This window comes from Steroidobacter cummioxidans (assembly GCF_003104955.1).
Map to the genome: position 1 here is coordinate 1 of NZ_LSRW01000002.1, position 115,343 is coordinate 115,343.

A 115,343-nucleotide genomic window follows, 5' to 3' on the forward strand; every position below is an offset into this window, starting at 1 on the left:
GGCTCGGAGATGTGTATAAGAGNCAGGGCGCAGGCTTCGGCATGCGCACCGGGAACGCGATGTGGTCGGAATACTTCCGCACCAGGGAACGAATGCGATATTGATCGGCGAACTCGTGATCGCCTTCTTTCAAATGCAGCACGATGCGCGTGCCGCGCTCGGGCAGCTCCACATCCGAGACAGTGAATTCACCGTCCGCGGCCGACGTCCAATGCACGCCAGCACCCGCTTCGAGACCGGCACGGCGCGAGAACACTTCGACTTTGTCGGCGACGATGAACGAGGAGTAGAAGCCCACGCCGAACTGACCGATCAGCTGTGCATCCTTCTTCTGATCGCCGGTGAGCTTGGCGAGGAAGTCGGAGGTGCCGGACTTGGCAATGGTACCCAGGTGCTCGATGGCTTCCTGACGGCTCATGCCGATGCCGTTGTCGACGATGGTGACGGTATGCGCCTTGTCATCCGCGTCGATGGTGATGGTGAGCTCAGCGCCCCCTTCCAGCAGCTCGGGCCTGGCAAGCGCCTCGAAACGCAGCTTGTCGAGCGCGTCGGACGCGTTGGAGATCAACTCGCGGAGAAAGATTTCCTTGTGGCTGTACAGCGAATGGATCATCAGCTTCAGCAGCTGCTTCACCTCGGCCTGAAACCCCAGCGTCTGGGTCTGGGTCTCGTGCATGCCCGTGTCGTTCATTTAATGCTCTCCATAAGTTCGCGTCGCGCAGTCGGCCCGCCAGATGGCACAGTTAGCCGGAATGCGGTGAGACCGGTCCGGGAGTCCGAAACCAGCCATGATATTTGACGCGTGGGCTAATGGGGACCCGCGAGGAGCTTTCAAGAGCCGGGGTCCGAGCATTCTCCCCGATATATTTTTCGGGGAGTCGCTTAGCGGGAATCAGTCGTCGTTGGCCAGCGCCGCGCGGCGGCGGCGCCAATAGTCATACAGCGAAGCGGACAGCATCAGGCCAATCGCGGCGAGCGTGGCCTGGGGCGCCAGCACCAGCGCGAATCCAGTGAGCGCGAACAAGGCGAAAGCCAGCAGGAAACCGAGAATGTTCGCGGCCTTGTGGCGGGCGGCACACAGGGCATCGTCAAGGTTGTCCCACCACAGCAGCAGGAATTCCATAGGGGTCCTCAAAGTTGATGGCGACGACTCTAGCGGCGACCAATTGGGGTCGGTGTGAGCCGACTCACAGCAACGGCAGGCATGGCCGGTGATGATCGTCACAACTCTGAGCTTGCGGCGTCGCGAAACGCTGCGTAGGCTGATTCACGACAGAAACTGACTCTATTTGGCAGGCAACTGTCAGGGCAGCGTCGGCGAGCATGCAAAAGATCGTCGTATTGAATCCCAAAGGCGGCTCCGGCAAGACCACGATAGCGACCAATCTGGCCAGCTATTTCGCGGTCGAGAAACTGCGCCCGACGCTCATGGACATGGACGCCCAGGGCTCGAGCACGCATTGGCTCAGCAAGCGCAGTCAGGAGCAACCGCTGATCCACGGCATTGCCGCGTACGAACGTAATACAGGAATGACCCGCAGTTTCGCCACCCGTCTGCCGCTGGATACACAGCGCCTGGTGGTGGATACGCCCGCCGCGGTCGAGCCTCAGAAACTTCCCGACATCACCCGCAATGCCACTGCGGTGCTGGTGCCGGTGCTGCCGTCGGACATCGACATTCACGCCGCGGCTAAATGCATATCCAATCTGCTGCTGATTGCCAAGCTTCGTCGCGACGAACAGCGCATCGCCGTGATCGCCAACCGCGTGAAGAAGCAGACGCTGGTCTACAAGTCGCTGATGAAGTTTCTGGAGAACCTGCAGATTCCAGTCATCGCGACGTTGCGTGACTCGCAGGCTTACATCCGCTCGGCGGAAACCGGCTACGGTGTGTTCGAAATGAAGCCGAATGGAGTGCGCGAAGATCTGGAGCAATGGTTGCCGCTGGTTGGCTGGCTCGCGCAACGCAAGCCACTGCCCATCGAGCCGGGCACCCCGGCCATTACTTCGGCGCTGACTTCGGCACCGAAGACCGCGACTACCTCGCTCGAATCGATCGTGCCGCCGACGCCACCTGCAAAGCCCGTGTTGGCTCAGGCGCTCGCCGCTATACCCGCTGCCCCGAAGCCCGTCGCTGAATCTTCGACGCCGCCGCAGTTGAGCCCGGCTGCGGTCACGAATGCCCTTGCCAGTCCGGCCAGCGCGCTGACTCCTCGGGGCTCCAGCGGCGCGACAAAAATCGAGCGCTCCGAATCGTTGCTGCCGTCACTGCTTCGCCGCGTGTTCGGCTGAAGCAGTCTTTCAAGAGCGCCGTTACTTGCCGCTCTTCGTATCCTTGTCCCAGCTGCTCTTCACCTTGTCGGTCCAGCTCTTGTAGTTGGACCAGGTGTGCAGCGAGCGCGTGATGGCAGCGTGACGCGAGTTGCTCGCCGGCGGCGAGCGATCGAGCCAGTTGGCTCGCTGCGGCTCACGCGGCGCGCTCGTGCCAGCGCGAACGATGGCACCTGAGTTCTCGCCCACCCAAGCGCGATGCCGGCCGGTGGCGGTCATCTCATCGATCTTCGGTTCGGTCGTGGTCATGTGTGATCTCCTGTTGCGAGCCAACTTACGGAGCGCACACCACACGCAAGAGGAACTACATCACAGCCATCGAGTGACGTCTCCAGACTGCGACAGCCATCGCAAGGGAGGCGCTACTGACACTAGTGTCACGTCACAAAGCGCGGCTGATTTAACCGGCCGTTATTCATTATTGGAGTGATCGCGCCACGTCGCGCGCAAAACACATCGATGCACACGCGCGTTCATCTGCGCGAGTGGCAAATGCGTCGACACCTAAAGAATGTTTTATTTCGCGGCGAGCAATGCAGCAAAGGCTGGCTTGATCTCATCGAGGATGTCGTGGATCGCTGCCGGCACGAGGCTGCTGAAGACGTCGAGCAGCACCACTGCGTTCACGATCGCATCCTGCCGGCTCGCAGCGCGCAAACGCGTCGCCATGCCGCGATTCACCGAATGCACACCTCGATACACGCGCTCGAGATCGTCGAGCGCCAGATCCGCCGAGCCACCTTCGCGCGCCGAGTAGTGCTGAGCAAGCAAGTACATCGACGCGACTCGATACGCCGTCTCCGATTCGCTCGAGAACGGCAGATGAAACCGCGCCATCGGGCGAAACACCGCAGTGCGCGGGCATCCGCTCGACGCCATGATCAAGCCTATCAGCGAAGCGAGTGCCTGCTGTGCGGCCAGCGTTGCGACCACCTGGCGCTCTTCGCTCTCCACCGTCACTTTCACCTTGTCGTAGGACACGATGTCGGTGAAGCCATCGATCACGCCGGACAGCTGCAAGGCGGCCGGACAATGCGGCGTCTCGGCGGCGTTGAACGGACAACCGGTGCATTGATTGAAGCTGAGCGCGGTCCATGCCGGCGGCTCGGCGACGGCCGGTGGCGACAGCTCCGCTGTGTCGCGATCCAGCTCCAGCTCGAACACTCGTTCCTGGGAATCCGGCAAAGTGAATCGATAGGTGAGCGCAACCTTGCTCATGCGACCAGCCGATAGCAGGGCTTGTATTCGCCCGCCAGCTTCATGCGTCTCTGCCGCACGAAGGCCGACAACAGCTCGTCGAGCAACGTCATCACTTCCTTGTCACCGTGCAGCTCGAAGGGACCGCGCGCCTCGATGGCGTGAATGCCGTTTTCCTTCACGTTGCCCGCGACAATGCCAGAGAAGGCGCGGCGAAGATTGGCGGCCATCACATGCGCAGGCAGATCCCGACGCAGCTCGAGGCGCGCCATGGCCTCGTGCGTCGGCTCGAAGGGCCGCTGGAACTCGTCGGGGATCTTCAGCAGCCAGTTGTAGTTGTACGCATCGCTCTTGGCGCGCCGATATTCGCGCACGGCTTCGATGCCCTTGAGCGCTTCACGCGCCGCCTGCGGCGGATCGCCGATGATGATCTTGTAGCGGCTGCGCGCGGCCTCGCCGAGCGTCGCGCCGATGAAGCGATCGATCTGACCGAAATATTCAGCAGACGACGGCGGTCCGGTGAAGATCACTGGCAGCGGCTGCTCGGCATTGGCCGGATCGAGCAGGATGCCGAGCAGATACAGAATCTCCTCGGCCGTGCCGGCACCGCCTGGGAACACGATGATGGCGTGCGCGCAGCGAACGAACGCTTCGAGACGCTTCTCGATGTCCGGCATGATGACCAGCTGATTGACGATTGGGTTCGGCGGCTCCGCGGCGATGATGCCCGGCTCGGTCATGCCGATATATCGGCCCTCGCGAATGCGCTGCTTGGAATGGCCGATGGTGGCGCCCTTCATCGGGCCCTTCATTGCGCCCGGACCGCAGCCCGTGCAAACGCTCAGCGCGCGCAGACCGAGCTCGTAGCCGACCCGCTTGGTGTAGTCGTACTCCACCGAGCTGATGGAATGACCGCCCCAGCACACCACCAGGTCGGGCCGGCCCTTGTAGTCGAGAATCCGCGCGTTGCGCAGGATGTGATAGACCGCGTTGGTGACGCTGGCCGAGTCGTTCAGATCGAAGCGCTGGCTGCCGAGAATGGCATCGTGGATGTAGACGATGTCGCGCAGCACCGCGAACAGATGCTCCTTGATGCCGCGGATCATCGAGCCGTCGACGAACGCGCTCGCCGGCGCATTCTTCACTTCGAGCTTGATGCCCCAGGCCTGGCGGCCGAGCTTGATCTCGAAGTCCTTGTAGCGATCGAAGATGGCGCGCACGTCGTCGGACTCGAGGCCCGAGGTGAGCACCGCCAGCGCGCAGCGGCGGAACAGATCGTAAACGCCGCCCTGCCCCGAGCTGAGCAGCTGTTGCACTTCACGCTGCGAAAGGTTTTCCAGGCTGCCCAGCGGCGAGACTCTGGCATCGACCACTCCTTCGGGTTCGGCCTGGGTTATCGAGGCCGAGGCGCGTCCGTCATTGGACGGCGCCTTCATCTTGAGCTCTCTTTCACGGCAGGATCTCTATGGGCGTGTCGGGTGGCGTCATCAACCAGATTTCCACCATGTCCGAATTGGACACAGCGATGCAGCCCTCGGTCCAGTCGACATTCGAGTAGTAGTCGCGGGACTTTTTCGGAGTGTTCGGCTGACCATGGATCATGATCGCGCCGCCTGGACGCAGGCCCTGGGCGCGGGCGCGCTTCACGTCCTTGTCGTTCGGATAGTCGACCAGGATGGACAGAAAATATTCGCTGTTTGGGTTCCGACGCGTCAGGCGATAAACGCCTTCGGGCGTGCGGAAGTCGCCCTCGAACTGCTTATGACCTTCCGGCCGCAGCCCCAGCGCGATCTTGAACGTGCGTAACGCAGCGCCGTTACTCATGAGGTACAACTTGCGCTCTGCTTTGTGTACCAGAATCTTGTCCGCCAGCGGCAGTGCCGCTTCGACGCTGGAGGAAACCAGGGCCGAGGACTGCAATGGCGTTTCCGCCCGCAGCGGGGCGGCGGAGAAAAGAACCAACGAAGCGGTGACTAGGGCAGCAATGTTTCGCGGCATAGGTGTATGCGATGGTCAACGCTGACGGAGTATAGCGTGGCTGGGACTTATGTCGGCTCGCGAACCGGACGATTGAGCCTGTAGGGCATCTTCCATGTGCATCTTGGCGACACGGCGGGGAAAAACCGTGATTTGGATCACCAAGTGCGCCGCTTCAGTTTTGGGATTCCAGCGTCACGCCGGTGCATTCGCGCAGCGCCGGGCCGGTCTGCGCCCGCAGCCGGTATTTGCGGCCGCCAAATACCTCCACTTCCAATGCATGGCGGGAAACGGCCTTGGTCTCGGCAATCCGGCAGTCGACCAGCAAATTGTGCGTGCCTTCCAGCACCTCGACGGTGGTCTGAGTCATACCGATGTCGCGACCATCGACTTGCCGCAAGATCACGGTGACCGGCGAGCCGGCGGTCACCACCGGATCGCCAGTGATGCGCGCCACTTCGTCCCGATCGCGTTTCGGTCCGTCATACAGCTGCGCGCTCATGCAACCGCTGACCAGGATCGCGGTGCTGGCAAGCAGCGTTGCTTGGAATGATTTCAAACCGACGGCTCCGACACACCTGTAGCTTCGACCAGCGGAATCACCAAACGTGCCCCAGGCTGCAGCGCGCCCAGGTCGAGATCCGGGTTGTACTGGCGCAGCAGCCAGATCGGAATGTTGTAGCGCTGCTGAGCCAGCACCCACACCGACTCGCCGCGCTTGATCACGTGCTCGCTGGTGCCCTGGATGCGGAATTGCGTGAAGAACGCTTCCTGCAGAGCACGATGGTATTCCGTGCGGCGCGCTTCGAACTGGTCGGGCGTGACCTTGGAGAAGTCCAGCTTCACCTTGCGGCCGATCACCACCGGCGTCGCCGTTGAGAGGCGGTTCAGCTGTCGCAGCTGGCTGGAGCGCACGTCCAGCCACTCGGCGTAGTGACCGAGCGTTTCGGCGGCCTGCACGATGATGGTGTTGCTGCCCTTGACGCTGTAGTCGGCGGGATCGGCCGATGCAGCCGTCTGCGTGCCGGGCACCAGCGCCGGTCCGATTTCCTCGGCTTCACGCTCCGACTCCGGCTCGACCGCTTCAGCTTCGGCAGGCGGTGCGGCGACCGCAGCGATCGTCTCCACCGGCACTTCCGCTTCGACCGGCGGCTTGGCGCGCGCCGACGCCGCCAATGCCAGCACCTGACCTTCGTAGATGAACTGGCGATTGCGGATGTTGTTCATCTCCATCAGCTGGTCTTCAGTCAGACCATGATTCTTGGCGATTTTGCCGAGCGTGTCGCCACGACGGACCACATAGCGCTCGCTGCCAACCACACCGGTCGGCGGCGTCGGCCTGGCGGCCGGCAATACCGGCGGCGGCGTTTCTTTCTGCGTCTGCGCGACCCTGGCCGCCGGACGAGTGCCCTTCGAGGGCAGTTCGAGCACCTGACCGACGCGCAGGCGGAAGGGATGATTCAGATCGTTCAGGTCCGCCAGCTGCTGCTGGCTCACGCCATAACGGCCGGCGATGACCGACAGAGTTTCGCCGCTTTCCACACGGTGCTGCGAGTCGGCGAGCAGCACTTCAACCGACTCGGCGGGGCCGGAGTTCAGTTTGGCCATCACGCTCGACAGATCGATATGCGAGGGCACGCGGAACTCATAACCCTTGGGCACACTCCGCCCACCCTTCCACACGGTGTTCAGCAACGCCGGATTCAGGCGCCGCAGCTCTTCTCGATCCACATCGAGGGTGGTCGCGATACGACTGGCCGGAACCGGCTGCGGCAGCTTCAACACCAGGCTGTTGTCCGCAGCATTGCGCCGCACGCCAGGAAAGAACTTCTCCGGATTCTGGTCGATTTCCAACGCGGCCAGGAACGCGAGATAGAAGTTGCGCGAAGCAAAGCCGAATGAACGGCTGTTGTACTTGCGCACGATGGTAGTGATGTCGCTGGTGCCGAGTTGCTCCTGAGCGCGCTTCATGCCGCCAGGACCATGGTTATAGGCGGTCAGCGCCAGCGGCCAGCTGCCGAGCACGATGTAGTTCTGCTCGAGGAAGCGCGCCGCCGCCTCGGTGGAACGGTACGGATCGAGACGCTCGTCGACCACGGCGTCGATGCGCAGAAAACGACGGCCCGTGGCGCGCATGAACTGCCACATGCCGGCGGCACCGACCTTGGAATATGCGTATGTGTTGAACGAAGACTCGACGTGTGGCAGCGACGCCAGCTCGCGCGGCAAGCCCATCTTCCCGAACGTATCGGCGATGTGATCGTGCCACGCGCCGGAACGCACCAGGCCTTCGCGGAAGCGGTCGGCCTGACCCAGCTGGAAACGCACCGCTTCGGAGGCCTGCTCGAAACGTGAACGACGCGTGTTTTTCGGCCACAGCGCCTGAACGCGCTGTTCTTCTGCGCTCAAATCCTCGGCACCGCTCGCGAGGCGCTCCAGGATGCGCGAATACTTCTTCTTGGCGTCCTCGATGCGATTGGAGCGTGTCTTGGGAGCAATATCCGAGGGGAACCGCAGCACTTCATAAACGACCCGCAGGTCTTCGGGATCGTGCAGCAGACCGCCTTCGGTCGTGACCTCAGTGTAGATGCGGCGCCAGAACGCGATGTCGGGCTCCAACTCCGCCGGTCGCACAAAGTGCTCGCTCTGGTTGGCGCTGGCACGCGCGGGCAGAGCCACCGCCATCGCGAGCGATGCGAGCAACAACAGCAGGGTGAGGCGATACGGGGTCGTCTTCATGAAGGAGCGCGTGAACGGGAGAGTCGAGGCGAGCAAGACTATGTAAAACCTTGGCGCTTGCACAGCGGTGCAGTTCGCAAATTGCGACAGGTACTGAGTTAAGACATTCCCTGATATTTCGCCGAGCATCGCAGCCCGGTTTTAAGGGTGGCGCAAATAAAAAGACGGCAGGAGAGTTGCGTCTCCTGCCGTCAAGGTCGCCGGCGAGTGCACCACCGGGGGTAAACGACAGCTCCCCCGCCGGCGTCTGTGGATCAGAATCGGCCGCGTAAGCCCACGATCACCGTGCGGCCGGCTTCATACTGAGTGAACGTTGCGTTCGGGAACTGGAAGTACTGGCGCTGCTTCTCGTCGAACAAATTGATCACGTCGACCGTGAGCTGCGGAATGAACTCCGACCAGCCGAACATCGTCGAGAAGTCGAAGCTCGACGAGAAGTCCCACTGCTCGTAGTCATCGTTGAAGAGCGCGGCGGCACCGATGCCGTTCTGGTTCAGGCCCGATGCCTGCGAGCCTTGCGCGAAGGTCGTCGACAAACGTGCGCTGATGCCATTCTTCTCGTAGTAGACCGTCGCGTTGTAGGTTTCCGGCGCGACGCCGACTGCTATGGCCGGCACCTGGCCTTCGCCCTTCTGATCGACGATGGTGTAATTGGCCGTGAAGCCGAGACCCTCGACGCCAAGCGGCGCCAGCAGGAAGTCGAGTGGCTGCACCCAGTTGAACTCGAGACCGTTCACCGTGAGGCGACCGTTCGCGTTCACTTGCTGGTTCAACACCACCGTGGCCGCATCCGGTCCGCCGCGAGAATTGATGGCCTCCTGCTGAGTCGCAGTGAGACTATCGAAAGTCACGCCGTAAATCGCCAGCTCGCGGAACGGCACGGTGCGAGAGCCAAGCACCGTGAAGCCGTTGATACCTTTCCGGAAGGCGGTCGCGCCGACGTAACCTTCCCGGCCAGTGTAGATTTCGATGCCGAGATCGATGTTGTCGGAAAGGAACGGCTTCAGATCGGGATTGCCGACCGAACCGACGTCCGCGGACGGGGTGCTGAATCCCAAGCCCGGCAGCATGTCATTCGGATTCGCGCGCGTCATGGATCGCGAGGCCGCTGCGCGCAGCACGATGTTGTCGGTTGCGTTGAAAGCGACGTTTGCCGACGGCAACCAGTTCTCGTACTTACGCTCGGTCTCGACGAAGTTCACGATGTTCGGATAGCGCGAGCCGTCCGGAATCAATGTGCCGTCAGGCAGAGAGTTGCGAGGATCGCTGATCGACACGCGGCCACCGACCGTTTGTTCGGTGCTGACCCAGCGCACGCCCACGTTGTAGCGCAGCCGCTGCTCGCCGATGTCCATGGCGCCGTTGACCTCGGTGTAGAAGCCGGTGGACTGTTCGCGAATCAAGCCGCCGTTCGCGCCCGTGTTGGACGAACTGGCTTCCGGCGCGGCCGCGCGAAACGCCGCGTACTGCGAGTCACGCGCAAACCGATTCCAGTCGGCTGTGATGAAGCCGGGGCCCGGCCGCAGATAGCTAGCCAGCGACGCTTGCGGAATCAAGGAGCCTTGATACATCAATGGCGGCAAGCCCGCCGACCCGCCCGTGCCGAAGCCCGGGTAGTTCGGATAGCCCGCGGGCGACGCGCCCGGCGCAACCGCACCCAGACAGGCCGGCTGAGTGTTCGGCGTCTCCAAATAAACATTCGGGTTGTTGCCGCACACCGCGTTCTGCCAGGCCTGGCTGTTGTCGCGCGCACGAATCCGACGCTCCACGTCGTCGTATGCGCCACCGACGCTGACACTGAGGTCGCTGTCACCAAACGTCAGGCTGGCACGCGTACCTTTGGTCTCGGTCTCGCGATACTCGTCCTGCATGTTGACGCGCCCGCCCGCCCAACCGAAGTTCGCGGGATTGTTCAGATCGAGGCTGCTCTGGATGGTGGGGATACCACCGTTGTTGGTGTAGTTCACCGTCATGCCGGAATTGGCCGGCGTGCTGACCAGGAAGGTCGGCGACTCGCGGTGGAATTCGCTATGCGTGTAATTGGCCTGCCAGTCCAGGCTCAGCTTGTCGGTGAGCTGCCAGCTGAAGCCCGGATTCGCGCCGTAGAACTCCGTATCTTCGATGAACGGCCGGTACTCGAGGAACGCCTGCGCATTCGCAAAAGTGGCGCTGGTCACCACGCAGCCCTGCGCGCAGTTGTCCCGATCCACCTGCATGTTGATCGGAATCATGGCGCCGTTGCGCCCGACCAGGTTCATGTCGATGCGCTCCAGGTCGTTCTCTTTCTTGCCGTACATCGTGTCGAGGTAGGCATGGAAGTTGTCCGTCGGCCGGAATTCGAAAGCGGCAATGGCGTTGTAACGATCGCGATTGCCTTCGATGATGGCCGGGCGGCCCAGGCGCGGAATGATGGCATTGTCGATCTGTTGCAGCGTCAAGCCCGGGTTGAGCGCCAGCAGCAGATCCTGGTTGATGACCGCACCGGGCGTCAGCCCATTGCCCGCATTGCTGGGAACCACGCCCGGAATCGTGAAGTTGCCGCCGCCCGTGCTGTTACACGACGTGCCGGCACGACACTGGGCCGTCGCCTGGGTGACACCGGTAGTGGTATTGGGAACGGTGAGATTCGGATTGGTCCAGCCGATCGTTTCGAAACCGGTGGTCTTCACCTTGTTATGAACGCCGGACACGCCGACCAGCGCGCCGAAGCTGCCCCAGGTATTGCTGGCGACGATGGAGCCGCGGCCACCCATCGAATCGGCATTGCTGTTATCCATGCCCTGAATCGAATAGGCGATGTGCCCGCCTTCGTTATCGAAAGGGCGTGCGCTGCGCATGTTCACCGTACCGGCTGCACCGCCTTCCAGCATGGCTGCGTTGGGCGTCTTGCTCACAGTCAGTTGTGAGAACAATTCAGTTGGAAACAAATCCAGATCGACTTCGCGGTTGGTGCTCTGGGCATCGGTGCGGCCGGTGGATGCCACCGCGACCGGCGCGCCATTCAACAGCACACGGGTGAAGTTGGTGCCAAGACCGCGGATCGCGATGTTCAGGCCTTCGCCGGAAGTTTCGCGGTTGATGGTGATGCCGGGAATGCGGTTGAACGATTCGGCGATGTTGGAATCGGGAAACTTGCCGATATCCTCGGCAAAGATCGCATCGACGAAGCCGACCGCGTCGCGCTTGGCGCCGGTGGAACTCTCCAGGCTCTGGCGAAAGCCGGTGACGACCACTTCCTCCAGTGCATTTTCGTTGGCCGCCGCCACCTGCTGAGCCTGCGCAAGCTGCGCGTGGCCCAGTACGGCAGCGATGCAAATGGTCAGAGCTTTACTGCGGGCGGCGCGCCCCGCGTCCAGTTTGTGAGTACTCACTATCCCCTCCGGTCACGAACGTTATGACTCGCGTTGACATCGGCATCGGCAATGCGCCGGACGGCGCAGACATGGCATAGGGAGGGATTCCGCTGCTTGGGCGGCTGTGAACAACAAAGAGCCGAAGCATGAGCATCGTTCTCTCTCCCCTGACAATTCGATCTTTATCTTGGCCAGCTGCGATCACAGCGCTTGCAGCGCCGCGCTCTCAGCGTTGGCGATTTGATGATAGCGCTCACAATTCGAGAATTGCAACCATCCGCGCCGAGCGCTTGGTCACAAATCGATCAGGCCCGCTGCCGAGCCGGTTGTCGCGCCGGCGCCATCGAAAAAAATCCCCTAAAAATCTGCTCGCCGGCGAATGATGTCAGCACGCCACAGGGAGGCGGCGGGCCGGGACGGAAGGAATTCGCAGCTGTGATTGACCCCGACGGGCGGCCTGAGTTAATGATACCGGTATCACTCGACCAACACGGCGGGCGCTTTGGACGTCCGTCTGCCAACCCTGGGGGGATCCATGGTGAGAGCTCGCAGCCTGGCCACGGCCGGCCGGCGGACGCGTAGTCCGGGCGCAAAACTAGGCGTCTTGATCGCCTCGATGTTGCTCGCCGCAGGAGCGTCGGCGCAGTCTCGCAACGATCGTCCCCTCTATAAAGACCCGGCGGCTCCAGTCGAACAGCGCGTGCAGGATCTGCTCTCGCGCATGACTCTGGAAGAAAAGATTGCGCAGATCACCGCGGTCTGGACCAAAAAAAACGAGTTGCTGGACGCTAAAGGGAATTTCGTTCCCAACGCCGCGCAGCGGTTATATCCGGCGGGCATCGGTCATTTCACACGCCCGAGCGATCGTCAGGAGGCCGGCAGTCCGCTGCAGACGCCATTTCGAAACGAACGCGAAACCGTCGAACTGATCAACGCCATCCAGCGGCATGCGACCCGCAGTACGCGCTTGGGCATTCCGGTTTTGTTTCATGAAGAGGGGTTGCACGGTCATCAGGCGCTCGGCGCCACCCACTTCCCGCAAGCGATCGCTCTCGCCAGCAGCTGGGATCCGCAATTGCTGGAGCGAATCTTTACCGTCGTCGCCCGTGAAATTCGTGCTCGCGGCGCGCATCTGGTACTCGCCCCCGTCGTCGACGTCGCGCGCGATCCCCGCTGGGGACGCTTCGAAGAAACCTATGGTGAAGATCCCTTTCTCGTGAGCACCATGGGCGTAGCAGCGGTGCGCGGATTCCAAGGCACGACCCTGCCGCTGCCCAAGGATCGAGTGTTCGCGACCCTCAAGCACATGACGGGTCACGGCCAGCCGGAGAGCGGCACCAATGTCGGCCCAGCCAATATTTCCGAGCGCATCCTGCGTGAAGTGTTTTTCCCGCCGTTCCAGGCCGCGGTCGCCGCCAACGCCCAGGCGGTGATGCCTTCATACAATGAGATCGACGGCGTGCCCTCGCACAACAATCGCTGGCTGCTGCAAGACATTCTGCGCGGCGAAATGGGCTTCAAAGGCGCGATCGTCAGCGACTACTTCGCCATCAAGGAGCTCATCGACGTTCATCACCTCACCACCGAGCCACTCGACGCTGCGGTCTACGCGTTGAAAACTGGCGTCTCTTCCGATCTGCCGAACGGCGATAGCTATGCGCTGCTGCCACGAGCCCTGGCCGCTGGACGCATTCAACAGGCGGACATCGACAGAGCGGTTGGCGACATGCTGCGCCTCAAATTTCTCGCCGGCCTGTTCGAGCAGCCATATGCGGACGCCAAGTACGCCGAGAAGATTACTGGCAACGCCGAAGCACGTGCACTGGCGCTTGAAGCTGCCCGCAAGTCCGTCGTGTTGCTGAAGAACGATGGTGCGTTGCCGCTGCGTGCGGATGGATTGAAAACGTTGGCAGTCATCGGACCGAACGCCGCTCGCGTCGAGCTCGGTGGTTATTCGAACGTTCCCAAACAGGTCGTCACATTGCTCGACGGCATCAAGACCAAGGTCGGACAACGCGTCAACGTCGTCTCCGCCGAGGGCGTGCGTCTCACCGAGTCGGGCGATTGGTACACGGACGAGGTCGTCCGCCCCAAGCGCGAAGACAATCTCGAGCGCATCAAGGAAGCCGTGAGCGTTGCGCAAAGCGCCGATGCCATCGTGCTCGCGATCGGCGGCAGCAGTGCTTTGCATCGCGAGGCTTGGGCCAAGAACCATCTCGGCGACAGTCTCACGATCGGCCTGACGGGCGAGCAGAACGAGCTTGCCCAGGCGATGTTTGCTCTGGGCAAACCGGTCGTCGTCGTGTTGCTCAACGGTCAGCCGCTGTCGATTCCACAGGTCATCGAGCAAGCCAACGGCGTGCTCGAAGGCTGGTATCCCGGCCAGGAAGGCGGCACCGCCCTCGCCGACGTGTTGTTCGGCGATGCGAACCCGGGCGGCAAGCTGCCAGTCACGGTGGCTCGCGACATTGGACAGTTGCCCTTTTTCTACAACCAGAAGCCGAGTGCGCATCGCGGCTATCACTTCGATTCCAAGGAGCCGCTGTTCCCGTTCGGCTTCGGCCTGTCCTACACGAAGTTCGAGCTCGGCGAGCCAAAGCTGTCGAGTGCCCGTATCAGTGCCAATGACAACGTGAAGGTGTCGGTGGACGTTCGTAACGTCGGATCGATGCAAGGCGATGAAGTCGTGCAGCTGTACGTGCGCGACGTTGCCAGCTCGATCACGCGTCCAGTGAAAGAGCTCAAAGCGTTCCGCCGCGTCTCGCTGCAGCCGGGCGCATCGACCACCGTGGAATTTACCTTGGCCAAGGAGGCTTTCGCGTTCTGGAACCAGGAGATGAAGTACATGATCGAGCCCGGCGAATTCAGCATCATGACCGGTCCCAATTCGGTCGATCTCAAATCCGCGACTCTGACCATCGGCGACTGATCGACAATGGACATGCAGAGCGCGGAAGCTGTCAGCACCAGCAATACCTCCACTTCGACCACCGGCCGCTATCGATGGCGCATCTGCGGCCTGCTGCTCGCCGCCACCACGATCAACTACATCGATCGTCAGGTGCTGGGCGTGCTCGCGCCCGAGCTGCAAAAGACCTTTGCGTGGAGTGAGGTCGAGTACGGCTACATCATCACGTGTTTCCAGGCTGCGTATGCCATTGGCCTGGTCAGTGCGGGTGCGGTGATCGATCGGCTAGGCACGAGATTGGGCTATGCACTCGCGATTGCGGTGTGGAGTCTGGCCGCAATGAGTCACGCACTGGTCGGCAGCGTCGCAGGCTTCGCGATGGCTCGTTTCGCATTGGGACTGGGCGAAGCGGGCAATTTTCCGGCGGCGCTGAAAACGGTGGCCGAATGGTTTCCCCGGCGTGAGCGCGCGTTCGCGACAGGTATTTTCAATTCCGGATCGAACATCGGTGCGATCGTCGCACCGCTGACGGTGCCGATCATCGCAGTCACCTTCGGCTGGCAAGCTGCGTTCCTCATGACGGGCATTCTGAGTGTGACCTGGCTGACCATCTGGCTCAGAACCTATCGTCCCCCTGAGCAGCATCCGAAACTGAGCGCCAGCGAGCTGGCGTTGATTCGCAGCGATCCGCCCGATCCCGTCGAGCGTGTGCCGTGGTCTCGCCTGCTGAGATATCGGCAGACCTGGGCATTCCTGCTCGGCAAGTTCATGACCGATCCGATCTGGTGGTTCTTCCTGTTCTGGCTGCCGAAGTATCTGCACAGCGAATATGGCTTGAGCCTGCTCGGGCTGGGCGCGCCGCTGGTCGCGATTTATGTCCTTGCCGACATCGGCAGCATTGGCGGCGGCTGGATCGCGGGCCGCTTCATCAAGATGGGCTGGTCAGTGAATCGCGCCCGCAAGACGGCGATGCTGATCTGCGCGCTGTGCGTCGTTCCGATCGTGTTCGTATCGCACGTTCAGAACGTCTGGGTCGCGGTGTTGCTGATCGGACTGGCGACCGCGGGACATCAAGGGTGGTCGGCCAATATCTTCACGCTGCCCTCGGACATGTTCCCCAAGCAAACCGTCGGCTCGGTCGTCGGCATCGGCGGCTTTGGCGGCGCGGTCGGCGGCATGATGATCGCCACCTTCACCGGCTTCCTGCTGCAGACCACGGGCAGCTATGTGCCGGTGTTCATCATGGCGGCGACCGCTTATCTGCTGGCGCTGGGAATCATCCAGCTGCTGGCGCCGCGGCTCGAGCCGGCTCGGATGTAAATCAGCTGGCGTCCGCCTGCTACGGCGGACGCCCTCTTTCCGATCAGCGCTTCACTTCAAACGTCTGTCGAGCGCGAATGTCCGCGCTCGACGCGCCAACCTGCACTTCGTACTTGCCGGCATCGACCGCGTAGCGCTTGGCGTTCACGTCATAGTGACGCAGATCGTTGGACGCCTTGACCGTGAAACTGACGCTGCCCGTCTCACCTGGCTTCAATGCAACGCGCTTCACACCACGCAGATCCTTATTGGCCCGCTGCTGCTTGGAGTCTTTCGGTGCAACGTAGAGCTGCACGACTTCCTCGCCGGAGCGCGAACCCACGTTCTTCACCGTGAGCGACGCCTGGATCGTGCCATCCGGAGCGACCTTTGCTCGATCCAGCTTCAAGTTTGAATATTCGAAGCGCGTATACGACAGACCGTGACCGAACGGATACAGCGGCTGACCCGTGAAGTATCGATACGTGCGGCCCTGCATGGCGTAGTCATCGAAGGGCGGCAGCTGCTCGTTCTCTTTGTAGAACGTGACCGGCAGACGACCCGACGGATTCACATCACCAAACAACACATCCGCAACCGCGTTACCGCCGCGCTGACCCGGATACCAGGCCATCACGATCGCGGGCAGACGCTGCTGCGCCCAGTCCACCGCGAGCGCCGAGCCGCCCGTGAGCACCAACGCAATGGGCTTGCCTGTCGACTGCAACGCTTCGAGCAGCTTGCGTTGGCTGCCAGGCAAACGCAGATCGGTACGGTCGCCGCCGGCGAAGCCCGGGTAGTTGACCTTCATTTCCTCGCCTTCGACATCGCCCGTCAAGCCGCCCACGAAGACGACCGCATCAGCGGAGCGAGCGACATCCAACGCTTCTTCGAAAGGCTCCTTCGCTCCCGGACGCCGCCAGCCCAAGCGCACTTCGGCGTCGCGAATGTCCTCGAAATATTCGAGCTTGATGCGATAGGCCCGACCGCCTTCGAGATCCGCGGTGACGCTGTGACTCTTCACGCGCTCGTTGAGCTCCCAGCCGTCCACGATCAGGCGGTCGTCGATATACAAACGCACGCCATCGTTCGCACCGACGACCAACTCATATTTTCCCGAGGTCGGCGGCAACAGCTGGCCGGTCCAGCGAACGCTGAAGTCATCGCCTGCCAACGCCTGCTCATTCGACAGCTCGCCTCGCGCTGCCAGGTCATCCGTCGGCGCGCCGCGGTCCCAACGGAAGGCAATTCGCGAATCGATGCGCGTCATCACCGGAGCGCCGGCAAGGTCGCGGCCGCGGAAGTATTCACCTTTCAAGCCCTGCTCTTTCGAGTTCGCGTCGGGCCGCAGGAAACTCGCCTCGATCAGCGGCACCGCACGCGGCTCTTCACGACCTTCGACCAAGTCCGCGCCGCGCGCGTAGATCACATTAGTCTGCTTGCCCGCTGCCTCACGGATGCCCTGCAGGATCGTCACGGGTGCCGAAGGCGTGCCGTAGTAATTGCCGAGCAGCGACATGACTTCATCTGCCGTCGGACCGATGACGGCGAGCGTCTTGATATCACGCGAAAGCGGCAGCATGCCGTCGTTCTTCAGCATGACGATAGATGACTGCGCTGCGCGCCGCGCCAGCTGATCGTGCTTGGGCGATTGATTGACCGAGTACGGAATCTGCGCCCAGCGAACCTGCTCCGGCGGATCGAACATGCCCAACTGGAAGCGCGTGAGCATGAGCTTGCGCACGGCGGCGTCGATCTCTGGTTCGCTCACGAGATTCTGCTTCACTGCCGGAACGAGCGCGTCGTAGGTCTTGCCGCAGTCCAGCTCGCAGCCGTAACGCACGCCCAGCGCAGCGGCCTCGGGCGCCGTCGCAACGATCTTGTGATGTTTGTAGATGTCCTCGATGGAATCGCAGTCCGAGACCACGTACCCATTGAACCCCCAGTCTTTGCGAAGAATCTGCTGCAGCAGTCGCGGGCTGGCAGACGCCGATTCGCCGTAGACGCGGTTGTATGCGCCCATCACCGACGCGACCTTGCCTTCCTGCACGAGCGCCTGGAACGCCGGCAGATAGGTCTCATACAGATCGCGCTCGCTCGGGTGCACATCGAAGTAATGGCGGTCTGCCTCGGGTCCACTGTGGACGGCGAAGTGCTTCGCGGTGGCATCGACCTTGCGATACTTCGGATCGTCGCCCTGCAAACCCTTCACGAACGCGACGCCCATGCGCGCGGTCAGCCAGGGATCTTCGCCGTAAGTTTCCTGGCCGCGCCCCCAGCGGGGATCGCGAAAGATATTGATATTCGGCGACCAGAACGTCAGGCCTTGATAACGCTTGCGCAAGCCGCGATTGGCGAACTCATGGTGTTTGGCGCGCGCCTCGTCGCTGATGGCCGTGGCGATCTCGAACATCATCTTGTCGTCGAACGTGGCCGCGAGACCGATGGCTTGAGGAAACACCGTCGCCGCACCCGCTCGAGCAACGCCATGCAGTGCTTCGTTCCACCACTCGTATTCGGGCACATCGAGCCGCGCAATGGCCGGTGCGTTGTTGCCCAGCTGCGCGACCTTCTCTTCCAAGGTCATGCGTGACACCAGGTCGGCGGCGCGTTCCTCGAACGACTTGTTCAAATCCTTGTATATCGGCTGCTCTGCCGACGCCGATAGCGAAACCGCCAGCAGTGCGGCCACGGTTACGGCAAGCTTGTTCGATGACTTGGTGTAGCGCATGGTTACCAATCCCACATTGAGCCGTCTTCCAGACGAGCGACAGGTAATTGTTTGGGCGAGTATGGATACTTGGCGGCGAGCTGTTCGTCGATGGTGACGCCGTGCCCCGGCGACTCACCACAGTGCAACCGGCCATCACGGAAGTGATAGTCGTGCGGAAACACCTCATCAGTCTCCTGGGCGTGATGCATCCACTCCTGAATGCCGAAGTTCGGCACCCAGGTGTCGAAATGCAGGGCCGCGCCCATGCACACCGGCGAGAGGTCGGTCGCGCCGTGGAAGCCCGTGCGGACCTGATATAGCGACGCAAAGTCCGCGAGACGGCGAACATGCGTGATGCCGCCGGCGTGCACGATGGTCGTGCGGATGTAGTCGATGAGCTGATTCTCGATCAGCTGTTTGCAATCCCAGATCGAATTGAACACCTCGCCCACGGCGAGCGGCGTCACGGAATGGTGCCGGATCAGCTCGAATGCCTGCTGATTTTCCGCGGGCGTCGCGTCTTCCAACCAGAACAGCCGATACGGCTCGAGACTGCGCGCCAGACGCGCCGCTTCGATTGGCGTCATTCGGTGATGGCCATCGTGCAGCAGCTCGACATCGTTGCCATGATCGACACGCAACTGCTCGAACAGCTGCGGCACGACCTCCAGATACTTCGGCGTCGACCACAATGTTTCCAGCGGCAGCTGTGTCTCGGCAGGCTCGTAGGCATTGCCGCCACTGGCAATTCCGTACGTCTTCGCCAAGCCTGGCACGGCGCACTGAGCGCGGACCGCGCGGAATCCCATCTCGATGTAGCGACCGACTTCGTCGCTGGTCTCGGCAATGTCACGACCGTTCGCGTGCGCGTAAACCAGCGCACCCTCGCGCGAACGACCACCGAGCATTTGATAGAGCGGCAGGCCAGCGAGCTTCGCAACGATGTCCCACAACGCCACGTCGACTGCAGCGATCGCAGTCATGGTCACGGGACCGCGACGCCAATACGCACCGCGATAGAAGAACTGCCAGGTGTCTTCGATACGCCCTGCATCCCTGCCGATCAGATTGGGGACGATGTGCTCCTGCAGATACGCCGCGACCGCCAGCTCCCGACCATTGAGCGTGGCATCGCCGAGCCCGGTGATTCCCGAGCGGGTCACGATTTTCAACGTAACGAAGTTTCGCCCTGGACACGTGACGATGACCTTGGCGTCGACGATCTCGCGATCGCGATTCGAGCCGGCCACCACGGGCGGCTCTTGCTCAACGCTCATCAATTTACCTCGATCTGGAACGGGCCAGCCGGCAACGGCACTTCGTCGTATAGCGTGCACACCGGGCTGTCGGCCCAGCAATAACGGACGCGCGTCGCGGTGCCAGCGTTCGCGCTCTTCAGCAGCACGCGCTGTCCTTGCAGCGTTGCCTCGGCGTACTCGCAAGTGCCCGCAGCGGCACCGCACGTTTCGAAGCCAATCGGACGCGCAGCACTGTAAGTCACGAGCTTTCCGGTGATGTCGGTGAACTGGACAGAAACGGCGTCACCCTCGCGACGCGCACTCACCGGAATCGGACCGGACGGAGGAGCGGCGTCCTTGTACAGAACATGCCGAGCAGCACGAGCCAGACGGCGCGCGACCTCTTGTTTGTTTGCCGGATGAATGTCGGTGCGCTCACCCAGATCGACGGCAATTGCGAGCCCCGCGTTCTGATCTTCCTTCACTGCCAGACGCTGCCCTTCTCGCGTCTTCGCCCAACCGCTCTCAGTCGGTTGCGTCGAGGCCGGACCGTAATCCGCCAACTGCACCACGAAGAACGGCAGATGCGCGCCGAATTGCGTCCGCCAGTCGGCGAAGAAGCGGGTCAGCAGCGGTTGGTACTGATCGCCATCATCGGTGTTGGATTCGCCTTGATACCAAAGGACACCGCGCAGGCTGAGATTCGACAGTGGCGCGATCATGCCGTTGTAAATTACGCCCAATCCGGCGACGGCTTCCCAAGGTGCGCGCAACGGGAACGCGGCGTTGGAAGGCGGCAATTGGTAGCGCCACTCTTTGTTGAGAACGACGCTCGATCCATCAGCAAATCGAAGCGCGCGACTCTCCATCGGACCCGGCAAACCACCGCTCGCGTAGGTATCGAGCACGCTGACGACAACGGTGTTCTCACCCGCCCGCAGCACCTTCGGCGGCAATGGATACGATTTCTCGCCGCCAGGACCCGCGGCGCCAACCAGCCGACCATTGATCCAGACCTGATCGGACTCATCGACACGTCCTAACGCAAAGGTAGCCTGCTGCGCGGCTTGTGACTTCGTCAAAGTCACATTCGTTCGATACCACAGCATGCCGTCGTACTTCGCCAGTTCCGGGACGCCCCAGTTTTCCCAGTAGCCGCGCTCGATCGGCGCAGGCTTCCACTCTCCCTTGGGCTTCGCGCTCCACGGCTCCTGACCAGGCTTGTCTTTCGTGCGCTCACGCCACCAGCCTTCCCAAATGCTGGCCCACTGCGCAGCCGCCGCTACGGGATCCTTGCTCGATTGCGCCAGCGCATCCAGCGCGCGGTCGTAACCTCCCATGGAACGCAGCGCAGATGCAGTCATCCACGACTGGATCTTCGAGCCACCCCACGCCGAATTGATCAAGCCCATCGGCACGTTGTCTTTCTTCTGCATTTCGCGCGCGAAATACAGGCAGAGGGCCGAGAACTCCGGCACGGTGGCCGGCGACGCTTTCAACCATTGCACCGGGCTGACGAATCCGTACTGGGGATCCGGATGGTTCGCCAGCGGCACGGTGAGCATGCGAATGGAATCGTTCGTCGAGTTGGCGATCTCGGAGCGGGAATCGAGCGCGCGATGGACTTGCAGGACCATGTTGGACTGGCCCGAGCACAACCACACATCGCCGATCATCACATCGTTGACGACCTGCTTCGCTCCCGAGGCTGCGGTGACCGACAGCTCATAGGGACCGCCCGCACTCATGTTTGGCAGGCTCGATCGCCATAGCCCGGTCGAATCCGCTGTCGCCTGTGCGCTCGAGTTCGCCAACATCACCGTCAGCGACTCGCCCGGCGCGGCGCGGCCCCAGACATTGATGGCCTGCCCTCGTTGCAGGACCACGTGATCCTGAAACAGATCGTGCAGCAACGCCGCGTTGGCACTCGACGCAGCGAGCACCGCCCCAAACGACAACATCGCGCCCGGGAGCCACTTCGACATACGGCGTGCCCTCATGGTCAGTGATGTCCCGGTGCGTACGGGAATTCGAGCGACTTGTAGTATTCGAGCGAGTGCTCGGGCGGCGTAAAGCCGGCGGGCAGCGGTCGCTTCGAGAATGTCTGGAAGTAAGCGATGCTGGAATCGCGCCACCACTTCGCTTCCTTCTCCTGAATCTTCAGGAAGGCCGCGACCTGCTGGTGCCGCTCGGCGTCGACGAACGGCGCCAGCCCTTGCCACGTTCCTTGCATCTCGCGAACCGCATCGACGCCGCGCGTGTATCGATACACCAGTTCGTCCCACAGGATGCGGCCGGACTTGGTGCGATAGTCCCAAGGCACATGATGGAACCAGAGCAGGAACTGCTCGGGGATCCGCTTGAGATCGCCAAACTGCGCAGCCACTGGCGGCGCGTATTGTGCGACGGCATTGCTACCAGTCTTGGTGCGATCGAAACCGACGCCCTTTGCATCGGCGCGATGGTAGTAAACAGACGTCCAGTCCGCGCGCGGACCGCCTTCGACCCAAGGCCCCGGGCCGTAGTGATGACCGCGCCCCATCAGATGATGCAAGCCGAGCGGCGTCATGTAATCGACCACCGCCTCGTGCGATTTCATCATCATCGCGACCACAGGCTGCACGAACTTCGGATCATTCGAGAACGTCATCCGCGCCCACTCTTCGGCGAGGTCCCTGGAGGAGAGCATCGGATTCCAGGCGAGACGTCCGAAGGCATACCAGTTCGCTTGCTCGAACTGCGCGCCACTCCAGTTGCGATCCGTACCGATGTTGGCCACGCCCGCAATCGCCGTGTGCGCGTATTTATCCACGGAGCCGTCGAGGACCTTCGCCACCGTCGAGCCCTGGCGCGGGCGATAGGTATCCGCGCGTAGCACCTCTTCGTAGAACGCGCCGAGATAGACCAGGTGGGTCGCGAAGCCCAGATATTCCTTGGTGATCTGGAATTCCATGGCCAGCGGCGTCTTCGGCATGGCGCCGAACAACGGATGGAACGGCTCGCGCGGCTGGAAATCAATGGCGCCGTTCTTCACCTGCACCAGCACGTTGTCGCGGAACTTGCCGTCGAGCGGCACGAACTCGTCATAGGCCTGCTTGGCGCGATCGTCCGGTTGCTCGTGTGAATAGACAAACGCGCGCCAGATCACCATGCCGCCATAGGGTTTCACTGCATCGGCCAGCATGTTCGCGCCGTCGGCATGCGTGCGGCCGTAATCCTGCGGGCCCGGTTGTCCTTCGGAGTTCGCTTTGACCAGAAAGCCACCGAAGTCGGGAATGACTTTGTAGACTTCCGCAGCCTTCGCTTGCCACCACTGCTGCACGCCCGGGTCGGTCGGATCTGCGGTCTTCAGGCCGCCGATCTCCACCGGCGCGCTGAATCGCGCCGTAAGAAACACTCGGATCCCGTACGGACGAAACACGTTCGCCAGCGCAGCGGCCTTCTCGAGATAGGACGCGGTCAGCATCGTCGCGTTTGCATTGACGTTGGTGAGCACCGTCGCATTGATACCGATCGATGCGTTGGCGCGCGCGTAATCGGTGTACCGCGGGTCGAGGTAATCGGGCAGCTTGTGCCAATCCCAGAGCGAAAAGCCGGAATAGCCGCGCTCGACGGTGCGATCCAGATTGTCCCAGTGATTCAGCATGCGCAGCTGAATGCGTGAGGACTCGGTGATATTCAGATTCCCCAGCGGCTGCTGGGTCTGCAACAGGCGCAGAAAATGAAACACGCCATAGAGCACGCCCACGTCGTCATTGGCGCCAATGACGATGGTCTGCTGGTTGTCGATGCGCCGCTGACGAATGACATAGCCTTGCGGCGCCAGCTCCTTCAATCCCAGATCGAGCTGCGCAATCTGCGCATTGGAGCCTGGCGTGCCTACTAACAAACCCGGCGCGGACACGCGGTCCGAAGCAGCGGGCTGCTGTGACAGCAAGCCGTTCAATCCGCGCAATAACTCGTCTTTGGCGGCCACCAGGGTCGACGACGGCGTCGGCATCACCAACTGAGCCGTGGCAGATACGTATAAGACGCGCTGATCGGCAGGGAGCGAGTGATAGCGCAGCCACAGCTCATAGCCATCTTCGGCAGCGGCGGGCTGCATGAAAAGCGCCGCGCACAGCGCCCAAACAGACAAAATCGCTCGAAACAAAGGCGCGCACCCGCCACCCAGCGAACGATGACCTGGTGCCATCTCTTCCCCCTACCATCGGCCTACCTACGTTTTGGTAACGGTAACACGGTCGCTCGGCGCGCTTCCACCCTTTGCCGCTCCAAGGCGATAATGTGCTGAATTCATTCGAGCCCGCCCCTGCCGCTCAGCACTTTCATGCAAAACGCACCTCGCAAGGCCCGAAACTCGGCCACCTCGACCCGCCGTAAAAGCGCCGCCGTCACCATTCACGAGGTGGCTCAGCGCGCCGGCGTATCGCCAATGACCGTGTCCCGAGTGGTCAACGGCAACGCCAATGTGAGAGCCGCGACGCGCGAAGCGGTGATGCGCACGGTGCGCGAGCTCAACTACACACCAAATGCCGCCGCCCGTTCGCTGGCCGCCGCCTCGGGTACGCGAATCGCATTGATCTATACAAACCCGAGCTCCGCCTATTTGAGTGAGCTGCTGGTCGGTGCGCTCGACGGCGCCAGCAAGGCGGCCACTCAACTCGTGCTCGATACTTGGGATCACATGACCCGCGCCACCGAGCGGGCCGCGGCTCGAAAGATCGCGCAGAGCGTGGCAGGTGTGATTCTTCCGCCGCCGCTGTGTGAATCGAAGGCTGTTTGTTCCGAACTGGTGGCCGCTGGAATTCCCGTCGTCGCGATCGCTTCGGGACGATTTCAGCCTGATATTTCCGGCGTGCGCATCGATGACTTTCGCGCAGCGCAAGAAATGACCGAGCATTTGCTGTCATTCGGCCATTCGCGCATCGCCTTCATCAAAGGTCATCCCAATCAGACGGCCAGCGCCCTGCGCTACGAAGGTTTCCAGGCAGCCATGGCCACCGCCGGTGTGCCAGTCGATCCGACCCTGGTTCAGCAAGGCTTTTTCACCTATCGCTCCGGCCTGGAAGCGGCCGAAAAACTGCTGGCGCGCAAGAAGCCACCAACTGCCATTTTTGCAAGCAACGACGATATGGCCGCCGCCGCGGTGTCGGTGGCTCACCGCCGGGGAATGGATGTACCGCGCGACATATCTGTGGTCGGCTTCGACGATACGCCGACCGCCACCACGGTCTGGCCCGAGCTGACCACGATCCGCCAGCCCATTGCCGCGATGGCGGCATCTTCCATCGATCTGCTGCTGCGGAGCATTCGTCGCCGTAAAGACGGCGAAGCCCGCGTCGTGGTCGATCATGTCGTAGCGCACGTTCTGGTCAAACGCGACTCAGTCGCAGCGCCGATGCCGACCTGATTCCGCGCTACGGAGCGCGCGTCTCATCCATAGCCCTGTCTTTCGTTAGGGCTAGTCCGTGCTTGAATTTTGATAGCGCTATCACTACGCTGGTCGTCAGCATGAGGCCGTTGAGAGCCTCGCATCGACAATCCACTCATAGGCGTCATCTCAGGGGGCGCAATTTATGTCACAGGGGATTCCCAACGCCGAGCTGAATCCCACGCTGGTGCGTGGACTTGCGTTCGTCGCTGCACTCGGCGGACTGCTGTTCGGCTACGACACGGCGGTCATTTCCGGTGCGGTCGGCGCCATCGACCATAACTTCATCGACCCGCGCGGCCTGTCGGAAACCAGCGCAGCCAGCCTGTCCGGCTGGGCCATTTCCTGCGCCCTGCTCGGCTGTGTGATCGGCGCGGCGCTGGCCGGCCCGATGTCACAAAAGCTCGGCCGACGCGGCGGTCTGCTGGTGTCGGCAATTCTGTTCATGTTGTCCGCGGCCGGCTCGGCTTATCCGGAATTCGGCTTCCTGTGGATTGGCGGCGATGGCCCGGAAGCGCTGACCGCCTTCATCCTGTATCGCATCCTCGGCGGCGTCGGCATCGGCGTGGCCTCGATGCTTTCCCCGCTCTATATTGCCGAGATCGCTCCCCCCAAGCAGCGCGGCCAGCTCGTCACCTATCAGCAGGTCGCGATCGTTGTCGGCATGACGCTGGTGTACTTCGTAAATTGGTTCATCGCCTCGCAGGGTGACGACCAGTGGGTGCTCTCGACCGGCTGGCGTTACATGCTGCTGTCGGCCGCCCTGCCTGCCGTTTTGTTCTTTGCGCTGCTGATGCTCGTGCCGGAAACGCCGCGCTGGCTGGTGATGAAAGGCCGCATGGACGAGGCACGGAACGTTTTGTCGCGCCTGACGAACGAAACCGAAGCGCGCGTCGTGCTAAAGGAGATCGACGAATCGCTGCGCGAGCGCACCGGCAAGTTGTTTGCTTTCGGCGCGCTGGTGGTGTTCGTCGGCATCATGCTGTCGATATTCCAGCAGTTCATCGGCATCAACGCGGTGCTGTACTACGCGCCGCTGATGTTTCAGAACATGGGCGCTTCGACGGACAGCGCGCTGCTGCAGACGATCATCGTCGGCGTCGCGAACATCGTGTTCACCCTGGTCGCGCTGGTCACCGTGGATCGCTGGGGCCGCAAGCCGCTGCTGATCCTGGGCGGTGCGGTGATGGCAGTCTCGATGCTGACGCTGGGCTTCCTGTTCAACAGCCACAACGTCGGCACGGCCGCGCTGATCGCGGTGGTCGCCTATATCGCCGGCTTCGCGCTGTCGTGGGGCCCGGTGGTCTGGGTGTTGCTCGCCGAGATCTTCCCGAACGCCATCAAGGGCAAGGCCATGGCGCTCGCGGTCGCCATGCAATGGATCGCGAACCTGTTCGTTTCCTGGTCGTTCAAGGTACTGGACGGCAACTCGACCCTGAACGCTATGTTCAACCATGGCTTCGCCTACTGGATCTACGGCGTGATGAGCATTCTCGCCGCCTTGTTCGTGTGGCGTTTCGTGCCCGAGACCAAAGGTCACAGCCTGGAAGCAATTCAACATCTGTGGACGCAGAAGCCGGAAGACCTGGCCGGCTCCGCCGCCTCCAAGACCAGCACTGCCAACGCACTGTAGATCGATTCGCTTATGAGATTACTTGCTCATCTTCCGGCGGACTGGCGTGAGGCCACCCTCGTTGGCCGCCTCGCCACGGCCGCCGGCCCGACACCGGTCGTCATCACTCGCGGTCGCGTTAGAGACGTATCGCGAGTCGCGCCGACTGTTTCGGATCTGCTCAACAATTGGAGCGGCGCGATCCCAGCCGGCGACGATCTCGGCCCGCTCGAGCAGCTGCCGCTGGCGGCTGCTTTCAACGGCGGCGCGTCTGCAGCGACACGTTTGCTCGCGCCCGTCGACCTGCAATGTGTGAAAGCGTGCGGCGTCACGTTCGCCGTGTCCGCGGTGGAACGTGTGATCGAAGAACGCGCCCGCGGCGACTACGCCAAAGCTCAGGCCATTCGTGATGCATTGGGTGAGCGCGTCGGCGCCGACATTCGCTCCGTCAAACCCGGCTCAGCCACCGCGGTCCGCTTGAAGGAAGCGCTGATCGCAGATGGGCTGTGGTCGCAGTATCTGGAAGTCGCCATCGGCCCGGATGCCGAAGTATTCACCAAGTCTCCCGTACTCTCGTCGGTGGGCTGGGGTGACTGGATCGGCGTGCGCAAGGAGTCGCAATGGAACAATCCCGAGCCCGAGATCGTGCTCGCCTGCGATGCCCAGGGCCGCACGCTCGGCGCTGCGCTCGGCAACGATGTGAATCTGCGCGACATCGAGGGCCGTAGCGCGCTGTTGCTCGGCAAGGCGAAGGACAACAACGCGTCCTGCGCCATCGGCCCGTTCATTCGTATGTTCGATCCGACGTTCAGCATCGACGCCGTTCGTAGAACCGTCGTTTCACTGACCGTCGAGGGCGAGGACGGCTACAAGCTCGAAGGCAGCAGCTCCATGTCCTTGATCAGCCGCGATCCGCTGGAGCTGGTCGCGCAGACCCTGAGCCAGCATCAGTACCCGGACGGCTTCGCGCTGTTCCTCGGCACCATGTTTGCTCCCACGGACGATCGCGATGTGCCCGGCCGCGGCTTTACGCACAAAGTCGGCGACCTCGTGCGCGTGTCCTCGCCTCATCTGGGCACGCTGGAAAACAAACTGACGACTTCGGACCAGGCGCCGCCGTGGTCGCACGGCATCGGTCATCTGATGCGCAATCTTGCCAGCCGGGGCCTGTTGGCCCAGCGCTCCACCTAAGGCTCAAGCTCAGCTCACTTATGTCTCACACTGTCTATCCATCGCTTCGTAACAAGCGCGTCGTCGTCACCGGCGGCGGCTCGGGTATCGGCGCAGCCATCGTCGAATCGTTCGTCCGTCAGGGCGCGCGCGTCGCGTTTCTCGACATCGCCGACGACGACTCCAAACAACTGGAGCGTGAGCTGGAATCCAGCGCCGCGCCGCCTCGCTACTATCGCTGCGATCTGAAGAGCATCGACACGATCCGCGAAACGTTTCCTCGGATTCGCGCCGACCTGGGCGGTGGCATCGACATCCTGGTGAACAACGCGGCCAATGACGATCGTCACGCGCTGCAGGAAATCACCGAGAAGTACTGGGACGAGCGCATCGCCGTGAACCTGCGCCACCTGTTGTTCTGCTCGCAATTGGTGGTCGATGACATGAAGGCGGCCGGCGGCGGCGCCATCGTCAACCTCGGCTCCATCTCCTGGCACCTGGCGCTGCCAGATCTGACGATCTACCAGACCGCGAAGGCCGGCATCGAAGGCCTGACCCGCTCGCTGGCTCGCGACTTGGGATCATTTGGCATTCGAGTGAACTGCGTGGTCCCGGGCGGTGTGCGCACACCGCGCCAGATGAAGCTGTGGCACACGCCGGACGAAGAGGCGCGCATGCTCGGCCTTCAGTGCATCAAGGCGCGCGTCGAGCCGCACGACGTGGCCAACATGGTCGTGTTCCTGTCGTCGGATGACGCCCGCATGTGCACGGCCCATGAGTATTTCGTCGACGCCGGCTGGAGATAAGCCGGCAGAACTCTCACTGCACGGACTGGACGATGAACAAGGTCGATTGCGTCTGCGCCGTCGGCGCCCAATTGGGTGAAGGTCCGCTGTGGTCCGCGCCGGAGCAGGCCGTCTGGTTCGTCGATATCAAGGGCCGCCAGATTCATCGCTTCGACACTCGGGGCAGCGTATTGAATTCGTGGGCGGCGCCGGAGGAAGTCGGCTTCGTCGTCAAAGCGCCCCACGGCCGCTTCATCGCCGGCATGAAAAGCGGACTTTATTCCTTCGATCCGGTCAGCGGCGGCTTCAACTCGATCGCCCGCGTGGACTCCGACAAGCCACGCAATCGACTCAACGATGGTTACGTCGACAGCGCCGGTCGCTTGTGGTTCGGCTCCATGGACAACGCCGAGTCGCAGCCGACCGGCTCGTTGTATCGTTTCGACAAGCGCGGCCTGCGACGCTGCGACGAGCAGTACGTCATCACTAACGGCCCGACGGCCAGCCCCGACGGTCGCACGCTGTATCACGTCGACACCCTGGAACGAGTCATCTACGCGTTCGATCTGCACGACGGCGAGCTCAGCAACCGTCGCATTTTCACTCGCATCGAAAAGCCCGACGCCTATCCGGATGGCCCGGCCGTCGACGCCGAGGGCTGTGTGTGGATCGGGCTGTTCGGCGGCTGGGCCGTACAGCGCTTTGCTCCGACCGGCGAGCTGTTGCAAACCATCGAAATGCCCGTCGCCAATTGCACCAAGGTTGCCTTTGGCGGTAACGACTTACGCACTCTGTACATCACCACTGCATGGAAGGGCTTGTCGAAAGAACAGCTCGCCACGCAACCGCTCGCTGGAGGCTTGTTCGCGACCCGCGTCGGCACGCCCGGCGTGGCTCCGAATGAGGTTCGCTATGACGGCTAAGCGCCGCTTCCGTTCCCAGGATTGGTTCGACGCTCGCGATCACATCGACATGATGGCGCTGTATCTGGAGCGCTTCATGAACTACGGGCTGACGCCGAAGGAGCTGACCAGCGGCAAGCCCATCATCGGTATCGCGCAGAGTGGTAGCGATCTCACGCCGTGCAATCGCATCCACGTCGATCTGGCCACGCGAGTGAAAGAAGGCATCCGCGATGCTGGCGGCATTCCGATGGAATTCCCCACGCATCCGATCTTCGAGAACTGCCGCCGCCCGACCGCGGCACTGGATCGCAATCTCGCCTATCTCGGACTCGTTGAAATCCTGCACGGTTATCCGCTCGACGCGGTCGTGCTGACGACTGGCTGCGACAAGACCACGCCGGCCGCGGTAATGGCGGCGTCGACCGTCGACATTCCTGCGATCGTGCTGTCCGGCGGCCCGATGCTCGATGGCTGGTTCGAAGATGAATTGGTCGGCTCCGGCACCGTCATCTGGAAGAGCCGTCGTCGCCTCGCAGCCGGTCAGATTACCGAACAGGAATTCCTCGATGCCGCCGCTGCGTCGGCGCCCTCGCCCGGCCACTGCAACAGCATGGGCACGGCATCGACGATGAACGCCGTTGCGGAAACCCTCGGCCTCTCATTGCCGGGCTGCTCCGCGATTCCCGCGCCGTATCGTGAGCGTGGACAGATGGCGTATGAAACCGGCCGTCGCGCTGTAGAAATGGCATTCGACGATTTGCGCCCGTCGAAGATTCTCACGCGCGAATCGTTCCTTAATGCCATCACTGCAATCGCGGCACTCGGTGGCTCAACCAATGCGCAACCGCATCTAACTGCAATGGCACGTCACGCGGGCGTGGAACTGCATCCGCAGGATTGGACCCGGTACGGTCATGAGATTCCGCTGCTGCTCAACATGCAGCCCGCAGGAAAATACTTGGGCGAGCGCTTTCATCGCGCCGGCGGCGTGCCAGCCGTTCTCCATGAGCTCATCGAGGCCGGCAAGCTGCACGCCGACACGATGACAGTGACCGGTCGCACGTTGCGAGAGAACGTCAAAGGCCGTGCGAGCCGTGACCGCGAAATGATCACAACCTACGACAAGCCGTTGCGCGAGCGCGCTGGCTTCGTCGTGTTGAGCGGCAATCTGTTCGACTTCGCGATCCTCAAAGCGAGCGTGATCACCGATGATTTCCGGCGCCGCTATCTGGGTGAGTCGGGACACGACAATGTGTTCGAAGGTCGCGCAGTGGTATTCGACGGCTCCGATGATTATCGAGCTCGCATCAACGATCCGGCGCTGAATATCGACGAGCGCAGCGTGCTGGTGATTCGCGGGGCCGGCCCGCTCGGCTGGCCCGGCTCCGCTGAAGTCGTGAACATGCAGCCGCCCGATGCGCTGCTGAAGCGTGGCATCACCAGCTTGCCGACCATCGGCGACGGCCGGCAGTCCGGCACTTCCGACAGCCCGTCGATTCTCAACGCCTCTCCCGAAAGCGCGGCCGGCGGCGGGCTCGCGTGGCTGCGAACCGGCGACATCATTCGCATCGATCTGAACCAATCGCGCTGTGACATGCTGGTCTCGGACGAGGAGATCGAGCGGCGCAAAAAGGATGGCATTCCTGCAGTGCCTGAGAGCGCGACGCCATGGCAGGAACTGTATCGCGCCACCGTCAGCCAGCTCGATACCGGCGGCGTGATGGAAATGGCGCTGAAATATCGGCAAGTGGGCAAGAAGACGCCGCGACACAATCATTGAGCGGCGCGCTCACTCGACCCTGTTAAATTACGTTCACCTGACGCAGCCGGCCGCCCGCCGTAAAATGGGCGGCCTGGCCGGTCGTTGCACGTCGGCCAGGCAAATCGAAAACGTCACAGTTGCCTGCCTATCCATGAATTCACCGTCCCGCTCGGCAATCGCGCGTTGCCTGTCCGCCAGCGTATTCGTCGGATCGCTCCTCGCAGCTCCGCTGCACGCAGCCGAAGCACCGCATCCCAAGCTCGTCGTCACCATCGCGGTCGACCAGTTCTCCGCCGATGTGTTCACCGAATACCGTCCGCTGTATCAAGCTGGGTTGAAGCGGCTGGCCACCGGCGCGGTGTTCCCCAAGGGACACCAGAGCCACGCATCCACTGAAACCTGTCCCGGTCACTCCACCATCCTGACCGGCATGCGCCCGGCACGGACCGGCATCATCGCGAACGACTGGCAGGACCCGCTGCTGCCGCGGACCATCAACGGCAAAGAAACGTTTGCGGTCTATTGCGTCGATAAACCCGGCCCGGCGGGGGGCTCGGCGGACAAGCAAGTCATTTCCCCCGATTCCTTGCTGGTGCCGACGCTCGGCGATCGCATGAAGGCACGCGACCCGGCCACGCAGGTGGTCTCGATCGCCGGCAAGGATCGATCCGCGGTGATGCTCGGCGGTCACCACGCCGATCTGACACTGTGGTGGACCCCAGCGGGCTTCGTCACATATCCCGACAGGGCATCCAATATTCCCAAAGAGATCGCCACTACCGTCAACGCCAACGTCGTCAGGTCCTACGGCCAACCTTCGGTGCTGAAGCTGCCGCCCGCATGCGCCCCGAAGTCGCGCGAAACCAAGGTGACTGACGAAATTTCCATCGGCACGCTGAAGAATCTGCCGGCGCACTCCAAACGCTGGCGCGCGACGCCGGCGATGGATGCGTTCACCGTCGACGCCGCGCTCGCCGCAGTGAAGAGTTTCAATCTCGGCGGCAAGCACTCCACCGATCTGCTTGCCGTGAGCTTTTCAGGCACCGACTACGCCGGCCATTACTACGGCACTGAAGGTGCCGAGATGTGCACACAGCAACTCGCGCTCGATCAATCGATCGGACGCCTGCTGGCCGGCCTGGACAAGACCGGCATCCCGTACGTCGTGGCAATGACCGCCGACCATGGCGGCATCGACACCACGGAAAGAAACAAGCAGCGCGGTGTCACCGAGGCAGCGCGACTCGATACGAATCTGCTCGCTGCCAATGTCAGCAATGCGATCCAGAAGCATTTTCCCAGCCTGCCCAAGCCCGTGCTGCTCGGCGGCCTGGAGTTCGCCAACGATGTTTACTTGAATGCGGCGATCCCAGCAGACCGCCGTGCCGAGGTCCTGCATGCCACCGCTCAGCACTATCGCAATCACCCACAAGTGGCGGTGGTGTTCACGAAGAATGAGCTGATTGCAGCCGAGCCGCCGTCGGGCCCGGTCGATGAATGGACCCTCCTCCAGCGCGCCAAGGCCAGCTTCAATGCGCAGCGCTCGGGCGATCTGGTGGTGCTGCTGAAGCCCTACATCTCCCTCTATTCGCTGCCCAGGAACGTGGATACGGATTACACCGCGTCGCACGGCTCACCGTGGGGTTACGACCGTCGCGTGCCGCTCGTGTTCTGGTGGAAAGGCATCGTCGGCTTCGAGCAGCCGGTAGCCGTAGAAACTGTGGATCTCGCGCCGACGCTGGCGAAGCTCATCGGGCTGGACGTGCCCGCTGGCGAATTCGACGGGCGCGCATTGCCCGTCGTGCAGCCCTGATCAGCTGCGGTCCTTGGACATCAAGGCGAGCTGCTTTTCCAACTGCTCGCCGAAATACGCCTGCGGCAAGGACGCCTTGACGCCCTCCTCCTCCTCGCGTTCGGCAATCGACACCTTGGCCTTGTCGAACGCATCTCTCAACGAGGTGGCGTCCGGCAAAGCATCCCGATAGAACGCTTCGCCGAAATAGGTGAGATCGCGATCGTCGGCGCAGCCGAACGAGGACCTGTCAGGCGCAGCGGCGGTAATAAGGATCGTGTTCTCGCTTTTCAGCGGCTCGATGAACGCTCCGGCGTGACACGCGGAGATCACGATCACGCGCCACTTGATGCCGGACTCGCGCAGCGCTTCGGCCAACATCTCACCCGTCAAATCGCGCAATGGCAGAGAGCCGTTCATCACCGACAGCAGCGGGTCTTCCGAGCCGTGCGAAGACAAGGCCAGGAACAAGACATCGCGGTCCAGATGCATCTTCGATGCAACGCCCTTCAGCGCATACGTCAGTGCGGTGCCACTGGCGAGCGGATACTTCTCCAGCGAGCGACGATCGTTGATCAACAGCAGGGTGCGCAGGGTCGTGTCATAGCGCTTCGCGAAACGCTCAGCCGCAAACTGGATTTCCTCGGCGAAAACTTTCTGCTGACCGTAACCGGCAAAGCCGACGAAAAATCCGACCGGCGCGTCACCCGCTGGGCGCACGAGCTTCGCGACGGACGCATCTATGCGTGCGGATTGCTGGAATAGGATGGGCTCAGCAGCATCCCAATTGCCCTGATCCGCGTACTCCCCCTCGGGATCGTCACCAGACGTCCACAGCATCGGGTTTACATACAGAGCATCGCCCAGCCACACGGCGAGGACGGCCACGCCGGCTCCAGCCATCGTGGCAAAGAACTGTCTGCTTCCCGCGATAGAACGCAATCCGATCAAGCAGTAGACGGCGGCATAAAGCGCCACCCCCAGGAGCGCCAGCAGGACCCATCGCTCTGGCACAAAGCGCTCGATAACGAATTCTGCAATCACGATTACTGGCGCAAGCAGCGCCAGCAGCGAGCACGCGCGCGCTACGGATACCGCTGGACGTGAGATCAGCGCCAACGCGACCGCCACCAGCAAGGCTGCCAGCACGTACCAAGTAACGGACGGTAAGTCGTAGGGAAAGAATCGTGCGTTCGGCAGGTTGTTCAGCCAATCGAATCCGGCCCATAACGCGAACGCAACGAGCGCCGGAAAGGCAATCGAAGCGGCGCTGCCTGTAAGAACTGTGCCGTCCGCAGGCCGCAATGTCAGCAGACGAAGGGACTCGCGCAACCACGACGGCTGGCGCGCAGTTGCGGCCGAGCCAGGTGAGGTGTCGGACAGCGGCGGAGATTCTGTTTCGGGAAGCATTCCTGCTCAGCTTATCAGCCCCCGCCCGGGGCAGATTGCCGCTTCAGTCACATTTAATGTAGCGTGGCGAGGAATGACCTTTACCGTTCGCCAACTGATGTCGTTGCTTGCCACGGCGCTGCTGGCAGGCATGCTCTCGGGCTGCGCTGCCAACGAAGCCTGCTACGAGCCGGCCACGCCGGGCGATTCTTTGCACACGGTGTATGTGGTCAAGCGCGCCTGGCATACCGGCGTCGCGGTCGCCGCTGCAGATTGGCCGAATCGCGACTGGTCCGTGCTCGCCGACTTTCCCCATACCCGCTATCTCGAGTTCGGTTGGGGCGATGCTCGCTTCTATCAGTCGCAGGCGGAGGAACAAACAGGATGGTCGGCACTGCGCGCAGCACTCTTCTCGACGGCCAGCGTGGTCCACGTCATCGGCTTCGACCAGCCCACGCCAGACGCGCTACTCGCCGATGAGATCATCGAGGTGCGACTTTCGGCGCAAGGGTTGCGGAATCTCACCGCATCGATCGAAGCAGAGTTCAAGGACGCCGCGCCCAGATCGATTGGCGTACCGCTGCGTGGCACGCCGGAGCCGAACAAGTTCTACTATGCCAAGCGACGTTTCTTCTTTCCGCGCATGTGCAATTGGTGGACCGCTCAGCGCCTGCACGACGGCGGCTGTCCGATTGCAGCATGGACGGTCGTTTCACCCAACAGAGTCGTCAGGGAAGCCAAGGGCTTTGCGGGCGCCCCTTGAGCGTCACTCCGGCGGTAAGCGCCGCTCGTGCTCTTTGGTCAGTGCAATATTGTTCTCGACATCGCGAACACCAGGCACGGCACTCGCCGCATCGCCAGCACGAACCTTCTCCTCCACACTCGTCACAAAGCCGCTGAGCTGAACGACGCCTGCGCTGACTTCGACATTCACATCGCTTTCGCCATCGAGCCGAGCATTGCTCAGGCTGCTGCGGACTCGAGCTGCGATCACCGTGTCGGGCGCCGGCTGCTGGGGCGCCAGCCGAGCGTCATTGCGAACGGTCAGGTCATTGCGAACCTCAGCAACGCCCGCGACCGAGCGAGCACGCATCAGCGCCGCGGATCTCGCATCTTCGGACCCAACGAAACCGCTCAGTTGGACGACGCCATTGCGCGTCTCGACTTGGATATTGCGCATCTCCGCGCCACGAGCGGTAGTCAGTGCTGACTTCACCTTCGCAGTCAGGGCACTGTCACTTACAGCTTGAGATTCGGCACCGGCTGCGGCAGCGAATGGGAAGATGGATAACACGAATACGATAAAAACGAACTCTCGCAGGTGACGCATAGGCCGATCTCCGCTCGCAGACGGGCTGCGATGTAGTGGGAATGAGTCAGCCAAATCGAAGTTCCCCCGGCAGGGGAAAGTGCGCATCGTGCTTGTAAGAAATCGACCGCAGCCCTACTAAGCTTCGCGGGCGGCGGGTGCGACCACGCCGCTGTCAGCGCCCTCCGTCGTGCCCAATCGTCGCTGGATGTCTTCGAGTCTGACGCCACTGGTCTCGGGGAAGAACACCAGCACGACCAGGAACTGCAGGATCACCATGACCAGGAACATGAAGAAAGGGCCGGACTGCGATTGGGTCGCGACCACTGGAAAAGCGGCGGACACGATCGCGTTCATGATCCAGTGCGTCGAGCTGCCCAGACTCTGGCCCTGCGCACGCACTCGATCGGGAAAGATTTCGCTCAAGTACACCCAGATGACGGCGCCTTGCGAAAACGCGAAGAACGCAACGTAGCCAACCAGGAACACCAGCAACGTTTGCTGATACTGCTTGATCTGGAAGATCGTCGCGATGGCGGCCAGGCAGATGGCCAGTCCCACCGAACCCACCAGCAACAACGTGCGCCGACCGAACCGATCGATCAGACTGAGCGCAATGATCGTCGCGATCAGCATCGTCGCACCGACCGCCACTGCCTGCGCGTTCTGCGAGGTGCGATCGAAGCCGGCCATCTGAAAAATATCGTTCAGATAATAGAGGACCGCGTTGATCCCGATCAGCTGGTTGAACATGGCCAGCACCAGCGCCAGCATGATCGGACGGCGGTAACGCCACTGAAACAACCGATCGGCGCTCGGGCTCGCATCCGCCTTGAGCGACATACGGATGTTCTCCAGCTCGGCAAGCGGCTGCTCCGAACCGAGCTTGTGCAGCACCTGCTCGGCTTCCGAAAAGCGATCTTGCGCGACCAGCCACCGCGGACTCTGCGGAATACCGACCAGCATCAAGAGAAACAACGCTGCGGGCGCAGCGGCAACTCCCAACTGCCAGCGCCACTCCAGATCGCCGAACACGAACATTCCGATCACGTAGTTCGACAAGTACGCGAGCAGGATGCCGCCGATGATATTGATCTGAAACGCGCCCACCAATCGCCCACGCCACGCAGCAGGCGCGATCTCAGCGATGTAGACCGGCGCGATCACGGATGAGCCGCCCATGCCGAGGCCGCCAATGAAGCGAAAGATCAACAGCCAGGTCCAGGACGGTGAGAGCGCGCAGCCCAGCGCGGAGATGAGATAACACGAGGCGAGAATCAACAGACTCGTACGACCGCCGAGCACTCGGCCCAGCCAGCCTGCCGCCATGGCGCCCAGCACCGTTCCCCAGAGCGCGGCCGAGACCGTGAGGCCCAATGCAGTCGGCGACAAACCGAATACCTTGGTCAGTCCTTGCGTTGATCCGGCGATCACGGCCGTGTCGAAGCCGAGCAACGAGCCGCCGAGCGCGGCTACGCAGACCGTGCGGATCAAGGTACCGTTGAGCGTGTTTGTCATTGTATTGCGAGCCCCGGTAAGGTTCCCGAACGCAGGAAATCGAGGTGACAATGGACTGCCACCGCCGCTCCCGACTCCGCGCGCAGCACGATGCTGTTATCTCTCCAATGGCCTTCGATATCGGCGACGCAATCAAAGTCCGCCGGAATGCGCGCAACGCCCTGGAGGTAGAAGATCGACAGTCGGCCGTGCGCGTCCGGCCGCAAGCAGGTGGGGATGCCTCGCGCATTCAAAGGATTGTCGCGACTCGAAGCAGCAAGCCCCGCATGGAAATAGGCCGTAATGTCTTCGATGCCCATGACATTGACGTGCCGCCCATTCCACGGCGGGAAATGCCGCCCGCCATTGGAGAACCACAACAAGGTCGAGGCGAGTTGTTTGGGATCACGCAACGCGAACCAAACATAGCGCTGCTCCGGAAACGTCACGGCCGACCAAGCGAACTCCTGCGCCGGATCCGCGCATAGAATCGCCAGATCCTCAAAGCCGCGTCGCGCGGGATAGCGGCACAAATCTGTGGTCGACCCATCGATACAGGGCGCGGCGTGCAGATCGACGATCTCCTCGTCGGTCTTCAGCCACGAATAGCCGCGCTCTTCAGGTCGAGCGGTGGGCTCGACATACGTTCGTGCATGAATCAACGAGCTAAACGAAAGTCGCGCCGCGCCGTTGCCCGCCGGAAATGCCAGGGTCGCGTGATGACCTGGATTGATCGGCCCGGTCAGTCCCGAGAGATCATGCCGTTGGTAGACGATCGACTGATTTGTGAGCAGTGCGGTGGTTGCCTGGCATTGGTCTCCTTGCAGCGGCATGTCGACGCCCAGCCGCAGCCAACAACCCTCATTTGTTTCCTGGCAATCGATTTCACGCCAATCGCGATTCGCAGTCTCGCCATGCGGCGGCAACCGCTGACCTCGATACGGCTCGCCATTCTCACCAAACGCCGAGCAGAACCAATCGCCACGCAGTGCTCGAAGCATAGGCGGCACGTCCGAGGGCAATGATTCTTCTGCCCACGGCGCAACCGCATAGGGCCGGATCGGCTCTTCGTCCCTCGGAAAGAAAATCACCGGCCCCAGCATGCCACCGGTGCGCGTCACCGCCAGCTCAACCTCCCGCGTCCCCAGCAGGAATGAGTCCTGACCTTGAATCTTGACGGAGGACTCGAATGTCATGCGGCACCGAGTCAGTATTCAGTACACAGCTTGTGCGTTACCGGCACGTCTTCATCGATGGTGGGAAAGCGTCCGATCTGCGCGTAGAAGGAGTTGTCCGTCTCATCGTCATTGACGGACGAGACCTCGCCGACGATAGACGTGCCGGTGCCTTCCTCAGCCCAGAACTCGTGATACAGGTACGGCGTCAGCGTGATGGAATCGCCGGGCTGCAACCGAAACGTATGGCCGGCTTTGACACGATGGCGCACGCCATCGAGCGAAACCTCGACGTCCGAATCTGCAAGCTTGCCTTCAGCGCCGCGGTTGAACAGACGAATCAGCAGATTGCCGCCTGACTTGCAGATGATGTCCTCGGACTTGAGGACGTGGTGATGCATCGGCGTATGCTGATTCTCCCGGATCACCAGGATCTTCTCGGCATAGGGCTTCTTGTTGTAGGGAACGACTTTGTGATGCCCGTTGCGCACGGTGAAAACGACCAGACCGACTCTGTCGAAATCCCCTGAGCCGAAATCGGTGATATCCCAGCCGAGCTTGCACTGGCGGATCTCGTCGCATTCCTCACCCTTCGCCGCCCACTCGCTGGGGCTCCAGTAGGCGAACGGCGGCAGGCGGATCTGATGCTCGTGCAGCAGCGCGATCGCGCTGTCGATCAGCGCGTTGATCTCGGACCGTTTCATCCTTCCCCCTCGGCACCATCGTGCCGACCTTCGCCTTCAGATGACTCGCTCGTTGCCGCCATCTACGGGAATCTGCGCGCCCGTGGTTCGGGAGAACCTCGGCCCGCACAGCTCCGCGGCAAGCTCCGCCACATCCCTGCTAGTTACCTCGACCTTGAGGACATTATTTGTTTTATATTCGTCAACGCTTAATTTGTAAGATGCCGCCCGGGCCGCCAGCACTTCGGGCGTCCAGATCGCTGTATCGAACACTGCATTCGGATGCACGCAATTCACGCGAATGCCATCGCTGCCCCATTCCAGCGCCGCGACTCGTGCCAGCTGTTGCATGGCTGATTTGGAAGCCGAGTATGCAGCCGCTCCGGGGCCAGGTGCAGCGACGTTCTTGGATCCGATGATGACCACCCGCCCGCCGCGCGGCGCAAGCTTCAACAATGGATGACACTCCCGCATCAGCACCAGATTTGCATCCAGATTGATACTCATGGTCCTGCGCCACACATCGGTGGCCATCGCGGCGATGGGGGAGCTCTTAGGAAAGATCCCGGCGTTCAACACCAGCATGTCGACCGAACCGAAAGTGCGCACGGCCTGATCGAGCGCTGCGCCGATCTGCTCCTCATTGGTGAGGTTACATTCGATGCCCAGATAGTTCTTGCGTTCGTACAGCTGCGTGACTGCCGGCGCCACATCCAGGCCAACGACTGCTGCACCGCGCGCAAGCAGCGCATCGACGCAGGCCTTGCCGATTCCCGATGCCGCGCCGGTCACCAGCGCAACCTCTCCCAGGAAAATCGACTCGGGATCGGGCTTTGCCAGCTTGGCGCGCTCCAGATCCCAGAACTCGACATCGAAGAAATCCCTGGCCGGCAGCGCCTTCCAACCGCCGAGGTGCTCGGCGCCCATGATGATATCGATGGTGTGCCGATAGATATCCTCAGCGATGCTGGCATCCTCAGCACTCCGGCCCAGTACCGCCATGCCAAGCTCTGGATCGAGAATCACGCGGGGCGCGGGGTCGACGACCGCCAATTGGCGTCCTCCCGAGTACGCACGCATATAGTCCTGATAGGACGCCGCGTACGCCGCCACATCGCGACCCACCATCGGGACACGCTTGGTACGAATGACGTGATCTGGCGTCACCCCGCCACGCTGCGATAACTCAGTCACATCGGGACGGCGGGCGAACCCCAGAGCCTGTGCGTCCGTACGCACAGCCATCACCATCGGCATGCCGGCGGCGCGACTGACTTCGCGACGCAGCGCTGCTACCTCGACACGGGGCACAGATTTCACCGTTTGAGCTGGCCACTCCACCCGACCGGCGCCGTGCGTCTCCAGGTAACGCTCCGCCCGAGAGACCAGATCGATCATTCGCTCGTAAGAAACTTTCGCGGTATCGCCGAATGTGAACAGTCCGTGGTGCATCAGCACGACGCCGATGGTTTCACGCGTCGCCTCTTTGGAAAGAATCTCACGGCACAACCGCACCAGCCTGAAGCCCGGCATGGCGTACGGAATGATCACGACCTGGGTGCCGTAGATCTCCTGCAATCGCTCGAAGCCATTGCGTGAGTTCATGACGGCAATGAGCGCGTCGGCATGCGTGTGATCGACGAACTTCTGTGGCAGCAGAGCGTGCAGCAATGTTTCCACTGATGGCGCCGGCGCGGAGGCGCGCGTCAACGACAGCTTCAGCTCGCTCTCCAGGTGTTCGTCTGACAACTCGGGGAGACTCACCAGTCGCAACAGCCGCCGCAGGCGACACGGCGAGAAGCCCGCTGCATCGATCGTGGCCAGATTCGCGCCGCGTCCTTTGACGTAGAGTACGTCGTCGGACTCGCCGAAGACGTTTGGCTCGAGTAGCTTCACCGATGTGTTGCCGCCGCCATGGAGCACCAGCGACGGATCGCTACCCAGCAGGCGCGAGCTGTACACCCGTTGCCCCAACAGTCCCTGGAAGCGGGCCGCGTCCTGATCGTCCCACAAACTGTTCATCGCAACGCGCCCTGCATGGCCTTAGCATTCTCCAACGGCGTTTTGCCATCGAAGACCGCGCTGCCGGTCACGATGATATCGGCGCCGAGCCGGGCAATATTCCCAATGTTGTCGCGAGTGACGCCGCCGTCCACACAGATCAAAGCCGTATCTCCCAGACTTTCCCGCAGCCGCTTGACCCGTTCGCAGGTCGACGCGATGAACTTCTGACCGCTCCACCCCGGATTCACCGCCAGCACCAGCACCATGTCGAACTCGCCCGCCAGCGGCTCGAGCACTTCCAGCGGCGTGCCCGGATTCAAAGCGATGCCACGCACGATGCCGCGATGGGGGTCGTTCGCATTCGTCATCCTGCCCAAAGCCTGCAGCACGCGATGGCTGTGACGAGTGGACTCAGCATGGACTGTGATGATGTCGGCACCGGCAGCGACGAACGCGTCCAGCTTGCTCAGTGGGTCTTCGATCATCAGGTGCACGTCTTTGAGCAGACGTGTCTTGAGGCCAGCAACGACCGGCGGGCCCATGGTCAACATGGGGCAGAACACGCCGTCCATCACATCGAAATGCAGCAGGTCGACCCCTGCACCTTCGATGAGTCGCAGCTGCGAGCCCAGCGTCATCCAGTCCGCCGTGAGCACACCAACGCTGATCTGAGGCGCCGACGCGCGCAATCGATCAACGAGAGGTGCTCGAGCCATCTCAATGCACCTTGGACTCTTCGCTTCGCAGCGTGAGGAACAGTTCGTGCGCGTCTTTGGGCTTGAGGCCGTTGTGCACGACCTTGTGGATGGCCTGCATCATGGCGCGCGGCGCATCGCTCTGGAAAATATTGCGGCCCATGTCGACGCCGGCGGCGCCGCGTTGAATCGCGTTGTACGCCATGGTCAGCGCCTCGAACTCCGGCAGTTTCTTGCCACCCGCCATGACGATAGGCACCGGGCACGAAGCCGTCACCGTTTCGAAGCCCTCGGCGCAGTAGTACGTCTTGACGATCTGCGCACCCAACTCGGCACAGATGCGACAAGCCAGGCGAAGATACTGAGCATCTCGCGTCAACTCCTTGCCCACCGCGGTGACCGCCATCGTCGGAATGCTATAGCGCAAACCCATGTCGACCAGCCGGGTCATGTTGTGCACAGAGTGCGTCTCGAACTGACCGCCGATGAACACCTGCGTGGTCAGCGCCGAAACGTTCATTCGAATGGCGTCTTCGATGTCGACCGCCAGTTCTTCGTTCGACAGCTCCTTCAGAATGCTCGGGCCACCGCTACAACGCATGACGATCGGCTTGTTGATCGCCGGCGGCACGGTGGTTCGCAGAATGCCGCGCGTGAGCATCAACGCATCGGCCATGGGCATGAGCGGGACAATGTTCAGATCCACGCGCTCCAGGCCGGTGGTCGGTCCTTGGAAATAGCCATGATCGATGGCCAGCATGACCGTGCGTGCCGTTTCGGGATTGAAGATGCGCGCCAGGCGATTCTTCATACCCCAATCGAGCGAGCCGGCACCGCGCAGAAAGAACCCAGGCGTGCGCATCGGCACGTCCTCGTGGAAATTCTTCGCTTCTCTGAGTGCTTCTGTATCAGCCATGGCTCTCCTCCAATATCTGGCGCACGCCCGTCGAGATGCGCGCCACGTCGGGGCGATACGCGTTCTCGAGCACAGGGGTGAAGGGAACAGGAACATCCGGCGAGGCCACGCGAGTCACGCGCACTGACGGCCAACGCTCGGCGATGCCCGCGGCGATTTCGGCGCCAACACCGCCAGTGACCGGCCCCTCCTCCACGATCACTGCGTGACCGGTCTTGCGCACCGATGCGCCGATCGTTTCCCAATCGATGGGGGACAGACTGCGCACGTCGATGACTTCCGCATCGAACTCATCGGCCGCCTGCATCGCGTAGTGGACCATCAAGAGCCAGGCGAGCACGGTGACTCGTTTGCCTTCGCGACGAATCGCAGCCTTACCAATGGGCACGACGTAGTCTTCCGCTGGAACGTCACTCGACGCGTCGACCGCGCCACCTTCGGCGCGCGCGCCCTTTGATCCGTATAACAACTTGTGCTCGAACATGAGCACGGGATTGCCGTCGCGGATCGCGGCCTTGAGCAGCCCTTTGGCGTCATAGGCATTCGAGGGCGCAACCACTTTCAACCCGGGCACGCCCGTAAAGTAGCGCTCCATGTTTTGCGCATGCTGCGAGCCTCGGCCCGTCGCGCCGACCGGCGCGCGCATGACCAGTGGAATGCTGATCGTTCCGCCGGACATGTAACGGAGCTTGGCCGCGTTGTTGATGATCTGATCGCTGGCCAGGAACAGGAAATCGCCATATTGCACGTCGGCGATCGGCCGCAGGCCCATCATGGCCGCCCCGGTGGCCAGGCCGAAGAAGCCGAGCTCCGCGATCGGTGTGTTGATCATCCGCTCGGGGAATTGCTTCTCCAGACCCAGCGTCACCGTAAACGCACCACCCCATCCTCCCGGCACCCCAATATCCTCACCGATGCAGAACACGCGCGGATCGGCAGCCATTTCTTCGGTGATGCCTTCGCGCAGCGCTTCGGCGATGCCGAGACGTCGCGTTGACCCACCTGCGCTCACGACGGGGTTTACTTGTTCACTGAGCGCAAATGACCGCGGCGACGCCTCGGCAAAAACGTATTCGGTCAGGCCGCTCGCACTCGGATGAGGCGCGACCTTCGCACGCTCGACCGCTTCGGCGAGCGACTTCTGAATGCGGGTGGCAATCAGCTCATGCTCTTCCGACGTGAGCTGAATCCGTGCAGCGAACCGCTCGATGGGATCGCGCTGAGCCCATGCCTCGCGCTCATCCTTCGGTTGGTAGTGACAGGGATCGCGACGCGAGTGACCGGTGCGACGATAGGTCAGCAGCTCGAGCAGCACCGGACCTTTGCCGGCCCGACAGTCGGCGACAGCTTTCTGCGCGGCTTCATACACAGCCAGCACATCGTTGCCATCCACGGTTTCGCCGCGGAATCCATAGGACTTCGCGCGATCCGAGATGCGCGAGTTCTTCATCACCAGATCGACATGCGTCGAAGCGCCGTAAAGATTGTTCTCGCAGACCAGAATGATCGGCAGGTTCCAGATGGCGGCCATGTTGACGCCTTCATGGAACGCACCCTCGGCGATGGCGCCGTCACCAAAGAAGGACGCCACCACCTGCGGCTTGTTTTCCAACTTGAATGACAGCGCCATGCCAGCGGCCAGCGGAATGCCACCTGCCACGATGGCGATCCCGGGGACCATCCCCTTGTTCATGTTGCCGACGTGCATCGAGCCGCCGCGGCCTTTGCAGCAGCCGGTCTCGGCACCGAACAGTTCATCCATCAGCTCTTGTGGCGCCAGCCCCTTCGCCAGCGCGTGACCATGACCGCGAAACGTCGAAGTGATCCAGTCGTCGGGCGCCAGCGCCGCGCATACACCGACAGCAGTCGCCTCCTGGCCCTGACACTGATGAATCGTCCCGGGCATGGTGCCTTCGAGGAACAGGAATTTGACCGTATCCTCGAACTCGCGGATCAGCACCATCCGCTCATACATATCCAGCAGGAATTTGCGGTCGTAGCCTGACATCAGCTCACCTTGATGGTCGCGATGACAGTGCCGACGGCCACCTTCTGTCCCGACTGCACATGAATGGTGGTGAGCGTGCCGTTGGCGATGCACTCCACTTCCTGGACCGCTTTGTCGGTCTCGATCTCGAGCAGTGCCTGGCCGCGCTTAACGGCGTCGCCTACGTTGGCGAGCCAACGGGTGATGCCCAGCTCCACGCCTTCGTTGGTGGCGAGATCCGGCATCTTCATGTTCACGTCCATCGTCAGCGACCCTCGGTAACAGTCAGCGGGTGTTCGAATACAAATGCTTCTGCTTCAGCGGCAGTGAAAACGGAGTCAGTCGTGCCCGCCGCCCTGGTGGCCGACGCGCCGACGGCGCTCGCATAACGAAGGGTTTGCGGCAGATCCCAGCCTTGCAGCAGGCTGCGGATGACGCCCGATGTGAAGGCATCACCCGAGCCGGACGGGTCGATCACATCCATGCTGTAGGCGCCGCAGGTCCACAACTTTCCATCGCGTGCCGCCACGGATCCGCCACCACCTCGAGTGACAATCACGGTGTTTGCACCCGCATCGGTCAGCGCGCGCAATTGATCGAACGGATCCGCGAGCCCGGTAAAAGCGCGGGCCTCGTCATCGTTCGGCAGAAACACATCGATGAGCGGCAGCAACGGCTTCAACTGCGCCAGCCCCGCCTGACCGTGCGGGACGACCACATCGACGACGGTTTTGATTTGGGCTTCGCGGCAGAACGCCAACAGCGCCGCGAGTTTCGAGAAATCGATGCCCGGCAGAGCGAACAAGCCGCCGAGATAAAACACCTTCAGCGACGTCAACCATTGATAGGAGATCTGATCGATGGTGAACGCACTGTTGGCGCCAATCACATGCAGATAACGACGATCCTGCCCTTCGATCAACAGAATGAGGGTGCGGCTGGTTGGCTGCTGCTCGGCACGTACCACTCGCGAGCAACCGATGTCGTGCCTGGCGAAGGTTTTCAGCAAGGCGTCGCCGGATCCGTCGCGCCCCACGCAGCCCGCGAGATCGACGGCGATGCCCTGCTTGGCAAGATCGATGGCCACATTGGCCGCACATCCGCCCGCCCGCACCGGCATGTCATCCAGTGCCAGCAACGCGCCTTCCGGCGGCAACGCCGCGAGCGGACCACAGAATGTGTCTTCGACCAGCAGCCCTGCACAGCCCACATCCGGCATAGCTCAAGCCCTACCGCAGCACCCGAGAAGCTCGATTCGCTCGAGCACCGCGTCCTTCACGACATGACGTCCGATGACCATCAGATCGGTATGGCTGCCATCGCCGAGCAGTGCATGCGGATTCGGCTCGGCGGTGGCCAACGCCTCGCGGATCACTCGAAGATACTTCTGCTTCATATAGGTGCCGTAGTTGATCTTTCTGACACCCAGATGGATGGCGGCCTTGATCGAGTCGTCCTCGATGCCGGTGCCGCCGTGTAGCACCAGAGGCACATCGAGCCGCCGGCCCACCGCTTCGAGACGGCTCAGGTCCAACGGCGAGCGCCCTTCCAGTTTGATTTCTTCGTTGCCCACACTGATGGCAAGCAGATCGACGCCGGTGTCTGCCACGAACTTCGCGGCACCTTCGGCGTACGCAACGCTGTCGAGCTCATCGGCTTCGAAATCCGCTTCCACCGCGACCTGACGGCTGTGGGCCAGCGCGGTAAGCCGCTTCACCCGACGGGTGTAGTCCTCCAGCGGCGCATGCGGATCGGCGGGCATGACCAGGTTGAAGCCTGCCCCGATCGCCTGCTCCACCCAGGCATCGTTCGGACATTCATTGAAGATGAAGCCGACCGGCACATTGGCCTCGGTGGCTGCCGCCCGGCCCAGCGCGGCATATAAACGCAGTTCCTGAGCCGAGGCGTTCTGCCGTTCCGCCAGCCATTCGCCATTGAAACCGATGATGACGGGCGAACGGGTTGCCTCGGCCGCATCGATCACCCCCTGCACGGACTCCAGACTCCAGCTTTCGAAATAGCCGAGCGCATAGTCGTGGTGACGTGCGTGTTGCATCAGGCGAGGAATCGATTCGAGCGACATGGGAAAACCCGCGTTGACGAAGGCTCTGGAACTGGTGAACTAGCCCTGAGCTACGACTGAACTATGTTCACAAATAATGTCGTAGGACTGAATTTGATTCAAAACTACGCGGCCGCTGGTGCCCTGTCAAGGCTGCCCATAGAATGGTCGTGTGCGACGCAAGAACTCATTATCAAAGGCAGCGACTGACACGCTTGGCGACGGCCGGCGGCCATTGCTGACCTATATCAAAGGCAGCCTCGCGTCCCTCAATCCGACAGACCGGTTGATTGCAGACTGTGTGCTCGCCGATCCGGAACGGGTCATCACCTCGTCGATCGCACAGTTGAAAGACGACTGTGGCGCCAGTGTCGGCGCCATCGTGGCGTTCTGTCGTCGCGTCGGTGTAACGGGCTTTACCGAATTCAAGATCGCACTGGCCCGGGACCTGGCGCAGTCGGGCTTGCCGGCCGGACAGGCGCCGGAAAGCGGCTCGACCCTGGAGAAAGTGTTTCAGGTGCATGCCCAGAGCCTGACCGAGACGCTGCAGATCAATCCGACCGCGCAGTTCGAAAAGATCGCGCAAGTGATCGACAGGAGCCGGCGCGTGGAGCTGTTCTCCATCGGCCTGTCCTATCCGGTGGCTCACACCGCGTACTGCAAATTCCTGCTGCTCGGACTGCAGGCGTCGGCCCACTTCGACTCGCACATTCAGCTCATCGCCGCCACCCAGCTGCAGAAAGGCGATGTTGCCATCGGCATTTCGTTGTCGGGCACGACTCGCGAAACCGTGGAATGCCTGGAGGTCGCCAAAGCCAAGGGTGCCACCACCATCGGCCTGACCAATGCCATGAAGTCGCCGATCACGACTCATAGCGATTACTGTCTGTATGCGACGCCCAGCGAGATCAAATATTTCCAGGCGCCGCTCGCCTCGCGCGTGACCCAGCTGGCGTTGATCGATGCGTTATTCGTTTTCCTGGCGCTGAAACACAAGAGCCGGACCGCAGCCAGGCTGCAGTCCTCGGGTGAGGAACTGATCAAGCGCCGGGTCGAGTGACGCGCTCACTTCTGCGGCGGCTGCTGAAACGCCTTCGGCAACTGCCAGCCACGCTTGATCGCCAGCACGCGCACTACAAAACAAAACGCGGCTCCGCCCAGGGCGGTCGGTAACGGCGGCACCCCGAGCTGATCGCCCAACACCACGACCGTCGCACCGCCGAGCGCCGCCACCGCGTATAGCTCGGCACGCAAAACCAACGGAATCTGCGCCAGCAGAAGATCGCGAACGACGCCACCACCGATGCCGGTCAGCATGCCGAACAACGCCGCCATCACTGGATTGAGCTCGAACGCCAGCGCTTTCTGAGCGCCTGTCACCGCGAACAGAGCCAGACCCGCAGCGTCGAACATGCGAACTGGATTCGCCATGCGCTCGATGGCCGCGTGCCATCGGAATGCGATGATGCCGGCCACCACCGACGTAGCAAGATACCGCCAATCAGTGATTGCCGCCGGCGGTGTGGCACCCATCAAAACATCACGCGCGATGCCACCAGAGCACGCCGCCGCGAACGCCAGCACGAGGATGCCGAAGATATCCAACTGCCGCCGCGCCCCCGCCGTCGCGCCAGCGAGCGCAAACACGAAGGTGCCGGCGAGATCGAGCACCAGAATCAGGGTCTTCATGGTTGTGCTTGCAAGCAATCACCGGGTGAAATGAGGCGATTGGCCGGTCGAATCGCCTCAACTATTGAGGTGATTGTCGTCTCACGGCCCACGCCGAGCGACCTGCGCCAATATTCCTTTATGGTCGCTGATCCCCTCGAGTACCTGTACTTCGGTCACCGCATACTCGGGCGTTGAGAAGATGGTATCGACCGCCAGCTCCAGTGCGCCGGCATAGTGGAACTTGGGATCGATGGTCGTGGTGACGTCAGCCGGCAGGTGGTCGACGAGACCCAGCTCGTCAGTGAACTTTGAAAAGAGCTCCCCGCCGCGGGGCGCGTTAAAGTCCCCACACAGCAAATAGTCCGAGTACGACCGCAATGCCTGCTTGAGCCTCGCGAAGTCCGCGAGTTGCTCGTCCGTAGTTGCACCGGCCATCGACCAGGTGAAATGGGTGGTACCGAATCGATAGAGCCGCCCGTCATGCTGCAACTCCGTCATGACCAGCATGCGTCGCGGGTCATTCGGCTCATTGAAGATGCGGATACGCGGGTCGTCGGCGTAGTAGATGACGGTTTGGTTGAGCACCGGGACCCTGGTCAGGACGGCCACTCCCCAGCTGCGTGGGCTGGTATTGCCCGCCTCTCCCTCGGGCATGAGCGTGCTGATGGCGTACTTCACCTGATAGCTGCCGACTGCCGCGAGTTTCGCGCAGTCCTTTTCGAATACTTCCTGTAAACAGACTACGTCAGGCAGGTGCGTGCCAATCGTCTGCGCCACTCGATCGAGGTGCCGATCGTGCTCGATATTCAGGGTCAGTAACTTCAGCGGCATGGGCGTGAAGGTACGCGAGCTCGGGCGAAAAAGAAAACGCCGGCAGTCATGGCGCCGGCGTCAGCGACGGCATCTCGGTTCGCAGCCTATAGCCGAGGATCGACGGGCTCGCTTTCCATCGCGAGCACGCCGAAGACGCACTCATGTACGCGGCGTAGCGGCTCGCACTGGACGAAGCGCTCGAGCCCCTCCACGCCAAGCGCGAACTCGCGCAGTGCCATGCTCCGCTTCGTGGACAAGCCGCGGTCACGCAGGCGCTCCAGTAATTCGGGGCGCGAGTACTCGGGCCCGTAAATGATGCGCAGGTATTCGGGGCCGCGTGATTTGATCGCCGGCTGCAGAAGACCACGCTTGCCGGGGGCAACGAAATCCAACGGCTTGACCACAATGCCCTCGCCGCCGGAGCCGGTAAGCGTTTCCCACCATGCAAATAAGTTCTGGACCGCCTCCGCATCGGCGAGATCGACCACGCGCACCGGCGTGGCAACGAGCCCCTGCGGATCATGACCGGCAAGTTCGGCCAAGGTCTCCATGTGCCAGGCATGAGTCTGGTCGAAATAGGTCTTCCCCTCGCTGGCGAGCAGATGAAAAGGCGCCACTCGGATGTCGGCGACGGTCTTCACTGGCCAGCAGTACTGGCGATACGCGTTGACGTACCGCTGCACGAGCTCGCCGCGCTCCATGAAGGAATTTGCGAGGCCGTCGACGTCGAGTTTGCGCTCGGCCGCTTGCTTCAACAGCTCGTTGGCGGCGCCCACGGCCGCACGTGCGGCCGTCCCGGTTGGCGCGTATTGGACGCGCAAGAGATCCTCGGCTTTCACCGACCAAGGCATCACCTCGCAATCGAGGCAAAACCACGACGTCTCAAAGCGATCCCAGAACTGTGCCGCATCGAGTGCGCGACCGACGCGATCCAGGAGCTCGGATTCCATGTTGCCGGTCGTGAAGAATCGACGCCCCGTGCGCGTGTAAATGATTCCGCGGCCCTCGCCGGTCACACCGAAGCGAGACCGCGCAGCCGCCTCGTCCCGGCAGATCACCATGACGGCTCGCGAACCCATGTGCTTTTCTTCGCAGACGACAGATCGGACGCCGTTCTTGGCGTAGTACTCAAGCGCCTGCTCGGGGTGCTCGAGAAGACCCGCTCGCGTGGTGGTCTCGCTCGGTGACATTGTCGGCGGCAGATAGATCAGCCATTTCGGATTCGCCGCAAAGCGACTCATGACCTCGAGCGCTGCCGCCGCGTTTTCCTCGCGGACAGTGATGTTGCGGTAGAGCCTCGTATCAATGATGCGCTTGCCAAAGACGTCCTCGAGATCGAGCAGATCGTCCTGCGCTTGCTGAGCAGTGAGCGTTGCGGGCACCACGGGCTGCAGCGGTCGAATTGGCTCGTAATACATCTTCTTGGCCGGGACCGAGACGAGCTCTCGCTCCGGATACCGCAAGGCTGTGAGTTTGCCGCCGAAGACACAGCCGGTGTCGAGGCAGATGGTGTTGTTGAGCCATGCCGCCTCGGGTACCGGTGTGTGGCCGTACACAACCATCGCGCGACCGCGGTAGTCCGCCGCCCAGTTGTAGCGCACGGGCAAGCCATACTCGTCCGTCTCACCGGTGGTTTCGCCGTACATCGCGAACTGGCGAACGGCACCGGAGCCGCGCCCGTGCATCTCTTCACGCAGACCGGCGTGAGCCACAACCAGCTTGCCGCCGTCGAAGACGTAATGACTCACGAGCCCATCGAGGAACTCCGCCGCAAACCTGCGGAACTCTTCTGGCTCACTCTTGAGTTGCTCCAGGGACTCCGCAAGGCCATGACTGATCTTCACGTCACGCCCCCGCAGAGCCCGAGCAAGCTTCACGTCGTGATTGCCCGCGACACAGAACGCCGCGCCGGACTTGACCGCGTCGCTCGCGAGTCGCACTACACCGGGTGAATCTGGTCCGCGGTCCACGAGATCGCCGACAAACACAACCTTTCGACCTTGCGGGTGTGAGATCGAGTACCGACCGTCTTGCGTGGTCACCTGATAGCCGAGCACGCCAAGCAATTCGAGCGTCTCGCTCAAGCAGCCGTGAATGTCCCCGATGATGTCGAAGGGACCTGTCTCAGTCTTCTTGTTGTTCCATAGCGGCTCTCGCCGGATCGTCAAGCCATCGAGCTCCTCGGGCGAACGGAACACGTGGACGTGCCGGAAGCCTTCACGTTCGAGGCCGCGAATCGATTTGCGCAGCTGGCTCGCCTGATTGCGGATAACGTGTTCGCCGAACGCACGATCAGCACGGCCGGCATTGCGGTCGCGACACAGCCGCTCCGGCATGTCGAGCACGAGCACCACGGGTAGGCAGTGATACTGGCGAGCCAGAGCAATGAGTGGTTTGCGCGCCTCAGGCTGGACGTTGGTCGCGTCCACGACTGTGAGCTTGCCTGCACTCAGCCGCTTACTCGCGATGAACTGCAGAACCTCAAACGCGTCTTTGGTCGCGGCCTGATCATTTTCATCGTCCGACACGAGGCCGCGGCAGTAGTCCGACGAAAGGATTTCCGTCGGCTTGAAATGCTTGCGGGCAAAACTGGACTTGCCGGCGCCGGACACGCCGACCAACACGACCAGCGCGAGTTCTGGGATCTTTATTTCCACTGTCAGCGCACCCGGAAAATCGCCATCTGCGTCGGGGGGCCCAGCTCAGGATCGACGGGACCTACGGGCGCGAAGCGGACCTCGTAGCCGTTGCGAGTCGCGACCTCGCCAGCCCATGTTTCGAATTCCGCGCGAGTCCACTCGAAGCGATGATCGGGATGACGGAATTGCCCTGCAGGAAGACTCGGAAACCTGGCGTTGTACTCAACATTCGGTGTCGTGAGGATCACTGTTGCCGGCTTGGCGCTGCCGAACACAACGCGTTCGAATGCCAGCAGCCTGGGCGCATCCAGGTGCTCCACGACCTCGATGATGGTTGCCGCATCGAAGCCCTGCAGGCGACGGTCCCGGTACATGAGCGAGCCGTGCAAAAGTTTGATCTTGTCCCGAATCGCGGGCCCAAGGCGGGCGAGTTCGAGACGCTCCTCAGCAAACTCGAGTGCTCGCAGCGAAACGTCGACGCCGACGATCCGGTCGAGCTGGCGCTGGCGCAACAGCTCGCGCAGCAACTTGCCCTCGCCGCAGCCAAGGTCCACCACGGACTTCGCGCCGGCCTCGACTACTGCAGCTACGACAGTGTTGATGCGTTGCTGGTTGAGACTCAGCGACGCTTCCAACACATCTTCACGGCCCGTTGGCTTCCCGGCGACCGGCACATCGTCCGTATCGGCTTCGAGCGGGGTCAGCCGCTCCATCGCCGCACGCGCAAGGCTCTTGCGGTACTTGAGGTAGCGCCGGGCGATTTGCTCTTTCGCTGGGTGGTTGGGCAGCCAGTCGGCTCCGCGGCGGAGCAGCTTCTCGACTTCATCGTCGCCGACCCAGTAGTGCTTCTCGTCGTCGAGCACGGGGATGAGGACGTAAAGGTGATTGAGCAGCTCCTGCAAGCGTAGCGTGCCACTCAGGGTTACTGAGAAATAGCGGCTCTCGCCCCAGTTCGGAAACCTCTCATCAAGCGACCAACGCTCCGTGGCGACGATGTAGCCGAGCGGCTCGAAGAGCTCGCGGATCAACGCCTCACCACCGCGACTGGGGAGGACCGGGAGCTTCACTTCGAGCGGGATGACGCTGGCCGCGAGCTCGGGACGATCCTTCGATCGGCCAGTCATTGCTGTGCCGAATACATCCGCAAGAGCAACGCTGATGAACGATGAGGCGACGTACGGGCGATCGCTCACGTACTGGCCCAGTTGTCCGGCGTCACCGGCGGGTCCAGAACGTCTCCGCACCAATCCCACGGGATCGACATCGACAAGGAGGCAGACGGTGCACCGCTCAGCCGTCGCCTCGGGATAGAAAACTATCGCGTGGCCGAAGCTCTGCTCGAAGCGGTGGACGCGAGCTGGGTTCTTGTGGAGGAGATAACCCAGGTCGGTCGCCGGATGGGCGGTTGTCGAAATAGTCAGCAGCATGGGCCGTCGGTCCGATCGACTCTGCAGATGTCCCAATAAAAACACCCCGCTGTTACGCGGGGTGCGAATATCGGCCGGGTTAGTCCCCTTCGCGCCGTACGAATCAGCTCAAGCGGCGAGCGCTCATCCGCACTTCGAATCGCCGCAGTTCAAGCAAGTCATGCAGCCGTCCATCAATACCACCGCGGTGGTGCTGCACTTGGAACACAGCTGCGCGCCCTCCGGGAAATGGCTCTTCGCAAACGCGTCAACCTGCTTGTTGCGCGCCTCGTACTCGGCCTTCTTTTCCTCGATGAGCTTCTTGCGCTCCTCTTCCATCTCCGGCTTCTTCAGCAGGCCGATGGTCTGCAAATGCTTTTCGACCACATAGCCGAGCTCGGCGATGATGGATGGCATGAACTTGCCACCGCTCTGCCAGTAGCCGCCGCGCGGATCGAACACGGCTTTCATCTCTTCGACCAGGAACGTCACGTCGCCGCCCTTGCGGAACACGGCCGAGAGAATGCGCGTCAACGCCACGATCCACTGGAAATGATCCAGGTTCTTGGAGTTGATGAAGATCTCGAACGGCCGGCGCTGCTCGTGGCGGGTGCCTTCGTTCAGGATGATGTCGTTGATGGTCACGTACATGGCGTGATCCGACACCGGCGTCTTGATCTTGTAGGTCGAGCCGATCAGCACATCGGGACGCTCGACTTTCTCGTGCATCCAGACGACGTTCGATTCTTCCTTGCGTTCCTTGACCTGCGCGGCTTCGGCAGCGGCCTTTTCGGCTGCCGCCCGGTCCTCGGGCTTCTCGACCCGGTACTTGATGATTTTCTTGTCGATCTTGGAGCTCATGGTTTTAACCTGCTGCAAGTGGGACGGCGGCCCGATACTTCAACCCTGGCACCGTCCGCGACTTGTTAAAACTTGCCGTAGTAGCCTTCCTTGAGAGCGTCGAAGAGATTCGCGGCGGTGTGTTTCTCGCCGTCGTACTCGATCTCTTCATCGCCGCGCACCTTCACTTCGCTGCCGTCTTCCAGCGTGAACACGTAAGTGGTGTTCTTCAGGTCCTCTTCCTTGACCAGCACGCCCTGGAACGCTTCCGGATTGAACCGGAACGTGGTGCAGCCCTTCAGGCCCTGCTCGTAGGCATACAGATAAATGTTCTTGAAATCCTCGTACGGATAATCCGTCGGCACGTTGGCCGTCTTGGAGATCGAGGAGTCGATCCACAGCTGCGAGGCCGCCTGGATGTCGACATGTTCCTTCGGCGTGATGTTGTCCGCCGTCGTGAAGTAGTCGGGCAGCTTCTCGGCCGCGTTGTTCGAGTTCGGCATCGCACGCGGATTGATCAGCTCGCGATACGCCAGCAGCTCGAAGGAGAACACGTCGATCTTCTCCTTGCTCTTCTTGCCTTCGCGGATCACGTTGCGGAAGTAGTGATGCGCGAACGACGGCTCGATGCCGTTGGACGCATTGTTGGCCAGCGACAGCGAAATCGTGCCGGTCGGCGCGATCGAGCTGTGGTGCGTGAAGCGCGCACCGACTTCGGCCAGCTCATCGACCAGCTCCGGCGCGGCCTCGGCCACGCGCTGCATGTAACGGCTGTACTTGGCGTGCAACGTACGGCCATGCACCTTCTGGCCCACGCGCCAGCCGTCCTTCGCCATCTCCGGACGCTTGCGAAGCATCTCGGGCGTCACTTCGAACTCTTCGAGCATGATCGGGGCCGGACCCTTCTCACGCGCCAGCTCCAGGCCTGCTTCCCAGCCCGCGAGCGCCATTTCGCGCGACACGTTCTGTGTGAAAGCGACCGACTTCTTCGAGCCGTACTTCATGCATTGCATGGTGATCGCCGAGCCCAGGCCCAGGAAGCCCATGCCATGGCGGCGCTTGCGCATGATCTCGTCGCGCTGCTGACCGAGCGGCAGGCCGTTGATCTCGACGACGTTGTCCAGCATGCGCGTGAACACCTTCACGCACTTGCGGAACTCTTCCCAATCGAAGCGCGCGTCTTCGGTGAACGGATCGAGCACGAAGCGCGTGAGATTGATCGAGCCGAGCAGGCACGAGCCATACGGCGGCAGCGGCTGCTCGCCGCAAGGATTGGTCGCGCGAATGTTTTCGCACCACCAGTTGTTGTTCATCTCATTGACTTTGTCGATCAGCACGAAGCCCGGCTCGGCGAAGTCGTAGGTGGACGACATGATGACGTCCCACATGCGCTTGGCCGGCAGCGTCTTATAGATCTTGCAGCAGACCAGGCCGGTCTCGTTGACCACATAGCCCTCTTTGGTCGGCCACTCGCGCCACAGGTACTGGGTGGGATCCTGCAGATCCTCGCCGCCTTCCAGCTCGCGCTGGCTCACCGGGAAGGCCAGCTGCCAATCCTGATCTTTCTTCACCGCCTCGACGAAATCGTCGGTGATCAGCAGCGACAGGTTGAACTGACGCAGCCGCCCGGCTTCGCGCTTGGCGCGGATGAAATCCATTGCGTCCGGATGGCCGATATCGAATGTGCCCATCTGCGCGCCGCGACGGCCGCCGGCCGAAGAGACGGTGAAGCACATCTTGTCGTAGATATCCATGAACGACAGCGGGCCCGACGTGTACGCGCCGGCGCCGGAGACATACGCACCCTTGGGGCGCATGGTCGAGAATTCGTAGCCGATGCCGCAGCCGGCCTTCAGCGTCAGCCCTGCTTCGTGGACTTTCGCGAGAATGTCATCCATCGAATCCAGAATGGTGCCCGACACGGTGCAGTTGATGGTGGAAGTGGCCGGCTTGTGCTCCAACGCGCCGGCGTTCGAGGTGACGCGGCCCGCCGGAATCGCGCCCTTGCGCAGGGCCCACAGAAACTGCTCGTACCAGGTGTCGCGCACGTCTTCTTTTTCGACATCGGCGAGCGCACGGGCGACCCGTTTATAGGTGTCGTCCATGGAGCGATCGACGGGCGTGCCGTCTTTCGCGGAGAGGCGGTATTTTTTGTCCCAGATATCCAGCGAGGCTTCCTGGAACGGAATGCTGTTGACATCCATGGGCTCAAGTTTGATTGCGGTCTTCATGCCGGCAAAGAACTCCGGATTGCGAGTGGGAGCCAATCGTCCCCAACTGACGTCCCAAAACTCCCTCCAAGGAAGGCTCCCTTCAAAGCCTTGCCTGGCGGTCCATCTGACCTGCGCAGCGATCTCGCCGGTCGTGTTTTTCTTTCCGTAAGCGAGACACTACATATTGTGTCAGGGGCACAAGCCTAGACCTGCTGTATGGAGCCGTCAAGAAACCCTCCTTCGAAAAATAGGCTCGGAAAGCCCCTATAGTTCAAGGACTTGTGGGCTTTTGCGGGAGGATTTCGGCGCTGCCGAAAAGAGGGCGCCAGTATCTCCGTAAATGCGGCAAACCACAACATCTTGTGTCCACCTGGAATCAACTGTAAGCCCACAAGTTATCCACAGGCTCCCCACCGGGCTGTACACAGGCAGCCAATGCTGCAACGCTGCATCGATCTGCGGCGTTCATCCACCGACAGACCGGGGACGAAATGCCAATCGGTGCGGATTGCTCATAGAATCCGCTCTGACATCGAACCCATAACCATCAACATTGTCTTGGCAAGTCGCGGCCGCGGGCCGCTTCCATGCTCCAATTTAGGATCGCTTCATGAGACAGGTTTACGCGCTGGCCGCGACGGCTCTGCTCTTCAACGTGGCTGTCGCCGCCCAGCTGCCGGAGAAAGTCGGCGATACGCCGATGCCGTCGCTGGCGCCCATCGTCAAGAAGGCTTCTCCCGCGGTGGTGAACATCGCCACGCGCGGCACCGTGCGGGAACAGCGGCCGCGCAATCCGTTGCTGGAAGATCCGTTCTTCCGCCGCTTCTTCGATGCTCCAGATGTGGGGCCGCGCGAGCGGCAATTCCAGAGTGCCGGCTCGGGCGTCATCGTCGATGCCAAGAATGGCTACATCATCACCAACGCGCACGTGATCGAGAACGCCAATGAGATCACCGTGACGCTGCTGGATGACCGGCAGGTCAAGGCCGAGATCGTCGGTCGCGACAAAGCGTCGGATGTCGCGGTGTTGAAAGTACCGACCAAGAATCTGACGGAAATGCCGCTCGCGGACTCCTCCAAGGCGGAAGTCGGCGACTTCGTGCTCGCGATCGGCAATCCGTTCGCGCTCAGCCACACCGTCACCTCCGGCATCATCAGCGCGCTGGGCCGCTCGGATAACAATCCCGAGTCGTATCAGGATTTCATCCAGACCGACGCGCCCATCAATCCCGGCAATTCCGGCGGCGCGCTGGTGGACCTCAAAGGTCAGCTGGTCGGCGTCAACACCGCCATCTTCTCCGGCAGCGGCGGCAACATCGGCATCGGCTTCGCCATTCCTTCCAACATGGTGAAGGCGGTGATGGCGCAGCTCATTCAATACGGCGAAGTGAAGCGCGGCATGCTCGGCGTGCAGCTCTCCAACAACTTCACTCCCGGCATCGCTGAAAACCTTGGCCTCGAGAATGCACGCGGCGCGCTGGTGTCGCAGGTCATCGAAGGCTCACCGGCCGATAAGGCGGGCATCAAGGCGGGCGATGTGATCACGTCGATCAATGGCCGCAACGTCGCCAACGCCGGCGAGCTGCGTAACACCATCGGCCTGCTGCGCATCGGCGAGAAGGTCGAGCTTGGTTTGGTTCGCGAAGGCAAGCCGCGCCGTGTGAGCGCCGTGATCGGTGAGCGCGATGGTGCCGACGCCGAGGGCAGCGCGCAGATTCATCCGGCGCTCCAAGGCGCCGCGCTGACCAACGCAGCCAACAATGCCGGCGTGCTCGTGGAAAACGTCGTCGACGGCAGCCCGGCTCAGCAGGCGGGTCTGCGTGCGAACGATGTGATCCTTGCGATCGGCCGCGTGCGCATCAGCTCCGTCGAACAGCTGCGCCAGGCGGTGAATGGGGCGACGGCGTTCGCGTTGACCATTCGTCGCGGCAACTCGACGCTGGTCTTCACGATCCAATAAAAATCGATCGGATGTTTTGAATGAGCCCCGCTGCCGATGGCAGCGGGGCTTTTTTATTGCGCGCCACTGAAGCTGGTGCCCTCGCGGCCGGCTTGACCTTGCCACCGTGGCAAGGTTCATCATGCAGGCCGGTGGAATGCGAGTACGGTCATGCCTGCAGTCAAAGCGCGAGCGGAATTGTCGGAAGCCAAAGATCGGGGTTACTACAGCATCGGCAAGGCCGCCGAGCTGTCGGGGATCACTCCGAAAATGATCCGTCATTACGAATCATTGGAACTGATTCCCAAGGCCGCCCGTACGGCCGGCGACTACCGCGTGTACTCGACAGCGGACATCCACACGTTGCGCTTCATCCGCCGCGCACGCGGCCTTGGATTCTCGATTGAAGAGATCGGGATGCTGCTCGGCTTGTGGCGCAATCAGCGTCGCGCGAGCGAGCAAGTAAAGCGGCTTGCGATCAAACACATTACAGACCTCGATCACAAAATTGCCGAGCTGCAATCCATGCGCGCGGCGTTGGCCGAACTGGCCGAGCATTGTCACGGCGATGCGAGACCGGAATGCCCCATCCTTGCAGACCTCGCGGGTCTGCCGCCGGCGGAGTGAATCATGTCGAAGCATCAGCATCACCATTCAGAGCAGCAGAGTAAGGACTCAACCGGGAAGTCGTGCTGCTCGACCGCCAGCAAGCATGTTCACGAGCCTGCTTCAGCAAACAAAAGCGAGACGCCGCGTGCCGCAGCTGGCTCGTGCTGCTCGCATGAAAGGCACGAGCACCATCAATCGCGCCCGGCGAACGATTCGCCAATGCCTGCAGGCACGATCTACACCTGCCCCATGCATCCTGAAAATCGGCAGGTCGGCCCGGGCAGTTGCCCTAAGTGCGGCATGGCCCTCGAGCCTGAACTGCCAAGCGAAGACGTCGACGACAGTGAGCTGCGCAGTGTCCGGCGCAAGTTCTGGATCGCGCTCGCGCTGAGCGTTCCGGTCGTCATCCTCGCGATGGCACCGCACATGCTCGACCTGGCGCTCTCACATTCGACCGCTCGCCTGCTGCGCACGATCGAGATGCTCCTCAGCGTGCCCGTCGTTCTCTGGGCCGCGGCCGACTATTACAAGCGCGGTTGGATGGGCGTCGTACATCGCGCGCCAAACATGTACACGCTGATCGGTCTTGGCGTTTGTATCGCTTTTGGTTACAGCCTGGTCGCGACCTTCCTGCCTCACATCTTCCCTGCCGAGCTCCGCGACGGACACGGCATGGTCGGCGTGTACTACGAAGTCGCCAGCTCGATCGTAACGCTCGTGCTGCTCGGCGAATGGCTCGAACTGCGCGCACGCGGACGCACGAGTGCGGCGATTCGCCAGCTCCTAGGCCTCGCACCGAAGACCGCACGCCGCATCGAGGCGGATGGCACGGAGCACGACGTGCCGCTGGGCCATGTTCACGCCGGCGACAAACTCCGCGTCCGCCCCGGTGAGAAAATTCCCGTCGACGGTGTGGTCGTCGAAGGCAACTCCAGCGTCGACGAATCCATGTTGACCGGCGAGCCCATGCCGGTAGACAAATCCGCCGGCGACTCCGTGACCGGCGCGACCATCAACCAAACGGGCAGCTTGATCGTCGAAGCTCAGCGCGTCGGCGCTGAAAGCCTGCTCTCTCAGATCGTGACCATGGTCGCCCAAGCGCAGCGCTCGCGCGCGCCGCTGCAACGACTGGCGGATCAAGTCGCAGCCTGGTTCGTGCCGGCCGTGATCGTGATCGCGATTGCCACATTCGTCGTGTGGTGGTTCGTCGGCCCCGAGCCGAAGCTCGCATACGCCCTGGTGAACGCAGTTGCGGTCTTGATCATCGCCTGCCCCTGCGCGCTCGGACTCGCAACGCCGATCTCCATCATGGTCGCCAGCGGTCGCGGCGCGCAGCAAGGCGTGTTGTTTCGAGACGCGCAGGCCATCGAGAACCTGCGCAACGTCGACACGCTTGTGCTGGACAAGACCGGCACGATCACCGTCGGTCGCCCGACTCTCGATCGAGTCATCGCATTGAACGGCTATTCCGAATCGCAAGTCCTTGGCTGGGCCGCGGGGCTCGATCGCCCGAGCGAACATCCACTGGCTCGTGCCATTGTCGTGGGCGCAGAACACCGCAACGTCCAACTTGCAGCTGTCACTGGCTTCCAGTCAGTCACGGGCCAAGGCGTTCGCGGCGAGGCCGACGGCCACGCGCTTGCGTTGGGGAATAAGGCGCTCATGGGCACCGTGGGCGCATCGATAGACGCTCTCGCCGAGCAGATTGCGGAATTGCGCAGCGAAGGAAAGACGGTCGTGTTCCTCAGCGTCGACGGCCAACTCGCCGGCGCCATCGCCGTCGGCGACGCCATCAAAGAAACAACGCCGGCCGCGCTGCAGGCACTGAAGCAAGATGGCCTGCGCCTGGTCATGCTCACGGGCGACAACGAAACCACCGCCCGCGCGGTCGCCAAGCATCTCGCCATCGACGAAGTGATCGCCGAAGTGCAGCCTCAGGACAAAGCGAATGTGATCGCGAAGCTGCAATCCGAAGGCAGACGCGTCGCCATGGCCGGCGACGGCATCAACGATGCTCCCGCCCTGGCCAAGGCCGACGTCGGCATCGCCATGGGCACGGGCACCGACATCGCAATGGAAAGCGCCCAAGTCACATTGGTGAAAGGCGACCTGACTGGCATCGTGCGCGCCCGCCATCTGAGCCGCGCGACCGTAAGCAACATCCGCCAGAACCTGTTCTTCGCGTTCGGCTACAACGCGCTCGGCATTCCCATCGCCGCCGGGGTGCTCTATCCGTTCATCGGCTGGCTGATGAACCCCATGCTCGCCGCTCTCGCGATGAGCCTCTCGTCAGTCTCCGTCATCAGCAATGCGTTGCGGCTCCGATGAGCCGCAACGTCTGATTCAGGCGCGACTCTCGAGGGCCGGAGCGTCGACGACCGGCAGCTCGGGTTTCGCTTCGACGGCTACAGGCGCCATGGCCAAACCAGCGGCGGCGGCCACGGGCGCAGCCGCCGGCGAAACGGCTTGCGACTGAGGCGCCTGAGCACTCGACCGCAGCAGCGCGCGAGCGAAGATTGGTCGCAGATAGGTACCGACCGCGCGGTGATGCTTCTCGAACGAGTGATACACCAGCAGCGCCACGAGGTGTGCCAGCACGACGCCAAACGCGATGGCATACGGCTTGGGCCAGCTTTGAGTGTTTTCGAACACGATGACCAGTACGGTGTTATGCACCAGATACAAGCTGTAACTATAGGAAGCGCCGAACTTCGCCAGTGCCGTGGGAATCTTCCAGGCGGTCGTTGCCTGATTGAGCCGCAGGAAGATACCGAAGAAGATGATCGTCATCAGGAAATTCGTCTGCAGATCGTAGGGATCGAATCCCAGCTTGAAGATGCGCGCACCGAGCGACGCGACACCACAGGCAACGATGATCCACGCGAGCAGCTTGGAGCGAGCGGCGGCGCTGTCGGCCCCCATGAACACGACCAGAAAGCCGGCCATGCCGCCCACCAGCCAGGTGAGGGTCAACGCCTTACCCGCACCATCCGCTGCATTCCAGAGAATGACCGGCACACTGATCAGCGCCAGCAGCACCATCCAACCCGTGCGAATCCGCTCACGTTTGATGGCGCAGAAGAACAGCAAGCTCATCGCGATATAGATCCAGAACTCGATCGCGACGGTCCAGAACGGCTCCGCGGTGTTGTAGGGCCGGATGCGCCACCACACGTCGATGTGCGCAATGTCCAGCAACTGGAACAACGGGTAGTCGAACAGCAGAAACAAATTACCCAGCAGCGCGAAGAACCCCGTGCTCAAGCCATCGAGACTCCAGTTGGTGTGAATGACGGTCGCGTTCAGCAACGCAATCATCAGCAGCACCGGAACGAACGGAGTCATGATGCGCGCGACGCGATCCGCCAGGAACGCCGGCATGTGCTCGCCAGGCTTCTTCGCTCGATACATCAATGAGCGCGTAATCAGGAACCCCGACAGCACGAACAGGATGATGACGGCCACGCCGCGGCCTTTGTAGGTCATCTGGTTATCGAAGAAGACCACGAGGATATGCGACAGCATCACCAGGTTGGCCGCAGTGAAGCGCAGCAGGTCCAGAAACGCCGTCGCGGACGCACTCGTGCCTCGCGAATCGCGTTTCTTCGCGGCGTCGGCCTGAACCGCTGGAGAACCATCCATTAGCGACCACCTTCCGTTGCTGCGATTTTCTGCTTGAGCACGCGGCCCAGCACTTCGTAGCCCCCAGGTCCGATATGCAAACGATCCGCCGCCAGCAGATTCAGCTGCGGCTGCCCGTCCGGAGTTGCAAACAACGGAAACAGATCCAGCAACTCCACGTTGTCATATTTCTTTGCCAGTTCACGAATGCTGGCGTTCAGATTGGTCAGCTCCGAGGGCTTGATCGGCGCCTTGTCGCTGTTTCTCGGCGGCAAAGTGCACAGAATGACCGGCAAATCCGCCTTCTGCGCGCGTATGGCCTGCAACATGCGCTCGATGTTGCGCGCGGTCTGATCGGTCTTCTGTAACGCGCTCAGATCGTTGCCGCCAATGAGCACGACGATGCCGCTGGGATTCAGCTCCAGCACATCTTCCTGAAAACGAAACAACAGCCCGCGGCTCACGTCGCCGCCGATGGCCCGATTCGCGGTCGCTGTTGGTGCAAGATCGCGCTCGGACGTCTTCCAGTTGCCCAGCAACGAGTCACCCGCCAACACCCAGGCGCCCTGCTTACGCTCGCGCTGTTTCCAGAAGCTCTCGCGGTTCTGCTTCATCCACCCGAAGACGCGAATCACGCCTTCGCCCGGCCAATCCTTCGCAGTCTCCGGATACGGGGACGGCGCGGACTTTGCAATATTTGCCTGCGCAACCGCGCCGCTCACCAAGCCGGTGCAAATCAGGGCCACCATTGCCCGCACCCATAACCGCATGCCTCGTCCCCTCGCCGTAAACGGCGCGAAGATACGCGACTTTCGCCGTTTTAAATATAGATGCAGATTTCGGACCAGCCCTTCGACATTTGCGGACGTCGCGAATAACTAGCAGTCGGCGAGGCGTAAACAGAATCGACAGTCAGCACCGCTGCGACCGGAAAAAAGCAATCATTCAACGCTCTCCGAGCACACCGCAGCTGCCCGCGCTTCTTTGGTTTCTTTCGCCAATTCCCGCGCTTTTTCGTAGAACGCCGGCAGATCGCCGTTCACCGACTGCAGCAGTCGACGCAATCCTGGAACGCAACCGTAGTAGGTCGCAGCAGACACCAGATGAGCGTTGTTCAGCGTGCGGCTGAACCAGGCGTCGTAGCCGCGATAGCCCTGCCACTGATCCGCTTTGAGCTGTGAGTATTGGAGCTTCAGCACACCAAATTCATATTGTTTGCGCTCGCGTTTCTCATCGTCGGGCAGATCCGAGTGATACAGCACATCGAGACGGTCGCGAGTCTGTAACAGCAGCTTGACGAACTGCGCGTTGCGCTCACGTTGCTCATTCCACGCATCCAGATCTTGCAATCGTCCGCGTGCTGCGAGCCAACGTTGCAGGCCCGCCTCCTCGACCACCGTGGCAAACGCTTCGTTGAACTCCGAATCGCCGGGCACGTACACGACTTGATGCGCCAATTCATGGAACAGCGTGGACGCGAGCTGCACGTCGCTCCAGCCGAGCATCGTGTTCAGCACCGGATCCTTGAAGTGACCGAGCGTCGAATATGCGGCGACACCGCCCACCGCCGTGTCGCTGCCGCTCAAGCGCAGGCGACGTGCATAGGTCTTCGCGCTGTCCTCGTTGAAATAACCGCGATACACAACGCACCCGGCGATCGGAAAACACCAGCGCTTCGGCTGCACCGAGAACTCGTCGGTCGCGAACACATTCCACACGACATAAGGGCGTCCGACATCCGCATAGCTGCGATAGCTTTCGTTGTCCGGCAGCCCCAGCTCCTGTGAGGCGAAGGTCCGAGCGGCAGCCACATATTCGAGGCGGGCGCGCAACTCCTCAGGCGTGCGCTCGTCGGTCAGCAACTTGGCGATGGGCTGGCGCTTGGAGGTGAGCTCCATCTGACCGCCAGCCGCCTGCAGCAAATAGCAACCGCCAGCCGACAGCGACGCCGTCAGCAGGATCGCGATCCTGCCGAGGCGCCAGATGCAGCTCGAAGTGTGGTCCGTTCCGGGCATCGCTAGAGGAAATCAGCTCACGATCGGACCATTTTGTCCCACCCGGTCAAGTGAGACAAAATGTCGGCATCGAAGGGTCCCTGGACAGTATGAAGATTTATCTAGTCGGCGGCGCGGTACGGGATGAGCTGCTGGGCCTGGACGTGCGCGAGCGCGACTGGGTCGTGGTGGGCGCGCGCCCGGAAGAATTGCTGGCGCAGGGCTTCAAGCCGGTGGGCAAGGACTTCCCGGTATTCCTGCATCCGCAGAGTGGCGAGGAGTACGCGCTGGCGCGCACCGAACGCAAGACGGGGCCGGGCTATCGCGGCTTCGACACCATGTTCTCGCCCGACGTGACGCTGGAGCAGGATCTCGAACGCCGAGACCTGACGATCAACGCCATCGCGCGCGAGGCGACCGGCGAGCTCGTCGATCCGTTCCACGGTCAACGCGATCTGCAAGAGCGTTGGCTTCGGCATGTGTCCCCAGCGTTCATCGAAGACCCGGTACGTGTGCTGCGTCTCGCACGATTCGCGGCGCGGTTCGCCCCGCTGGGCTTCCGAGTGGCGCCTGAAACGCTGGATCTGGTGAGAGAGATCGCTGCTCGCGGCGAACTCGACGCGCTGGTGCCAGAGCGTGTCTGGCAGGAAACGCAGCGCGCGCTCGAAATGCCCGCGCCCGGTCAGTTCTTCGAAGTACTACGCGAAGGCAACGCGTTGCGAGTGATCTTCCCGGAGATCGAGGCGCTCTTTGGTATTCCACAGCCCGAACAATGGCACCCGGAGATCGACACCGGCGTCCACACCATGATGGTGCTCGATCAAGCAACCCAGCTGAGCGCCGACCCCGTGGTTCGCTTCGCCGCGCTGACCCACGATCTGGGCAAAGCGACGACGCCAGCACACGAGTTGCCGAGACACATCGCGCATGAGGAGCGAGGCGTCGGCATCGTTCAGGAGCTGTGCGATCGCCTGCGCATTCCCAATGCCTATCGCGAGTTGGGTGTGCTGGTGTCTCGCTATCACCTGCACATGCACAAGATCATGGAACTGCGCCCGAAGACCATTCTGGAGCTGCTGGAAGGTCTCGACTCGTTCCGTCGACCGGCGCGATTCGAACAGTTTCTGCTCGCATGCGAAGCGGATGCTCGCGGCCGCAAGGGACTCGAGCAGCGCGATTACCCGCAGCCCGAATATCTACGCCGCGCGCGTGAGGTGGCCGTCGGCGTGACGTTGAGCGAAGAAGAGCGAACCGGCCTGCAGGGCTTCGAGATTGCCAAACGGCTGCATGACAAGCGCGTGCGCGCACTGAAAGACTTCAAGCGTCAGTACGCGGCCGATGGCGAAGAAATCAAAGAGACGCCGCCAGATCCCGAACGCTGAAGCCGCGCAGCGGCAGCTCCACCCCTTTGGTGAGCCCGATGACTTTGAACCGCTCGCCCATCTCACCGGGCAGCGTCAATAACATCGCCTGCCGCGCCATCTGCAGTCGCGACGCCAGCTCGTCATCGTCCTTCGGCGCGAGGAACTGCTCGATGCCGGCGCCGATGAGAAAGTGCGCCTGAGTCGTATATCCCGCGACACTCATGCCCGCACTCACTGCGGCTTCAGCCACCGCAGTGAAATCAACCCACGCGCCGATATCCTGCACACCGACATTGATCAGCGGATCGTCATGGAAGCGATGTCTGAAATGACAAAGCATCGTGCCGGCGCTGCGACTCGCGGCGTAGTACTGCCGACGCGGCAATCCGTAGTCGATGAAAAACGCCGCGCCTTCTTTCATTGCAGCGGCGATGCCCGCAATCCACGGCTGCAACCGCAGATTGATCTCCGATGTGTAGCCGTCGGCGAAGGGCTCGCCCAGGTTGAATTCGATCTCGCGCACCGTCGCCTCGAGCGCCGCGTCTGCATGCACCTCGGACCAGTCGAGGCGGCCGAACTGCCAGGTGACGCCTAACTGATTTACTTGCAAACCGCGGATCCGGAAACGCTGAATCGGCAGCGCGTCGAGCACTTCGTTCGCGATCAGTACGCCGCGAAAATCCTCCGGCAATCGATCCAGCCATTCGATGCGATCCATCAGATGCGGCAGCCGACGCTGCAACAACGCGCGCTGTCGTTCGCGCAGATCGGCACTGACCTCGAGAATGAGATATCGCTCCGGCGTTTTCTGCTGTCGGTCGAGCTCGCTCAACACGTCGGCAGCCATCACGCCGGAACCCGCACCCAGTTCCAGAATGTGACCGCCAGCGATCGTGTCGAGCACCTGAACGCATTGATTGGCGAGACAGCGGCTGAACAATGGAGAGATTTCCGGCGCGGTGACGAAGTCACCTTCGCTGCCCAGCTTGGTCGAGCCCGCGCTGTAGTAACCGAGACCCGGTTCGTAGAGCGCCATTTCCATGAAGCGCTCGAAGCTGATCCAGCCGCCGGCGGCCTCGATCGCGGCGCAAATGCGCTGGACCAGTTGCTCGCTGTGCGCAGATTCCTCCGGCGACAGCGCCGGCAATGGGAGCGAGACGTTCAAGCGATCCGCCCCGACGAGTCAGCCGGACTTGCAGCAATCATCCGTTCGTTCACCATAGCTACATGGACACTTCTAATGCACTCGCCCGACGCTCGGTGCTGATCACCGGCGCGGCCCGCCGCATCGGTGCGGCACTGGCCCGCGGCTTCCACGCCGAGGGCGCCAACGTCTGCATTCATTTTCACCATTCGGCCGGCGAAGCGGAACAGCTGCGTGACGAGCTCAATGCCGCCCGCGCCGACTCGGCCATCTGCGCCGCCGCCGATCTGCTCGATACCGAAGCGCTGCCTACCCTCGTGGAGCGCACGACTCGTGCGTTCGGCCGGCTCGATGTGCTGATCAACAACGCCTCGACCTTTTATCCCACCCCGCTCGGCACTGTCACGGCCAGGCAATGGGATGACCTGATGGGCACCAACCTGCGTGCGCCGCTGTTCCTGTCGCAAGCGGCCGCGCCCGCGCTCAAGGACGCTCGCGGCCTCATCATTAATATGATCGACATTCATGCTCAGCGCCCGCTGCCGCAGCATCCGGTTTACTCCAGCGCCAAAGCGGGACTGGTGATGCTGACCCGATCCCTGGCACGCGAGCTGGGGCCGGAAGTGCGGGTCAATGGCATCGCACCAGGGCCGATTCTGTGGCCCGAGGGCGGCATGGACGACGAGGTGAAGCAGGAAATCGTCGACAAGACTTTGCTCAAGCGCAGCGGCTCGCCGCCCGACATCGTGCGCGCGGCGTTGTTCTTCGCGAAGGATGCGCCGTTCGTCACCGGCCAGATTCTGGCGATCGATGGCGGTCGGAGTGTGGGCTGGTAGGCGCGCCACCTAGTGGCACTTCGACCATCGCATGCTCGCCGCCCGGAAAACTCTCCCATAGCTCGCGCATGGTTTTATCGAGCGTCGGGTGCCGCACGTCGGGCGCGATGTCGGCCATCGGCTTGAGCATGTAAGGCCGCTTCACCAGATCGGGCCGCGGAATTACCAAGCCTGGCTGCTGACACACCAGGTCGCCGAATAACAGAATGTCGAGATCCATGGTGCGCGGCGCCCACTTCGGTGCGTCGGGCGGGCGATCGCAGGCGGCTTCGATTTTCTGCAGCTGCTGGCGAACTGCGGCAACGGAATCTTCAGTGCTGAAGCCGACGACGAGATTGATGAAGTCCGCGCCTTCGAACCCCACCGCTTTGTTTCGATACGCCGGCGACAATGTCAGCGGACCATACGCCGTCGCCAACGCGCGCAACGCCACCGTCAGATAGCGCTCGGGCTCGACGTTGCTTCCAGCCGCGACGTAGACATGCGTCATGACTGAGTCTGCTGCGCCACGCCTGCGTAATCCTCTGCACGCCGCTCGATCTCGATGCCCACATCGCGCGCGCCCCGAATCGCGCCACGCTTGTTCAGCCGCACCTTCACCCACGACACTCCGAACTCGGTAACGATCACCCTTGCGATCGCCTCGGTCAGCGTCTCGACCAGCTGGTACTGAGACTCGCCCACGAACGCGAGCAAACGCTTGGCAACGCGCTTGTAGTCGATGGTGTCGTCGATGTGATCGGTCGCCGCCGCCTTGCGAATGTCGGCCGCCAGTTCGACGTCGATGATGACGGTCTGCTTGACGCGCCGTTCCCAGTCCCAAATGCCGACGATGCATTCGACACTGAGCTGGGAGAGAAAGATCTTGTCCATGGACTTCGGATGCAATTATCTATGGGGATGGCTCAAACGGCAGCGGGCGCTTGCAGCGTATTCAGCGGCCAGCGCGCGGTCGCGCGAATTTTCAAATCATCTTGCTCACCGGCCACCAGGCGACGGTAGCCAGCGTACGCGATCATTGCCGCGTTGTCGGTACAGAACTCCGGTCGCGGATACAGCACTCGCAAACCGCGCTTCTCGCCCAACGCCTGCAACTCGGCACGCAAGCACCGGTTCGCGCCCACGCCACCGGCGACGACCAACGTTCTCAACCCTGTTTGTTTCGCAGCGCGCGCGCATTTCGCGACGAGCGTCTCGACCACAGCCTGCTGAAACTCATAAGCAACGTCGGCGCGCATCTGGTCATCGAGCTGACGACCTCGGATCGCGACCACCACCGCCGTCTTCAGACCGCTGAAGCTGAAATCCAGCCCGGGACGGTCGAGCATGGGGCGCGGAAAATCGAAGCCGCCCGGTTTGCCACTGTCCGCCAGTTTCGCCAGCGCCGGGCCGCCGGGATACGGCAAGCCGAGCATCTTGGCCGTCTTGTCGAAGGCCTCGCCGGCGGCATCGTCCAGGGACGAGCCGATGATCTGGTACTCGCCCAGTCCGCGCACTTCCGCGAGCAGGGTATGGCCGCCGGACACCAGCAGCGCCAGGAATGGAAACTCGGGCGCCGCGGTTTCGAGCATCGGCGCGAGCAAGTGCCCTTCCAAATGATGCACCCCGACGGCCGGCTTGCCCCAGGCGAACGCCAGGCTGCGGGCCACTGAGGCACCGACCAGCAACGCGCCGACCAGGCCCGGCCCGGCGGTGTAAGCGACGCCATCCAACTGATCCGCTTGGATTTTTGCCTCCGCCAGCGCCTGCTGGACCAGCGGCAGCAGCTTCTTCACATGGTCGCGCGAGGCCAGCTCGGGGACCACGCCGCCGTAAACAGCGTGCAGCTGCACCTGGCTATACAAAGCATGGGACAGCAGGCCGCCCTCACCGTCATAGATGGCGGCGGCGGTCTCGTCGCAGGAGGTTTCGATACCGAGAACTTTCACGGGTTGCGTAGGAAAAGGGCCAAAAGCCAATTTTTGGGGCGCGAAGCTTAACCCCCAATCGGCAAAAGCGGGCCGGATCGTGTAGTCGGACGCCGTTTCCCCCGCGAATTTTTGCTTTTCCTCGCGCACGTCATTAGACTGCCGCGCTCTCAACCGTCCCCGTCCTGTTTCGTCCTCGACCCCGACGCCAGCTTTCGGCGCTCGTCGTCGGCTCGAATCGCACGAACCGGGGCCGGCCGTTGCAACATTCCGAGGTTAGTAATGCCGAGCGTTCGCGTCCGAGAAAACGAGTACTTCGATGCCGCCTTGCGGCGCTTCAAGCGCGCCTGCGAAAAAAAGGCCGGGGTCCTGACGGAACTGCGCCGCCGGGAATTCTACGAGAAGCCCACTCAGGAACGTAAACGCAAGAAGGCCGCCGCCGTGAAGCGCCACATGAAGCGCGTCACCCGCGACGGCAGCAGCCGCGGCCCCGCCCGCGCCCGCGCTTACTGATAGAGCTGTTTCTGGGACGGGGCCTCCAAGCCCCGTCCCCGTCGACCCCCTCCCCGCTCGAGTTCCCTCATCGCCATGTCCGCACTCAAAGACCGCATCACCGAAGACATGAAGACGGCGATGAAGGCCAAGGACAGCGAGCGCCTCGGCACCATTCGCATGATTACCGCTGCCATCAAGCAGCGCGAAGTGGACGAGCGCATTCAGCTCGACGACACCCAGGTGCTGGCGGTGGTCGAGAAGATGATCAAGATGCGCAAGGAATCGATCGCCCAGTTCCAGAGCGGCGGTCGCGACGACCTGGCTGCCAAGGAACAGAAGGAAATCGACGTGCTGCAGGTCTATATGCCGCAGCAGCTCGGCGAGGCCGAAGTCGACGCCCTGATCGCCGACGCGATTGCCGAATCCGGCGCCACTTCCATCAAGGAAATGGGCAAGGCCATGGCGTTGCTCAAGCAGAAAGCGCAGGGCCGCACCGATATGGCCAGCGCCAGCGCCAAACTGAAGGCCAAGCTCGGCGGCTGATCCGGTCGGGCTCTATGCCGGCCCCGCTGCCGCGCATACTCTTGCATCCGTGTCCGGCCTCATCCCCAAACATTTCATCGAAGAGCTGATCTCCCGGGTCGACCTGGTCGAGCTGATCGGCAGCCGCGTGCCGCTGAAAAAGCACGGCAAGGAGTACAAGGGCTGTTGCCCGTTCCACGGCGAGAAGACGCCGTCGTTCACGGTGGTGCCGGACAAGAACTTCTATCACTGCTTCGGTTGCGGCGAGCACGGCAACGCGCTCGGCTTCCTGATGAAGCACGACAATCTCGGCTTCGTCGACGCGGTCGAGGAACTGGCGGATCGGGTCGGGGTCGAGGTGCCGCGCGAGCAAACTCCGGGCCAACGGCCACCACCGTCGGATGTGTTGTTCGCAACACTGGAAAAAGCCGCGAATTTTTATCGCAGCGAGTTGATGAACGGCGCGCGCGGCAAGGACTACTTCAAGGCGCGCGGCCTCACGGGTGAAACGGCGAATATTTTTGGCCTGGGATACGCCCCGGATGCCTGGGATTCGGTACTCAGGCTATTGGGCAGCAGCGAGGCCGAGCGCTCGCGATTGTTACAGGTCGGGCTGATCATCGAGCGGGATAACCGGTCTGGTCATTACGACCGTTTTCGGGATCGAGTGATGTTCCCGATCCGTGATGCGCGCGGGCGCACCATAGGTTTCGGCGGGCGCGTGCTCGATAAGGGCGAGCCCAAGTACATGAACTCGCCAGAAACGGAACTGTTTCACAAAGGCCGGGAGCTTTATGGCTTATATGAGGCTCGTCAGGCCAGCCGGACCCTGACCCGGCTGCTGATCGTTGAAGGTTATATGGATGTGGTGCGGCTCCATCAGGCCGGCATCACTTATGCAGTGGCGACTCTGGGGACGGCAACGACGCCGGAGCATTTGGCACGCGTGTTCCGCATCTGCAACGAAGTGACGTTCTGTTTCGACGGCGACCGCGCCGGCCGGGCGGCCGCGTGGAAGGCGCTGGAGAACTCGCTGAGCCAGGTGCGCGAAGGGCGCCAGATCCGGTTCTTGTTTCTGCCCGAAGGCCACGATCCGGACACGCTGGTCGGCGAGGAAGGTCGCGCGGCGTTCGAGTCACGTATCCAACAGGCGATGCCTTTGTCTGAATATTTCATCAACCAGCTGAGCGCGCAGGTCGATATTCGCAGTATCGACGGCCGTGCGCAGTTGGGCGCAATGGCACGGCCATTGCTTGAGCGCATCCCCGCCGGAATTTTCCGTGATTTGCTGGCCGACGAAGTAGCCAAAACCGTCGGCCTAAAACGCGACCGATTGTCGTCTATGTTAGGAGAGGCAACGGAGCAGCCCGCCGCGCCGGAGCCGACGCGCAGGCTGGTAAAGCCGCAGGTTCAGACCGGTCGGCGCAATCTGGTGCGGCAGGCGATTCATTTGTTGGTGCACTACCCGGAAATTGCCGACAAGGTGATCCTGAATCCGGCGCTGGCGACGCTCGAACGGCCGGGAATTGCGCTCCTGATCGAGCTGATCGAGGAACTCGCCCGCCGCCCGTGCGCTAACACTGGTGCGCTGCTTGAACGCTGGCGGGACCGCCCCGATGTTGAGCACCTGGCGAAATTGGCCGCTCAGGAATGCTTGGTCAATGCCGACGGCGCGGCCATGGAGCTGGCCGGTGCGGTCCAGCAGCTTGGCGATGAGGCAGCCCGGCTCCGAACCGACCTATTGTTAAACAAGGTCGGCCTGACGGAGACGGAAAAGGCTGAATTACAGGGGCTGCTGGGCCGAAAAGTCCCGGTCGATCCTGGTGCGTGAACGCGAACCTAGCGCCCGGAAAACGATCAAAGTACACTGCGCGGTCTTTTTAAGCCCGCCCACCCCCGACAGCACGTGAGGGCCACCACTTGAGCAAAACCTTGGCAGCAAAGAAGGAACCGGCGCAGATCGCCGATGAGCGTCAATCGCAACTGAAGCTGCTGATTGCCCGTGGCAAGGAGCAGGGTTACCTGACCTATGTCGAGGTCAATGACCACCTGCCCAGCGAAATCGTCGATCCGGAACAGATCGAAGATATCGTCAACATGATTAACGACATGGGCATCACGGTGTACGAGAAGGCACCGGAGTCCGAAGCCCTGTTGTTGGCCGAGCCCGTGGTCGCCGATGAGGAGGCCGCTGAAGAGGCCGCCGCCGCGCTCGCCACGGTCGACGCCGAATTCGGCCGCACGACCGACCCGGTTCGCATGTACATGCGCGAGATGGGCACCGTCGAGCTGCTGACCCGCGAAGGCGAAATCCGTATCGCCAAGCGCATCGAGGAAGGCCTGGACACGGTGCGTGCCGCGCTGTCCAGCTATCCCCTCACCTACAACTACATGCTCAACCAGTACGAGCAGGTGAAGGCAGGTCAGGGCCGCCTGGTCGACATCATCACCGGCTTCATCGACCCGAACGCGCCGGACGAGATCGCTGCGCCGGTCAATCCGAAGCTCGCCGCCGCCGCCGCGCCTCAGGAAGAAGAGAACGAGGACGAGGAAGGCGACAGCGGCAACGGTGAGGACGAAGAGACGCTCGAAACCGGCCCGGATCCGGAAGAGGCCGCGCGCCGCTTCCTGTCCATCAGCAAGCAGCATCAGCAAGTCCTCAAGGCCATGGCCGAGGACAAGACCGGCAAGGACCCGAAGTCGGTCAAGCTGCGCAAGAAAGTCGCCGGCGAGTTCATGGAGCTGAAGCTCTCGCCGAAGATGTTCGACTCGCTGATCGTGCAGCTGCGCGACAACGTCGCCGAGATCCGCAACCTCGAGAAGCAGATCATGATCCTGTGCGTGCGCGATGCTGGCATGCCGCGCAAGGACTTCATCTCGACCTTCCCGAAGAACGAGACCAACACCAAGTGGCTCGACAAGCACATCCGCGCCAAGCGCAAGCACTCGGCCGCGCTCGCGCGCCTGCGTGAAGAGATCGAGAAGCAGCAGAAGAAACTGATGTCGCTCGAGGAGCGCGTGCACCTGACGATCGCGGAGGTCAAGGAGATCAACCGCGAAGTGGCCGTGGGCGAAGCCAAGGCCCGCCGCGCCAAGAAGGAGATGGTGGAAGCCAACCTCCGTCTGGTGATCTCGATCGCGAAGAAGTACACCAATCGTGGCTTGCAGTTCCTCGACCTGATTCAGGAAGGCAACATCGGCCTGATGAAGGCGGTCGACAAGTTCGAATACCGCCGTGGTTACAAGTTCTCGACCTATGCAACGTGGTGGATTCGCCAGGCGATCACCCGTTCGATCGCCGACCAGGCACGCACCATCCGTATCCCGGTGCACATGATCGAGACCATCAACAAGCTGAACCGCATTTCGCGGCAGATGCTGCAGGAGATGGGTCGCGAGCCGACGCCGGAAGAGCTGGCCGTGCGCATGGAGATGCCGGAGGACAAAGTCCGCCGTGTGCTCAAGATCGCCAAAGAGCCGATCTCCATGGAAACGCCGATCGGTGACGACGAGGATTCGCACTTGGGCGATTTCATCGAGGACACCTCGGTGGATTCTCCGATCGATTCCGCGACGATGGAGTCCCTGCGCGAAACTACGCACTCCGTGCTGGCTGGACTCACTCCTCGCGAAGCGAAGGTCCTGCGGATGCGCTTCGGTATCGACATGAATACCGACCACACGCTGGAAGAAGTGGGCAAGCAGTTCGACGTGACGCGTGAGCGCATCCGTCAGATCGAAGCGAAGGCGCTGCGCAAGCTGCGTCATCCGAGCCGCAGCGAGCAGCTGCGCAGCTTCCTGATGGATGACTGAGGTTCGACTGTCTCGATGTGACGACAAAGCCCCCGCCAGGGGGCTTTGTTTTTTCCAGCATTGAAAATACCGCCGCAGTAGGCATGTTCTACAACGGGAACCGACCACCCCTTCCTGGCGTTTTTTCGACAGTGAGGAGTTTTGTTCGGAGCGGCAAATGAGCCTGTTGTTTTATCTGACGCTGTTCATCGTGATGTGCGTGTTCGGTTGGTCCGTGCGCGGCGCAGGCTGAACGCACCCGACTACAGTTTCTTGAGCGCTCGCATGAGCTCGCCTTTGCGGCTCGTGACGGTGTAATTCCCCAGCCCCAGCCACGCGGCCAATTCGCTCAACTGTTTCGCCAGCGGCTCGATCACACGATCCGGCGCGACTCCCGGCTCGACACTGCCGCCCTTCACTTGCAGCACACCGCTTTGACGCTCCGATTTCAGATCGACTCGTGCCACGACCCGATCGCCCAGGAGCAGCGGCAGCACGTAGTAACCATGCACGCGCTTGTGCATGGGTGTGTAGATCTCCAGCCGGAAATGAAAGTCGAACAGGCGCTCGGTGCGCTGACGCTCCCAGATCAATGAATCGAACGGCGACAACAGCGCCGCCACGTCAGCGACCTTGGAGGCGCGGGGAATCTTTGCTTCGTGATGCAAATAACCCTGCTGCTTCCATCCTTCCACACTGACCGGCACGAGCCTGCCCTCTTCCACCAGCTCACTCAGCCGCGTCGCCGCCTCTTTCGCTGGAAGCCGAAAGTAATCGCGCAGATCGCGCGCTGTCGCCACGCCCATGGCTCGGGCGCCAATCATCATCAGCTCACGCTGTGCGTGCTCTCGTGCAGGCACGGGCGTCTTGCGCACCGATTCAGGCAACACGCGCTCAGGCAAATCATACAGTCGCTCGAAATTTCGCCGCCGCGCAGTGGTCACGTCGCCGATCCAGAACAGCCACTCGAGGATTTCCTTGCCCTGACTCCAGCCCCACCAGCTGCCTTTGGATTTGCCGGCGTCCGTCAGCTCACTCGCACCCAGCGGGCCGCGCTCGCGGAGTTGCTCCAGAGCGGCATCGACGAGATCCCGATGACTGGTCGCATAGCGCTTGAGACGACCCCAGGTGCCGACGCCTTTGCGCGCATCATCCATGCGCCAGCGGAGCAACGGATACGCTTCGACCGGCAGCAGCGAGGCCTCGTGGCCCCAATATTCGAACAGCAAGCGCTCGTCGTAGGCCGCGCGTTCGAGCAGCGCGCTTTTATATGAACCGCGACGCGAGAAAACGGGCAGATAGTGCGAACGAACCAGAACGTTGACGGAGTCCATCTGCACGACACCCAAGCGTCGCACGATGTCTGCCAGCGCCTTGCCACTCCTCGGCGGCGCGCCCGCCTCGAGGAACTGCTGTGCCTCCAACGCCAGCCGTCGCGCTTCACCAATCGAGAGTGAATTCTTCGCAGCGCCCATGAAGCCACGCATCCCCGACCGTCAGGAAACGCGCAGTGTAGCCGCAAACCCTGACTGCTCCCGCCGCTTTTGGGCGAGGTGAGCTCACATGGCGTGCGATGTAGCAGTCACGGCTACGTTGGCCGGCTGCTGGGATTGTTTGGAACGCCACCACGCCTGAGCGGCCTGGTAATGATCCAGACGCACAGCCTCACCGATGCGAGGCATGGTGAGACGAACGCCCTGTTGCGCCGACAGTGACAGCATCTTCTCCATGGGCTCGTCCCACGCATGGAAGGCCAGGTCGAACGTGGCGTTATGAATCGGCAACAACCAGTCGCCGCGCAGATCCCGATGCGCCTGCATCACTTGTTCGGGAAGCATGTGTATCCCTTCCCATAACTGGTCGTACGCGCCCGCTTCCAGCAATGTGAGATCGAACGGCCCGTGACGACGGCCGATCTCGGCAAAGCCGTCGAAATAACCGGTGTCGCCGCTGAAGAAAATGCGATGCGTGCCGGTATAGATCGACCACGACGCCCACAAGGTCGGGTTCTGCGCAAACAGGCTGCGCCCGGAGAAATGTTGTGCCGGCGTCGCGGTGAACTGAATGCCCTCCACCTCGGCGGTCTGCCACCAGTCGAGCTGCTGGATCTTGTTGCCGGGAATGCCCCAGCCGATCAACAGATCGCCCACGCCGAGCGGCGTGAGAAACATCTTCGTCTTCGCCGCGAGCTGCACGACGCTGTCGCGATCCAGGTGATCGAAATGATCATGCGACAGCACCACCGCGGCCAGCGGGGGCAATTCTTCGAGCGTGATCGGCGTCGGGGTGAAGCGTTTCGGGCCGGCCCATTGCACCGGCGAGGCGCGCTCGGCGAATACCGGATCGGTGATCCAGAACTTGCCGTTCAACTTCATCAGTACGGTGGAATGACCGAGCCGCCAGATCGAGCCTTCGGCAGCCTGTTGCAGCTGATCGCCCGACAGCGGCGACACAGATAAGGCATCAGGCGGCACGGACCGGCTCGTATCCTTGAATAGGAACTGCCATCCCAATTTCAGCGACTTCCAACCGCCCGGCTGCTTGCGCGGCGCGGCGTTGTGAAATTGACCATCGCGAAACTGAGGCGATTGATGCACCGGCCGATGGCCACACGCTGCGCTCATAGCGACAACTCCCAATAACAACACCCAACCAAGAAGGCGCATGGGCATTATCTTGCCCTGGGAGACTTAGCTCAGAGTTAGGCGAAGCTGGCGGATTCTTGCCTATTCCCGCAGGTCCTCGCCGGATCAACCCAGCGGGTAGAAATGCGGCAGCACCCAGGTCAGCGCCAGCCACATGATCAAGGTCAGCGGCAGCCCCACGCGCAGGAAATCGCCGAACGAATAACCGCCGGCGCTGTAGACCAGCAGGTTGCAGTTATCCGCCATGGGCGTAGCGAAGCCCATGTTCACGCCGAACAGGACCGCCAGCACGAATGGCTCCGGCGCCAGGCCCAATTGCCTGGCCAGCTCGATCGCGATAGGTGTGCCGATAACAGCGGCCGCACTGTTGGAGATCACGCTGCTCATGATTGCCATGAACAACATCGTCCCGCTCAACACCGCCACTGGCGGCAGTGACTTCGCCAACACGGCGCCCACTTGCGCAATGAATGCAGCGCCGCCTGTCGTCACCAGCGCAAGACTCAAAGCCAGACTCGCTACCGTCAGCAAGATCATCGACGAGTCCAGCGCTCGCGTGGCGTGACGCCACTTCAAACATCCGGTCGTGACCATCACCAACACGCCGCAAATCGCAGCAATCGCGACCGGCGCGATGCGCATGGATGCGATCAAGACGATGCCAGCCATGATGCCGAGCGCCAGCGGCGCCTTCGCGGTCAGCGGCACATTGCTGGTCGCATCGAGCACCAGCATTTCACTGCGCCTCTTGAGCGCTTCGATCTGCTCCGCCGGTCCCTGCACCAGCAATACGTCGCCCACGCCCAGGCGCACGTCTCGCAGCGGCGTCGACTGACTCAATGGCTGCTCCTCGCCAGGTCGGTGAACCGCGAGTGGAATCAGCTGGTAATGCCAATCGAAGTTGGCCTGATCCAGCGTGCGATCCCGCAGCGGCGATGCGGGCGTCAACACCAGCTCGGCAGTCTGCTGATCCGGAGCTGTGAGCGGATGCTCCGCGTCGACCCGAACGTTGCCGGAAAACAGTGTCGCCCCCAAAACGCGCGCATACTCCATCAACTGTTCCGATGTATCGCGCACGACCAGCTGATCGCCGGCCCGCAAGACCACGTCCGGCAGCGGCGTAATCACTAACTCCTCCGAGCGACGCACCGACGCCACGGACATCTCTCCCTGCGTCAGCTTCTTCGCATCCGCGAGCGTCTTACCGACGACCGGGCTCGTCTCCGTGATATGCAGCTGCGCGTCGAAGATCCGGGGCGACGTATTTCCGAGCGGCGGTTGCTTCGCGGGCAGCAATCTCGGTGCGACCAGCCACAGGAACAGCAGCCCGGGAATCGCCGCGAGCGACGCCGGCGCGATGAAATCGAACATATGGAACCGCTCGACCCCAAGGCTCGCCGCGCTGCCGATCACCAGCAGGTTCAGCGACGTGCCGATCGGCGTCCCCATGCCACCGATCTGCGATGCGAAGGTCATGGGCATGAGCAGCTTCGACGGCGACATGCTCGAGCGCATGGCCACGGCCGTGAGGATGGGGATCATCAACACTACTTGGGGGGTGTTGTTCATGAACGCGCTGATGACCGCCGTCACGATGATCACGACGCCCATCGCCAGCAGCGGACTGAACTGCCACACCCGATGCACGATGCGCCCGATCGGCGCGAGCGCGCCCGTCGCGACCAGCCCCTGGCTGGCCATCACCAGCGCACAGATCGAAATCAAAGCCTCGTTGCCGAAGCCCGCAAAAAAGCGGATGGGATCGAGCTCACCCTCCGGCCCCCGATAGGGAAACAGACTGAAGCCGATGGCCAGTATCGCCACGACCAGCAGGCTGGAGGTCTCGATGGGAATGGAATTGCGCGAGAAAAGGTAGAGCGCGCCCAGCGTCAGGAGCATGACAGCGATCGCGTGGGGGTCGGGCAGAGGGATCGGTGTCATCGGCGCCAAATGAACGACTTTACATCATGGTTCCATTTCGGTCACAACCGGTGCCGGGGGGCGGGTTAGAATGCGTCGCGGTCGGGCTGAATTAAGGTAAGTCGCCACGTTTCCTAACGTTTGCGACTCGCGTGTGTGAACTGCGTAGCAGGTTCACACACGCGGCTCTGGCAGCATCCATGGGTCGAAGTCGAACGAGGGCCGAACACATGAACCCGATCGCGGAGATCTCCATCGATCTCACGGCCCAGGAGTTGATGGATCCCTCGACCATCGCCCCCCATGAGATCGAGGTCGATGACATCTGCGAATTCGACCCGCTGCTCAAGCCCCTGCCGGCGGCCAACAACGACGGAGCGGTGCTCTCCCCCGCCGACCCGATGCCGGATCCGGCGCTCGACGACGACACGATCGAAGTCGAGATCGAGCTGAACGCCGAGCAGATGGACGCGATGCTGAGCGGGTTGCCGATCCGCTGATCGTTTACATGTTCGGGCGGCCGGGGTACTGACGCATCAGCTCGGTCACCACACCGTTGATGGCGACTTTGGGATTCTGCAGCTCGTCCTCGCTGACGCGACCTTCGGCCACACCTTCCCAGACCAGCTGCTTCTTCTCGGCATCGACGATGTCGATGTTCAGCGTGCCGACCTTGTACGTGACCGTGCGGTCTTCGTCATACAGCGGCCAGGCGCTGTACAGCCCGTAACGATAGCCGTAATAGCCATAGCCCAACGACGCGGTCGGCCCCGGGCGCAGCTCGGTGCGCTCACGGGTGTTCATGAAAAAGTTCACCAGCAAGTCCGGATGATCCTCGCTGTATTTGTAACCGCGCGCTTCCATCTGGGAGGACATGGAGCTCTTCAGATAGCTGGTGACCAGCGTCGAATAGCCGCCACGATCGGTGCCGGTTTCTTTCGGAAATCCATAGGTGCGATAGACGCTGAAGTCCGCCGCCTTGTCATAGTCGATCCGGGTCTTGGGGCCGCTGGTGGTGGCGCAGCCGGCCGCAAACAGGGCCGCGGTCAGCGCGAACGCAGCCGCCACCCTGGTGAAATAGGGTTTGCAGGACATGATGTAGTACCTCGTACGCATCAGCTTACTTGATTAGTCGAATCGTCCCGGTTCGAGTTCCGACGCAACGTGTTACCAAATGTTCATCCCTGGCCCCTATATGGCGGCTGAACCGGCGCTCACAACCCCTACAACGGCAGTGAGCCCTGACCGCGTTCCAGGTCCAGCAGAATGCGCTTGCGCCACAGTCCGCCGCCGTAGCCACCCTCGCCGCCATCGGCATTAATGACACGATGGCAGGGAATCACGATGGCAATGGGATTCGCGCCATTCGCATAGCCGACCGCCCGCGTCGCCAGCGCATCGCCAATGCGCACGGCGAGCTGCAAATATGACCAGGTCTCGCCATAAGGAATCTCGCACAGCGCCGCCCAAACGCGCTCCTGAAACGGCGTGCCGGAACCACGCAACGGCACCGTGAAAACCCGTCGCTGATTCGCGAAATATTCCGCCAGCTGCAGCCTCAGGTCGTTCAGCAACTCATTGCTGCCCGGCTGCAGCGTCGCCGCGTGCTGCTCCCGCAGGGTCTGCAATCGCTGCTGCAGCCGATCGGGATCGCAGAACGACAAGCCACACAGCGCCTGGTCGGTGGCACGAGCAATCAGCGGGCCGACCGGCGATTCGTACCAGTCGATGTAACGGAGCGGCTCGGAGCTGACGACGTCGTTCACGGGCGCGCACGTTACACGAGCGGCCGCGACTCAACTAGAGACATCTTTATCGTGCTTGGTCTCCATCCACGCTTCCAGCTTTCCCAATACGATCAGCACGATGAGCGCGAACACGCTGCCAATGAAAGCGATGAAGTAGTAACCGGCGCCGCACGCCAGGCCGAGTGCACCCGCCAGCCACATGTTGGCGCCAGTGGTCAGGCCATGCACGCCGCCGCGACCTCGGATGATGGCGCCCGCGGCCAAAAACGCGACGCCGGCGGTCACCGCATCGATGATACGAACCGGATCGGCCGTCTTCATGCCCTGCCCGCTGGCAAACTGCATGTGTATTTCGAAAGCGATCAAAGTGAACAACGCCGAGGCCAGCGCAATCAAAATATGCGTGCGCAGACCGGCCGGCTTGTTGCGCAGCTCGCGATTCAGCCCGACCACGGTGCCGGCCAGGACCGCAAACAGCACGCGCAGCGCCGTCTCGAGCGAGGGTAAGACCGTGTGGTGCCCGCCCAGTGTGACAAACAGGTCCATGGCCAGGAACGTCGCACCCGGACGTAGGGTTCCTCTGATGCACTGTGCTCAGTCGCTCGCTAGCAGCAGCCGCCGTAATGGTCAGCTGCGGCATTTACCATTAATCTGACGACCATGAATCGATGTCGACCCCTGAAATCGTCGCTGCTCGCTCTGACTGTGCTGTCGCTGACTGGCGGCATGGCGCACGCTGCCAAGGACCCATTCAAGAACACACGGGAAGTTTTCAAAGAAGCGTATACGCAGGCGAGTACGCAGCAGGCCGATGAAAAGAAGGATAGCGAGGCGCTGCGCAGTTACCCGCTGTATCCGTACTTGCAGGCGGCGCGCATCAAGCGCGCCCTGACGCAGCAGACGACCAACGAGCTCGGCCCGGTCGATCAGAGCGCCGAAACATTCGTTTCCTACTATGAACGCGAGCCCGTCGGACGCGACGTGCGCGGCGCATGGTTGTCGAGCCTTGCGGTCCGGCAGCAATGGCAACCCTTTCTGCAACATTACAAGGATGCGTCGGCCAGCGATTCGTTGCGCTGTCAAAGCTTTACGGCCCGCATTGCGCTCGGACAAACCCAGGACCTGTCGCTCGACATCGCCCGCCAGTGGCTCACGCCGGTCAGCTTGCCGGATTGCGAGCAAGCGTTCGCCTGGATGCGCGCTCAGAATGCGTTGACGCCCGCGCTGATCGAGCAACGTGTGCGCCGTGCCCTCGAAAACAACAATCCGAGCTTCGCCAAGCAGATTGCCACCGGCTTGCCGGCGGATCGCGCCGCGCCGCTGCTGCGCTGGGCGGCGCTGCTGGAGAATCCGCAAAAGCAGATCGATGCCCTGATCGCATCGCCCGCGCTGGAAATCGATCCGAAAGCACAGCTCGCGGGCTGGTCCCGATACGCGCGTATCGATCGCGACGGCGCGATGCGCCGCTACGAGAATTTCGTCCGCGCTCGCAAGCTCACCGCGGAGACTGCGAGCCCCTACGCGTTGGCGCTGGCGCTCGGCTTGTCCTGGGACCGCCGCTCGGAGGCGCTCGACTATTTCAAACGAGTACAGCCGAAGGACTTCGATGACGTGGCTCGCGAGTGGCACGCACGCGCCGCGCTGTGGGCTGGCGATTGGAAACTCGTCAGCAACATCATTGCCGCGATGCCGGATCAGCAGCGCGCGCTGGCGCGCTGGCGTTATTGGGCGGCACGCGCCAGCGAAAAGAATGGCGATTCCCAGTTGGCCCGTCAGCTGTATGAGTCCGTGCTGGTCGACGACAATTTCTATTCCATCATGGCGGGTGCGCGACTCGATCGCCCGGTCGCACCCCATCTAGAGAAGCTGCCGCTGGATCAAGCGCAAGTCGAGCGCATGGAGCAGCTGCCGCCGATGGTGCGCGCGCGGGAGCTGGTATTGAGCGACCTGCGCAATCAGGCGAACAGCGAGTGGTCCTTTGGCTTCGAGCAATTGATGGAGTCGGCGCGCTCCCAAGCCATTCATCTCGCTGCACGCTGGGGCTGGTATGACCAGGCCATCGCCACCGCAAGTCAGCAGCGAGTGTTCAACGATTACGAACTGTTGTATCCGCAGCCGTACGATACAGAAGTGTTGTCGGCGGCGAAGCTCACCGGTCTGTCGCCGCAGCTCATCTATAGCGTGATGCGCCAGGAAAGCTTGTATCGCCGGGATGCGCAGTCATCGGCCGGCGCGCGCGGACTGCTACAGATGTTGCCTGAGACCGCACGGCGCACCGCCAGCAAATGGAACAAGCCGCGTCCGTCTGTCGATGATTTGTTCAATCCAGTGATCAACGTGCCGCTCGGCGCAGCCAATTTACGGGGACTGGTGGATCGCTTCGGTGGCCAGACGATCGTCGCATTGGCCGGCTATAACGCCGGCCCGAACGCCGCGGCGCGCTGGATGCCTTCGGAAGCGCTCGACCCGGACATCTGGGTCGAAAACATTCCGTACAACGAGACCCGCAACTACGTGCAGCGCATCCTCTGGCACAACGTGGTGTTCTCGTGGCTCAAGACCGGCGAGCCGCAGAAAGTGGATAGCTGGCTGGTGCGGATTGCCCCCTTGAGCAATTCGGCCATGCTCGGGCTCGCCGAAGAGGGCACGTGAGCGCCCGCTGATCGATCAGGCGTGTGCCGACAGCTGCGGGAGCTTATCCACCGGCTCTGAATTCGCCGGCTCGGCCTTCGCTGCCAGCAAGCGGTCGATCGTGAGCACTGCTTCCTTGGCTCCCACAACCAGACTGTCCGCACCCGCTTCACGGAAACGCTCGATGGAACGCGGCGCTTCGTCTTGCTGAAGCTGCGGGCGCATGACGACGATCCGCGTATCGGGCGACTCGCTGCGAATGCGGCGGCAATAGTTGCGCAGCTCTGATCCACGCGTCGACGCAGCGGCGGCGATGCAAATCATCGCAGGCGCCTGCCGAATCGCAGCACGCAGCGATTCCTCCGCGGTCATTTCAGGCGCCATCAACGCGATGCGCCCACGCCCATAGGCGATACGTAACATTTCGAGAATCAGATCGTCCGCCGGCGCTCTCACCGTCAATCCGATGATGTTTGTCTGAGGCATCAGTCCGTCCACACTGGGCATCTGATGCAGCGTCTCGGCAATGACATCCAGCACGAACTCGGCATCATCCTCGCTGATCTCGTGCTGCTCGCGATGATTCATGACCAGCGTCACCGCGGGAATGAGCACGTCATCGACGACTGCGATGGCTCCCTGTTCGTGCAGCTTACGATTGACCAGCACACTGGCCTCATCCTCGTCACGCGCCAGCAACCGTTGATAGAAGCGGACGTGCGGCTGCAACGCCGGCTCGTCGGCAAAGATGATGGCGAGAAAGCGGAGCGAGCGCACGTGCCGCCCCAACACAGCGACACACACAGTCAGCGGCGTTGCGAGCAGCAAGCCGACCGGTCCCCACACCCAGATCCAGAACAATGCCGAAATCAACAACGCGAACGATGAGACCCCGGTGCGATAACCGAACACCACCGGCTCGACGAAATACGCAGTGATCAAATCCAGCACCAGGTACAGCGACAGCGTCTCCACGGTCTCGGACCAGCCGGGAAAAGTCGCGAACGCGAGCGATGCCGGCATCAATGCCGATAACACAGTGCCGACGTAGGGCACGAAACGCAGCAGCGCCGTGATGCCGCCCCACAACGCCGCATACGGCACGCCGATCCAATACAACCCCAAGCCCACCAGCACGCCGAACGTGAGATTGATCAGCGTCTGCCACACCAGGAACTGACTGACTCGATAGGCCGCCTCGTTCATCAGCCGTGTGGTCATGGTCACACTGCCGGCACCGATCAAGCGGATGAAACGGTCCCGCAGATCTTCGCGTTGCCCGAGCAGAAATGCGACCAGCACGATCACGATGAATGCGCTGGCAACCGGCTCGAAGATGCCGCCGAACGACTCGCGCAGTCGTTGGGTTGGCGGCAGCTTCGGCGGCACGACCCGCACCGGCTGCGCGTTGCGTTGATCCGGATCGTCGTAGAACTGATCGGCGACGCGATCCAGTGTGCGCGTGAACTGCTGGATGGCAGCGTCATTCCCCATACGCAACTGACTGACCTTGCGACGCATGGACGTGGTGTACTGGCTGATCTCGCTCGACAGCTGAGCGAACTGGTCATACACGACGTAGCCCATGCCGCCCACTGCGCTCAGCGCCAACACCATCGTGAGCGCCACTCCTGCAAAGCGCGGCAGATGCATGCGATCGAACTGACGAACCAGCGGCGTGAGCACGAAGGCGAGCACGACGCCCAGCGCCATCGGCAACAGCACTTGTTTGCCCGTGTATAAAATGACAACGACCAGCACGAGCGTGAGCAAGGTGACCCACGAACCATTCAAGCGTGCGGGTAGCGGATTCTGCGGCACGTCGATTCAGCCCCGGCGCCTGGGACGCTTATTGGAAGATGACGTGGTAGAAACTCCGCGCTGGACGCGCCGGTTCCTCACTTCTCGTCGGCAGGGGGCCTGGCGGAACGAGCGCCGCGCACAGTGGATGCTCGCAAAGTGCGTAGCCGGGTCGTGTTCGACTCGGCTGCCTGAACCTGCGCGGGCGCGCCGATCATCAACTGTTCCAGATGCGCGCGGGCCTGATCGATGTATACGGGCACGGTTGCGGCATTGATCGGTCGCGAAACCAGGTAGCCCTGGATCTGCACGCCGCGATCGTTCAACAGCACGCCCAGCTGCGCCGGCCGCTCGACACCCTCGGCGGTCACCTGCAGGCCGAGGCTGTGGCACAGACCGATGATGGAACGAACGATGGCTGGCGAGCGACCGCCGCTGTCGATCGTGGTCACCAGGCTACGATCGATCTTCACGCGCGTCAGCGGCAACCGTTCCAGCGACGTGAGCGAGGAATAGCCGGTGCCGAAGTCATCCAGCGCAATGCTGATGCCGAGCTCCCGCAGACGTTTCAACGTCGCGATGGTGTTCGCGCCCGTCTGCAGCACATTTTCGGTCAGCTCGATCTCCAGGCACTGCGCCGGCAATTGATACTGCTTCAACAAAGACTGCAGGCGGCTGACGAAGCTCGCGCTCATCAGCTGCTGCGAAGAAATATTCACCGCGACGCGCGCCTTCGGCCACGGTCCGTTGTGCCACACCGCCGCCGTTTGAATGGCGGTACGCAGCGCCCAATCGCTGATATCGGCGATCAAGCCGGTCTGCTCGGCGACAGCGAAGAAATCCGCTGGCGATACCACGTTGCCGTCCGGCTGGCGCCAGCGTAGCAGCGCCTCGACCGTGTGCGTCTCCATCGTCTCGAAGCACACTTCGGGCTGATAGAGCAGCTCGAACTCACCCTGCTCCACCGCCCGGCGCAACGACTGCTCCACCTTGAAGCGCGATGCCGCGGCCTCGAGCAGCTGCGGCGCATACAGACTCCAGCAATTGCGACCCGACTCCTTGGCGCCGAACAACGCCGAATCGGCCGCTCGTAACAAAGCATGAGAGTCGGACGCGTGATCCGGAAAGACACACGCGCCGACGCTGACGCTGATCCTTAGCTCGCGGCCGTGCACGCTCAGCGAGCGCTGGAATTCCTCCAGCACCGAGCGACTCAGCCTCTCGACATCCCCTAGCTGATTTACTTCTTCACAAACAACCGTGAATTCATCGCCACCCAGGCGAGCACTGAACGAGCGCGAGAACAGACTGTTCATGCGCAGCCGCTCACTCACCGCCTGCAGCACTCGATCGCCGAAGGCGTGCCCCATGCTGTCGTTGATGGTTTTGAAGTTATCCAGATCGATGAACAAAAGCGCGAGACGACCGTTGCGCAACCGCGTCCGGTCGATAGCCTCATCGAGGTGCGCCAGCAGATGCCGGCGGTTCGGCAGATCGGTCAGCGGATCGTGATGCGCGAGATGATTCAGCTCGCGGGTGCGCTCATCGACCCGCGCTTCGAGCTCCAGCTGATGCACACGAACGGCGTTCTGCGCCTGCTGGAGCTGCTCGGCCATTTCGTTGAACGCTTCAGCCAATGTGTCGAGCTCGCGCACGCCACCCCGGACAACGCGAGTTCTTACCGCGCCGCCCGCCAAGCGGCGCGTCGCTTCGGTCAAGCGACGGACCGGCGCTGTTACGCCCGTGACAGTGGCGATGGCAATGCCGATCAATAGCAGCATCGCGAGGCCGCTCGCCCAACCGAGCTGTCGATCGGCGCGATCCGAAGCTTGTACCGCCAGTCGGTCGGCATCTGCCAGCGCGCGCCGCGCCGGCGCGACGAGCTTCGTGACCACCATGCCGGAAATCTCGGCGGCGTGATCGCGAAACATCACCGACTGCTCGTTGAATGTGTCGATGCTCTCGAATGCGGCCCGTCGACCGGCCACCACACTGTTGAAGTTTGCCTTCACCTGCTCGAGCCAGGCCTGGCCGTGCAGCGTCGCCAGTTCGGCAGAGTGCTGTTGCAGCCGGTTACGAAACGCATTCTCGCTTGCGATGATGAGCTGCGCCGAACGCGGCGACGACATGCTGGCGGCGGCACTGACTTGTTCACGAACGCCCGAGAGCGTGCGTGACAGATCCATCAGCTTCTCGCTAGCGAACACCGCACCCGCAAAACGCACCGCCTTCGCCTGCGGCGCGTTGAGGCTCGTCTCCAATGTATCGAAGCGCGACCAGTAGTCCCGCATCCGCGAGCGGCGCGCCACACTGCTACGCAGAAGATCGTCACCTGCTTTGAGAAAGCTGTTGAGCTGCTCCGCGAACGCGGGAGCAGGACGATCCATCTCGGCAAAACGCGAGGCCGCTTCTCGATATTCGTCGGCGGCTTCGGTCATGCGCTGGGCTGCGGCTTTGACCGGTTGTTGTGCGATAGCGCTGGTCTCGCTTTGATCGATCACCGCGCGCTCATAGATTGAAACTGCGGCGGCGAGGGATTCCGTCGCACGCACCAGCGGCTCGTGCTGCACCAGCAGCTCACGAACCTTTTCCCGTGCTTCGCGGGCGCTCTGCTGCGTAGAAATGTTGGCGACAATGACAGTGAAGCCGACCGCCGCGAAACCGATTGCCACACGCAAGGCCATACCCGGCCGCCAGCGGCGCGGGCCTTCCGTGACCGGGCGCGACGTTGCTTCGACAGAGTCGATCCCGTCGGTTCGGCTTTCCGGAAGCTCCATCCAGTGTCACTGCGGGTGAGGTGAGAGCCTGCAATGTGCCACCGGCTCCGGCCCGGGTCTCTAGGAACTCGATTGGATTGAGCAGCAAGTCTCGCTTTGTCGCCGGTTCTAAACTCAGTCTGGGGATGGGATTTAACTTATGAGCGATTGCTGTGGAACGATCGCTCGCCGCAAAGCCTTAATCACCATGGTGTATGAGCTCTATTACTGGCCCGGCATCCAGGGCCGCGGCGAGTTTGTCCGACTGGCGCTGGAAGAAGGCGCTGCGAAGTACATCGACATCGCCCTGAAACCCGAGAATCGCGGCGGCGGCGTGCCCGCCCTGATCAAATTCCTGGAAGGCCCGCGCGTGCCGCATCCGCCTTTTGCACCGCCCTTCCTCAAGGTGGGCAAACAGCTCATTGGCCAGACTTCGAACATCCTGCTGTATCTCGGCGGGCAGCTAAAGCTCGCGCCGCGCGATGAAGCGGGCAAGCTTTGGGTGCAGCAATTACAGCTGACCGTCGCCGACCTCGTCGTGGAAGCGCACGATGCGCACCATCCGATCGCTGCGGGTCTCTATTACAAGGACCAGAAGGCGGCCGCCAAACGCCGCGCCGAGGACTTCCGCGACAATCGCATGCCGGAGTTCTTCAACTATTTCGAGAAGGTACTGACACGCAATCGAACCGCCGGTCCGTGGCTGGTGGGCGGACGCGTCACATATGCGGACCTGTCGCTCGCGCAAGTGGTGGCAGGAATTCGTTACGCATTTCCGAAGGCGTCTGCGAAGGCGCTCCGCAAACGTCCGCGGCTGATGAAACTTCACGATGCTGTGTTCGAGCGTCCGCGCATCAAACGCTACGCCGAATCAGGTCGCCGCCTGGCGTTCAACAACGACGACTTGTTCCGCCACTACCCGGAACTGGATGGCTGAGCTACGCCGGCAGCAATGCCGGGCGCAGGCCCCGATCCGACAGCTTGCGCAGGAACAGCGGCAGGATTTGTAACAGCTGATCCGGTCGATTGTGCCTGTTCTGGCCATCGTGCATCAGCACGATGTCGCCGCCCTTCACCGCATCCAGTCGCTTCTCGATGCCATCGGCCGAGCCCAGCGGCCCCCAATCGACGGCGCTGACGTTCCAGAGCACGACTTGCTCGCCACAACGATGCGCCTCATCGCTCATGCAAGCGCGTTCGCGTCCATGCGGCGGCCGATAAAACCGGGGCTCCGCGCCGAGCACATCGCTGATTGCATTTGCACCATCACGCACCTGCGCCCGCGCGGTTCGTTGCGACATGAACCAGGGATGTCGATGACTGAACGTGTGATTGCCGATCGTGTGCCCCGCGTCGTGAACTCGGCGCATCAGCTCGGGTGAGCGCTGCGCCTGTTGTCCGATCGCGAAGAATGTTGCCTGCACGCTCGCCTGCTCGAGCGCATCGAGCACACGCGGCGTCCACTCGGGATCCGGCCCGTCGTCGAACGTGAGATAGACACGATTGGCGCACATCACTAGCCGACCTTCAATTTACCCAAATTTCGCGCCAATGCTGCGCGCGTCAGCCAGTACAGGCGTGGCTCCGCTTGCTCTCGATTCCGTATCTGCGACGCCGGTGCGAACACCCACATCAGCACCTTGAAATGCGCCGACAGCAATCGCGTCCTCCAGGTCTTGGGCATGGGCGTGCTGACGAACCCCACGACCTCGCCATGCGCCGGAATCCAGGTCGTGCCCTGAAAAACTCGCACATCGGCGAATGCAGGATCGTTATGGGCGGCATCCGCCAGCTTGCGCAGCGATTCGCGCATCAGCCTGGCAAAGCGAAATCCGACTCGATGCATCGATCCTTCGCCGAGCGCCGCAATGCTTGCGTTGTTGAAGTGCAAGCGACCGATCACGTCGTTGTCACGCAGCAGCGTGCCGTCGTCGAACTTCAACTCGGGTCCGCGATAGTGCGCTCGACCGACGAACAGCACCGGCCCGAGCGTTTTCAGTTTGTGGCGCCGGTAGTACCAGGCGTCGATCGAGCCAAGCACGCCCTGTGCGAGCCGATGCATCACTTTCATCGTGTTTGTTGGGCCATTGCCCGGTTGACGGAAGCAAGATCGAGCGCGAGATGCGCCACCTTCGCCGCCCCTTCGCGCTGGCCGAGCAGCCATGCGCGGCGCTGCATATTCTGCAATGCATCCCGATCACGCAGCAGCGCATCGACGCGCTCCAACAGTTCACCGTCGGCGACCAGGCCGCCGACTTCGTGGCGCGTGAGGAAGTCGACGTTGAAGCCTTCCTGACCGCCAAGCGAGCGCGTCGCCAGCAGCGGCCGCCCACACGCCAGCGCCTCGGCCACGGTAATTCCGCCCGGCTTGCCGACGACCACATCGCACGCGCGCAGATAGATGTCCATGCGATCGGTCCAATCGCACACTTTCAAACGCTGTGGATGCTGGACCGCAAGCCGATCCAGCGCCGCTCGCGCTTTATTGTTCGTGCCCGGCATGACGATGACGTGAGTCGATGCCGGACGCCGCAACAGGGACATCGCCGCCGCGTCCACGCTCAGCCCCAACCCGCCCCCCAGGACCAGTACAACTTGAGCCTCTTCGGGCAGACCCAACGCGCGCCGTGCTTCCGTTTGTGACAACGGGAACGCGAAATCCGGCATCAGCGGCACGCCAGTGACGACCGCTCGCGATGTGGTCGACGCGCCATCCCCTTCGAGGATGGAAGGATGCGCCACACAGTAGCGATCGACCCCTCGCTGTTTCCAGAAATCGTGCACACCAAAATCGGTCAGTACTCCGATCATGGACGCCTGCACTTTGCCGCGTTGCTTCAAATAGGAAGTCATGGCGGCCGGAATCATCTGCGTGCTGATGATCACATCGGGTGCGAACTTGCGGATGGCCGGATCGAGGCGGCGAATCAGCCGCAGATAGGTAAATTTCCATAGCGCGAGGCGCGCACGCACGCCATTCCCTGCAAGACTGTCACCGTCATAGGGCATCGACGCGCATAGCAGGGAATACAGCAGCTTGTCCGACCCGTATCGACCTCCGCGCGGGAAGCTCTGCCCTTCCTTCGAGGCAACCGAAGCGATCAGCTGAAGCACTTCTAGCACTGCACGGGGCGGACCGGAACGGCTTTCCAGCACCTGGCGCCACGTCCCGGCTTCCAGGTGATATAGACGCTCGTACAGATCGGAATGGTTTTGCACGAGGTCGAGATACGTGGCGTGAATGGCGCGCGCCGCGCCTGCGTTCATCAACGACCAGAAATCGACAGTGGCGACCTCGGCCTGATCCTGCAATGCCGCCGAGACAGCCTGAGCTGCACGGACATGCCCCAGCCCCAGACCCGACGTGAGCAGCAGCACTCGAAGCGGCGGCCCGTCGTGCAATATCGGCTCATCGTTGTCAGAAAATACGAATGCTTCGCGAGCGGGCTGCAATCCTGAGGTGGGAAGGTCGACGCGCATGCCGTGTTCCGATGTCCGGCGCCGCCGGGCGCGTAATGAACATTACTCCGTTGAATGCCCCATGATCGAGTTCGGTTCCGGTCGGGGAACCATGACTTCGTTCATCTGCAATCACTGCAGTCGTGATCACTGTTTCGCAGCCGGCCGTTCAGCCAGCGGCGGCATCGTCCACACATAGATTCCGTCGGAACCGAGCTTGATCGAACGATCCGGCGGCCACTCCTTGCCCATGTCGAAATCGTGCGAGACCACCCGCGCACCGGCCGGCAGCTCGGCGAACAATTTTGGTTTGAGACGGCGGTTGAGCTCGGGCAGCAGATACAACATCACCACCGTCGCTTCGCGCAAATCGGTCTCGAACATGTCGCCGACTCGGAATGTGACCAGCTGCTCGACGCCCGCAGCTTTGGCATTCGCCCGTGCTTCTTTGATCCGGGCAGGATCCAGATCGACCCCCACGCCGCGCGTGCCGAACTGCTTGGCGGCGGCGATGACCATGCGGCCGTCGCCGCAACCGAGGTCGTAGACTATGTCGATCGGACGGATCTTGGCCTCGTAGAGCATCCGGTCGACCACTTCATGCGGCGTGGCGACGTACCAGACGTCGAGCTTGCGTTTGGGCTTGGTCGGCTCGACTTCGGAACCGACGGCGAGCTGGCACAGCGCCAGCAGTATTAGCCCCAATAGCGCGCGTGCACGGTGCGACGTCTGGTTTGGTGTGCGCAAGCAACCTCCGCTAACGTTGATCGTGGAACGATCAATCCAACGCCCGAGCCATCTTCCGCCGCAGATGCGCGAAGTCAAGCCTCGGTTATCAAGAAGTTATCCACCGCTTTTGTGGATATCTGGGCGGCCTCGCGCCTGGCTGCTAGAATTACGCGCTTCGACGATATGGGCCTGTAGCACAACGGTTAGTGCAGGGGACTCATCGATAAAGGTGCCTTCGTGGCGAAAGCCACGAAGTGGACGGGATGAATTCAGGGAACCCTTCCGCCCGACCCTCGCGGGGACGGCGTGGCAACCCTGAGCCAAGCCGGCGGTACACCGCCGGAAGGTGCAGAGACTACCTGAGGGCGGGATCGAGCCCGGAGCTGCGGCTCCGTGAACGATCTCGAGTGCCCTTGATAACAGGCTGGAGCGTCCCGCACCCCACCGCTCGCTTCGATCATTCGAAAAGCGCGGGTGAAGAGATAGTCCACTCCCTTTGGAAACATCGGGACCACAGTGAATCCCTTGGTTGCAGGTTCGAATCCTGCCGGGCCCACCATTTTCGTTCTCGCGGTCAGCGGCAACCCCTCAAGCTCGACCTTTGCTCCGCGCGCGATTGACGCGATCGAGCTCTTTCAGCGCACCGACGATGCGTTCCGCTACACCCAGCCTGGATACTTGAATCACCTCATTGAGCCCGCTGTCACTCTCCAAGGTAATCCTGCCGTACAGCGCGATCGGCAATTCTCTGTTGTCCTTGAAACGCCGGTCGGGACCGCCGCTCTTGTTCACGTATCTCCATGTGCGGTCTACAACTTTCGCATCCCGCGGCACCCCCTCTTCCTCAATGAATCGAGAATCGATGTTGTTGACGCTCAATTTTGAATAACTGACCGCACCCACGCCCTCAGGCTCGAAGATGAGCAAGACATCGGGAAAGAAATAGAGCGTCTGCTTACCAACCGGTACGAATGGTACATCGATGTTTGTCTTCACGAAGGGCGGACTGCGCTTACCAACGGTGATCGCCGTTCTGTTGACCAGACGCGATGCACCCGCATGATACTTCCGATCGTGCACCTGCCCCTGCGCCGATATGTGCCAACGGCGCCCGCTGGATTCGAGCGCATCGAAGGCGGCGTGCAGCTGCTCGAAGCTCCGCTCCGCGCCAGGCTCGAAGTCATACATCAAAACGGTCGTCTTTCTGACCCGATCAAAGAGCATCGCACCGAGCGTTGCGACAACTGCGAATACGGCGAAGCCAATGGTCACAAGCGCAGAAATGTTCGGCCAACGGTGAACAATTCCGGCGTACCCGCCAACGCCTAGAGCGAACACCCACGGCCATAGACGGAGCCTGCGACTCTTGGCATGCATCTCCGCAACGAGTTCAGCCGAATCAGTATCGACGATCGTCGACGCCTCAGCGCTATCGATCTCATGCATCACGACTTCGGCAGCAGATGCAGAAGTCGTGAGCTTCGTCGGCACGGCCGTGCTTTGTCTTCCTGGAACAGTCGCGCGGTAGTAAAGCCCTGCACGTCCGACGTGAATGTAATTGCCACGTGGGCTTGTACCAACGCGGAAACCGGGCACACCCACCGAGACACCCACGCCACCCTTTGACAGGTTGAAACGGAACGGTCCGACGGAGACCGATTTTCTAAAGTACAGTCCCACCGCCTGCTCCTTGCCACTGCGCTGACCCAAGGGAGGATAGTGCGAGCGGCCGCCACGGCCCCTCTACTCCGTCACACAAGGCGTACCCACTGCACCGCGCCCGCACCGCAAATCGCGCAAACCGCGAAGAGTCCAGCTCGACCGGCGCAGAGAACAAGTGCCTCGCGATCGAAGCCGGCCGCGACGGAGGCAACCGAGAACACACGGCTATTCCGGCGGCGATCAGCGGCACCAAGTCGCTGTTCTGACGACCAATCAGAAAACTCTGTATTGACATCGTCAATACACTGTACGTAATGTACTTGTCATTACACAATCATTGGACACCGCGCATGAGTAACGAATCAGCAGCGCGCAAAGACGACCTGATTCAGATCAGGGCCTCTGCCGCCACCAAGGCCATCCTGAACCGCGCAGCGGCCATGCGCGGGCAAAAGCTATCCGAGTTCATGCTCGATAGCGCCCGCGCACGAGCCGAGGAGACCATCCTAGACCAGCGCCTGTTTGCGCTGGATGATGAGAACTACAAGGCATTTCTTGCGATGCTCGACGCCCCGTCCAAACCGGACAAGGCACTGCGAGCGAGAATGAAGCGCAAGCCGGCCTGGGAACGCTGAGTGCCCAAGCTCCCGGCGATAGGTGTACAGCCACCCGAGCGTCTTGGCGCGCACCACGACCTCACACACTTCAAGAGCGGCAAGCATGAATCGCTGGATTTCTGGCTGCGCACCCGAGCGCTGGCGAGCGAAGGCCTGTCAGCGCGCACATATGTCATCTGTTCTAGCGAGCCTCATGACCGCGTAGTCGGCTACTACGCCATATCCACCGCAATGGCGCATCGTTCCGGACTGCCTACAGCAAAACTCCGCCGCGGCATGCCCGACGAGGTGCCATTGCTGCTCCTCGGAAGATTGGCAATCGATGCCGGGTTTCAAAAGCGCGGACTGGGCACCGACTTACTGATCGATGCGCTGCGCCGCTGCCTCATTGCCGCCGACACAGCCGGCGCGAGCGCTGTAATTACCCACGCGATTGACAACGACGCACTGGCATTCTATGAACGGCATGGATTCATCCCCTGCCCGCTCGGCGAGCGAACGCTGGTGATGCCGATGGAGACAATCCGGGCACTAGTCGGATAACTCACTCGACGGCGCGCGCCTCAGCAAACATTCGCGGACATCTACCAGCTCCGGCTCCAACACGTGAGGCAGGACGGGCAACGGTGCCAATGCACCGTCATACAAGATCGCTGCGACAAACTCATCAATCACACGACGCACGTGCGCAGCGCCATCGTTGACGAACATCGACGCCGCCGTTTCTCGAGCAGCATCAGCGCCGAGTTGCTCGAGCGCCCAGCAAGTTGAGAGCGTGCGATAGGCGAGGCGCTCGACGGCGGCGATTGCTGGCCATAGCTCCTCAGCGGCGAAGCGCTGGCCGCGTGATGCGGCCAAGCTGTCCTCATAAGCATGCGTGAGCGCGAAGCTGGCGAGTTGGAGTTCGCGGCGACACTTGCGGGCTTCTGGTGTGGTGACTTCGCCGTGAGCGAGGTGATCGGTGGTGTCTGCGACGGCTCGCAAGGCCCGGGCCAGTTGCTCCGGGATGTGACGCGTGGTGGCACGAGGCGGGATCAGCCGAAATACAACGAGAGCAAGCACGCAGCCAACTAACGTATCGATGCCACGCGCCCATAAATAGCTGCCCGCATCCTCCACGGGATGGCCGCCAGCGGCAATCGTGAGTGCCACGCCCGTGATGAATACGGCCGCGAGCGCATAGTTGCGGATCACGAGCATCTCGATCGTGAACTGTAGCGCCATGACAGTTAGCGCCAGCCACACACCTTGCGGATGAAGAATGAGAATGGCGCCGGCGAGCAGCAATCCCACCCACGTGCCGAGCAGTCGCTCGGTACTGCGCTGGAGCGTGCGCAGCCAATCGAATCCTTGATGCAGCATCAGCACGGTCGCCGCGACCGCCCAATACGCGCGCTCGAAATGGAAGATCGCCGTAAGCGCGCCGGCGAGCGCAGCGGCAACTCCGACACGCACGATGACTCGCATCGGATTGGAGCCAGGCTGCAACGCTTCGAGCATGGCGGCACCGGAGCTCGGATGTCCGAGTGGGGTCGTGTTGCCGCTGAGCGAAGGAAGACTCTGCGGATCACGGGCCTGTTCGATGAGTTTGTGCAGATCTTCGACCAGCTGCGGCCGTGGTGTTTGATGACGACTCGCGTCACTCATCGCTTCAGCAAAGCGCAGATGCAACTCTCGATTCAGCGCGCGGAATCGGGCGACTGGGCCGTCGGCAGGCACTTGCGAGGGTTGATCGTTCACCAAGGTCGTCCATGCCCGATGCAGTGCGAACGCCGCGCGGTAGCGAGCGGCGCTTTCCTCGGCTGTGCCGATCGATTTGATATATCCGATCACCGCCCTGCCCGCGGAGGTCACTGCGCTGCGCTCTGGCCCGCGATAGGAAATCAACGCGCCGGCCATGTGAACCGCCCACGCAAATGTGCCACCGCCGAGCACCAACACTGCTGCACCAACCGGCCCGATGTGTGCGGCTGGCATCGCTGTGCCCGCCGCACACGCAAGCGTGAACATGTACGCACCCGGCGGGCCAATCTGCAGCGCGTTGCTCAGCCACGTCGCGATCATCGCCAGCGCTGCGACTGCGACGACCACAGCCCAACTGATTGGCGCAACCCAAATTCCAACGCCCACACTGAGCGCGAACGCCGACACGATTACCGCGAGCTGTAATGCGCGACTGAAATAAGGACGACCGCTGCCATACAGCGCGGTGAATCCGCCGATCGAAGCCATCAGCCCCGCCGACGTATCCCCCGCCAGCCACCCCGTCAGAATTGGCGCTCCCATGCACACCGCCGCCCGCAACGAAAACCACGCCCGCCCCGCAGGTGCCGGCCGCAGTTCGAACAGGCCCCGAAGAATGTGCTTGGCGGGAGACGGCGGCCGTGAAGGCAAATCACGCATGCAGGCGAGTATGAACGCCTCCGACCGTACCGTGAATGTCGCGATTGTCGGGCTCGCCGCACGGCGAGCGACGCTCACCTAACCAAACAAATCCGACTGCCCGCCCTCTTCGCCCCGCGGCTTGATCAAGTCCGGGCCGTCGTTGCGGTTGCTGTTGACCCGGTTGCTGACGGGGTAAGCGAACATCAAGCCGGAAGGAAATTGTTTGAGCGTGGCGAATGCTTCGGCAGGAGTGCCGGTGAGCCAGGCTTCGTGATCTTCCTGGGCGAGGATCGCGGGCATGCGGCGCTCTTCGGGGGCGAGCAGCACGCGCTTGCCGGCGGTCTTTTTGGAATTGTGAATATCCGCCAGCAGCTCGTTCGCGGGCATGGTGATGACGGTGCAGGACTCGATCACTTCGCCAGATTCTGTGACGGTGCGATCCCACAGGCCGGCGAGGAAGAACGGATCCTGATCGACGACGGTGATGTAGTAAGGCACGGCGACCTGCCAGTCTGGCGGTTGCGCCTGCCACTCATAGAAACCGGACAGCGCCACCAGGCATCGCTGCCCTCGCTGCCACGCATCTCGAAAAGACGAATTGGTCCGCAGCGTCTCGATGCGCGCGTTGATCGTGTTGCCCATGGGTTTGCCGCGGGCCCAGTGCGGGATCAATCCCCAGCGCAGATGCGTGCCTTCCCGCTGCCCATCCAATTCGCGCACCACCCGCACGACCGGCACAGGATCGGTCGGCGACACGTTGTAGCGGATGCCGAACAGACCTTGCGAGCGAAAGCGCGACGACCAGCTGCGACGCTGGATTTCCACCGCACGTTCGATCGCGGCTTCTTCGGGAGAGACATAGCGACCACACATGCACGCATCCTAGCGTCGCGACGGCTTGGCCGTTAGCACTTTTCTGCAGCGTCGCACTGGCACCGAATGGCCACACTGCGCCGTTCGATACTAAGATGGCGGATCATGAAGAGAATTGTCTACGTGCTGGTTCAGTGCGCGCTGCTGGGCAGCTTCCTGTCGCTGGCCGCGTGCCAGACGACGCCGGCGAAGCCGCCGCTGCGGCCGGTGGCGAAAGTGGATCTGCCACGCTTCATGGGCAATTGGTATGTCATCGCGCACATCCCGACCTTCCGCGAGAAAGGTGCGTACAACGCCGTCGAGTCGTATCGGCTGCGATCCGACGGCACCATCATGACGACGTTCACGTTCAATCAGGATGCGCCAGACGGGCCGCGCAAGACATACCAACCCAGGGGCTTCGTGCGTGACCCTGGTAGCAACGCCGAGTGGGGCATGCGATTCATCTGGCCGATGGAGACCAACTACGTCATCGTCCATCTCGATCAGCAGTATCAACAAACCATCATCGCCCGCGAGCAACGGGACTATGTATGGATCATGGCGCGCACGCCGCACATTCCGCCTGCGGAGTTCGACGCGCTGTCCGAGAGAGTACGCGCGATGGGCTACGACATGACCCTCCTGCGACGCGTGCCACAAACAGACTCAACCTTGACCGGGAGCTTTCCATGATCAACGTCGGCTACATCGTCGGCAGCCTGCGCAAAGGCGCGTACACCCGCATGCTCTCGCGTGCGCTCCCCGACATCGCGCCGTCGTCGTTCAAGCTCACCGAGATCGGCATCGGCGAACTGCCGCTGTACAACCAGGATTTGGAAACGGACACGCCGCCGCCCGCGTGGACCACGTTTCGCAATCAAGTGAAGAGCAGCGACGCCCTCCTATTCATTACGCCCGAATACAACCGCGGCATGCCCGCTGCCGTGAAGAATGCCATCGATGTCGGCTCGCGCCCGCCGAAGCAAGGCGTCTGGCGCGGCAAACCTGCTGCGGTGATATCGCTGACTCCCGGCAGGCTCGGCGCGATGGCCGCGCATCAGCAGCTGCGCTTGTCGCTGTCCGTCAGCGGCGTCCCCGTCATGCCCGCGCCGGAAATCTACCTGGGCGAGGCGGCCAAGCTGTTCGACAGCAACGGCAAGCTCGTGAGCGAAGACACGATCAAGCTGCTCACCTCCATGCTCAGCGACTTCGAGACCTGGATCGGTCGCTTCAAGTAGCGGCGTCGATCAGGGCAGATCGCGAGCCATTGTCGATGAGAATGATTCGCGTTAGGCTTGGTTCCCTCCTGGCACCAAGCGACAGCAATGATCAGTACCATCGCGGCCTACGCGCTCGGCATCGCGGGCGTCGGCTGCTTGTACGGCTCGTGGAAAGATCGGCTGGCCGCGCAACTGCGGCCGACGCTGCTCGGCTGGCTGCTGCTGATCGGCTCCGGTTACCTGGCGATCCAAGCCAGCGGCGCCGAATTCGGCACCACGGTGATCTTCACTGCGCCGGCGCTGGTCGCCTGGTTGCTGGTCGCCGTCAATCTGGAACTGCGTCAGAGCAAGGTCCGTAAGCGCAAAGTCGCCGAGCCAACGGAGCAGGTCGAGACCGACGGCACGCGCAGCCTGTCGCGTCATCTGTTGTTGTTTGTAATGACGGTGCCAGTGAGCGCAGCCGCCGCGGTTTTTGTCAGCGTCGCACTCGCACGAGCCCTGCCCTTCAGCTATCTGAGTCACATCGCCTTCGCCGTGTTGTTCATGCCGTTCGTGTGGGGATGCGCGGCGTACTGGGTGATTGCCGACAGCAAGCCCGCGCGCCCGGCGATCACCATCATCGTGCTGGGGCTGATCGGCGTGGCCACCGCGGGGCTGAAATGAACCTCATTCCTTCCGCGAGCCTGGTCAAACAATCGCTGTCGAGCCATTCGTGGCTCGGCCTGATGGTCGGCGCGTTGATGTATCTGGTGTGCCTGTCCGGCACGCTGGCGGTGTTCTATCCGGAATTGGAGCGCTGGGAACAGCCGCAGATCCAGGAAGTGCAGGACTACGACCCGGCAGCGCTGGAGCGTGCGTACCACGAGCTCGTCGCGAGTGGCGTCGAAGTCACGGAGCACATGTACATCAGTCTGCCGTCGCCCGAGGCGCCGCGCGCCAGCATTTCGAGCGAGCAGGAAGGCTGGTTCATCAATCCCGACGGCTCACGCGGCGAGCGAGTGAACCATGACTGGACCCACCTGCTGATCAATCTGCATTTGTATCTGCACCTGCCGGAAAGCTTCGGCATGTACATCGTGAGCGCGCTCGGTGCAATTCTGTGCGGCCTGATCGTCTCCGGGCTGATCGCGCATCCCCGCATCTTCAAGGATGCGTTCGTGCTTCGCCTCGGTGGCTCCAAACGTCTGGAGCAGGCGGACATTCACAATCGGCTCAGCGTGTGGAGCTCACCATTCCAGTTGATGATTGCAATCACTGGCGCGTACTTTGGATTCGCGCAGATGATGGCGCTGGTGTTCGCGGGCATCTACACGAATGGCGACACCCTCAAGCTGTTCGAGCAAGTGTATGGCGAGGAGCCGAAGCTGGAGCAGACACTCACTCCGATCGCGCTCAGCAAGGCGATCCAGCAGACGCGTGCGATGGCGCCGGGCACGACACCGCTGTATGTCACCATCGAAGAGGCCGGCAAGCCCGATCAATTCATGCTGGTCGGCACCCAGCTGCCGGATCGATTGATCTACGTCGAGCAGTATCGCTTCGACACCGCCGGCAACTTCATCGACAAGATCGGCTACTCGGACGGCCCGCCGGGCCGCCAGATCGTCTTCTCGACGTATCGCATCCACTTCGGCCATTTCGGCGGCTTCGGCGTCAAGGTGCTTTATTTCATTCTTGGGCTGGCGATGTCGGTCGTATCGGTCACCGGTTTCAACATCTGGTTGGCCAAGCGCAAGCGACGTGACTTTCTGAACACCGCGTGGGCAGGGCTCGTGTGGGGCACGGTGCCGGCACTCGCACTGTCGGCCATCGCGCTGGTGTTGCTCGGCATTCCAGGCACGCTCGTGTTCTGGATTGTCATTGCGATCGCGGGCGCCGTCGCGCATCGCTGGAAGGATGAAACATTGGCGAAGCGCCGGCTGCAGATCGCGGGCGCAGTTACGATTGCCGCGCTGGTCGTGGGTTACATCGTGAAGTTCGGTAGTGCCGCGTTCACGCCGATCCCACTCGGCGTGAACGCAAGCATGCTGGTGGCCGCAGCAACGCTGCTGATGATGGGAATGAAACGCACCGCGCCCGCGCTTACTTCTCTTCGGGAGCCTGATCCGGCAGCGGCGGAATGACCTGCCCGGGATACCAGAACTTCAGGTGGCAACCTTCGCACACCTGATCCATGGTTTCGCCGGCGTCCATGATCCCTTGCGGGCTGCGCTCTTCGGCGGCCTTCAGGAACTGCACGCCGACATCGTGCAGCGCCTGCCCGAAGCCGACGAACGCCGCGCGATCCGCTGCGATGGCTTGCTCCGACTCGGTGGCCGTGAGATTGCCCGGTGTGCCGTGGTCCTCGAGTTGCTTGCCTTCACGTGCGACATGCCGCCCGTCGAGTAGCAGCAAGTTCGCAGACTCGGCCAGGATGAGCGCCTGCCTGCGCACCTCCGCCCATTCCTCATCCGTGCGCGGCTGCTTCTCTTCAACACCTTCGGCCGTTTCCGTCGTGCTGACCGATTCCCACAGGAAATCCGCGGCCGGATCGATCATGTCCTTCATGATGTCCTGAATGCCGGCGGTCAGTTTGATCGGGCTCGGCGCGGGCGGGGCGGCCACCGGCTGGGTCTTGCTACACGCTGTAAGTGCGCCAGCTACCGCAAGCGCCACGAGAACCCTAGCCACCCGCGGTGAATTGATCATCCGGCCACCCTGGTTGTTGGAATACGGGCCGTCACTGTACCCGCGGCTCTGGCGGCCTTCATAAAATTAGAGTCAAGATGGTCTGCAGATTGGAATGTGACCGCCTGCTAACCGGAGCAATGCGCCGTCATGACCTTCTTCGAGACTTTGCTGATGCTCCTGTTCGTCGCCATCCTGCTGTTGCAGGTGACCCGACGCTTCGCCATCCCCTACCCGACCATGCTGGCGGCCGCTGGCGTCATCATCGCGATGCTGCCGTGGGCGCCCCATATCGTCATTCAGCCCGAGCTCGCGCTGGCGCTGTTCATCGCGCCGGCCTTGCTCGATTCTGCGTTCGACTTGCCACCGCGGGAGTTGCGACGGCATTGGCGACCACTGGTTGCGCTGGCGGGAATCGCGGTGATTCTGACGACCGCAGCAGTCGCGTGGACTGCCGTTGCACTCCATGGATTTCCGCTCGCTGCCGCGGTCGCCTTGGGCGCCATCGTCGCTCCGCCCGATGCACAGGCTGCTGCAGCCATGCTTGCGCGAGCAGAAATTCCTCGTCGCATGGTCAGCGTGTTGAAAGGCGAAAGCCTGCTCAATGACGCTGTTGCGCTGTTGATCTTCGCGGCGGCCGTCAGCATCGCCACTTCGAACAAGCCCGCGACCCACTTGATTCCCGAACTGGCTTTCGCGGTGCCCGGCGGAGTGCTGTTGGGGATCGCGATCGGCACGACGCTGGCGTGGATGATGCGCTGGATGTATGGAACGTTGAGCGCAACGCTGTTGGGCTTCATTGCCACCTTCGGCGCGTGGATCGTCGCCGAACGGATGCACCTGTCGGCCATCCTTTGCGTGGTCGCGTTCGGAATGACGATCGCCCACATCCTGCCTGCGCGCACGCCGCCTCGCGAACGGGTGCATACCTACGCGGTGTGGGAAGCCATCGTGTTTCTATTGAATGTGCTGGCGTTCCTGCTGATGGGCCTGCAAGCCAGCGGGATCATCCGGCGGTTGAACCCGGCCGAGATCTGGGAGGCGTGCGGGTTCGCGGCCACGGTGTTCGGCGTCGTCGTGCTAGTGAGATTCGCCTGGGTGATGCTGTACATGCGAACGTATGCATTCGTGGCAGCGAAGCGTGGCAGGAAAAGCGCGAGCAACAGCTGGGCGCACGCCGTGCTCGTCTCGTGGTGTGGCATGCGAGGGCTTGTGACATTAGCAACGGCGATGTCCCTGCCAAGCACGTTTCCGCAGCGCGACCTGATCGTGCTGAGCGCCTTCGCGGTCGTGCTCGGCACATTGGTCGTGCAAGGGTTGACGTTGCGGCCGCTGATCCGTCTGTTGTCATTTCCGCCGGATCGCTCCTTCGCGAAGCAGATCGCGGCGGCTCGCCTGCAGTTGCTGGATGCCGCCGTCAGCAGCATGGCGAATCGCGACGACCCGGCAGCGATTCGATTGCGCGATACCTACGAAGAGGAAAGACGAATCACCGAAGCCGGCGATCATCCGCTCGATGTGAGCGAGTTCGACGCCTTGCGCCGTGAGAACATCGCAACCAAGCGCAACAAGCTTGCCGAGCTCCGCAGCGAGGGCGCCATCGACGACGATGTCTTTCACGCCCTGGAACAGGAGCTCGACTGGGCCGAGCTCGCTGCCTCACCGCCCCAAAGCGTGGAGCTGGTGGAAAGTTAATCCGCTTTCTTCGACTCAGGCGACGGCGCCGCCGCTGGACGCGACCGTTCTGTCTCGGCTTGTTTGCGAGAACGCCGACGAGTAACGACGAAAGCGGTCAGTCCACCGGCCGAGCCAGCTCCAGCAGCAATCCATGCTGCCGCGGCAAAACATGCGGGGCACATCAGGCAGTCTCCTGGTCACGAAGATCGTGGGTGACGCTCGCCTCGACCGGGTCGGCGCCGTATCGATCGTGATGCCGGACCCAAGCCATCGGGAACTCGAGAGCGCCTTCGTCGCGACCCTTCGGCGCCAGGTCCAGGAAGTTGTACGTGTTCGCCAACATCTCACAGCCGCGGGCGTAGCTCGAATACGTATGAAAGACGTTTCCGGCTGGGTCCTTGTAGAAAACGCTGATGCCGTGAGTCTCCTCGGCCGGATACTCGAGCAACTCGTAGTTGTAATAGGCCGTGTTGTTGGAAATGTCTTGCGGCGTATGCGACGCCTGGAAGTCATAGTTGAAATCGGTGCCGTGCGAAGACACCCAATCGAACTGCCAGCCCATGCGCCGCCTGAACGGGGCGATCTGCGAGTACGGTGCGCGCGACACAGCCATCACTTTCACGTCGCGCTGTTGCAGATGGACGAGCGCGCCGTCGATGTGGTCGGCAAGGAATGAGCAGCTCGGACATCCCGCCGGCCAGTCTGGTCCCAGCATGAAATGGTATGTCATCAACTGACTGCTGCCGTCGAACAGATCGGCCAGCGTCCGGCGTCCGTGCGGGCCTTCGAACACATACGGCTTGTCGATGCGTACCCAGGGAAGCTCGCGCCGGGCGGCGCTGAGCTCATCTCGCAAGCGGGTCAATTCCTTCTCTTTCTGCAGGAGCTGCTTGCGGGCGGCCAGCCACTCGTCTCGGGACACGATTGGGTTATTCTTCATCGCCTTGCTCCGCCACTTGGGTTGATGAGCCTAGGACGAACGGCGAGCAGCGCTTCCGACACGCATCAGCACTTTTGCCCGGTCATGATCCATACCGTCGGCCATTCCAACCATCCCATCGCGCACTTCCTGAAGCTGCTGCAGGGCCAGGGCGTGACCCTGCTGGCCGACGTGCGATCAACGCCTTACAGCCGGTTCAACCCGCAGTACCGGCGCGACGCGCTGCTCGAAGAGCTTTCACGGCAGGGCATCGAATATCTGTTCCTCGGGGAGGAACTGGGCGCCCGGAGCAAGGATCCGTCGTGCTACGAGCAAGGGCGCGTGAGCTATCGAAGGCTCGCGGCGACGGAACTTTTCCGACAAGGCATTGATCGCCTGCTGGCGGCCGCGAAGTCACATACGGTCGCCATCATGTGCGCGGAAAAGGATCCACTTGATTGTCATCGCACCATTCTGGTCGCGCGGGAGTTGGTGAAGCGCGGCGAGGACGTGGCGCACATTCTGGCGAACGGCGCGGTGGAGTCGCACGATCAAGCCATGCAACGCCTGCGCGAGAAGTTGAAGATCGAGCCGACGGATCTATTTGGCGGCGATACGAACGAACAAGCGTACGAGGTGCGCGGCCAGCAGATCGCGTATGTCGATCCGAAGGCGGCGCGCGCCTCGAAATAGTCAGTGCGCCTGCCGCTTCTTGCCTTCGGCGGCCAGCTTGTCCAAATGAGTCCGAATGTGCGCCGCTTCAGCGGCCGTGTTCGCCAGCGAAATCGCTTTATCGAACGCCACGCGCGCCTCGTCGTTCCGATTCAGCTGCATCAGCAAGCCGCCGCGCAGTCCATGGAAATGAAAGTAGCTCGACAGCGCCGACTCGAGCGGCTCGACCATGGCCAACGCCGCCTCCGGCCCCTCGCACTTCATGACGGCAACTGCACGATTCAACGTCACGACTGGCGATGGCTGGATCGTTTCCAGCAATGCGTACAGCCGATCGATCTCGTTCCAATTGGTGTCTTCCGAGCGCGGCGCACGCGCGTGAACCGCCGCAATCGCCGCCTGAATCTGATACGGCCCGGGCTGCTGCAAGCGAACCGCTTTATCCAGCAGTGCAAACGCCTCGGCGATCAACTCGCGCCGCCACAAGCGACGGTCCTGATCGTCCATCAAGACAATGTTCTGCTCTGCATCGAGCCGCGCCGGGGCGCGCGCGTGCTGCAACAACAGCAGCGCGTTCAGCCCCAGAATCTCCGGATCGCCACGAAACAAACGCAGCAGCAGCCGGGACAGACGAATCGCCTCCTCGCACAGCGGCTCGCGAATGTGCAGCTCGCCACCGCTCGCCGAATAGCCTTCGTTGAACAGTAGATAGATCATCGCGGCGACGGTGGACAACCGCTCGGCCCGCTCCACCGCTCCCGGCGTCTCGAACGGCACGTCGGCTTGGGAGATCCGTCGCTTCGCGCGAGTAATGCGTTGCTCCATCGCAGCTTCGCCCACCAGGAAGGCGCGTGCGATTTCCGGCACCGACAAGCCCGAGACGATGCGCAAAGCCAGCGCGATCTGCTGAGTCGCAGGCAAGTCCGGATGGCAGCACACGAACAACAGCCTGAGCACGTCGTCGCGATAGTCTTCGCTGTCGAGCCGGTCGGCCATGGCAGTCTCGGCGTCGCCTGTATCGGAAAGCACTTCCTCATCGGGCAACGCCTGCTGTTTGCTGCGCTTACGCGCCTCGTCGAGCGCGAAATTGCGCCCGACCAGAATCAGCCAGGCCGCCGGATCCCGGGGTGGACCGTTGACCGGCCACTTCTGCAAGGCGCGCAGGCACGCTTCCTGAAACGCCTCTTCGGCGGTCTCGAGATTGCGGAAGTAGCGCAGCAGCGCGGCGACCGCCTGGGGCCGCGCGCCGGTGATCGCTGCATCGATCCAACTCAGGTCGCTCACGCGTCACTCACTTACCAGCAGCGCTCTTCAGCACCCCTGGCTCGAAGAATTGCACCGGGCGAATTTCCATGCAGCCGGGCTCGTGCACGAGCTCACGCGCGGCGGCGATGACTTCGTCCAGCGTGTCGCAATCGAACAGGTAGAAACCGAGCATTTGCTCCTTGGTCTCGGCGAAAGGCCCGTCGAGCACCATCTTCTCGCGGCCGCTACGCACCGACGTGGCCGTGGTGGTCGGCATGAGGCGCGCGACCGGGCCGAGCTTGCCCTTGGCGGCAAATTTGGCGAGCACTCCCTGATGGTGCGCCATCACCGCGTCGTCCTTTTCCTTCGACCACGCGCCGACGACCGCTTCGGAGTTGTAACAGATGACCGCATACAGCATGACTTGCTCCTCTATGAATCAAGGACGAAGCAGTATGACGGATTCCGACAGTGCCCCGATCGGGCGGGGCGCGGGGCAGCTCCGGTCAACGATCAGTCGCAGGCAACCGCAGCCAGAACCAGGGGCAACTCGTTGATCTTGGAGACGACGATGCGAAAGCCGTCGGCGGCCAGCTCGGCCGGATCGAGCTCGATCTGAATCTGCAGGTATTCGTCGCCGAGCCGTTCGCTCGCGACCGTGCGCGGGATGAGGTTACGCGCCTGGAAGAATTGCAGGACGCGAACCAGTGCACCTGGATCCGCTTCCACCACCGCTTTGAGCCGCAGAGCTGCAGCATTGCCGACTTGCATGATTGAACGCCTCTGAGTCACCGGAATTCACAATTCGCATCGACACCCCGGCATCCGCGGATGCCGGGCGGCGAATTTGAATCCCGATGATTCGGTGGGCGGTCATATGGCGTGCAATATAGCCCAGCTGGCCGAGCGCCGGCTATGCCTTGCCCTTCTCCGGCAGCGCCACTGTGAACTCCAGCACCTCGTGGCCGTCTTCCTTGTCCAGGTTCATCTGCACGGCGTCCGGATCGACATTGACGTACTTGCGGATGACTTCGAGCAGCTCACGCCGCAGGGTCGGCAAGTAGTCCGGACCGCCCAGCGCAGTACGCTCCTGGGCAACGATGATGCGCAACCGCTCTTTCGCCACGTTGGCAGTCGGCGGGGAGGAGCGGCGAAAGAATGCGAGCAATCCCATTCTCAACCTCCGAACATGCGGGCCAGGAAGCCCTTCTTGGGTTCTTCGAGGAACCGCAACGGCAGGGTGTCGCCCAGCAGGCGCGCGACCGCGTCCTCATAGGCCTTCGACACGTCGCTCTGCTCGTTGAGGATCACTGGCGTACCGGCGTTGGACGCCGACAGCACGTCCGGCGACTCGGGAATCACCCCGATGACGTCCAGGCCGAGGATCTCCTTCACGTCGGCGACGCTCATCATCTCGCCGGTGGCGACCCGGCGCGGGCTGTAGCGGGTCAGCAGCAGATGTTCCTTGATCTTCTCCTCGCCCTTCTCGGCACGCTGCGTCTTGCTGGACAGCAGGCCGAGGATGCGATCGGAATCGCGCACCGAGGAAACTTCCGGATTCACGACCACGACGGCGCGGTCGGCGTAGTACATCGCCAGGTGCGCGCCCTTTTCGATGCCGGCAGGCGAGTCGCAGATGATGTAGTCGAAGCCGTCTTCGATCATCTCATCGAACACCTTGCGCACGCCTTCGAGCGACAGCGCGTCTTTGTCGCGCGTCTGCGAGGCAGCCAGCACGAACAGGGTCTCGATGCGCTTGTCCTTGATCAACGCCTGCTTGAGCGTGCAGTCGCCCTGGATGACGTTGACGAAATCGTAAACGACGCGGCGCTCGCAGCCCATGATGAGGTCGAGGTTGCGCAGACCGATATCGAAGTCGATCACGGCGACGCGCTTGCCCCGGCGTGCCAGGCCGCAAGCGACGCTGGCGGACGTGGTCGTCTTGCCGACACCCCCCTTGCCGGAAGTTACAACGATGATTTCAGTCAAAGTGGGAGTCTCCTTGCGGAAGTTTATGATTCTGGAATTCGAGAGTAAGGACTGGGCGGGCCTGCACTTCAGCCACCGATCCGGGCGAAGCGCAGATCGTCGCCATCCAGCCAGGCTTGCACGGGCTTGCCGGCCAGCTCGGGCGGCAAGGTCTCGAACACCCGGAACACGCCGGCGATGGAAATCAGCTCGGCATGAAATTCCTGGCAGAACACGCGCGCAGTGACTTCGCCCCGGGCCCCGGCCACGGCGCGACCGCGCAGCGTTCCATAGATATGTACGCAACCATCGGCGATCACTTCGGCGCCGGCGCCCACCGTCGAGGTGACCACCAGATCCGAATTGCGCGCATAAACGCGCTGCCCGGAACGGACCGGCTGATGCTGCATCAATGAAGGCGGATGCAACACCGGCGGCTCGCTGGGCGGCGGCGCGGCCTTGGGCGCCTCTTTGACTACCGGCTGCACCGGCGAAGCCTTGCCCTGCACGCGAAATTGCGTGAGCACCGGAACATCGAGCGCACGAGCCAGCGTGTCGACGGCCTGGGTTCCATGCGCCAATCCGACCGTGAGCATGCCGGCACGCCGCACAGCATCGAACACAGCGCGCATGTCACTCGTCGTGGGCTCTTTTTCCAGTGCGCTCAGGTCCAGGCACACCGCGGTCCGCTCGAAAAACTGCGGCGCCGAGGCCACGCGACCGGTCAACTCATCGAGAATGACCCCGGCGTCGGTAGTGCGAATACGCACCTGCGCCAGACCGACCTGGCCAAAACGGATTTCGACGGCTGGTTCTTGCACAGCTTCGAGAGGTTTATTCATCGCTGGTTTTCGCACAGGCCAGAGGGACTTTGCCGAGGCGAAGTGTAGCGGATGCTGCGCTCTCTGCGTGCGTAGATGCAAACTGTCGTGCGGCATCGACAGCGGTTTTTCATAGCGCCAGGGAACGATGGACGACCCCGGTTCGTCATTCCACGAGTTGGCGGGCGGCGCCCGCCACGAAATTGTTTGGCGAGGGCTCCCATGGCAACGACGCCACTACTATGGACGGGAGGATGGGACTCCACCTTCCGGTTGCTGACTCTGCTGCTGCGTGAGCAGCGCCAGGTGCAGCCTTACTACATCGTCGACAGCTTGCACTATCGGCCGGCCGTGCCTGCCGAGCGCGAAGCGATGCGGCTGATCCGCCAGGCGCTGCTGAAACGCCGGCCCGAGGCGGCTGTCAGGTTGGCCGACACCGTCGAATGCCGACTCGCCGATATCGACGCCGATCGCGAGACCCAGCATTACTACGAACGTTGCCTCGCCATCGGCTTCATCGGCGGTCAGTACGAATGGCTGGCGCGCTACTGCCGCCAGCACGACATCGACGGCATGGAGCTGTCCATTCACCGGGACGACAAAGCCCGCGAGCTGCTCGTTGAGCTGATCGGCCCGAGCCGCGATCGACTCGCCCCACGGTTCGCCGGCGATTGCCGCTACGAGTTGTTCAAATCGTTTCGCTTCCCGCTCTTCGACACGACCAAGCGCCAGATGCAGTCCGAGGCGCGCGCCGGCGGCTTCGACGAACTCATGAAGCTCACCTGGTTCTGTCACCGCCCGCGCCGCGGCCAACCGTGCGGCACCTGCAATCCGTGCATCTACACCATCGAGGAAGGCCTCGGTGAACGGGTGCCGCCGAGCGGACGGTTGCGATATCACCTGCGCGTCGCGCCCCGGCTTCGGCATTGGCTGACGCGTCATCCCGATCTGTACATGCGCGTGCGCTCGCTGTATCGCCGATTGCGATCTTCCTCCGTAGCGCCTCCTCGCACCTCCGCAACCTGAGGAGCCGCTTAAGTTCCTGACAGCGGGTGGCGGGTTTTCCGAGTAGGTTGGCTCCGAACATGAACTTCAGGAGATCTCGCGCCATGTCCGCCACCCAAAAAGATAAAGCCGCCGCATTCCGAGCGCTGCACGACCAACCTCGCCCGTTTGTTATCGCCAACGCGTGGGACGCCGGTTCTGCGATGCTGTTTGCAGGGATGGGTTTTCCGGCAATCGCGACCTCGAGCGCGGCCTTCGCCAATACGCTGGGCCGACAAGACGGCAAAATCAGCCGCGACGAAGCGCTTGCGCACGCGAAAGCGCTGGTTGAAGCGGTGGATGTGCCAGTGTCGGCCGATCTCGAGAACGGGTTTGGACACGCACCGAGCTTCGTCGCCGAAACAATCCGCCTCGCGGCCCAGACGGGCCTGGCGGGCGGCTCGATCGAAGACCACACCGGCGAGGCGACCAAACCGATTTATGACTTCGAGCAGGCGGTCGAGCGTGTGACTGCAGCGGTGGAGGCAGTTAAATCATTGGGCACGCCGTTCATCCTCACCGCCCGCTGCGAAAACTTTCTGCACGGCCATCCAGACCTGGACGACACGATCCAACGATTGCAGGCGTTCGAGAAGGCGGGCGCGGATGTGTTGTTCGCGCCAGGGCTGCCGGATTTGAAGGCGGTGCGGGCTGTTTGTTCCTCGTTATCCAAACCCGTGAACTTCATGGTTGGAATTCCGGGGCGGTCGTTCAGCGTGCCGGAGCTGCAAGAGGCTGGCGTGCGAAGGATTAGCTTAGCGACGTCGTTGCATCGGGCGGCGATGAGTGGGGCTTATCACGCCGCGCGTGAGGTTCTTGAGAAAGGAACGTTTGAGTTTCTGAATGGACTGGTGAGCCCGAAGGAACTGGGCAAGCACTTGCGCGGATAAGAGTCAGAAGTTTTGCGAGCGGTGGAGTCGGGGGATTGCAGCCGACTCTGTCGCCGTGCCGCGTATTCCGTGATCGGGGAACCCAGCAGTCGCAGGGGCGACGTGGGCAGCTTTGACCTATTGGATGGCTGTATATACGCTCCGCCTATGCGTTTCACGTGGGATGAAACCTGGAAGGCTCATGGCTTCGACTTTGTCGACACGCCACGAGTGTTCGAGGGACCTACCTTCACGTTTGAAGACGATCGGTTCGACTACGGGGAACAGCGCTTGGTATCGCTCGGATTTCTCGGCGGCATCGCCGTTTCGATCGTTCACACCGAGACTACCGAACGTATTCACGTCATCTCTTTTCGCCGAGCAACCCGCAATGAAGAAGCGATCCTCTTCAAAAGCATCCAAGACCGACTGGAAGCGCGTGCGCGCTATGAAACAGAAGGGCATCAGCATCTCCGGGGAGCATCCGGAGGCCGACATGCAGCATATCGTTCGCGGCATTGTTCGTCGCGGACTGCAGCCAGTGTCACCAAAAGCGTCCATCGCCCTGCGGGTAGATGCGGATGTCCTCGCCTGGTTCAAGGCGCAAGGCCCCGGTTATCAAACCCGCATCAATGCCGTGTTGCGGGCATTCAAGGATGCCTCGCTCCAACCAACGCCAATATCGTTGGTGACTCCGATGAAGAAGCGCTACGATTTCTCGAAATCCGTAAAGAATCCGTACCTGCGCAAGCCTAAGAAGCAACGACGGAGTTCGTACGTCGCGCACTGAAAAGCGACATTGAAGGAAAGCTGCCATGCTGGGCAAACCACGCGCGTTCGTTCATTTCTTCGTTTTCGTGGCCATCCTCGGCCTCATATTGGCGATTGGATCGCGCACGCTCAATTCTGCAATTGCATTCATTGGCCTCGGGTTCTTCTTGGTTGGCTCTATCGTTGCAGTCCGCAGAATCTGGAAGGAACGCGGCAATCAACCAGCGAATACATTCCCATCCCAGATATCTGTACTGCCGAAGAAGTGGCAGAAATGGGTTCTCGGAGAAGACGACGACGGCAAGGGCTAGGGCTCACCCATCTTCACGAGAGCAGTCATAGCATTCGTCGCGCTGCCAGGCATCGTTGCGTATCTGGTGCCCGGCGCATGGATGTGGCTCACGGATCGAGCGCTCCACTGGCCGTATGGCCTCGCACTGATCGCACTCGGCACCTTCGGTCTGCTGTGGTGTGTCCGAGACTTCTACGTATCAGGCAAAGGTACGCTCGCCCCGTGGGCACCTCCGCAATCGCTAGTGATCGTCGGCCTGTACCGCTACAGCCGCAATCCCATGTATGTGTGCGTGTTCACTGTCCTGGTGGGCTGGTCTATTTCGTTCAGTTCGATTGGCTTATTAGCCTACGCACTCGCGATCGGGGTCGCCTTCCACCTGCGCGTGGTGCTCGGCGAGGAACCTTGGCTGGCGCGCACGCACGGCGTCGCCTGGCAGCAGTACACTCGACAAGTCAGACGTTGGCTCTAAGGCAGCTGGCGGCGTTGGAAGGCATTCCCATGGAAATGTCATGAAGACATCCAAATTTGAAAAGCTGGAGCTAGAACTGGCGGCCGAAGAGGAGAAGCTCAAGCAGCACCTTCTGCGCGTTCTGCCGGAGGCCGCTGAGAGCGGATCTAATGTTTTCACGAACACGGAGTTCAACCCATCAAATCTGCCATCTCATCTTTTCGGCTCGGACGCTGAGATTCTGCTCAATGGTGCTCGGGAGTGCCTCAGACTGCGACGGGCTGTTGGATTGGACTCAAAAGGATCGGTTGGCGCCATCTTCCTGGAAGCTTGCCAAGAGCATGCGAGCAGAGATCCGCAGGCTCGCGGTCCCAGGAAGTTGGCCTCGTCGGTGCTTCGAGCGCTAGGCGATGGCACATAACAAACCGCTGCTACAGGCTCACACCGGAATGCGCAGCGCCATACGAGAGGAAGTTGCCTCCATAGAACCGTTCGACGCGCTGGAGCGCGCGCATTGCGAAGATGCGCTTGCCTGGATCGACTCCGGCGTCGAGCTGTGCCGAACTCAGAAGCCGGCGACACCGCCGAAGCACCTGATCTCGTACTTTGCACTGGTGGATCACGACTATGTGCTGCTCGTGGATCACAAGAATGCACGACTTTGGTTGCCAAGCGGTGGCCACGTTGAGCCGGGCGAACATCCGCGAGCCACTGTAGCTCGGGAGTTGCAGGAGGAGCTGGGACTCAGTCTTAGCGATGCTCCCGAGGCGCCGCTGATGCTGACTATTTCAGAAACCGTGGGCATTACCGCGGGCCACACCGATGTTTCGCTCTGGTACGTGATCCATGCCGATCGTCGCCTTGCACTGGAATTCGATCGGGAAGAATTCCACTCCGTGCGGTGGTTTCATTTCAATGAAGCACCACTGCCCCGGAGCGACCCTCATCTGGGGCGGTTCTTGGGGAAGCTGGCTCTAGTCAGTCGATCACCTCGAGTGCGTGCGACAACGCGCGTTCCGGGTTAACGACGGCGTTGAGCGCCGGGGAACGCAGAAAATGCACAAGGCAAGCGCCTATCAAGTTCTGTCGCGGGAGCTCGAGCGGTGGACATCGATCCCTCATGGTGAGCTCGCGGCACTGGTAGGAAAACCCTCCGTAGTAAAGTACGCAACCATCAGCGGCGAAGAGATCGCAATCGAGATTACGCTGCACTGGCACGACCAAGACCGAACCGCAGTTCGGATCCTGGGAGTCGCGAATGGGCCGAGCCATTGGCGGCTGCAGCGACTCGAGGAATCAGTCGTGGTTGCTCTCGTCCGATGAGGGCGCACTATCAAGAAAGGCAGAAACCGTGATTCATCTAGACACCAAGCAGTACAACAAATCTCAAGCGGCCAGCGATCGGCTAATCTGTGAGCTGCTGGCACAAGAGATCGAGCGCGGGTTGCCTGAGGCAGAAAACAAGGTGTGGCACGCACATCCAGTGTGGTTCCTGGACGGCAATCCAATCGTTGGCTACAGCAAACTGAAAGACTGCGTGCGCTTGCTTTTCTGGAGCGGTCAGTCTTTCGCCACCCCTGGCCTGAAGCAGGAGGGTAAATTCAAGGCGGCAGAAGCTCGGTACACATCTGCCGATCAGGTTGCAACAGGCCCCTTGCGCAAATGGCTATCGGAGTCTCGTGAAATCCAGTGGGATTATAAGAATCTCGTTCGTCGCAAAGGCAAGTTGGAACGGTTGAAGTGAAGACGCGCGGCTGAAACCCAGCCCCGGCGGCGTGCCAGCCACCGAGGCCTCTTCCTGGGCAAACGTTCCGAGCCGAGCTGTTACTTCCCGCCCAACACCTTCTCCGTTTCCTCCGCCGACAGCGGCTGGCCCGGAGAGATGGTCGGGCTATCCACTCGTTTCTTGGCCGCCGGCGCGGACTGAGCCACGTTGGTCCCGCTCATATCGATGCGGCCGTTGAACACCGCCCCATCCACCAGCCCGACTCTGGGCGCGAAGATATTCCCAGAGACGCGTCCCGTTTCATGGACGACCACCGACTCGACGCCGTGCAGATCCCCTTCGACGCTGCCATCCACCACAACCACGCGCGCATAAATGTTTCCAACCACGGAACCGTCAGTTCCGATGGTCACGCTCTGCGTGTGGTTGATCGAGCCCTCGATCCGGCCCTGCAGAATGAAATCCTCTTCCGCGCTCAGCTCACCTTTGAACCGTAACGTCGGCCCGAGCACGGCAATCTTGCGATCCGGTGCGGCAGCGGCCTTCGACGGCGGCTCAACCGCGGGCGCCTGAGACTGAGATGACTGAGGAGACGTTTGAGACAGAGGCATGGACGACAAGGACGGCACACGCACCGTGTCCGTGGTCGGTTCCTGCTTTTGATCGAATCCGAAGCTGCGCATACGAGGCCTCCAAAATGATCTTTTCAAGGTTCGAACGGTCCTGACCCGACTGCCTTCGACACGGGTTACGTGCCCGTCTTACCTCGCACTTGCGCCGACTTCTTCACATCCATGTCGACTGCGCCGTTGAATTTCGAGCCTTCCACCAGACACACCGAGGGCGCATGAATGTTCCCTCGCAGGTTGCCGGAATCTTCCACATACACCGAGCGCTCGGCGTGTAGATCGCCTTCGACGGTGCCTTCGATCTTGATGGTCTGCGCGCTGATGCTGGCCTTGACCTTGCCTTCCTTGCCCACGGTCACGCGCTGGGTATGTTTGATCGTGCCTTCGATCTGACCCTGGATCAGCAAGTCCTCATCGGCCGAAAGCTC

The 115,343-nt window shown here is 61.9% G+C and carries 103 protein-coding genes and 1 pseudogene (1 of these 104 running past the window's edge); 41 read left to right on the forward strand and 63 right to left on the reverse strand.

Annotated elements, in window-relative coordinates:
* Both D0550_RS00595 and D0550_RS00600 read right to left on the reverse strand, forming a co-directional pair.
* A partial coding sequence (locus D0550_RS00595) for an ATP-binding protein (RefSeq protein WP_206606028.1) occupies nt 1-676 on the reverse strand: 676 nt, incomplete at its 3' end.
* A gap of 216 nt (nt 677-892) precedes the next feature.
* A complete protein-coding gene (locus D0550_RS00600) occupies nt 893-1,123 on the reverse strand; it encodes a hypothetical protein (protein ID WP_116807158.1) in 231 nt (76 codons plus the stop codon).
* A 200-nt stretch (nt 1,124-1,323) separates the two neighbouring features.
* Here D0550_RS00600 and D0550_RS00605 point away from each other — a divergent pair, with 200 nt between their 5' ends.
* Nucleotides 1,324-2,292 (forward strand): nucleotide-binding protein, encoded by a 969-nt coding sequence (locus tag D0550_RS00605; protein ID WP_116807159.1) that lies wholly within the window; start codon nt 1,324-1,326, stop codon nt 2,290-2,292.
* 21 nt (nt 2,293-2,313) lie between these two features.
* On the opposite strand, the gene D0550_RS00610 is transcribed toward D0550_RS00605, so the two are convergent.
* The 7 genes from D0550_RS00610 to D0550_RS00640 form a co-directional block, all read right to left on the reverse strand.
* Nucleotides 2,314-2,580, reverse strand: coding sequence for a hypothetical protein (locus D0550_RS00610; protein WP_116807160.1), 267 nt, complete (start codon nt 2,578-2,580; stop codon nt 2,314-2,316).
* A gap of 267 nt (nt 2,581-2,847) precedes the next feature.
* Nucleotides 2,848-3,549, reverse strand: a complete 702-nt coding sequence (locus D0550_RS00615) for a DUF6901 family protein (RefSeq protein ID WP_116807161.1) — start codon at nt 3,547-3,549, stop codon at nt 2,848-2,850.
* On the reverse strand, nt 3,546-4,964 hold the full coding sequence (gene ppnN / locus D0550_RS00620) for a nucleotide 5'-monophosphate nucleosidase PpnN (RefSeq protein ID WP_116807162.1): 1,419 nt from the start codon (nt 4,962-4,964) through the stop codon (nt 3,546-3,548). Before ppnN ends, D0550_RS00615 begins: the two co-directional genes overlap by 4 nt.
* A 13-nt stretch (nt 4,965-4,977) precedes the next feature.
* Nucleotides 4,978-5,448: a L,D-transpeptidase family protein gene (locus tag D0550_RS00625; protein WP_206606008.1), complete on the reverse strand. Its 471-nt coding sequence runs from the start codon at nt 5,446-5,448 to the stop codon at nt 4,978-4,980.
* A 232-nt stretch (nt 5,449-5,680) separates the two neighbouring features.
* The gene (locus D0550_RS00630) at nt 5,681-6,064 is read right to left on the reverse strand and encodes a hypothetical protein (RefSeq protein ID WP_116807164.1); all 384 of its coding nucleotides are present in this window, start codon (nt 6,062-6,064) and stop codon (nt 5,681-5,683) included.
* Nucleotides 6,061-8,244, reverse strand: coding sequence for a LysM peptidoglycan-binding domain-containing protein (locus D0550_RS00635; protein WP_161965565.1), 2,184 nt, complete (start codon nt 8,242-8,244; stop codon nt 6,061-6,063). The genes D0550_RS00630 and D0550_RS00635 overlap by 4 nt, the downstream gene beginning before the upstream one ends.
* Before the next feature lie 254 nt (nt 8,245-8,498).
* Nucleotides 8,499-11,615 carry a TonB-dependent receptor gene (locus tag D0550_RS00640; RefSeq protein ID WP_206606009.1) on the reverse strand — a complete coding sequence of 1,039 codons (3,117 nt, stop codon included), beginning with the start codon at nt 11,613-11,615 and terminating at the stop codon, nt 8,499-8,501.
* Between the two features lie 517 nt (nt 11,616-12,132).
* Here D0550_RS00640 and D0550_RS00645 point away from each other — a divergent pair.
* Together D0550_RS00645 and D0550_RS00650 are read left to right on the forward strand one after the other, a co-directional pair.
* A complete protein-coding gene (locus D0550_RS00645; RefSeq protein ID WP_116807166.1) occupies nt 12,133-14,526 on the forward strand; it encodes a glycoside hydrolase family 3 N-terminal domain-containing protein in 2,394 nt (797 codons plus the stop codon).
* Between the two features lie 12 nt (nt 14,527-14,538).
* Nucleotides 14,539-15,825: an MFS transporter gene (locus tag D0550_RS00650; RefSeq protein WP_116807298.1), complete on the forward strand. Its 1,287-nt coding sequence runs from the start codon at nt 14,539-14,541 to the stop codon at nt 15,823-15,825.
* Nucleotides 15,826-15,868: 43 nt separating this feature from the next.
* Here the strand turns inward: D0550_RS00650 and D0550_RS00655 are convergent, their stop codons facing one another.
* The 4 genes from D0550_RS00655 to D0550_RS00670 are packed head-to-tail and all read right to left on the reverse strand — an operon-like array spanning nt 15,869 to nt 23,950.
* Nucleotides 15,869-18,535, reverse strand: a complete 2,667-nt coding sequence (locus D0550_RS00655; protein ID WP_116807167.1) for a glycoside hydrolase family 3 protein — start codon at nt 18,533-18,535, stop codon at nt 15,869-15,871.
* Nucleotides 18,536-18,537: 2 nt separating this feature from the next.
* On the reverse strand, nt 18,538-19,794 hold the full coding sequence (gene manD, locus D0550_RS00660; RefSeq protein ID WP_116807168.1) for a D-mannonate dehydratase ManD: 1,257 nt from the start codon (nt 19,792-19,794) through the stop codon (nt 18,538-18,540).
* Nucleotides 19,794-21,755, reverse strand: coding sequence for a sialate O-acetylesterase (locus D0550_RS00665; RefSeq protein WP_116807169.1), 1,962 nt, complete (start codon nt 21,753-21,755; stop codon nt 19,794-19,796). Before D0550_RS00665 ends, manD begins: the two co-directional genes overlap by 1 nt.
* A 2-nt stretch (nt 21,756-21,757) precedes the next feature.
* A complete protein-coding gene (locus D0550_RS00670; RefSeq protein WP_174842461.1) occupies nt 21,758-23,950 on the reverse strand; it encodes an alpha-glucuronidase family glycosyl hydrolase in 2,193 nt (730 codons plus the stop codon).
* 135 nt (nt 23,951-24,085) lie between these two features.
* On the opposite strand from D0550_RS00670, the gene D0550_RS00675 reads away from it, so the two are divergent.
* The 7 genes from D0550_RS00675 to D0550_RS00705 all read left to right on the forward strand — a co-directional run bounded on the left by D0550_RS00675 (nt 24,086) and on the right by D0550_RS00705 (nt 33,236).
* Nucleotides 24,086-25,168, forward strand: coding sequence for a LacI family DNA-binding transcriptional regulator (locus tag D0550_RS00675; RefSeq protein ID WP_116807170.1), 1,083 nt, complete (start codon nt 24,086-24,088; stop codon nt 25,166-25,168).
* Nucleotides 25,169-25,334: 166 nt separating this feature from the next.
* Nucleotides 25,335-26,822, forward strand: coding sequence for a D-xylose transporter XylE (gene xylE / locus D0550_RS00680; RefSeq protein WP_116807171.1), 1,488 nt, complete (start codon nt 25,335-25,337; stop codon nt 26,820-26,822).
* Between the two features lie 12 nt (nt 26,823-26,834).
* Entirely contained in the window at nt 26,835-27,992 is a 1,158-nt protein-coding gene (locus D0550_RS00685) for a fumarylacetoacetate hydrolase family protein (RefSeq protein WP_116807172.1), read from the forward strand.
* A gap of 20 nt (nt 27,993-28,012) precedes the next feature.
* Complete coding sequence (xylB, locus tag D0550_RS00690) at nt 28,013-28,777, forward strand: D-xylose 1-dehydrogenase (protein WP_116807173.1); 765 nt, start codon at nt 28,013-28,015, stop codon at nt 28,775-28,777.
* A gap of 32 nt (nt 28,778-28,809) precedes the next feature.
* Nucleotides 28,810-29,679 (forward strand): SMP-30/gluconolactonase/LRE family protein, encoded by an 870-nt coding sequence (locus tag D0550_RS00695; protein ID WP_116807174.1) that lies wholly within the window; start codon nt 28,810-28,812, stop codon nt 29,677-29,679.
* A complete protein-coding gene (locus tag D0550_RS00700; RefSeq protein WP_116807175.1) occupies nt 29,669-31,441 on the forward strand; it encodes an IlvD/Edd family dehydratase in 1,773 nt (590 codons plus the stop codon). The genes D0550_RS00695 and D0550_RS00700 overlap by 11 nt, the downstream gene beginning before the upstream one ends.
* Nucleotides 31,442-31,574: 133 nt before the next feature.
* Entirely contained in the window at nt 31,575-33,236 is a 1,662-nt protein-coding gene (locus tag D0550_RS00705) for an alkaline phosphatase family protein (protein ID WP_161965567.1), read from the forward strand.
* Here the strand turns inward: D0550_RS00705 and D0550_RS00710 are convergent, their stop codons facing one another.
* The gene (locus tag D0550_RS00710; RefSeq protein WP_116807177.1) at nt 33,237-34,625 is read right to left on the reverse strand and encodes a C13 family peptidase; all 1,389 of its coding nucleotides are present in this window, start codon (nt 34,623-34,625) and stop codon (nt 33,237-33,239) included. It abuts the gene before it with no gap.
* 73 nt (nt 34,626-34,698) lie between these two features.
* On the opposite strand from D0550_RS00710, the gene D0550_RS00715 reads away from it, so the two are divergent.
* Nucleotides 34,699-35,367 carry a DUF2459 domain-containing protein gene (locus D0550_RS00715; protein ID WP_116807178.1) on the forward strand — a complete coding sequence of 223 codons (669 nt, stop codon included), beginning with the start codon at nt 34,699-34,701 and terminating at the stop codon, nt 35,365-35,367.
* A gap of 3 nt (nt 35,368-35,370) precedes the next feature.
* Here D0550_RS00715 and D0550_RS00720 read toward each other — a convergent pair whose 3' ends face one another.
* The 11 genes from D0550_RS00720 to D0550_RS00770 form a co-directional block, all read right to left on the reverse strand.
* Nucleotides 35,371-35,934, reverse strand: coding sequence for a BON domain-containing protein (locus D0550_RS00720; RefSeq protein ID WP_161965568.1), 564 nt, complete (start codon nt 35,932-35,934; stop codon nt 35,371-35,373).
* Nucleotides 35,935-36,051: 117 nt separating this feature from the next.
* Entirely contained in the window at nt 36,052-37,431 is a 1,380-nt protein-coding gene (locus tag D0550_RS00725; RefSeq protein ID WP_116807180.1) for a sugar porter family MFS transporter, read from the reverse strand.
* Nucleotides 37,428-38,606: a hypothetical protein gene (locus D0550_RS00730; protein ID WP_116807181.1), complete on the reverse strand. Its 1,179-nt coding sequence runs from the start codon at nt 38,604-38,606 to the stop codon at nt 37,428-37,430. The genes D0550_RS00725 and D0550_RS00730 overlap by 4 nt, the downstream gene beginning before the upstream one ends.
* An 11-nt stretch (nt 38,607-38,617) precedes the next feature.
* Nucleotides 38,618-39,289 (reverse strand): D-lyxose/D-mannose family sugar isomerase, encoded by a 672-nt coding sequence (locus tag D0550_RS00735; protein WP_116807182.1) that lies wholly within the window; start codon nt 39,287-39,289, stop codon nt 38,618-38,620.
* 36 nt (nt 39,290-39,325) lie between these two features.
* Entirely contained in the window at nt 39,326-41,290 is a 1,965-nt protein-coding gene (locus D0550_RS00740; RefSeq protein ID WP_116807183.1) for a bifunctional aldolase/short-chain dehydrogenase, read from the reverse strand.
* Nucleotides 41,287-41,988 (reverse strand): ribulose-phosphate 3-epimerase, encoded by a 702-nt coding sequence (locus tag D0550_RS00745; protein ID WP_116807184.1) that lies wholly within the window; start codon nt 41,986-41,988, stop codon nt 41,287-41,289. Before D0550_RS00745 ends, D0550_RS00740 begins: the two co-directional genes overlap by 4 nt.
* Nucleotide 41,989: 1 nt before the next feature.
* The gene (gene lsrF / locus D0550_RS00750; protein WP_116807185.1) at nt 41,990-42,883 is read right to left on the reverse strand and encodes a 3-hydroxy-5-phosphonooxypentane-2,4-dione thiolase; all 894 of its coding nucleotides are present in this window, start codon (nt 42,881-42,883) and stop codon (nt 41,990-41,992) included.
* Nucleotides 42,876-44,891 (reverse strand): alpha-ketoacid dehydrogenase subunit alpha/beta, encoded by a 2,016-nt coding sequence (locus D0550_RS00755; protein WP_116807186.1) that lies wholly within the window; start codon nt 44,889-44,891, stop codon nt 42,876-42,878. The genes lsrF and D0550_RS00755 overlap by 8 nt, the downstream gene beginning before the upstream one ends.
* A complete protein-coding gene (locus tag D0550_RS00760) occupies nt 44,891-45,121 on the reverse strand; it encodes a biotin/lipoyl-containing protein (RefSeq protein ID WP_161965569.1) in 231 nt (76 codons plus the stop codon). The genes D0550_RS00755 and D0550_RS00760 overlap by 1 nt, the downstream gene beginning before the upstream one ends.
* A gap of 14 nt (nt 45,122-45,135) precedes the next feature.
* Entirely contained in the window at nt 45,136-46,089 is a 954-nt protein-coding gene (locus D0550_RS00765) for a carbohydrate kinase family protein (protein ID WP_116807188.1), read from the reverse strand.
* A 3-nt stretch (nt 46,090-46,092) separates the two neighbouring features.
* Nucleotides 46,093-46,953: a class II fructose-bisphosphate aldolase gene (locus tag D0550_RS00770; protein ID WP_116807189.1), complete on the reverse strand. Its 861-nt coding sequence runs from the start codon at nt 46,951-46,953 to the stop codon at nt 46,093-46,095.
* A 151-nt stretch (nt 46,954-47,104) separates the two neighbouring features.
* On the opposite strand from D0550_RS00770, the gene D0550_RS00775 reads away from it, so the two are divergent.
* Complete coding sequence (locus D0550_RS00775) at nt 47,105-47,992, forward strand: MurR/RpiR family transcriptional regulator (RefSeq protein ID WP_116807190.1); 888 nt, start codon at nt 47,105-47,107, stop codon at nt 47,990-47,992.
* Nucleotides 47,993-47,997: 5 nt separating this feature from the next.
* On the opposite strand, the gene D0550_RS00780 is transcribed toward D0550_RS00775, so the two are convergent.
* From D0550_RS00780 to D0550_RS00805, 6 genes are all read right to left on the reverse strand, one after another.
* A complete protein-coding gene (locus tag D0550_RS00780) occupies nt 47,998-48,621 on the reverse strand; it encodes a trimeric intracellular cation channel family protein (RefSeq protein ID WP_116807191.1) in 624 nt (207 codons plus the stop codon).
* A gap of 81 nt (nt 48,622-48,702) precedes the next feature.
* Nucleotides 48,703-49,434: an endonuclease/exonuclease/phosphatase family protein gene (locus D0550_RS00785; protein WP_116807192.1), complete on the reverse strand. Its 732-nt coding sequence runs from the start codon at nt 49,432-49,434 to the stop codon at nt 48,703-48,705.
* Between the two features lie 86 nt (nt 49,435-49,520).
* Nucleotides 49,521-52,073 (reverse strand): polynucleotide kinase-phosphatase, encoded by a 2,553-nt coding sequence (locus tag D0550_RS00790; protein ID WP_116807193.1) that lies wholly within the window; start codon nt 52,071-52,073, stop codon nt 49,521-49,523.
* A gap of 2 nt (nt 52,074-52,075) precedes the next feature.
* The gene (locus D0550_RS00795) at nt 52,076-53,482 is read right to left on the reverse strand and encodes a 3' terminal RNA ribose 2'-O-methyltransferase Hen1 (protein WP_116807194.1); all 1,407 of its coding nucleotides are present in this window, start codon (nt 53,480-53,482) and stop codon (nt 52,076-52,078) included.
* 123 nt (nt 53,483-53,605) lie between these two features.
* Nucleotides 53,606-54,322 (reverse strand): TSCPD domain-containing protein, encoded by a 717-nt coding sequence (locus D0550_RS00800; protein ID WP_116807195.1) that lies wholly within the window; start codon nt 54,320-54,322, stop codon nt 53,606-53,608.
* A 65-nt stretch (nt 54,323-54,387) separates the two neighbouring features.
* Nucleotides 54,388-56,532, reverse strand: a complete 2,145-nt coding sequence (locus D0550_RS00805; protein ID WP_241520680.1) for an adenosylcobalamin-dependent ribonucleoside-diphosphate reductase — start codon at nt 56,530-56,532, stop codon at nt 54,388-54,390.
* 592 nt (nt 56,533-57,124) lie between these two features.
* Here D0550_RS00805 and D0550_RS00810 point away from each other — a divergent pair.
* The 3 genes from D0550_RS00810 (at nt 57,125) to D0550_RS00820 (ending at nt 61,390) form a co-directional block, all read left to right on the forward strand.
* Nucleotides 57,125-58,474 carry a Do family serine endopeptidase gene (locus D0550_RS00810; protein WP_116807196.1) on the forward strand — a complete coding sequence of 450 codons (1,350 nt, stop codon included), beginning with the start codon at nt 57,125-57,127 and terminating at the stop codon, nt 58,472-58,474.
* 150 nt (nt 58,475-58,624) lie between these two features.
* On the forward strand, nt 58,625-59,080 hold the full coding sequence (cueR, locus tag D0550_RS00815) for a Cu(I)-responsive transcriptional regulator (RefSeq protein ID WP_116807197.1): 456 nt from the start codon (nt 58,625-58,627) through the stop codon (nt 59,078-59,080).
* Between the two features lie 3 nt (nt 59,081-59,083).
* Entirely contained in the window at nt 59,084-61,390 is a 2,307-nt protein-coding gene (locus D0550_RS00820) for a copper-transporting P-type ATPase (RefSeq protein WP_116807198.1), read from the forward strand.
* 15 nt (nt 61,391-61,405) lie between these two features.
* Here D0550_RS00820 and D0550_RS00825 read toward each other — a convergent pair whose 3' ends face one another.
* The 3 genes from D0550_RS00825 to D0550_RS00835 all read right to left on the reverse strand — a co-directional run bounded on the left by D0550_RS00825 (nt 61,406) and on the right by D0550_RS00835 (nt 64,698).
* Entirely contained in the window at nt 61,406-62,704 is a 1,299-nt protein-coding gene (locus D0550_RS00825) for an acyltransferase family protein (protein ID WP_116807199.1), read from the reverse strand.
* Nucleotides 62,704-63,432 (reverse strand): GDSL-type esterase/lipase family protein, encoded by a 729-nt coding sequence (locus D0550_RS00830; RefSeq protein WP_161965570.1) that lies wholly within the window; start codon nt 63,430-63,432, stop codon nt 62,704-62,706. Before D0550_RS00830 ends, D0550_RS00825 begins: the two co-directional genes overlap by 1 nt.
* Before the next feature lie 192 nt (nt 63,433-63,624).
* A complete protein-coding gene (locus tag D0550_RS00835) occupies nt 63,625-64,698 on the reverse strand; it encodes an aminopeptidase (protein ID WP_116807201.1) in 1,074 nt (357 codons plus the stop codon).
* Nucleotides 64,699-64,787: 89 nt separating this feature from the next.
* Between D0550_RS00835 and D0550_RS00840 the strand changes: the two genes are divergently transcribed.
* Entirely contained in the window at nt 64,788-66,059 is a 1,272-nt protein-coding gene (locus tag D0550_RS00840; protein WP_116807202.1) for a multifunctional CCA addition/repair protein, read from the forward strand.
* Here D0550_RS00840 and D0550_RS00845 read toward each other — a convergent pair.
* Nucleotides 66,028-67,206: a class I SAM-dependent methyltransferase gene (locus D0550_RS00845; protein WP_206606012.1), complete on the reverse strand. Its 1,179-nt coding sequence runs from the start codon at nt 67,204-67,206 to the stop codon at nt 66,028-66,030. The two genes, D0550_RS00840 and D0550_RS00845, sit on opposite strands and share 32 nt — an antisense overlap.
* A gap of 62 nt (nt 67,207-67,268) precedes the next feature.
* On the opposite strand from D0550_RS00845, the gene D0550_RS00850 reads away from it, so the two are divergent.
* The gene (locus D0550_RS00850) at nt 67,269-68,021 is read left to right on the forward strand and encodes a pteridine reductase (RefSeq protein WP_116807203.1); all 753 of its coding nucleotides are present in this window, start codon (nt 67,269-67,271) and stop codon (nt 68,019-68,021) included.
* Here D0550_RS00850 and folK read toward each other — a convergent pair.
* Genes folK through tsaD form a run of 3 tightly spaced genes read right to left on the reverse strand, consistent with a single transcriptional unit; the run spans nt 67,972 to nt 69,949 of the window.
* A complete protein-coding gene (gene folK / locus D0550_RS00855) occupies nt 67,972-68,511 on the reverse strand; it encodes a 2-amino-4-hydroxy-6-hydroxymethyldihydropteridine diphosphokinase (RefSeq protein ID WP_116807204.1) in 540 nt (179 codons plus the stop codon). The two genes, D0550_RS00850 and folK, sit on opposite strands and share 50 nt — an antisense overlap.
* Nucleotides 68,508-68,894 (reverse strand): dihydroneopterin aldolase, encoded by a 387-nt coding sequence (gene folB, locus D0550_RS00860; RefSeq protein ID WP_116807205.1) that lies wholly within the window; start codon nt 68,892-68,894, stop codon nt 68,508-68,510. Before folB ends, folK begins: the two co-directional genes overlap by 4 nt.
* 32 nt (nt 68,895-68,926) lie before the next feature.
* The gene (gene tsaD, locus D0550_RS00865; RefSeq protein WP_116807206.1) at nt 68,927-69,949 is read right to left on the reverse strand and encodes a tRNA (adenosine(37)-N6)-threonylcarbamoyltransferase complex transferase subunit TsaD; all 1,023 of its coding nucleotides are present in this window, start codon (nt 69,947-69,949) and stop codon (nt 68,927-68,929) included.
* A gap of 261 nt (nt 69,950-70,210) precedes the next feature.
* Here tsaD and rpsU point away from each other — a divergent pair, with 261 nt between their 5' ends.
* From rpsU to rpoD, 4 genes are all read left to right on the forward strand, one after another.
* Nucleotides 70,211-70,441 (forward strand): 30S ribosomal protein S21, encoded by a 231-nt coding sequence (gene rpsU, locus D0550_RS00870; RefSeq protein WP_116807207.1) that lies wholly within the window; start codon nt 70,211-70,213, stop codon nt 70,439-70,441.
* A 75-nt stretch (nt 70,442-70,516) separates the two neighbouring features.
* A complete protein-coding gene (locus D0550_RS00875) occupies nt 70,517-70,966 on the forward strand; it encodes a GatB/YqeY domain-containing protein (protein WP_116807208.1) in 450 nt (149 codons plus the stop codon).
* Between the two features lie 49 nt (nt 70,967-71,015).
* A complete protein-coding gene (gene dnaG / locus D0550_RS00880; protein ID WP_116807209.1) occupies nt 71,016-72,776 on the forward strand; it encodes a DNA primase in 1,761 nt (586 codons plus the stop codon).
* 89 nt (nt 72,777-72,865) lie between these two features.
* Nucleotides 72,866-74,758, forward strand: coding sequence for an RNA polymerase sigma factor RpoD (gene rpoD / locus D0550_RS00885; protein WP_322109404.1), 1,893 nt, complete (start codon nt 72,866-72,868; stop codon nt 74,756-74,758).
* Between the two features lie 242 nt (nt 74,759-75,000).
* Here rpoD and D0550_RS00890 read toward each other — a convergent pair whose 3' ends face one another.
* The 3 genes from D0550_RS00890 to D0550_RS00900 all read right to left on the reverse strand — a co-directional run bounded on the left by D0550_RS00890 (nt 75,001) and on the right by D0550_RS00900 (nt 79,281).
* Nucleotides 75,001-76,212, reverse strand: coding sequence for a winged helix-turn-helix domain-containing protein (locus D0550_RS00890; RefSeq protein WP_116807302.1), 1,212 nt, complete (start codon nt 76,210-76,212; stop codon nt 75,001-75,003).
* Nucleotides 76,213-76,296: 84 nt separating this feature from the next.
* Nucleotides 76,297-77,403, reverse strand: coding sequence for an MBL fold metallo-hydrolase (locus D0550_RS00895; RefSeq protein ID WP_116807303.1), 1,107 nt, complete (start codon nt 77,401-77,403; stop codon nt 76,297-76,299).
* A gap of 84 nt (nt 77,404-77,487) precedes the next feature.
* The gene (locus tag D0550_RS00900) at nt 77,488-79,281 is read right to left on the reverse strand and encodes an SLC13 family permease (RefSeq protein WP_206606014.1); all 1,794 of its coding nucleotides are present in this window, start codon (nt 79,279-79,281) and stop codon (nt 77,488-77,490) included.
* A 251-nt stretch (nt 79,282-79,532) separates the two neighbouring features.
* Between D0550_RS00900 and D0550_RS00905 the strand changes: the two genes are divergently transcribed.
* Nucleotides 79,533-79,802 carry a hypothetical protein gene (locus tag D0550_RS00905; RefSeq protein WP_116807212.1) on the forward strand — a complete coding sequence of 90 codons (270 nt, stop codon included), beginning with the start codon at nt 79,533-79,535 and terminating at the stop codon, nt 79,800-79,802.
* Nucleotides 79,803-79,806: 4 nt separating this feature from the next.
* On the opposite strand, the gene D0550_RS00910 is transcribed toward D0550_RS00905, so the two are convergent.
* The 3 genes from D0550_RS00910 to D0550_RS00920 form a co-directional block, all read right to left on the reverse strand.
* Complete coding sequence (locus D0550_RS00910) at nt 79,807-80,397, reverse strand: DUF4136 domain-containing protein (protein ID WP_116807304.1); 591 nt, start codon at nt 80,395-80,397, stop codon at nt 79,807-79,809.
* A 128-nt stretch (nt 80,398-80,525) separates the two neighbouring features.
* The gene (locus tag D0550_RS36285) at nt 80,526-81,068 is read right to left on the reverse strand and encodes a methylated-DNA--[protein]-cysteine S-methyltransferase (protein ID WP_275129206.1); all 543 of its coding nucleotides are present in this window, start codon (nt 81,066-81,068) and stop codon (nt 80,526-80,528) included.
* Between the two features lie 30 nt (nt 81,069-81,098).
* The gene (locus tag D0550_RS00920; RefSeq protein WP_116807213.1) at nt 81,099-81,596 is read right to left on the reverse strand and encodes an MgtC/SapB family protein; all 498 of its coding nucleotides are present in this window, start codon (nt 81,594-81,596) and stop codon (nt 81,099-81,101) included.
* Nucleotides 81,597-81,710: 114 nt separating this feature from the next.
* Between D0550_RS00920 and D0550_RS00925 the strand changes: the two genes are divergently transcribed.
* Complete coding sequence (locus tag D0550_RS00925) at nt 81,711-83,702, forward strand: lytic transglycosylase domain-containing protein (RefSeq protein WP_116807214.1); 1,992 nt, start codon at nt 81,711-81,713, stop codon at nt 83,700-83,702.
* Between the two features lie 15 nt (nt 83,703-83,717).
* Here the strand turns inward: D0550_RS00925 and D0550_RS00930 are convergent, their stop codons facing one another.
* On the reverse strand, nt 83,718-85,502 hold the full coding sequence (locus D0550_RS00930) for an AI-2E family transporter (protein ID WP_161965571.1): 1,785 nt from the start codon (nt 85,500-85,502) through the stop codon (nt 83,718-83,720).
* A 77-nt stretch (nt 85,503-85,579) separates the two neighbouring features.
* Nucleotides 85,580-88,165, reverse strand: coding sequence for a putative bifunctional diguanylate cyclase/phosphodiesterase (locus tag D0550_RS00935; protein ID WP_161965572.1), 2,586 nt, complete (start codon nt 88,163-88,165; stop codon nt 85,580-85,582).
* A 280-nt stretch (nt 88,166-88,445) separates the two neighbouring features.
* Here D0550_RS00935 and D0550_RS00940 point away from each other — a divergent pair, with 280 nt between their 5' ends.
* Complete coding sequence (locus D0550_RS00940; protein ID WP_116807217.1) at nt 88,446-89,174, forward strand: glutathione S-transferase; 729 nt, start codon at nt 88,446-88,448, stop codon at nt 89,172-89,174.
* A 1-nt stretch (nt 89,175) separates the two neighbouring features.
* On the opposite strand, the gene D0550_RS00945 is transcribed toward D0550_RS00940, so the two are convergent.
* From D0550_RS00945 to D0550_RS00965, 5 genes are all read right to left on the reverse strand, one after another.
* Nucleotides 89,176-89,751 carry a polysaccharide deacetylase family protein gene (locus D0550_RS00945; protein WP_116807218.1) on the reverse strand — a complete coding sequence of 192 codons (576 nt, stop codon included), beginning with the start codon at nt 89,749-89,751 and terminating at the stop codon, nt 89,176-89,178.
* Nucleotides 89,752-89,753: 2 nt separating this feature from the next.
* Nucleotides 89,754-90,299, reverse strand: a complete 546-nt coding sequence (locus D0550_RS00950; protein WP_153066988.1) for a YkoP family protein — start codon at nt 90,297-90,299, stop codon at nt 89,754-89,756.
* A gap of 5 nt (nt 90,300-90,304) precedes the next feature.
* Nucleotides 90,305-91,717 (reverse strand): MGDG synthase family glycosyltransferase, encoded by a 1,413-nt coding sequence (locus D0550_RS00955; protein WP_116807220.1) that lies wholly within the window; start codon nt 91,715-91,717, stop codon nt 90,305-90,307.
* Between the two features lie 126 nt (nt 91,718-91,843).
* Nucleotides 91,844-92,443, reverse strand: a complete 600-nt coding sequence (locus D0550_RS00960; protein WP_170134661.1) for an SAM-dependent methyltransferase — start codon at nt 92,441-92,443, stop codon at nt 91,844-91,846.
* Between the two features lie 570 nt (nt 92,444-93,013).
* On the reverse strand, nt 93,014-94,105 hold the full coding sequence (locus D0550_RS00965) for a DUF4236 domain-containing protein (protein ID WP_116807307.1): 1,092 nt from the start codon (nt 94,103-94,105) through the stop codon (nt 93,014-93,016).
* A gap of 332 nt (nt 94,106-94,437) precedes the next feature.
* Here D0550_RS00965 and D0550_RS00970 point away from each other — a divergent pair, with 332 nt between their 5' ends.
* The gene (locus D0550_RS00970; protein WP_116807221.1) at nt 94,438-94,722 is read left to right on the forward strand and encodes a type II toxin-antitoxin system TacA family antitoxin; all 285 of its coding nucleotides are present in this window, start codon (nt 94,438-94,440) and stop codon (nt 94,720-94,722) included.
* Nucleotides 94,723-95,247 carry a GNAT family N-acetyltransferase gene (locus D0550_RS00975; RefSeq protein ID WP_206606016.1) on the forward strand — a complete coding sequence of 175 codons (525 nt, stop codon included), beginning with the start codon at nt 94,723-94,725 and terminating at the stop codon, nt 95,245-95,247.
* Here D0550_RS00975 and D0550_RS00980 read toward each other — a convergent pair.
* Nucleotides 95,236-96,990 (reverse strand): FUSC family protein, encoded by a 1,755-nt coding sequence (locus D0550_RS00980; RefSeq protein ID WP_116807222.1) that lies wholly within the window; start codon nt 96,988-96,990, stop codon nt 95,236-95,238. The two genes, D0550_RS00975 and D0550_RS00980, sit on opposite strands and share 12 nt — an antisense overlap.
* 195 nt (nt 96,991-97,185) lie before the next feature.
* Entirely contained in the window at nt 97,186-97,962 is a 777-nt protein-coding gene (locus tag D0550_RS00985) for an SOS response-associated peptidase (RefSeq protein WP_116807223.1), read from the reverse strand.
* 105 nt (nt 97,963-98,067) lie between these two features.
* Between D0550_RS00985 and D0550_RS00990 the strand changes: the two genes are divergently transcribed.
* The 4 genes from D0550_RS00990 (at nt 98,068) to D0550_RS01005 (ending at nt 101,287) form a co-directional block, all read left to right on the forward strand.
* Complete coding sequence (locus D0550_RS00990; protein WP_116807224.1) at nt 98,068-98,637, forward strand: lipocalin family protein; 570 nt, start codon at nt 98,068-98,070, stop codon at nt 98,635-98,637.
* Complete coding sequence (locus D0550_RS00995; protein WP_116807225.1) at nt 98,634-99,182, forward strand: NADPH-dependent FMN reductase; 549 nt, start codon at nt 98,634-98,636, stop codon at nt 99,180-99,182. The genes D0550_RS00990 and D0550_RS00995 overlap by 4 nt, the downstream gene beginning before the upstream one ends.
* 87 nt (nt 99,183-99,269) lie before the next feature.
* Complete coding sequence (locus D0550_RS01000) at nt 99,270-99,827, forward strand: hypothetical protein (protein ID WP_116807226.1); 558 nt, start codon at nt 99,270-99,272, stop codon at nt 99,825-99,827.
* On the forward strand, nt 99,824-101,287 hold the full coding sequence (locus D0550_RS01005; protein ID WP_116807227.1) for a PepSY-associated TM helix domain-containing protein: 1,464 nt from the start codon (nt 99,824-99,826) through the stop codon (nt 101,285-101,287). Before D0550_RS01000 ends, D0550_RS01005 begins: the two co-directional genes overlap by 4 nt.
* Here the strand turns inward: D0550_RS01005 and D0550_RS01010 are convergent.
* Nucleotides 101,247-101,768 carry a hypothetical protein gene (locus D0550_RS01010; RefSeq protein ID WP_116807228.1) on the reverse strand — a complete coding sequence of 174 codons (522 nt, stop codon included), beginning with the start codon at nt 101,766-101,768 and terminating at the stop codon, nt 101,247-101,249. The genes D0550_RS01005 and D0550_RS01010 overlap by 41 nt on opposite strands.
* Nucleotides 101,769-101,981: 213 nt before the next feature.
* Between D0550_RS01010 and D0550_RS01015 the strand changes: the two genes are divergently transcribed.
* The gene (locus D0550_RS01015) at nt 101,982-103,526 is read left to right on the forward strand and encodes a cation:proton antiporter (protein ID WP_116807229.1); all 1,545 of its coding nucleotides are present in this window, start codon (nt 101,982-101,984) and stop codon (nt 103,524-103,526) included.
* Between the two features lie 163 nt (nt 103,527-103,689).
* On the opposite strand, the gene D0550_RS01020 is transcribed toward D0550_RS01015, so the two are convergent.
* Nucleotides 103,690-104,448, reverse strand: coding sequence for a DUF899 domain-containing protein (locus D0550_RS01020; protein ID WP_116807230.1), 759 nt, complete (start codon nt 104,446-104,448; stop codon nt 103,690-103,692).
* Between the two features lie 84 nt (nt 104,449-104,532).
* Here D0550_RS01020 and D0550_RS01025 point away from each other — a divergent pair, with 84 nt between their 5' ends.
* A complete protein-coding gene (locus D0550_RS01025) occupies nt 104,533-105,120 on the forward strand; it encodes a DUF488 domain-containing protein (RefSeq protein ID WP_206606017.1) in 588 nt (195 codons plus the stop codon).
* On the opposite strand, the gene D0550_RS01030 is transcribed toward D0550_RS01025, so the two are convergent.
* From D0550_RS01030 to minC, 6 genes are all read right to left on the reverse strand, one after another.
* Nucleotides 105,121-106,383, reverse strand: coding sequence for an RNA polymerase sigma factor (locus D0550_RS01030; RefSeq protein ID WP_116807232.1), 1,263 nt, complete (start codon nt 106,381-106,383; stop codon nt 105,121-105,123).
* Between the two features lie 7 nt (nt 106,384-106,390).
* Nucleotides 106,391-106,765: a YciI family protein gene (locus tag D0550_RS01035; protein WP_116807233.1), complete on the reverse strand. Its 375-nt coding sequence runs from the start codon at nt 106,763-106,765 to the stop codon at nt 106,391-106,393.
* 92 nt (nt 106,766-106,857) lie between these two features.
* Entirely contained in the window at nt 106,858-107,115 is a 258-nt protein-coding gene (locus D0550_RS01040; protein ID WP_116807234.1) for a hypothetical protein, read from the reverse strand.
* 142 nt (nt 107,116-107,257) lie between these two features.
* Complete coding sequence (gene minE, locus D0550_RS01045; RefSeq protein WP_116807235.1) at nt 107,258-107,518, reverse strand: cell division topological specificity factor MinE; 261 nt, start codon at nt 107,516-107,518, stop codon at nt 107,258-107,260.
* A gap of 2 nt (nt 107,519-107,520) precedes the next feature.
* Nucleotides 107,521-108,333 (reverse strand): septum site-determining protein MinD, encoded by an 813-nt coding sequence (gene minD / locus D0550_RS01050; RefSeq protein ID WP_116807236.1) that lies wholly within the window; start codon nt 108,331-108,333, stop codon nt 107,521-107,523.
* 68 nt (nt 108,334-108,401) lie between these two features.
* A complete protein-coding gene (minC, locus tag D0550_RS01055) occupies nt 108,402-109,154 on the reverse strand; it encodes a septum site-determining protein MinC (protein WP_116807237.1) in 753 nt (250 codons plus the stop codon).
* A 201-nt stretch (nt 109,155-109,355) separates the two neighbouring features.
* On the opposite strand from minC, the gene D0550_RS01060 reads away from it, so the two are divergent.
* From D0550_RS01060 to D0550_RS01095, 9 genes and pseudogenes are all read left to right on the forward strand, one after another.
* Entirely contained in the window at nt 109,356-110,159 is an 804-nt protein-coding gene (locus D0550_RS01060; RefSeq protein ID WP_153066989.1) for an adenine nucleotide alpha hydrolase family protein, read from the forward strand.
* A gap of 83 nt (nt 110,160-110,242) precedes the next feature.
* On the forward strand, nt 110,243-111,067 hold the full coding sequence (locus D0550_RS01065) for an isocitrate lyase/PEP mutase family protein (protein ID WP_116807239.1): 825 nt from the start codon (nt 110,243-110,245) through the stop codon (nt 111,065-111,067).
* Between the two features lie 147 nt (nt 111,068-111,214).
* Nucleotides 111,215-111,382, forward strand: a pseudogene (locus D0550_RS36725) (BrnT family toxin); the annotation flags it as partial.
* A gap of 55 nt (nt 111,383-111,437) precedes the next feature.
* A complete protein-coding gene (locus D0550_RS36730; protein ID WP_206606018.1) occupies nt 111,438-111,836 on the forward strand; it encodes a BrnA antitoxin family protein in 399 nt (132 codons plus the stop codon).
* A 25-nt stretch (nt 111,837-111,861) separates the two neighbouring features.
* Nucleotides 111,862-112,128, forward strand: coding sequence for a hypothetical protein (locus D0550_RS01075; protein ID WP_116807241.1), 267 nt, complete (start codon nt 111,862-111,864; stop codon nt 112,126-112,128).
* Nucleotides 112,129-112,209: 81 nt separating this feature from the next.
* Nucleotides 112,210-112,581 carry a methyltransferase family protein gene (locus tag D0550_RS01080; protein WP_116807242.1) on the forward strand — a complete coding sequence of 124 codons (372 nt, stop codon included), beginning with the start codon at nt 112,210-112,212 and terminating at the stop codon, nt 112,579-112,581.
* A gap of 40 nt (nt 112,582-112,621) precedes the next feature.
* The gene (locus D0550_RS01085) at nt 112,622-112,981 is read left to right on the forward strand and encodes a hypothetical protein (RefSeq protein ID WP_116807243.1); all 360 of its coding nucleotides are present in this window, start codon (nt 112,622-112,624) and stop codon (nt 112,979-112,981) included.
* A complete protein-coding gene (locus D0550_RS01090; RefSeq protein ID WP_206606019.1) occupies nt 112,971-113,585 on the forward strand; it encodes an NUDIX domain-containing protein in 615 nt (204 codons plus the stop codon). Before D0550_RS01085 ends, D0550_RS01090 begins: the two co-directional genes overlap by 11 nt.
* A 329-nt stretch (nt 113,586-113,914) precedes the next feature.
* The gene (locus tag D0550_RS01095) at nt 113,915-114,304 is read left to right on the forward strand and encodes a DUF1801 domain-containing protein (RefSeq protein ID WP_116807310.1); all 390 of its coding nucleotides are present in this window, start codon (nt 113,915-113,917) and stop codon (nt 114,302-114,304) included.
* Nucleotides 114,305-114,384: 80 nt separating this feature from the next.
* On the opposite strand, the gene D0550_RS01100 is transcribed toward D0550_RS01095, so the two are convergent.
* Both D0550_RS01100 and D0550_RS01105 read right to left on the reverse strand, forming a co-directional pair.
* A complete protein-coding gene (locus D0550_RS01100; RefSeq protein ID WP_116807244.1) occupies nt 114,385-114,969 on the reverse strand; it encodes a bactofilin family protein in 585 nt (194 codons plus the stop codon).
* Nucleotides 114,970-115,034: 65 nt separating this feature from the next.
* Nucleotides 115,035-115,343 carry the 3' portion of a bactofilin family protein gene (locus tag D0550_RS01105; RefSeq protein ID WP_116807245.1) on the reverse strand. The gene runs 69 nt beyond the window's last position, so 309 of the gene's 378 nt are visible here — the last part of the coding sequence; the start codon falls outside the window, past its right edge; the stop codon is at nt 115,035-115,037.

What these genes read in the sequence shown, in the direction of transcription:
- D0550_RS00600 (WP_116807158.1), bottom strand. Translation starts at nt 1,123, where the DNA reads ATGGAATTCCTGCTGCTGTGGTGGGACAACCTTGACGATGCCCTGTGT.
- D0550_RS00605 (WP_116807159.1), top strand. Translation starts at nt 1,324, where the DNA reads ATGCAAAAGATCGTCGTATTGAATCCCAAAGGCGGCTCCGGCAAGACC.
- D0550_RS00610 (WP_116807160.1), bottom strand. Translation starts at nt 2,580, where the DNA reads ATGACCACGACCGAACCGAAGATCGATGAGATGACCGCCACCGGCCGG.
- D0550_RS00615 (WP_116807161.1), bottom strand. Translation starts at nt 3,549, where the DNA reads ATGAGCAAGGTTGCGCTCACCTATCGATTCACTTTGCCGGATTCCCAG.
- ppnN (WP_116807162.1), bottom strand. Translation starts at nt 4,964, where the DNA reads ATGAAGGCGCCGTCCAATGACGGACGCGCCTCGGCCTCGATAACCCAG.
- D0550_RS00635 (WP_161965565.1), bottom strand. Translation starts at nt 8,244, where the DNA reads ATGAAGACGACCCCGTATCGCCTCACCCTGCTGTTGTTGCTCGCATCG.
- D0550_RS00645 (WP_116807166.1), top strand. Translation starts at nt 12,133, where the DNA reads ATGGTGAGAGCTCGCAGCCTGGCCACGGCCGGCCGGCGGACGCGTAGT.
- D0550_RS00650 (WP_116807298.1), top strand. Translation starts at nt 14,539, where the DNA reads ATGCAGAGCGCGGAAGCTGTCAGCACCAGCAATACCTCCACTTCGACC.
- D0550_RS00655 (WP_116807167.1), bottom strand. Translation starts at nt 18,535, where the DNA reads ATGCGCTACACCAAGTCATCGAACAAGCTTGCCGTAACCGTGGCCGCA.
- manD (WP_116807168.1), bottom strand. Translation starts at nt 19,794, where the DNA reads ATGAGCGTTGAGCAAGAGCCGCCCGTGGTGGCCGGCTCGAATCGCGAT.
- D0550_RS00665 (WP_116807169.1), bottom strand. Translation starts at nt 21,755, where the DNA reads ATGAGGGCACGCCGTATGTCGAAGTGGCTCCCGGGCGCGATGTTGTCG.
- D0550_RS00670 (WP_174842461.1), bottom strand. Translation starts at nt 23,950, where the DNA reads ATGGCACCAGGTCATCGTTCGCTGGGTGGCGGGTGCGCGCCTTTGTTT.
- D0550_RS00675 (WP_116807170.1), top strand. Translation starts at nt 24,086, where the DNA reads ATGCAAAACGCACCTCGCAAGGCCCGAAACTCGGCCACCTCGACCCGC.
- xylE (WP_116807171.1), top strand. Translation starts at nt 25,335, where the DNA reads ATGTCACAGGGGATTCCCAACGCCGAGCTGAATCCCACGCTGGTGCGT.
- D0550_RS00685 (WP_116807172.1), top strand. Translation starts at nt 26,835, where the DNA reads ATGAGATTACTTGCTCATCTTCCGGCGGACTGGCGTGAGGCCACCCTC.
- xylB (WP_116807173.1), top strand. Translation starts at nt 28,013, where the DNA reads ATGTCTCACACTGTCTATCCATCGCTTCGTAACAAGCGCGTCGTCGTC.
- D0550_RS00695 (WP_116807174.1), top strand. Translation starts at nt 28,810, where the DNA reads ATGAACAAGGTCGATTGCGTCTGCGCCGTCGGCGCCCAATTGGGTGAA.
- D0550_RS00700 (WP_116807175.1), top strand. Translation starts at nt 29,669, where the DNA reads ATGACGGCTAAGCGCCGCTTCCGTTCCCAGGATTGGTTCGACGCTCGC.
- D0550_RS00705 (WP_161965567.1), top strand. Translation starts at nt 31,575, where the DNA reads ATGAATTCACCGTCCCGCTCGGCAATCGCGCGTTGCCTGTCCGCCAGC.
- D0550_RS00710 (WP_116807177.1), bottom strand. Translation starts at nt 34,625, where the DNA reads ATGCTTCCCGAAACAGAATCTCCGCCGCTGTCCGACACCTCACCTGGC.
- D0550_RS00715 (WP_116807178.1), top strand. Translation starts at nt 34,699, where the DNA reads ATGACCTTTACCGTTCGCCAACTGATGTCGTTGCTTGCCACGGCGCTG.
- D0550_RS00720 (WP_161965568.1), bottom strand. Translation starts at nt 35,934, where the DNA reads ATGCGTCACCTGCGAGAGTTCGTTTTTATCGTATTCGTGTTATCCATC.
- D0550_RS00725 (WP_116807180.1), bottom strand. Translation starts at nt 37,431, where the DNA reads ATGACAAACACGCTCAACGGTACCTTGATCCGCACGGTCTGCGTAGCC.
- D0550_RS00730 (WP_116807181.1), bottom strand. Translation starts at nt 38,606, where the DNA reads ATGACATTCGAGTCCTCCGTCAAGATTCAAGGTCAGGACTCATTCCTG.
- D0550_RS00735 (WP_116807182.1), bottom strand. Translation starts at nt 39,289, where the DNA reads ATGAAACGGTCCGAGATCAACGCGCTGATCGACAGCGCGATCGCGCTG.
- D0550_RS00740 (WP_116807183.1), bottom strand. Translation starts at nt 41,290, where the DNA reads ATGAACAGTTTGTGGGACGATCAGGACGCGGCCCGCTTCCAGGGACTG.
- D0550_RS00745 (WP_116807184.1), bottom strand. Translation starts at nt 41,988, where the DNA reads ATGGCTCGAGCACCTCTCGTTGATCGATTGCGCGCGTCGGCGCCTCAG.
- lsrF (WP_116807185.1), bottom strand. Translation starts at nt 42,883, where the DNA reads ATGGCTGATACAGAAGCACTCAGAGAAGCGAAGAATTTCCACGAGGAC.
- D0550_RS00755 (WP_116807186.1), bottom strand. Translation starts at nt 44,891, where the DNA reads ATGTCAGGCTACGACCGCAAATTCCTGCTGGATATGTATGAGCGGATG.
- D0550_RS00760 (WP_161965569.1), bottom strand. Translation starts at nt 45,121, where the DNA reads ATGAAGATGCCGGATCTCGCCACCAACGAAGGCGTGGAGCTGGGCATC.
- D0550_RS00765 (WP_116807188.1), bottom strand. Translation starts at nt 46,089, where the DNA reads ATGCCGGATGTGGGCTGTGCAGGGCTGCTGGTCGAAGACACATTCTGT.
- D0550_RS00770 (WP_116807189.1), bottom strand. Translation starts at nt 46,953, where the DNA reads ATGTCGCTCGAATCGATTCCTCGCCTGATGCAACACGCACGTCACCAC.
- D0550_RS00780 (WP_116807191.1), bottom strand. Translation starts at nt 48,621, where the DNA reads ATGAAGACCCTGATTCTGGTGCTCGATCTCGCCGGCACCTTCGTGTTT.
- D0550_RS00785 (WP_116807192.1), bottom strand. Translation starts at nt 49,434, where the DNA reads ATGCCGCTGAAGTTACTGACCCTGAATATCGAGCACGATCGGCACCTC.
- D0550_RS00795 (WP_116807194.1), bottom strand. Translation starts at nt 53,482, where the DNA reads ATGCTGCTGACTATTTCGACAACCGCCCATCCGGCGACCGACCTGGGT.
- D0550_RS00800 (WP_116807195.1), bottom strand. Translation starts at nt 54,322, where the DNA reads ATGAGCTCCAAGATCGACAAGAAAATCATCAAGTACCGGGTCGAGAAG.
- D0550_RS00805 (WP_241520680.1), bottom strand. Translation starts at nt 56,532, where the DNA reads ATGAAGACCGCAATCAAACTTGAGCCCATGGATGTCAACAGCATTCCG.
- D0550_RS00810 (WP_116807196.1), top strand. Translation starts at nt 57,125, where the DNA reads ATGAGACAGGTTTACGCGCTGGCCGCGACGGCTCTGCTCTTCAACGTG.
- cueR (WP_116807197.1), top strand. Translation starts at nt 58,625, where the DNA reads ATGCCTGCAGTCAAAGCGCGAGCGGAATTGTCGGAAGCCAAAGATCGG.
- D0550_RS00820 (WP_116807198.1), top strand. Translation starts at nt 59,084, where the DNA reads ATGTCGAAGCATCAGCATCACCATTCAGAGCAGCAGAGTAAGGACTCA.
- D0550_RS00825 (WP_116807199.1), bottom strand. Translation starts at nt 62,704, where the DNA reads ATGGATGGTTCTCCAGCGGTTCAGGCCGACGCCGCGAAGAAACGCGAT.
- D0550_RS00830 (WP_161965570.1), bottom strand. Translation starts at nt 63,432, where the DNA reads ATGGTGGCCCTGATTTGCACCGGCTTGGTGAGCGGCGCGGTTGCGCAG.
- D0550_RS00835 (WP_116807201.1), bottom strand. Translation starts at nt 64,698, where the DNA reads ATGCCCGGAACGGACCACACTTCGAGCTGCATCTGGCGCCTCGGCAGG.
- D0550_RS00840 (WP_116807202.1), top strand. Translation starts at nt 64,788, where the DNA reads ATGAAGATTTATCTAGTCGGCGGCGCGGTACGGGATGAGCTGCTGGGC.
- D0550_RS00850 (WP_116807203.1), top strand. Translation starts at nt 67,269, where the DNA reads ATGGACACTTCTAATGCACTCGCCCGACGCTCGGTGCTGATCACCGGC.
- folK (WP_116807204.1), bottom strand. Translation starts at nt 68,511, where the DNA reads ATGACGCATGTCTACGTCGCGGCTGGAAGCAACGTCGAGCCCGAGCGC.
- folB (WP_116807205.1), bottom strand. Translation starts at nt 68,894, where the DNA reads ATGGACAAGATCTTTCTCTCCCAGCTCAGTGTCGAATGCATCGTCGGC.
- rpsU (WP_116807207.1), top strand. Translation starts at nt 70,211, where the DNA reads ATGCCGAGCGTTCGCGTCCGAGAAAACGAGTACTTCGATGCCGCCTTG.
- D0550_RS00875 (WP_116807208.1), top strand. Translation starts at nt 70,517, where the DNA reads ATGTCCGCACTCAAAGACCGCATCACCGAAGACATGAAGACGGCGATG.
- D0550_RS00890 (WP_116807302.1), bottom strand. Translation starts at nt 76,212, where the DNA reads ATGGGCGCTGCGAAGAATTCACTCTCGATTGGTGAAGCGCGACGGCTG.
- D0550_RS00895 (WP_116807303.1), bottom strand. Translation starts at nt 77,403, where the DNA reads ATGCGCCTTCTTGGTTGGGTGTTGTTATTGGGAGTTGTCGCTATGAGC.
- D0550_RS00900 (WP_206606014.1), bottom strand. Translation starts at nt 79,281, where the DNA reads ATGCTCCTGACGCTGGGCGCGCTCTACCTTTTCTCGCGCAATTCCATT.
- D0550_RS00905 (WP_116807212.1), top strand. Translation starts at nt 79,533, where the DNA reads ATGAACCCGATCGCGGAGATCTCCATCGATCTCACGGCCCAGGAGTTG.
- D0550_RS00910 (WP_116807304.1), bottom strand. Translation starts at nt 80,397, where the DNA reads ATGTCCTGCAAACCCTATTTCACCAGGGTGGCGGCTGCGTTCGCGCTG.
- D0550_RS00920 (WP_116807213.1), bottom strand. Translation starts at nt 81,596, where the DNA reads ATGGACCTGTTTGTCACACTGGGCGGGCACCACACGGTCTTACCCTCG.
- D0550_RS00925 (WP_116807214.1), top strand. Translation starts at nt 81,711, where the DNA reads ATGAATCGATGTCGACCCCTGAAATCGTCGCTGCTCGCTCTGACTGTG.
- D0550_RS00935 (WP_161965572.1), bottom strand. Translation starts at nt 88,165, where the DNA reads ATGGCCTTGCGTGTGGCAATCGGTTTCGCGGCGGTCGGCTTCACTGTC.
- D0550_RS00940 (WP_116807217.1), top strand. Translation starts at nt 88,446, where the DNA reads ATGGTGTATGAGCTCTATTACTGGCCCGGCATCCAGGGCCGCGGCGAG.
- D0550_RS00945 (WP_116807218.1), bottom strand. Translation starts at nt 89,751, where the DNA reads ATGTGCGCCAATCGTGTCTATCTCACGTTCGACGACGGGCCGGATCCC.
- D0550_RS00950 (WP_153066988.1), bottom strand. Translation starts at nt 90,299, where the DNA reads ATGCATCGGCTCGCACAGGGCGTGCTTGGCTCGATCGACGCCTGGTAC.
- D0550_RS00955 (WP_116807220.1), bottom strand. Translation starts at nt 91,717, where the DNA reads ATGCGCGTCGACCTTCCCACCTCAGGATTGCAGCCCGCTCGCGAAGCA.
- D0550_RS00970 (WP_116807221.1), top strand. Translation starts at nt 94,438, where the DNA reads ATGAGTAACGAATCAGCAGCGCGCAAAGACGACCTGATTCAGATCAGG.
- D0550_RS00980 (WP_116807222.1), bottom strand. Translation starts at nt 96,990, where the DNA reads ATGGGAGCGCCAATTCTGACGGGGTGGCTGGCGGGGGATACGTCGGCG.
- D0550_RS00985 (WP_116807223.1), bottom strand. Translation starts at nt 97,962, where the DNA reads ATGTGTGGTCGCTATGTCTCTCCCGAAGAAGCCGCGATCGAACGTGCG.
- D0550_RS00990 (WP_116807224.1), top strand. Translation starts at nt 98,068, where the DNA reads ATGAAGAGAATTGTCTACGTGCTGGTTCAGTGCGCGCTGCTGGGCAGC.
- D0550_RS00995 (WP_116807225.1), top strand. Translation starts at nt 98,634, where the DNA reads ATGATCAACGTCGGCTACATCGTCGGCAGCCTGCGCAAAGGCGCGTAC.
- D0550_RS01000 (WP_116807226.1), top strand. Translation starts at nt 99,270, where the DNA reads ATGATCAGTACCATCGCGGCCTACGCGCTCGGCATCGCGGGCGTCGGC.
- D0550_RS01005 (WP_116807227.1), top strand. Translation starts at nt 99,824, where the DNA reads ATGAACCTCATTCCTTCCGCGAGCCTGGTCAAACAATCGCTGTCGAGC.
- D0550_RS01015 (WP_116807229.1), top strand. Translation starts at nt 101,982, where the DNA reads ATGACCTTCTTCGAGACTTTGCTGATGCTCCTGTTCGTCGCCATCCTG.
- D0550_RS01020 (WP_116807230.1), bottom strand. Translation starts at nt 104,448, where the DNA reads ATGAAGAATAACCCAATCGTGTCCCGAGACGAGTGGCTGGCCGCCCGC.
- D0550_RS01025 (WP_206606017.1), top strand. Translation starts at nt 104,533, where the DNA reads ATGATCCATACCGTCGGCCATTCCAACCATCCCATCGCGCACTTCCTG.
- D0550_RS01035 (WP_116807233.1), bottom strand. Translation starts at nt 106,765, where the DNA reads ATGCTGTATGCGGTCATCTGTTACAACTCCGAAGCGGTCGTCGGCGCG.
- D0550_RS01040 (WP_116807234.1), bottom strand. Translation starts at nt 107,115, where the DNA reads ATGCAAGTCGGCAATGCTGCAGCTCTGCGGCTCAAAGCGGTGGTGGAA.
- minE (WP_116807235.1), bottom strand. Translation starts at nt 107,518, where the DNA reads ATGGGATTGCTCGCATTCTTTCGCCGCTCCTCCCCGCCGACTGCCAAC.
- minC (WP_116807237.1), bottom strand. Translation starts at nt 109,154, where the DNA reads ATGAATAAACCTCTCGAAGCTGTGCAAGAACCAGCCGTCGAAATCCGT.
- D0550_RS01060 (WP_153066989.1), top strand. Translation starts at nt 109,356, where the DNA reads ATGGCAACGACGCCACTACTATGGACGGGAGGATGGGACTCCACCTTC.
- D0550_RS01065 (WP_116807239.1), top strand. Translation starts at nt 110,243, where the DNA reads ATGTCCGCCACCCAAAAAGATAAAGCCGCCGCATTCCGAGCGCTGCAC.
- D0550_RS36730 (WP_206606018.1), top strand. Translation starts at nt 111,438, where the DNA reads ATGAAGAAGCGATCCTCTTCAAAAGCATCCAAGACCGACTGGAAGCGC.
- D0550_RS01075 (WP_116807241.1), top strand. Translation starts at nt 111,862, where the DNA reads ATGCTGGGCAAACCACGCGCGTTCGTTCATTTCTTCGTTTTCGTGGCC.
- D0550_RS01080 (WP_116807242.1), top strand. Translation starts at nt 112,210, where the DNA reads ATGTGGCTCACGGATCGAGCGCTCCACTGGCCGTATGGCCTCGCACTG.
- D0550_RS01085 (WP_116807243.1), top strand. Translation starts at nt 112,622, where the DNA reads ATGAAGACATCCAAATTTGAAAAGCTGGAGCTAGAACTGGCGGCCGAA.
- D0550_RS01090 (WP_206606019.1), top strand. Translation starts at nt 112,971, where the DNA reads ATGGCACATAACAAACCGCTGCTACAGGCTCACACCGGAATGCGCAGC.
- D0550_RS01100 (WP_116807244.1), bottom strand. Translation starts at nt 114,969, where the DNA reads ATGCGCAGCTTCGGATTCGATCAAAAGCAGGAACCGACCACGGACACG.